General features: G+C 73.6%; 94 protein-coding genes, 3 tRNA genes, 5 pseudogenes and 1 riboswitch (1 of these 103 only partly in view). Of the genes and pseudogenes, 62 read left to right on the forward strand and 40 right to left on the reverse strand.

Annotated elements, in window-relative coordinates; translation table 11 throughout:
* The 10 genes from KCH_RS31375 to KCH_RS31420 all read right to left on the reverse strand — a co-directional run.
* On the reverse strand, positions 1 to 827 hold an 827-nt coding region (locus tag KCH_RS31375), incomplete at its 3' end, for a thiamine pyrophosphate-dependent dehydrogenase E1 component subunit alpha (protein WP_244305513.1).
* Positions 824 to 1,741: a phytanoyl-CoA dioxygenase family protein gene (locus KCH_RS31380; RefSeq protein WP_035868630.1), complete on the reverse strand. Its 918-nt coding sequence runs from the start codon at positions 1,739 to 1,741 to the stop codon at positions 824 to 826. The genes KCH_RS31380 and KCH_RS31375, both read right to left, overlap by 4 nt.
* 19 nt (positions 1,742 to 1,760) lie before the next feature.
* Positions 1,761 to 2,762 (reverse strand): 4-hydroxyphenylpyruvate dioxygenase family protein, encoded by a 1,002-nt coding sequence (locus KCH_RS31385; protein ID WP_035868633.1) that lies wholly within the window; start codon positions 2,760 to 2,762, stop codon positions 1,761 to 1,763.
* Positions 2,759 to 4,213: a beta-ketoacyl-[acyl-carrier-protein] synthase family protein gene (locus KCH_RS31390; protein WP_084224027.1), complete on the reverse strand. Its 1,455-nt coding sequence runs from the start codon at positions 4,211 to 4,213 to the stop codon at positions 2,759 to 2,761. Before KCH_RS31390 ends, KCH_RS31385 begins: the two co-directional genes overlap by 4 nt.
* On the reverse strand, positions 4,210 to 5,829 hold the full coding sequence (locus tag KCH_RS31395) for a class I adenylate-forming enzyme family protein (protein ID WP_035868637.1): 1,620 nt from the start codon (positions 5,827 to 5,829) through the stop codon (positions 4,210 to 4,212). The genes KCH_RS31390 and KCH_RS31395 overlap by 4 nt, the downstream gene beginning before the upstream one ends.
* A gap of 172 nt (positions 5,830 to 6,001) precedes the next feature.
* Positions 6,002 to 6,586, reverse strand: coding sequence for a hypothetical protein (locus KCH_RS31400; RefSeq protein ID WP_208866006.1), 585 nt, complete (start codon positions 6,584 to 6,586; stop codon positions 6,002 to 6,004).
* Positions 6,583 to 7,683: a beta-ketoacyl synthase N-terminal-like domain-containing protein gene (locus KCH_RS31405; protein WP_084224028.1), complete on the reverse strand. Its 1,101-nt coding sequence runs from the start codon at positions 7,681 to 7,683 to the stop codon at positions 6,583 to 6,585. The genes KCH_RS31400 and KCH_RS31405 overlap by 4 nt, the downstream gene beginning before the upstream one ends.
* Positions 7,680 to 8,042, reverse strand: a complete 363-nt coding sequence (locus tag KCH_RS31410; RefSeq protein ID WP_244305514.1) for a hypothetical protein — start codon at positions 8,040 to 8,042, stop codon at positions 7,680 to 7,682. Before KCH_RS31410 ends, KCH_RS31405 begins: the two co-directional genes overlap by 4 nt.
* The gene (locus KCH_RS31415; protein ID WP_035868642.1) at positions 8,039 to 8,308 is read right to left on the reverse strand and encodes an acyl carrier protein; all 270 of its coding nucleotides are present in this window, start codon (positions 8,306 to 8,308) and stop codon (positions 8,039 to 8,041) included. The genes KCH_RS31410 and KCH_RS31415 overlap by 4 nt, the downstream gene beginning before the upstream one ends.
* A gap of 172 nt (positions 8,309 to 8,480) precedes the next feature.
* Complete coding sequence (locus KCH_RS31420) at positions 8,481 to 9,887, reverse strand: class I adenylate-forming enzyme family protein (RefSeq protein ID WP_084224029.1); 1,407 nt, start codon at positions 9,885 to 9,887, stop codon at positions 8,481 to 8,483.
* A 189-nt stretch (positions 9,888 to 10,076) separates the two neighbouring features.
* Here KCH_RS31420 and KCH_RS31425 point away from each other — a divergent pair, with 189 nt between their 5' ends.
* From KCH_RS31425 to KCH_RS31445, 5 genes and pseudogenes are all read left to right on the forward strand, one after another.
* On the forward strand, positions 10,077 to 11,183 hold the full coding sequence (locus KCH_RS31425) for an alpha-hydroxy acid oxidase (protein WP_035868645.1): 1,107 nt from the start codon (positions 10,077 to 10,079) through the stop codon (positions 11,181 to 11,183).
* A gap of 91 nt (positions 11,184 to 11,274) precedes the next feature.
* Positions 11,275 to 12,129 carry a methyltransferase domain-containing protein gene (locus tag KCH_RS31430; RefSeq protein WP_051653657.1) on the forward strand — a complete coding sequence of 285 codons (855 nt, stop codon included), beginning with the start codon at positions 11,275 to 11,277 and terminating at the stop codon, positions 12,127 to 12,129.
* A gap of 238 nt (positions 12,130 to 12,367) precedes the next feature.
* A pseudogene (locus tag KCH_RS45305) lies at positions 12,368 to 12,931 on the forward strand (alpha/beta hydrolase); the annotation flags it as partial.
* Between the two features lie 209 nt (positions 12,932 to 13,140).
* Positions 13,141 to 14,385 carry an aminotransferase-like domain-containing protein gene (locus KCH_RS31440; RefSeq protein WP_157032464.1) on the forward strand — a complete coding sequence of 415 codons (1,245 nt, stop codon included), beginning with the start codon at positions 13,141 to 13,143 and terminating at the stop codon, positions 14,383 to 14,385.
* Positions 14,386 to 14,677: 292 nt separating this feature from the next.
* The gene (locus KCH_RS31445) at positions 14,678 to 14,917 is read left to right on the forward strand and encodes a hypothetical protein (protein ID WP_157032270.1); all 240 of its coding nucleotides are present in this window, start codon (positions 14,678 to 14,680) and stop codon (positions 14,915 to 14,917) included.
* Positions 14,918 to 15,042: 125 nt separating this feature from the next.
* On the opposite strand, the gene KCH_RS31450 is transcribed toward KCH_RS31445, so the two are convergent.
* From KCH_RS31450 to KCH_RS31460, 4 genes and pseudogenes are all read right to left on the reverse strand, one after another.
* On the reverse strand, positions 15,043 to 15,807 hold the full coding sequence (locus tag KCH_RS31450) for an ABC transporter permease (RefSeq protein ID WP_035868656.1): 765 nt from the start codon (positions 15,805 to 15,807) through the stop codon (positions 15,043 to 15,045).
* Positions 15,808 to 15,866: 59 nt separating this feature from the next.
* The gene (locus KCH_RS45310; protein ID WP_244305515.1) at positions 15,867 to 16,058 is read right to left on the reverse strand and encodes an ATP-binding protein DrrA1-3 family domain-containing protein; all 192 of its coding nucleotides are present in this window, start codon (positions 16,056 to 16,058) and stop codon (positions 15,867 to 15,869) included.
* Positions 16,058 to 16,825: pseudogene (locus KCH_RS31455) on the reverse strand (ABC transporter ATP-binding protein); the annotation flags it as partial. The pseudogene KCH_RS31455 and the gene KCH_RS45310, both read right to left, overlap by 1 nt.
* Before the next feature lie 191 nt (positions 16,826 to 17,016).
* Positions 17,017 to 18,231, reverse strand: a complete 1,215-nt coding sequence (locus KCH_RS31460) for a glycosyltransferase (RefSeq protein ID WP_084224030.1) — start codon at positions 18,229 to 18,231, stop codon at positions 17,017 to 17,019.
* Between the two features lie 293 nt (positions 18,232 to 18,524).
* Here KCH_RS31460 and KCH_RS31465 point away from each other — a divergent pair, with 293 nt between their 5' ends.
* The 7 genes from KCH_RS31465 (at position 18,525) to KCH_RS31495 (ending at position 25,213) form a co-directional block, all read left to right on the forward strand.
* Positions 18,525 to 19,457 carry a 3-oxoacyl-[acyl-carrier-protein] synthase III C-terminal domain-containing protein gene (locus KCH_RS31465; RefSeq protein ID WP_035868660.1) on the forward strand — a complete coding sequence of 311 codons (933 nt, stop codon included), beginning with the start codon at positions 18,525 to 18,527 and terminating at the stop codon, positions 19,455 to 19,457.
* A 165-nt stretch (positions 19,458 to 19,622) separates the two neighbouring features.
* A complete protein-coding gene (locus tag KCH_RS31470) occupies positions 19,623 to 19,970 on the forward strand; it encodes an acyl carrier protein (RefSeq protein WP_051653658.1) in 348 nt (115 codons plus the stop codon).
* 2 nt (positions 19,971 to 19,972) lie between these two features.
* Positions 19,973 to 20,848, forward strand: coding sequence for a hypothetical protein (locus KCH_RS31475; RefSeq protein WP_051653659.1), 876 nt, complete (start codon positions 19,973 to 19,975; stop codon positions 20,846 to 20,848).
* Positions 20,845 to 21,543, forward strand: coding sequence for a 4'-phosphopantetheinyl transferase family protein (locus tag KCH_RS31480; protein ID WP_051653660.1), 699 nt, complete (start codon positions 20,845 to 20,847; stop codon positions 21,541 to 21,543). The genes KCH_RS31475 and KCH_RS31480 overlap by 4 nt, the downstream gene beginning before the upstream one ends.
* A 57-nt stretch (positions 21,544 to 21,600) precedes the next feature.
* On the forward strand, positions 21,601 to 22,482 hold the full coding sequence (locus KCH_RS31485) for a class-II aminoacyl-tRNA synthetase family protein (RefSeq protein ID WP_035868663.1): 882 nt from the start codon (positions 21,601 to 21,603) through the stop codon (positions 22,480 to 22,482).
* Positions 22,483 to 22,486: 4 nt separating this feature from the next.
* The gene (locus KCH_RS31490; protein ID WP_051653661.1) at positions 22,487 to 24,130 is read left to right on the forward strand and encodes a condensation domain-containing protein; all 1,644 of its coding nucleotides are present in this window, start codon (positions 22,487 to 22,489) and stop codon (positions 24,128 to 24,130) included.
* A gap of 141 nt (positions 24,131 to 24,271) precedes the next feature.
* Complete coding sequence (locus KCH_RS31495; RefSeq protein ID WP_035868666.1) at positions 24,272 to 25,213, forward strand: DUF5996 family protein; 942 nt, start codon at positions 24,272 to 24,274, stop codon at positions 25,211 to 25,213.
* Positions 25,214 to 25,308: 95 nt separating this feature from the next.
* Here KCH_RS31495 and KCH_RS31500 read toward each other — a convergent pair whose 3' ends face one another.
* On the reverse strand, positions 25,309 to 26,817 hold the full coding sequence (locus KCH_RS31500; RefSeq protein ID WP_051653662.1) for an ArnT family glycosyltransferase: 1,509 nt from the start codon (positions 26,815 to 26,817) through the stop codon (positions 25,309 to 25,311).
* 319 nt (positions 26,818 to 27,136) lie between these two features.
* Here KCH_RS31500 and murQ point away from each other — a divergent pair, with 319 nt between their 5' ends.
* A complete protein-coding gene (gene murQ, locus KCH_RS31505) occupies positions 27,137 to 28,039 on the forward strand; it encodes an N-acetylmuramic acid 6-phosphate etherase (protein WP_035868670.1) in 903 nt (300 codons plus the stop codon).
* A gap of 67 nt (positions 28,040 to 28,106) precedes the next feature.
* Here murQ and KCH_RS31510 read toward each other — a convergent pair whose 3' ends face one another.
* Positions 28,107 to 30,176: an ATP-binding SpoIIE family protein phosphatase gene (locus tag KCH_RS31510; RefSeq protein WP_035868673.1), complete on the reverse strand. Its 2,070-nt coding sequence runs from the start codon at positions 30,174 to 30,176 to the stop codon at positions 28,107 to 28,109.
* A gap of 368 nt (positions 30,177 to 30,544) precedes the next feature.
* On the opposite strand from KCH_RS31510, the gene KCH_RS31515 reads away from it, so the two are divergent.
* Positions 30,545 to 31,795: a GAF domain-containing sensor histidine kinase gene (locus KCH_RS31515; RefSeq protein WP_051653663.1), complete on the forward strand. Its 1,251-nt coding sequence runs from the start codon at positions 30,545 to 30,547 to the stop codon at positions 31,793 to 31,795.
* A gap of 112 nt (positions 31,796 to 31,907) precedes the next feature.
* Here KCH_RS31515 and KCH_RS31520 read toward each other — a convergent pair whose 3' ends face one another.
* A complete protein-coding gene (locus KCH_RS31520; RefSeq protein ID WP_035868676.1) occupies positions 31,908 to 32,552 on the reverse strand; it encodes a response regulator in 645 nt (214 codons plus the stop codon).
* Between the two features lie 256 nt (positions 32,553 to 32,808).
* On the opposite strand from KCH_RS31520, the gene KCH_RS31525 reads away from it, so the two are divergent.
* From KCH_RS31525 to KCH_RS31540, 4 genes are all read left to right on the forward strand, one after another.
* Entirely contained in the window at positions 32,809 to 34,494 is a 1,686-nt protein-coding gene (locus KCH_RS31525) for an AMP-binding protein (protein ID WP_035868679.1), read from the forward strand.
* Between the two features lie 269 nt (positions 34,495 to 34,763).
* A tRNA-Val gene (locus KCH_RS31530) sits at positions 34,764 to 34,837 on the forward strand.
* An 11-nt stretch (positions 34,838 to 34,848) separates the two neighbouring features.
* Positions 34,849 to 34,921 (forward strand) — tRNA-Ala (locus tag KCH_RS31535).
* Positions 34,922 to 34,956: 35 nt separating this feature from the next.
* Positions 34,957 to 36,459, forward strand: coding sequence for an SDR family NAD(P)-dependent oxidoreductase (locus KCH_RS31540; RefSeq protein WP_084224032.1), 1,503 nt, complete (start codon positions 34,957 to 34,959; stop codon positions 36,457 to 36,459).
* Between the two features lie 63 nt (positions 36,460 to 36,522).
* Here KCH_RS31540 and KCH_RS45315 read toward each other — a convergent pair whose 3' ends face one another.
* From KCH_RS45315 to KCH_RS31560, 4 genes are all read right to left on the reverse strand, one after another.
* Entirely contained in the window at positions 36,523 to 36,870 is a 348-nt protein-coding gene (locus KCH_RS45315; RefSeq protein ID WP_244305516.1) for a hypothetical protein, read from the reverse strand.
* Between the two features lie 202 nt (positions 36,871 to 37,072).
* Positions 37,073 to 37,618, reverse strand: coding sequence for an RNA polymerase sigma factor (locus tag KCH_RS31550; protein WP_063750210.1), 546 nt, complete (start codon positions 37,616 to 37,618; stop codon positions 37,073 to 37,075).
* Positions 37,619 to 37,832: 214 nt separating this feature from the next.
* Positions 37,833 to 38,594, reverse strand: coding sequence for an SDR family NAD(P)-dependent oxidoreductase (locus KCH_RS31555; RefSeq protein WP_035868686.1), 762 nt, complete (start codon positions 38,592 to 38,594; stop codon positions 37,833 to 37,835).
* A gap of 91 nt (positions 38,595 to 38,685) precedes the next feature.
* Positions 38,686 to 39,828, reverse strand: coding sequence for an acyl-CoA dehydrogenase family protein (locus KCH_RS31560; RefSeq protein ID WP_035868689.1), 1,143 nt, complete (start codon positions 39,826 to 39,828; stop codon positions 38,686 to 38,688).
* Positions 39,829 to 40,146: 318 nt separating this feature from the next.
* On the opposite strand from KCH_RS31560, the gene KCH_RS31565 reads away from it, so the two are divergent.
* The gene (locus tag KCH_RS31565; RefSeq protein WP_035868692.1) at positions 40,147 to 40,743 is read left to right on the forward strand and encodes a TetR/AcrR family transcriptional regulator; all 597 of its coding nucleotides are present in this window, start codon (positions 40,147 to 40,149) and stop codon (positions 40,741 to 40,743) included.
* A gap of 541 nt (positions 40,744 to 41,284) precedes the next feature.
* Here KCH_RS31565 and KCH_RS41840 read toward each other — a convergent pair.
* A complete protein-coding gene (locus tag KCH_RS41840) occupies positions 41,285 to 41,449 on the reverse strand; it encodes a hypothetical protein (RefSeq protein ID WP_157032271.1) in 165 nt (54 codons plus the stop codon).
* Between the two features lie 159 nt (positions 41,450 to 41,608).
* Between KCH_RS41840 and KCH_RS31575 the strand changes: the two genes are divergently transcribed.
* From KCH_RS31575 to KCH_RS31590, 4 genes are all read left to right on the forward strand, one after another.
* On the forward strand, positions 41,609 to 42,217 hold the full coding sequence (locus tag KCH_RS31575) for a hypothetical protein (RefSeq protein ID WP_157032272.1): 609 nt from the start codon (positions 41,609 to 41,611) through the stop codon (positions 42,215 to 42,217).
* Between the two features lie 115 nt (positions 42,218 to 42,332).
* Positions 42,333 to 42,851: a SigE family RNA polymerase sigma factor gene (locus KCH_RS31580; protein ID WP_035868702.1), complete on the forward strand. Its 519-nt coding sequence runs from the start codon at positions 42,333 to 42,335 to the stop codon at positions 42,849 to 42,851.
* Positions 42,852 to 42,937: 86 nt separating this feature from the next.
* A complete protein-coding gene (locus KCH_RS31585; protein ID WP_035868705.1) occupies positions 42,938 to 43,888 on the forward strand; it encodes a hypothetical protein in 951 nt (316 codons plus the stop codon).
* Between the two features lie 79 nt (positions 43,889 to 43,967).
* A complete protein-coding gene (locus KCH_RS31590) occupies positions 43,968 to 46,208 on the forward strand; it encodes an ATP-binding protein (RefSeq protein ID WP_051653665.1) in 2,241 nt (746 codons plus the stop codon).
* Between the two features lie 152 nt (positions 46,209 to 46,360).
* Here the strand turns inward: KCH_RS31590 and KCH_RS31595 are convergent, their stop codons facing one another.
* From KCH_RS31595 to KCH_RS31600, 3 genes are all read right to left on the reverse strand, one after another.
* A complete protein-coding gene (locus KCH_RS31595; protein WP_035868708.1) occupies positions 46,361 to 48,061 on the reverse strand; it encodes a hypothetical protein in 1,701 nt (566 codons plus the stop codon).
* Between the two features lie 432 nt (positions 48,062 to 48,493).
* Complete coding sequence (locus tag KCH_RS46290; RefSeq protein ID WP_279635926.1) at positions 48,494 to 48,619, reverse strand: hypothetical protein; 126 nt, start codon at positions 48,617 to 48,619, stop codon at positions 48,494 to 48,496.
* Positions 48,620 to 48,965: 346 nt separating this feature from the next.
* Positions 48,966 to 50,834: a flavin monoamine oxidase family protein gene (locus tag KCH_RS31600; protein WP_035868710.1), complete on the reverse strand. Its 1,869-nt coding sequence runs from the start codon at positions 50,832 to 50,834 to the stop codon at positions 48,966 to 48,968.
* A 270-nt stretch (positions 50,835 to 51,104) separates the two neighbouring features.
* On the opposite strand from KCH_RS31600, the gene KCH_RS31605 reads away from it, so the two are divergent.
* Both KCH_RS31605 and KCH_RS31610 read left to right on the forward strand, forming a co-directional pair.
* On the forward strand, positions 51,105 to 52,340 hold the full coding sequence (locus tag KCH_RS31605; protein WP_051653667.1) for an MFS transporter: 1,236 nt from the start codon (positions 51,105 to 51,107) through the stop codon (positions 52,338 to 52,340).
* 112 nt (positions 52,341 to 52,452) lie between these two features.
* Positions 52,453 to 52,743, forward strand: coding sequence for a sulfurtransferase TusA family protein (locus KCH_RS31610; protein WP_035868713.1), 291 nt, complete (start codon positions 52,453 to 52,455; stop codon positions 52,741 to 52,743).
* Positions 52,744 to 52,747: 4 nt separating this feature from the next.
* On the opposite strand, the gene KCH_RS31615 is transcribed toward KCH_RS31610, so the two are convergent.
* Positions 52,748 to 54,040 (reverse strand): YncE family protein, encoded by a 1,293-nt coding sequence (locus KCH_RS31615; RefSeq protein WP_035868716.1) that lies wholly within the window; start codon positions 54,038 to 54,040, stop codon positions 52,748 to 52,750.
* A gap of 304 nt (positions 54,041 to 54,344) precedes the next feature.
* A riboswitch (cobalamin riboswitch) is annotated at positions 54,345 to 54,563 on the forward strand.
* 43 nt (positions 54,564 to 54,606) lie between these two features.
* Between KCH_RS31615 and KCH_RS31620 the strand changes: the two genes are divergently transcribed.
* From KCH_RS31620 to KCH_RS45340, 9 genes and pseudogenes are all read left to right on the forward strand, one after another.
* On the forward strand, positions 54,607 to 55,056 hold the full coding sequence (locus tag KCH_RS31620; protein WP_425268850.1) for an acyl-CoA thioesterase: 450 nt from the start codon (positions 54,607 to 54,609) through the stop codon (positions 55,054 to 55,056).
* Between the two features lie 216 nt (positions 55,057 to 55,272).
* A complete protein-coding gene (locus KCH_RS31625; RefSeq protein WP_035868723.1) occupies positions 55,273 to 56,994 on the forward strand; it encodes a putative Ig domain-containing protein in 1,722 nt (573 codons plus the stop codon).
* A gap of 250 nt (positions 56,995 to 57,244) precedes the next feature.
* Positions 57,245 to 58,543 carry an MFS transporter gene (locus tag KCH_RS31630; RefSeq protein WP_035874676.1) on the forward strand — a complete coding sequence of 433 codons (1,299 nt, stop codon included), beginning with the start codon at positions 57,245 to 57,247 and terminating at the stop codon, positions 58,541 to 58,543.
* Positions 58,540 to 61,887: a type I polyketide synthase gene (locus tag KCH_RS31635; RefSeq protein WP_035868725.1), complete on the forward strand. Its 3,348-nt coding sequence runs from the start codon at positions 58,540 to 58,542 to the stop codon at positions 61,885 to 61,887. Before KCH_RS31630 ends, KCH_RS31635 begins: the two co-directional genes overlap by 4 nt.
* Positions 61,888 to 62,228: 341 nt before the next feature.
* A pseudogene (locus KCH_RS45320) lies at positions 62,229 to 63,251 on the forward strand (aspartate aminotransferase family protein); the annotation flags it as partial.
* A 421-nt stretch (positions 63,252 to 63,672) separates the two neighbouring features.
* Positions 63,673 to 64,635 (forward strand): annotated as a pseudogene (locus tag KCH_RS45325) (MupA/Atu3671 family FMN-dependent luciferase-like monooxygenase); the annotation flags it as partial.
* Between the two features lie 197 nt (positions 64,636 to 64,832).
* Positions 64,833 to 66,035: pseudogene (locus KCH_RS45330) on the forward strand (condensation domain-containing protein); the annotation flags it as partial.
* 130 nt (positions 66,036 to 66,165) lie between these two features.
* Positions 66,166 to 68,061, forward strand: a complete 1,896-nt coding sequence (locus KCH_RS45335) for a non-ribosomal peptide synthetase (protein WP_035868735.1) — start codon at positions 66,166 to 66,168, stop codon at positions 68,059 to 68,061.
* Positions 68,062 to 68,245: 184 nt separating this feature from the next.
* The gene (locus KCH_RS45340; RefSeq protein ID WP_035868738.1) at positions 68,246 to 69,337 is read left to right on the forward strand and encodes a condensation domain-containing protein; all 1,092 of its coding nucleotides are present in this window, start codon (positions 68,246 to 68,248) and stop codon (positions 69,335 to 69,337) included.
* A 48-nt stretch (positions 69,338 to 69,385) separates the two neighbouring features.
* On the opposite strand, the gene KCH_RS31665 is transcribed toward KCH_RS45340, so the two are convergent.
* Positions 69,386 to 69,473 (reverse strand) — tRNA-Leu (locus KCH_RS31665).
* A 246-nt stretch (positions 69,474 to 69,719) separates the two neighbouring features.
* On the opposite strand from KCH_RS31665, the gene KCH_RS31670 reads away from it, so the two are divergent.
* From KCH_RS31670 to KCH_RS31680, 3 genes are all read left to right on the forward strand, one after another.
* A complete protein-coding gene (locus KCH_RS31670; RefSeq protein WP_035868741.1) occupies positions 69,720 to 71,042 on the forward strand; it encodes a M20/M25/M40 family metallo-hydrolase in 1,323 nt (440 codons plus the stop codon).
* Positions 71,043 to 71,257: 215 nt separating this feature from the next.
* Entirely contained in the window at positions 71,258 to 71,494 is a 237-nt protein-coding gene (locus tag KCH_RS31675; RefSeq protein ID WP_035868744.1) for a chaplin, read from the forward strand.
* Between the two features lie 408 nt (positions 71,495 to 71,902).
* Positions 71,903 to 72,757, forward strand: coding sequence for a chaplin (locus KCH_RS31680; protein ID WP_425268851.1), 855 nt, complete (start codon positions 71,903 to 71,905; stop codon positions 72,755 to 72,757).
* A 125-nt stretch (positions 72,758 to 72,882) separates the two neighbouring features.
* Here KCH_RS31680 and KCH_RS31685 read toward each other — a convergent pair whose 3' ends face one another.
* Positions 72,883 to 73,092: a DUF5703 family protein gene (locus tag KCH_RS31685; RefSeq protein ID WP_035874678.1), complete on the reverse strand. Its 210-nt coding sequence runs from the start codon at positions 73,090 to 73,092 to the stop codon at positions 72,883 to 72,885.
* A 374-nt stretch (positions 73,093 to 73,466) separates the two neighbouring features.
* On the opposite strand from KCH_RS31685, the gene KCH_RS31690 reads away from it, so the two are divergent.
* Positions 73,467 to 74,069: a hypothetical protein gene (locus KCH_RS31690; RefSeq protein WP_035868752.1), complete on the forward strand. Its 603-nt coding sequence runs from the start codon at positions 73,467 to 73,469 to the stop codon at positions 74,067 to 74,069.
* Positions 74,070 to 74,200: 131 nt separating this feature from the next.
* Here the strand turns inward: KCH_RS31690 and KCH_RS31695 are convergent, their stop codons facing one another.
* The 3 genes from KCH_RS31695 to KCH_RS31705 all read right to left on the reverse strand — a co-directional run bounded on the left by KCH_RS31695 (position 74,201) and on the right by KCH_RS31705 (position 77,808).
* Positions 74,201 to 76,234, reverse strand: coding sequence for a helix-hairpin-helix domain-containing protein (locus tag KCH_RS31695; protein WP_244305517.1), 2,034 nt, complete (start codon positions 76,232 to 76,234; stop codon positions 74,201 to 74,203).
* Between the two features lie 28 nt (positions 76,235 to 76,262).
* Entirely contained in the window at positions 76,263 to 77,240 is a 978-nt protein-coding gene (locus KCH_RS31700) for an aldo/keto reductase (protein ID WP_035868754.1), read from the reverse strand.
* A gap of 175 nt (positions 77,241 to 77,415) precedes the next feature.
* Positions 77,416 to 77,808: a hypothetical protein gene (locus KCH_RS31705; RefSeq protein ID WP_157032273.1), complete on the reverse strand. Its 393-nt coding sequence runs from the start codon at positions 77,806 to 77,808 to the stop codon at positions 77,416 to 77,418.
* A gap of 112 nt (positions 77,809 to 77,920) precedes the next feature.
* Between KCH_RS31705 and KCH_RS31710 the strand changes: the two genes are divergently transcribed.
* Positions 77,921 to 78,967: an LLM class F420-dependent oxidoreductase gene (locus KCH_RS31710; protein WP_035868760.1), complete on the forward strand. Its 1,047-nt coding sequence runs from the start codon at positions 77,921 to 77,923 to the stop codon at positions 78,965 to 78,967.
* 193 nt (positions 78,968 to 79,160) lie between these two features.
* On the opposite strand, the gene KCH_RS31715 is transcribed toward KCH_RS31710, so the two are convergent.
* Complete coding sequence (locus tag KCH_RS31715; protein WP_035868763.1) at positions 79,161 to 79,589, reverse strand: PH domain-containing protein; 429 nt, start codon at positions 79,587 to 79,589, stop codon at positions 79,161 to 79,163.
* Positions 79,590 to 79,798: 209 nt separating this feature from the next.
* Between KCH_RS31715 and KCH_RS38135 the strand changes: the two genes are divergently transcribed.
* The gene (locus KCH_RS38135; RefSeq protein ID WP_051653668.1) at positions 79,799 to 81,019 is read left to right on the forward strand and encodes an ALF repeat-containing protein; all 1,221 of its coding nucleotides are present in this window, start codon (positions 79,799 to 79,801) and stop codon (positions 81,017 to 81,019) included.
* A gap of 31 nt (positions 81,020 to 81,050) precedes the next feature.
* On the opposite strand, the gene KCH_RS31725 is transcribed toward KCH_RS38135, so the two are convergent.
* Complete coding sequence (locus tag KCH_RS31725; RefSeq protein ID WP_035874687.1) at positions 81,051 to 82,055, reverse strand: CorA family divalent cation transporter; 1,005 nt, start codon at positions 82,053 to 82,055, stop codon at positions 81,051 to 81,053.
* A 62-nt stretch (positions 82,056 to 82,117) separates the two neighbouring features.
* Here KCH_RS31725 and KCH_RS31730 point away from each other — a divergent pair, with 62 nt between their 5' ends.
* The 4 genes from KCH_RS31730 to mshC all read left to right on the forward strand — a co-directional run bounded on the left by KCH_RS31730 (position 82,118) and on the right by mshC (position 85,655).
* Positions 82,118 to 82,813, forward strand: coding sequence for a histidine phosphatase family protein (locus KCH_RS31730; RefSeq protein ID WP_035868766.1), 696 nt, complete (start codon positions 82,118 to 82,120; stop codon positions 82,811 to 82,813).
* Between the two features lie 108 nt (positions 82,814 to 82,921).
* Positions 82,922 to 83,485 (forward strand): DUF3090 domain-containing protein, encoded by a 564-nt coding sequence (locus tag KCH_RS31735; protein WP_035868769.1) that lies wholly within the window; start codon positions 82,922 to 82,924, stop codon positions 83,483 to 83,485.
* Between the two features lie 14 nt (positions 83,486 to 83,499).
* On the forward strand, positions 83,500 to 84,336 hold the full coding sequence (locus KCH_RS31740) for an SCO1664 family protein (protein ID WP_425268852.1): 837 nt from the start codon (positions 83,500 to 83,502) through the stop codon (positions 84,334 to 84,336).
* An 89-nt stretch (positions 84,337 to 84,425) separates the two neighbouring features.
* Complete coding sequence (gene mshC, locus KCH_RS31745) at positions 84,426 to 85,655, forward strand: cysteine--1-D-myo-inosityl 2-amino-2-deoxy-alpha-D-glucopyranoside ligase (protein WP_035868771.1); 1,230 nt, start codon at positions 84,426 to 84,428, stop codon at positions 85,653 to 85,655.
* A gap of 168 nt (positions 85,656 to 85,823) precedes the next feature.
* Here the strand turns inward: mshC and KCH_RS31750 are convergent, their stop codons facing one another.
* The gene (locus KCH_RS31750) at positions 85,824 to 86,735 is read right to left on the reverse strand and encodes a PAC2 family protein (protein ID WP_035868775.1); all 912 of its coding nucleotides are present in this window, start codon (positions 86,733 to 86,735) and stop codon (positions 85,824 to 85,826) included.
* 139 nt (positions 86,736 to 86,874) lie between these two features.
* Positions 86,875 to 87,654, reverse strand: coding sequence for a hypothetical protein (locus tag KCH_RS38140; RefSeq protein WP_051653669.1), 780 nt, complete (start codon positions 87,652 to 87,654; stop codon positions 86,875 to 86,877).
* A 238-nt stretch (positions 87,655 to 87,892) separates the two neighbouring features.
* Between KCH_RS38140 and adhP the strand changes: the two genes are divergently transcribed.
* The gene (gene adhP, locus KCH_RS31760) at positions 87,893 to 88,906 is read left to right on the forward strand and encodes an alcohol dehydrogenase AdhP (protein WP_035868778.1); all 1,014 of its coding nucleotides are present in this window, start codon (positions 87,893 to 87,895) and stop codon (positions 88,904 to 88,906) included.
* Between the two features lie 50 nt (positions 88,907 to 88,956).
* Here adhP and KCH_RS31765 read toward each other — a convergent pair whose 3' ends face one another.
* Together KCH_RS31765 and KCH_RS31770 are read right to left on the reverse strand one after the other, a co-directional pair.
* Positions 88,957 to 90,483: an FMN-binding glutamate synthase family protein gene (locus KCH_RS31765; protein ID WP_035868780.1), complete on the reverse strand. Its 1,527-nt coding sequence runs from the start codon at positions 90,481 to 90,483 to the stop codon at positions 88,957 to 88,959.
* A gap of 106 nt (positions 90,484 to 90,589) precedes the next feature.
* Positions 90,590 to 91,702, reverse strand: coding sequence for a glycoside hydrolase family 18 protein (locus KCH_RS31770; protein WP_157032274.1), 1,113 nt, complete (start codon positions 91,700 to 91,702; stop codon positions 90,590 to 90,592).
* A gap of 147 nt (positions 91,703 to 91,849) precedes the next feature.
* Between KCH_RS31770 and metH the strand changes: the two genes are divergently transcribed.
* The 3 genes from metH to KCH_RS31785 all read left to right on the forward strand — a co-directional run bounded on the left by metH (position 91,850) and on the right by KCH_RS31785 (position 98,189).
* Entirely contained in the window at positions 91,850 to 95,353 is a 3,504-nt protein-coding gene (metH, locus tag KCH_RS31775) for a methionine synthase (RefSeq protein WP_035868785.1), read from the forward strand.
* A 180-nt stretch (positions 95,354 to 95,533) separates the two neighbouring features.
* On the forward strand, positions 95,534 to 96,238 hold the full coding sequence (locus KCH_RS31780; protein WP_051653670.1) for an HAD family hydrolase: 705 nt from the start codon (positions 95,534 to 95,536) through the stop codon (positions 96,236 to 96,238).
* 352 nt (positions 96,239 to 96,590) lie between these two features.
* Positions 96,591 to 98,189, forward strand: coding sequence for an ABC transporter substrate-binding protein (locus KCH_RS31785; RefSeq protein WP_035868788.1), 1,599 nt, complete (start codon positions 96,591 to 96,593; stop codon positions 98,187 to 98,189).
* A 69-nt stretch (positions 98,190 to 98,258) separates the two neighbouring features.
* Here KCH_RS31785 and KCH_RS31790 read toward each other — a convergent pair whose 3' ends face one another.
* Together KCH_RS31790 and KCH_RS31795 are read right to left on the reverse strand one after the other, a co-directional pair.
* The gene (locus KCH_RS31790) at positions 98,259 to 98,930 is read right to left on the reverse strand and encodes a response regulator (RefSeq protein ID WP_035868805.1); all 672 of its coding nucleotides are present in this window, start codon (positions 98,928 to 98,930) and stop codon (positions 98,259 to 98,261) included.
* Entirely contained in the window at positions 98,931 to 99,797 is an 867-nt protein-coding gene (locus KCH_RS31795; protein WP_035868808.1) for a RecB family exonuclease, read from the reverse strand.
* A 152-nt stretch (positions 99,798 to 99,949) separates the two neighbouring features.
* Between KCH_RS31795 and KCH_RS31800 the strand changes: the two genes are divergently transcribed.
* From KCH_RS31800 to KCH_RS38145, 3 genes are all read left to right on the forward strand, one after another.
* Positions 99,950 to 101,149: a site-2 protease family protein gene (locus KCH_RS31800; RefSeq protein ID WP_035868811.1), complete on the forward strand. Its 1,200-nt coding sequence runs from the start codon at positions 99,950 to 99,952 to the stop codon at positions 101,147 to 101,149.
* Positions 101,150 to 101,198: 49 nt separating this feature from the next.
* The gene (locus KCH_RS31805; RefSeq protein ID WP_035868814.1) at positions 101,199 to 102,161 is read left to right on the forward strand and encodes a tRNA (adenine-N1)-methyltransferase; all 963 of its coding nucleotides are present in this window, start codon (positions 101,199 to 101,201) and stop codon (positions 102,159 to 102,161) included.
* Positions 102,162 to 102,412: 251 nt separating this feature from the next.
* Entirely contained in the window at positions 102,413 to 102,937 is a 525-nt protein-coding gene (locus tag KCH_RS38145; protein ID WP_157032276.1) for a hypothetical protein, read from the forward strand.
* Between the two features lie 7 nt (positions 102,938 to 102,944).
* Here the strand turns inward: KCH_RS38145 and KCH_RS31815 are convergent, their stop codons facing one another.
* Complete coding sequence (locus KCH_RS31815) at positions 102,945 to 103,232, reverse strand: ferredoxin (protein WP_035868816.1); 288 nt, start codon at positions 103,230 to 103,232, stop codon at positions 102,945 to 102,947.
* Between the two features lie 225 nt (positions 103,233 to 103,457).
* Here KCH_RS31815 and arc point away from each other — a divergent pair, with 225 nt between their 5' ends.
* From arc to KCH_RS31870, 11 genes are all read left to right on the forward strand, one after another.
* A complete protein-coding gene (arc, locus tag KCH_RS31820) occupies positions 103,458 to 105,224 on the forward strand; it encodes a proteasome ATPase (protein ID WP_035868818.1) in 1,767 nt (588 codons plus the stop codon).
* Positions 105,225 to 105,320: 96 nt separating this feature from the next.
* Positions 105,321 to 106,832 (forward strand): depupylase/deamidase Dop, encoded by a 1,512-nt coding sequence (gene dop, locus KCH_RS31825; protein WP_084224035.1) that lies wholly within the window; start codon positions 105,321 to 105,323, stop codon positions 106,830 to 106,832.
* Between the two features lie 96 nt (positions 106,833 to 106,928).
* Positions 106,929 to 107,147: a ubiquitin-like protein Pup gene (locus tag KCH_RS31830; protein WP_035868822.1), complete on the forward strand. Its 219-nt coding sequence runs from the start codon at positions 106,929 to 106,931 to the stop codon at positions 107,145 to 107,147.
* A gap of 199 nt (positions 107,148 to 107,346) precedes the next feature.
* On the forward strand, positions 107,347 to 108,192 hold the full coding sequence (gene prcB / locus KCH_RS31835; RefSeq protein ID WP_035868824.1) for a proteasome subunit beta: 846 nt from the start codon (positions 107,347 to 107,349) through the stop codon (positions 108,190 to 108,192).
* 32 nt (positions 108,193 to 108,224) lie between these two features.
* A complete protein-coding gene (gene prcA, locus KCH_RS31840; protein ID WP_035868827.1) occupies positions 108,225 to 108,974 on the forward strand; it encodes a proteasome subunit alpha in 750 nt (249 codons plus the stop codon).
* A gap of 97 nt (positions 108,975 to 109,071) precedes the next feature.
* The gene (gene pafA, locus KCH_RS31845; protein ID WP_035868829.1) at positions 109,072 to 110,433 is read left to right on the forward strand and encodes a Pup--protein ligase; all 1,362 of its coding nucleotides are present in this window, start codon (positions 109,072 to 109,074) and stop codon (positions 110,431 to 110,433) included.
* A 78-nt stretch (positions 110,434 to 110,511) separates the two neighbouring features.
* Positions 110,512 to 111,498, forward strand: a complete 987-nt coding sequence (locus tag KCH_RS31850) for an FKBP-type peptidyl-prolyl cis-trans isomerase (RefSeq protein ID WP_035868830.1) — start codon at positions 110,512 to 110,514, stop codon at positions 111,496 to 111,498.
* Positions 111,499 to 111,611: 113 nt separating this feature from the next.
* A complete protein-coding gene (locus tag KCH_RS31855) occupies positions 111,612 to 112,886 on the forward strand; it encodes an FKBP-type peptidyl-prolyl cis-trans isomerase (RefSeq protein ID WP_051653672.1) in 1,275 nt (424 codons plus the stop codon).
* A 60-nt stretch (positions 112,887 to 112,946) separates the two neighbouring features.
* A complete protein-coding gene (locus tag KCH_RS31860) occupies positions 112,947 to 113,318 on the forward strand; it encodes an FKBP-type peptidyl-prolyl cis-trans isomerase (protein WP_035868835.1) in 372 nt (123 codons plus the stop codon).
* A 117-nt stretch (positions 113,319 to 113,435) separates the two neighbouring features.
* Positions 113,436 to 114,413 carry a helix-turn-helix transcriptional regulator gene (locus KCH_RS31865; protein WP_035868838.1) on the forward strand — a complete coding sequence of 326 codons (978 nt, stop codon included), beginning with the start codon at positions 113,436 to 113,438 and terminating at the stop codon, positions 114,411 to 114,413.
* A gap of 26 nt (positions 114,414 to 114,439) precedes the next feature.
* On the forward strand, positions 114,440 to 115,343 hold the 5' portion of the coding sequence (locus KCH_RS31870) for a helix-turn-helix transcriptional regulator (protein ID WP_051654077.1). It continues 23 nt past the right edge of the window; only the first 904 of its 927 coding nucleotides appear in the window; it begins with the start codon at positions 114,440 to 114,442; its stop codon lies beyond the right edge, outside the window.

Here is a 115,343-nt window from a genome sequence, read left to right on the forward strand (position 1 = left end):
AGGGCGGCGGCCGCGGCGGCCAACGGGTCGCGCTCGCGCCAGGCCGCCACCTCCTGCGGGGTGCGGTACGACAGCCGGAACCGGCGCTCCATGGTGTGGTGCGCCTCGAAGCGGTACGTCAGGCACTCCAGGAACGCCGGCCCGCCGCCCGCCCGGGCCGCCGCCACCGCCTCCTCGGCGGCCGCGCGGACCGCCTCCACGTCCATGCCGTCCACCGTCTGCGCCGGAATGCCGAAGGCCTCCGCCCGTCCGCATGCCGAACCGCCAACTGCCGCACCGGCCGGAAGCGTTGTCGCATAGCCGTTGTTCTCGCATACGAACAGCACCGGGGCCCGCCAGATCGACGCCAGGTTCAACGCCTCCAGCAGCACGCCCTGGTTGAGCGCACCGTCGCCGAAGAACGAGGCCACCACCCGCGGACGGCCCTGCCGCTGCGCCGCCCAGGCCGCGCCGACCGCGATCGGCGCGCCCGCGCCGACGATGCCGTTCGCGCCGAGGATGCCCAGCGAGAAGTCCGCGGCGTGCATCGACCCGCCCCGCCCCTGGTTCAACCCGTCGACCCGGCCCGCCAGTTCGGCGAGCAGCCGGCCCGGGTCGGCGCCCTTGGCGAGCACGTGCCCGTGGCCCCGGTGGGTGGACGTCAACTGGTCCTCCGCGCCGAGCGCCGCGCAGACGCCGACCGCCACCGCCTCCTGGCCGATGTACGGGTGGGTGCCGCCGACGATCAGGCCCGACCGCACCCACTCCAGCGCCAGTTCCTCGAACGAGCGGATCAGCCGCATCATCCGGTACCGCCCCGCCGGGTCCGCCAACCGCGGCAGGCTCACCGGCCCGACCGCCACAGCACCGGGCAGAACTCCGGGTCCGCGTAGTCCGGCTGCCCGTCGGCCGTGCGCCGCACCACCGCGTCGTGGTTGTACACCACCGGCGAGCCGTCCGGCTTCCGGAACGAGCGGTAGCGGTTCGAACCGTCCTGGAGGTGCAGCGAGACCGCCCGGCGCGGCTGCGCGGACCGGTTCGGGCCCGAGCCGTGGTACGTGCGGCAGTGGTGGAAGGAGACGTGCCCGCGCGGGATCTCCACCGGCACGGTCCGCACCTCAGAGCCGTTGAACTCGGCGTTCTCGTGGAGCAGTTGCTCCAGCTCGGAGCGGTCGCGGGCGGCGAAGTGCCGGGTCGAGTCGTCGCCCCCGGGCCGCTCCTCCCACCGGTGGCTGCCGTCCACCATGGTGATGGTGCCCATCTCCTCCGTGCAGTCGTGGAACGGCAGGAACGCCGTCAGCATCCGCTGCGAGGTCGAGGTCTGCCAGTAGTGCTTGTCGAAGTGCCACGGCACCACGTTGCTCGGCTCGCCCGGTACCGGCGGCTTGTAGATCAGCGTCGCCTGGAACACCCGGATCTCCTCCGCCTGCGCCAGCCGCGCCGCCACCGCGCCCAGCAGCGGCTTGCGCAGGATCCGGCCGATCTCGGCGTGCTCGTAGTGCACGTAGTCGTTGTGCCGCTGCACCGGGCCGTCGGCCGGCGTCCAGGCCGCCAAGTGCGGCGGTCGCGCCGGGAGTTCACGATCCCGTTCACCGGCGTAGTAGCGCTCGGTGGCGGCCTGCAGCGCGTCCAGCTCCTGGTCGCTGAACAGCCGCCGCGACAGGTACCAGCCGCGCTCCGCGTACTCCAGCACCTCCTCGGCCGTCGGCAGCAGCGCCGACTCCTCCTCCGACAGACCGAACGGGTCGATGGCGGTGGTCACTTGAGGGCTCCCCTTCGGTTCAGTGGTCCGCGGTGGCGCGCTCGCGCTCCACCGCCTCGTACAGGGCCTTGATGTTGGCGGTGCCGAACGAGCCGGCACCGCGCCGCTCGACCAGCTCCAGGAAGAACGTCCGGCGCGGGTGCGTGGAGCGGGCGAAGATCTGGAACAGCTCGCCGCCGTGATCCCGGTCCACCAGCACATTGGTGTCGCGCAGCTCGTCCACCGGGATGCCGGTCGGCCCGAGCCGCGCCTCCAGCGCACGGTAGTACGCACCCGGCGTACTGAGGAACGCCACGCCGCGGGCGGTCAACTCCCGCACCGAGGCAGTGATCGACGCCGTCGAGAACGCCACGTGCTGGGCGCCCGCGCCGCCGTGCGCCTCCAGGAACCCGTCGATCTGGCCGGACGCCCGCGAGGTGTCCGGCTCCAGCAGGGTGAACGTCACCGTGCCGCACGGACTCTGCACCACCCGGGAGTCCATCGCCTGCGCGCCGACCTCGATGTACTCCCGGAAGATCTCCCGGAAGCCGAGGCCGCGCACCGCCCACTGCACCGAGGCGTCCAACTGCCCGCCCGGCACCGCGATCGCCACATGGTCCAGCTCCAACAGCGCGCCCTGACCGGGCAGTTCCCCTTCCGGCAGCAGGTCCCGCGCGTCCGCGAAGCGGACCGCGAGGTCGCCGAACCCGGAGACCGTGCCCGCCCCGTCCAGGCAGCCGCCGCCGGCGTTCAGCGCCCGCTCGGCCGCCACGGCCGCCGCGACCCCGTCGGTGTGCCGCAGCGCGACCACCGCCACGCCGTCGCCGTGCCGCCGCACCCACTCCGCCACCTGGTGCTCGGCCTCCACCGCCGAGGTCACCAGCAGCCGGATCGAGCCCTGGTGGGCCAGCACCTGCGCCGTGCCCGGCGCGGTCCGGGCCGGCCGGCTCAGCGTGAAGCCCCACTCGTCGCGCAGCTGCGCGGCGTACTTGTGGGCGTCCTCCGCGTACAGTTCGAGATAGGCGATGCCCGCCACGGTCATGAGTCCTCTCCGAGATGCCCGGCCGCGACGCCGAGGTGCTTGGCTGCGGTGCCGTCGTGCCCGGCCGCAGTGCCGTCCTGTTCGGCCGCGATGCCGAGGTGCTCGGCCGTGCCGAGCTGCTTGGCCGTGATGCTCGGCGGGCCGAACACCAGGCTCAGGTTGTGGCCGCCGAACGCGAACGAGTTGGACAGCGCATGCCGCACCGGGCGGCGCAGCGCGGTGCCGCGGATGTGCCGCAACTCGCAGTCCTGGTCCGGCTGTTCGAGGTTCAGCGTGGGCGGCAGCAGGCCCTCGGCGACGGCCAGGGCGGACACCGCCGCCTCCACCGCGCCGGCCGCGCCCAGCAGATGGCCCGTCGCGCCCTTGGTGGAGCCGACCAGCGGACCGGGCCCGCCGAACACCTCGCGCAGCGCCGAGACCTCCGCCCGGTCGCCCAACTTGGTACCGGTGCCATGGGCGTTGACGTAGTCCACGGCCGACGCGTCCAGGCCCGCCGAGCGCAGCGCCGCCCGCATCGCTGCGGCCGCGCCCGCCCCGTCGGGGCGCGGCATGGTCGGATGGTGGGCGTCGGTGGCCGCGCCCCAGCCGGACAGTTGCGCGTACGCCGCGGCGCCGCGCGCGGCCGCGTGCTCGGCCCGTTCCAGCACCAGGACGGCACTGCCCTCGCCGAGCACGAAGCCGTTGCGGCGGACGTCGAAGGGCCGGGAAGCCAGCGTCGGATCGTCCCAACCGGCTGCCAGCGCACGGGAGTTGTCGAAGGCTGCGGCGATGGTCGGGTGCAGCGGGGCCTCCGCGCCGCCGCACACCACCACGTCGGCCTCGCCGCCGCGGATCAGCCGCAGGCCCTCGGCGACGGCCTGCGCGCCGGCCGCGCAGGCCGTGATCACCGCCGAGCTGTAGCCGCGGATGCCGTGGGTGATGGCGATCCGGGCGGCCGCCATGTTGGACAGCATGCCGGGCAGCAGGTACGGGCTGACCGCGGCCCGGCCGCGCTCGCGCCGCGCCGCAGCCTGCTGCTCGTAGCTCTCCAGGCCGCCCCCGCCGGTGGCCAGCACCACCGCGACCCGTTCCGGGTCGGTGTCCTGACGGACCATCAGCTTCGCGTCGGCCAGGGCGTCGTCGGCGGCGGCCAGGGCCAGCAGCAGGAAGCGGTCGGCGCAGCGGGTCTCGGTCGCCGGCAGCACCTCGGTCGCGGGGACGTCCGGGGCGATGCCCGCGGCTCGCAGCCAGCCCGCCGCCGGGTGGCCCGCGGGCGGAACGGTCAGTCCGGAGCGGCCGGCGGCGAGCGCGCGGAACACCTCGGGGACGCCCCGGCCGAGCGGCGTCAGCCAGCCGATTCCGGTGATCTGCGCGGCGACGGAGGCCGGATGCGCGGCGGTCGAGGCCGGACGGGTGGTGGGAGCGGTCGGATGTGCGGTGGGGGCGGCCGGACGCGCGGCGGGGGTGGTCATCGGGCGCCGGCCGCGGTGAGGTGCTGCTGCCGCAGCAGGCCCTTGCGGACCTTGCCGGTCGGGCCGAGCGGGATCCGCTCGTCGGGCACGGCGAGCACGGTGCGGACGGTGGCGGCGACGTGTGGCTCCAGCGCGGCCAGCACCTGGCCGGTCAGCTCGCTCGACTCGCCCTCGCCCGAGGCGAGTTGCAGCAGCACGTCGGTGACGACGCGGTCGCCGTCGCGGAACGCCACCACCGTGCAGTCGAGCACCTCGGGGCAGGCGGCGAGGACGCGTTCCTCGCTGGCGGCGGTGTGCAGGCGGCGGCCGTCGCCGAGGTCGACGGTGTCGACGGCGCGGTCCACGTGGTAGTAGTAGCCGTCCTCGTCGCGGTACATCAGGTCGCCGGTGAGGAAGTAGTCGCGCAGCCGGGTGCGGTGGGTGGTGGCGGAGTCGTTCCAGTAGCCGAGCGACAGGGTGGGGGAGCGGGTGCCCAACTCGCCGACCTGGCCCGGTCCGAGCTCGTTGCCGTCCGGGTCAAGGATCGCGCAGTCGACGAAGGCGTGCGGGCGGCCGACGCAGCGGCCGTAGCGGTCGGAGTCCACGGTGTGGGTGATGTGGAAGTGCGAGTGGCCCATCTCGGAGGAGCCGAGGCCGTCGATGAACACCGAACCGGCGGTGCGGACCCGGCCCTGCCGGGTGGCCGTCTCGCGCGAACCCTGGGCGACCAGGCGGCGGATGTGGGTCTCGTGCGCGCAGTCGCCGGTGTTCCACCACAGGCCGACCGAGGACAGGTCGCGGGCGGTGAGGTCGTGCCGGGCGAGGTCGGCCCAGGTGGTGGCGAAGCCGAACACGCCGAGCGGCTGCCAGCGTTCGATCGCGTCCAGCACCGCCGGGCCCGACTGGCTTGAGATCAGGTGCAGCTGGGCGTCGAAGCTGAGCGCCAGGTTGACCGCGATCAGGGTGGCGGTGTGCGCGGCGGGCAGTGCGCTGAGCACCCGGTCGATGCCCTGCGGGCGGGGCAGCAGCAGCCGGTGCCGGATCGCCGCGTAGAGGCCGGCGTGCGAGTGCAGCACGGCCTTCGGCAGGCCGGTGGTGCCGGAGGAGTGGGTGATGGCGACCGGATCGGTGGGCCAGTGGCGGTACGGGGCGGGCGCCGACTCCGGGTCGCCGTCGCCGAGTCGGGCGGTGTCGGCGAGCAGCGTGGTGCCGAGGTCCAGGCCGGCCAAGGCCTTGGCGTGTTCGGCGTCCGCGAGCAGCCCGGCCGCGTTCAACCGGCGCAGGTAGCGGGCCGAAGTGTCCGCGTCCAGCGCCGGGTTGAGCAGAGCCGGGATCGCGCCGAGCCGGGACAGCGCCAGGAAGGCGAGGACCTGGTCGGCCGCGGCGGAGGCCTGCACCGCGACCGGGTCGCGGCGGCGTACCCCGAGCGCGTGGAGTGCCGAGGCCCGCGCACGTACGGCGGCATCGAGCTGACGGAGCGTCAGTGCGGTGTGGGCGGGGTGGCCGTCGACCGGGGTGTCGAAGGTCAGCGTCGGCGAGTCGAGGCCGAGCCCCTGTGCGACCCGGGTGGTCAGGACGTTGCCGGCGCCGACGGAGCTGTCCTCGGACAGCGCGGCGCGCAGGGTGCGGAGGCTCATGGATCCCGTTCTTCTCGTGGTGCGGGACGTCGGGGTCGGGAGGTGCGGGACGTCGGGCTGCGGGGTGTCGGGCTGCGGGGTGCTGGGCTGCGGAGTGCGCGGTGTCGGGGTGCGGGGCGTCGGGCCGCGGACTTCCGGGTGCGGTGCGGTGCCGTCGCCTGGCCGGTGGCCGTCAGGAGGCGAGCAGGACGGCGGTGGCGTGGTCGGGCGGGCCCTGGGCGGCGGTGATCAGCAGGACCTGCTCGGCGTCGCCGTCCTCGATCAACAGGCAGGCCCGGTCGTGGAGTTCGTCCTCGGTGTCGAAGCCGGGCCCGAGCGCGACCACCGGCCCGTCGAGCTGCCAGCGGGCGGCGAGGTGGCCGAGGACCGCGTTCGGGTTGGACTGGAAGAACAGCAGTGGCGGGACGCGCCGCCCGGCGGCGGTGGCCCGGGCGAGCGCGTCCGCGGTGCCGGTGTCGCCGGTCGGGCTGACCAGCAGCAGGGCCGTGCGCGGGGCCGCGAGGGCGGGCGGCGGGCCGTAGTGCGCCCGCAGGCAGCGTTCGGCGGTCTCGGCCACCAGCGGGCTGAAGCTGGACTCCACGAAGCCCGCGAGGGGCGGGAGCCGGTCGTCCGGACGGTCCGGCCAGGCCGCAGCGGCGAGCACCCGGAGTTGGCCGGTCAGCTCCCTGGGGGAGAGCGGGACGGGTGGGGCGAGCGGGGCGAGTGGGGCAGGCGGCGCGGCGTCGGAGCCGGCGTCGGCGTCGGTGGTGATGGTCATGCGGGAGCCACCAGGAGTGCGGTGTTGGCGCCGCCGAACGCGGCGTTCAGGGTGAGGGCCAGGCCGCGGGCGGCCGGCCGGGGACGGTCGAGGACCAGGTCGAGCGGGCAGCCCGGGTCCGGGTGCTGCCAGCCCGCGTTGACGGGCAGCGCACCGGCCTCCAACACGCCGACGGTGACGGCGAGTTCGAGGAGCGCGGAGGCTTCCAGGGCGTGGCCGTGCACCGCCTTGGTGGAGCTGACCGGAGGGGTGCCGGTCGGGAACAGCGAGACCAGGGCGGCGGATTCGGCCAGGTCACCGAGCTTGGATCCCGCGCCGTTGGCGTTGACGTAGCCGATGCCGTCGGGTTCGGCGCCCGCCCGGCTGAGGGCGTCGCGCACCGCCCGGGCCAGCCCGGTGCCGTCCGGGTGCGGCCGGCAGACGTGGTGGGCGTCGCCGGTGCGGCCCCAACCGGCAATCCGGGCACGGGCGTTGCCGCCGCGTCGACGCAGCGCCGGAGCGGACTCCAGGACCACGGCGGTGACGGCGTCGCCGAGCAGCATGCCCTGCCGGCCCAGGCTGAACGGGCGGACGGCGCCGTCCCCGGCCAGGGCCCGGCCGGCGTCGAACACCGCGAAGGTGTCCGGCTCGACCAGGTAGCCGGCGGCGACCACCACCCGTTCGCGGCGGCCGGAGGCGATCAGCGCGGCCGCGTCGGCGACGGCCGTGGAGGCGGCCACGCACGCGCCGGTGTACACCTTGGGCCGCAGCCCGGTGCGGTCGGCGACCTCGGCGGCGACCGGTCCGGCCCGCCGGTCGCCGTGCAGGGCGAGCAGCAACTCGGCGGGCTCGCCGCCCGGTCGGCGATCGGTGGCGCCGGACTCGGCGAGCACGGCCACCAACTGGTCGGCCAGCCGCGGTGATCCGGCCACCGTGGCGGCCCGGTCGGTACGGCGCCCGGCCGTGGGGAAGCGGTCCACGGGCCCGAACGCCGGCCGGCCGGCCAGCACTCCGTCCAGCAGCGCGGGCAGGCCCGCGCCGAACGCCGAGCGCACCCCGACGCCGCCGACCAGGACGGCGCGCCGCGGCGGGCCGTTCCGGAGAGCGGTCACGGTCATGGCGCGGCGGCCCCCGCGTCCACCCGGTCGCCGTCCAGAGCTGCACCGTCCAGGGCTGTGCCGTCCAGGGCCGTACCTTCCAGGGCTGTGCCATCAAGGGCCGAGGCGTCCGGCCGGGCTGCGGCGGCGAGTTGGGCGCCGAGCGCGGCCACCGCGTCGTCCACGGTGCGGATGGCGTCCAGCCGGTCGTCGTCCAGGTCGAGTTGGACGCCGTAGGCCTGCTCGGCCTCGGCGATCAGCCAGGTGAGTTCGAGCGAGCCGATCTGGTCGTCGACCTGGTCGGGGGAGCGGTCGCCGTAGCGGGCGAGCATCGCGAGCGCCTCGGCCCGGCCGAAGCGCAGCTCGGGGCCGGTGCTCATCGGGCGGTGCCCACCGAGGACTTGGCGATCCGGGCGGCGACCTCGGCGCTGAACTCGTCGATGGTCATCAGCGCGGTGGACTCCATGTCGTCCAGCTCGAAACGGATGCCGAACTCCTCCTCGACCTGCACCGCCAGGTCGGCCAGCGCCAGCGACTCCAGGTCGAGACCGGCCGGGCCGAGGTCGGTCTCCGAAGTGACCTGCGAGACGTCGTAGTTCATCGTCGCCAGGGTGGTGAGGACGAACGAGCGGATCTTTTCCTGCATGGGACGGGTTCTCTCCAGCGCGTCGGGGTGTCGGGGTCGGGGACCTGGGGTCCACGGGTCTTCACGGGTCTTCACGGGTGCTCCGGGGCAGGGCGCACCGACGGACGGGCGGACGGTGTCTGGAGCCGTCGGCCCGGCCGGGCGCACCGCACCGGAACGGGGAAGGGGTGGATCAGCGGGGGGCGTCGGCCTGTCGGCGCAGGGCGGCGGCGTCCCGCAACAGCTTCCCGGTGGCGGTCCGGGGGAGCTGCGGCATCAGGTACAGCCGGCGGGGCAGCTTGTAGCCCGCCAGTTCCCGGCCCAGCAGTTCGCGCAACTGCTCGGCCGCGCCGCCCCGTTCGGACGGCTGGGAGGAGATGCCGTCGGCGGTCGCGGCGTACGCCTCGATCGCGCCGCCGGCGAACACCACCACGGCCTCGACCACGCCGGGAAGCCCGGTCAGGGTCTGCTCGACCTCGTTCAGGTCGACCTTGAGGCCGCCGATGGAAATCTGTGAGTCGCGCCGCCCCAGCACGGTGATCCGGCCGGTGGCGGCGTCGAGCAGGGCGGCGTCCCTGGTGTGCAGCAGGCCGTCCGACCAGCGGGTCGGGTCGGTCAGCCCCAGGTACGGGGAGTGCGGCCGGGTGATGTGCAACTCGCCGCCGGTCAAAGACAGTTGCATGCCGTGCACCGGCTGCAGGGCCGGATGGTGGCGGCCCGTCAGGTCGGTGGCGATGACGCCGGTCTCGGTCATCCCGTACATGGTGCCCAGCGGCACACCGTAGCGCTCGCGGAAGGCCGCGGGCAGTGGGGGCCGGACCAGTTCGCCGGCCACGATCATCCGCCGCAACTGCGGCAGCCGGGGCGGCGCGGCCACCGCGGCCAGCAGCTCCGCGTGGAACGGCACCCCGATCACGGTGGTGGGGGCGGTGCCGTCGGCGATCGCGGTGAGGATGCCCGCGGGGGTCATCCGCTGCGTCACCACCAGCTCCACGCCCGCGTGCAGGGCGTGCAGGAGACCGCCGACCAGGCCGAGCACGTGCACCGTCGAGGACAGCAGCACGGTGCGCTCGCCCCGGGCCGGGAACTCCGGCAGCCGTGCGTAGCAGTCGAGTTCGCGCAGCAGGTCGCCGGCCGTGCGGCCGATCACCTTGGACGGGCCGGTCGAGCCCGAGCTGAGCTGCACCAGGACGTGGTCGTCGTCCTCCGCGACCCCTCCCGGGAGCGGCCTGAACTGCGGCCGTCCGTCGGCGAGTTCGACCAGCACCCGGGGGTGCAGCCGGTCCACCGCGCGGGCCACCTCGGCGGCGGTCAGCCGGTGGTCCAGCAGGACCGCCCGGGCGCCGGCCCGCCAGGTGGCGAGCAGCACCGCGACGAACTCCGCCGAGGGCGGCATCCGCAGCGCGACCGTGCCGTGTTCGCCGAGGCCGGCGGCGGCCAACTGCCGCTGCCGTTCGGCCACCAGGGCCCGCAGCGTCCCCCTGCTCACCGGAGCGCCGAAGCGCAGGCACGGTTCGCCGTCCGGTCCGGCGAGTAACTGCTCGTCCACCCAGTCCGCGGCAACCGTGCGGCCGCGCACCGGGGTTGGGATCAGCGTCAACGCAACTCCACGCGCTCGTATGGGAAGCATGGGTCGGAAGTTGTGATGCTTCAGTGTGGATCCCCCGTCGGTGCCGACCTTTGCACGGGAGCGCATCAAGGGTCAAGGTCTATACCAGTGGCGGACCGGACCCCTACGCTGTCCCTCGTTTTCGCACCGGTTGACGGATCATCAGGAGGTTCGGAGACGATGGTTCCGCTGACCCTGGCGGAGCACGGCGAGCTGGCGAAGGGCCGACTCCCCGCCGTGATCTGGGACTTCTTCGAAGGCGGAGCCGGAGCGGAGTGGAGCCGGCGCGCCAACCTCGCCGCCTGGCGCCGCCACGTGCTGCGCCCGCGCGTCCTGGTGGACGTCTCGGCGCCCGACTGCGGCACCGAGCTGTTCGGCGACCGGCTGGCCGCCCCGTTCGGGGTCGCACCGATGGCCTACCACCAACTCGCCCACCCCGACGGGGAGTGCGCCACCGCCCGGGCCGCCTCCGAGGCCGGCGCGCTGCTGATCGTCAGCATCTTCGCCAGCCGCACCCTGGAGCAGATCGCCGCCGCCGCACCCGGCGCGGCCCGCTGGCTCCAGCTGTACTGGCTGCGCGACCGCGAAGCGCTCACCGCGCTGGTCCGGCGCGCCGAACAGGCCGACTACCGGGCCCTGGTGCTCACCGTGGACGCGCCCAAGGTCGGCCGCCGGCTGCGCGACCTGCGCAACGCGTTCGCGCTGCCGGCCGGCCTGGCCGCCGCCAACCTGGACGCCGAACTCACCAGCAGCGCCCGGCAGTCCGCGACCGGGCGGTCCGGCATCGAGGAGCACTCCCGGCAGCAGTTCGACCCCAGCATCACCTGGGCCGACCTGGCCTGGCTGCGGCAGCGCACCCGCCTGCCGCTGGTGCTCAAGGGCGTGCTGACCGCCGAGGACGCGCGGCTCGCCGTCGAGCACGGCGTGGACGGCCTGATCGTCTCCAACCACGGCGGCCGCCAGCTGGACGGCGCGCCGCCCGCGCCGGCCGTCCTCCCCGAGATCGTGGACGCCGTCCCCGCCGACCACCCCGTCCTGGTGGACGGCGGCCTGCGGCACGGCACCGACCTGGCGAAGGCCCTCGCGCTCGGCGCCCGCGCCGCACTGGTCGGCCGCCCCGTGCTCTGGGGCCTGGCCCACGGCGGCGCGGACGGCGCCCGGGCGGTGCTCGACCTGGTCCGCGAGGAGCTGCTCGACACCATGGTGCTGGCCGGCCGGCCCACCCTCGCGGACCTCGACCGCGACGCCCTCGCGCCCTGGCCGGCGACGGCCGCCGCGCCCCGCTGAGACCGCGTCACTCTCCTTATATATAGGGGCCCGTGACGAGACACCGACAAGCAGCAGTTCCGCACCACCCACGCACGCACGAGAGGACCCCGTGGCGACCACCGCACAACCCGAGCCCGCCGGACCCGAGGCCCGCGGAGCCGGGCCCGTCGACGACCCGTTCGCTGACTGGGACTGGGAGGACCCCGAAGGGCTCGAAGCCCGCACCGACGCGTTCACCGAGAACCTCGCCCGCTGCACCTCGATCGACCTCGTCCGGCCCGAACTGCCGCACACCCACCAGGACTTCCAGGAACTCGGCGCCACCGGCATCGAGTTCGCCGCGTTCCGCACCCGGCACCCGCACGGACTCGGCACCGACCTGGTCGGCCTGCACACCGAGGCCGGCGGCGCGGCCGGAGGGACCCGCCCCGGCCCGGTCTACCGGATCGACGGCACGCACCTGTTCACCCAGCTCGACATCACCCGGCCGCTCCCGTTCGCCGACCACAGCGTGGACTGGGTGTACGCCGAGCACCTGATCGAGCACGTCCCGCTCGGCACCGCCGTGCACTGGCTCGGCGAAGTCCGCCGCATCCTGCGCCCCGGCGGCCTGCTCCGCCTCACCACCCCCGACCTGGCCCGCTACATCGACGGCTACCTCGACGGCGACCAGCGGTTCTTCCGCCGCCACCGCCGCCGCCTGCGCACCATGCGGGTCGGACCGCCGATGCCGGAGCGGCGCGCCTTCATGCTGAACCAGATCTTCTACCATTTCGGACACCGGTGGATCTACGACGAGGCCGAGCTGCGGCACGTCCTCGACCGCGCCGGCTACCACGAATTCGCCATCGAACGACGGGAGTTCCAGATCGGCGCCCGCCCCGACGTGGCCGAGCTCGACACCGCCTTCCGCAAGGACGAGTCGATCTACCTGGAGGCCGTCGCCCCCGGAGGACCGCGCTGATGCCACTGCACCCGCAGGCCGAGGCCCTGCGCGCCCGCCGCGCCGCCGCCGGCACCCCGCCGCTGTACACCCTCACCCTCGACCGGGCCCGCGCCGCCGACCTCGCCGACCTGCGCGCCGCCGCCGGAACCGGCGAACCCGTCGCCGCCGTCGAGGAGTTCACCATCGACGGCCCGACGGCCCGCTCACCCTGCGGCACTACCGCCCGACGGCCGAACCCGCCCCGCCGGGACCGGCCCTGCTCTACCTGTACGGCGGCGGGTGGGCCCTCGGCTCACTGGAGACCGGCGACCCGATCTGCCGCTCGCTCGCCAACGCCACCGGCGGCGCCGTCCTTGCCGTCGGCTACCGGCACGCCCCCGAACACCGCTTCCCCGCCGCCGTCCACGACTGCTACGCCGCACTCGACTGGATCGCCCGCAACGCCCCGCGGCTCGGCGTCGACCCCGAGCGGATCGCCGTCGGCGGCGACAGCGCCGGCGGCAACCTGGCCGCCGCCCTCACCCTGCTGGCCCGCGACCGCGGCGGCCCCGCCATCGTCCACCAGCTGCTGATCTACCCCAACACCGACCACCGCGCCGTCCCCGACGGACCGACGGCGGACGGCGAGGACCCGGCACTGTTCAACCGTCACTCGGTCGCCTGGTACTGGTCGCACTACCTCGCCGACCCGGCCGACGCCGCCGACCCGCTCGCCAGCCCGCTCCGCGCCCGGGACCACGCGGGACTGCCGCCCGCCACCGTCATCACCGCCGAGTACGACCCGCTGTGCGAGGAGGGCGAGCAGTACGCCACCGCCCTGCACGCCGCCGGCGTCCCCGTCACGCTGCGCCGCTACCCCGGCATGCCGCACGGCTTCTTCGCCGTGCCCGGCCTCCTCGACGACGGCCGGGCCGCCCAACTCTTCGCCGCAGAACGGCTGCTGGCGGCCTACGCGGGGAGCGGGCGGTGAGCGGGGTGCTGAAGCTGGGCGAGCTGCACGGCTCGCTCGCGGACCCGCTGCTGGACGCGATGACCTTCCTGAACGAGGTCACCGGCCGCTACCCCGAGGCGATCTCGTTCGCGCCCGGCCGGCCGTACGAGGAGTTCTTCGACCCGGCCGACATCCCCGGCCACCTGGAGACCTACCTGCGCCACCTGCGGGAGGAGAAGGGCCTGACGGAGAGCCAGGTCCGGCAGGAGGTGTTCCAGTACGGGCGGACCAAGGGCATCATCGCTCCGCTGATCGCCCGGGCGCTGGCCGCCGACGAGGGCATCACGGCCGACCCGGAGGCGCTGGTGGTCACCGTCGGCGCACAGGAGGGCATGCTGCTCGTGCTGCGCGCCCTGTGCGCCGGGCCGGACGACGTGCTGCTGGTCTCCTCGCCCTGCTACGTCGGCGTCACAGGCGCGGCCCGGCTGCTCGACCTGACGGTCCGTCCGGTGCCCGAGGCCGGCCCCGACGGCGGACTCGACCCGGACGCCCTCGCCGACGCCGTCCGGGAGTTGCGGGCCGCCGGGAAGCGCCCGCGGGCCTGCTACGTCGTCCCCGACTTCGCCAACCCGAGCGGCGCCAGCATGGACGAGCGGGCCAGGCGGCGGCTGCTGGACGTCGCCGAGTCGACGGGCATCCTGCTGATCGAGGACAACCCGTACGGCTTCTTCGGCCGCACCGGGCCCGCGCGGCCCACCCTGAAAGCCCTGGACGGCGACCGGCGCAACGTGGTCTACCTCGGGTCGTTCGCCAAGACCTGCTTCCCCGGCGCCCGGGTCGGCTACCTGCTCGCCGACCAGCAGGTGGTGGACGAGGACGGACGATCGGGGCTGCTCGCCGACGAACTCGCCAAGCTGAAGAGCATGACCACTGTCAACACCTCGGCGCTCGCCCAGGCCGTGATCGGCGGCATGCTGCTGGCCGGCGGGCTGCGCCTGCGCGAGGCCAACGAACCCGCCCGGCAGTTCTACGCCCGCAACATGGACACCCTGCTGACCGAACTGGAAAACGCTTTCCGATCGGTCCCCGGAGTCTCCTGGAACAGCCCCGAGGGCGGCTTCTTCGCCGTCGTCACCGTCCCGTTCCGGGCCGACGCCCGTGCCCTGGACGTCTGCGCCCGCACGTACGGCGTGCTGTGGACCCCGATGGACGGATTCCACCCCGGAGGCGGCGGCGAGCGCCAGCTCCGGCTGTCCTGCTCCTACCTGACGCCCGAGCAGATCGCCGAGGGCGTCCGCCGGCTGGCCCGCTTCGTGACGGAACGGACAGCGGGACAGAACTGACCAACAGGCATGCCGTGTGCGGGCCCGGCCGGGTCCTGCACACGGCATGCCTGTCGGTCAGCGGCGCCGCACAGCCTCGGCAGGATCGTCGGGGACGGGCCGTGCGGTCCGGCCGGGATTCCGTGACGGCGCGCAGCGGGCAACCGCCGGACGGGGAAGCCGCGTTCGCGGCGGGCAGAGCGGAGGGGCACCCCGACTGCGTGCCCGTGTGCTGGCCGCGCCCGGCCGCCGGCAGGCCGTGCAGGCGTTCCACGGCGACAGGACGGCTCGCTGCGGGCGGCAGGGGAAGCTCGTGCGGACCACCGGCGCCCCGGCCCCGTTCGCGGCCGTCATGGACAGCGAAGCGTGCGAGGTCCGCGGGCCGGACCCGTCCGGCCTGCGCCGGTCGGTCGACGCTGCTGGACCCGGCGATGGCCGCCGCGTACGGGACGCCCGAGTCGCCGGGCGGCCCGGCTGCCCCACTGACCCCACCGGCCGGTGCGCGGCCGAGGCGGGCTTCACCGCCGACCCGGCCGCGCTCGGGGCGTCCTGACCGAGCGGGCGGACCTGTTCGTCGAGGATCTGGTCTTCGCGCTGGTCGACGCGTGCGGGTTCCCGCCGGTCATCCCGACCGAACTCGGCCGACCGGCGCGGTGAAAGCGCTGCGCCCCGGTGCGGTCAGCGGATGCGGCGGGCGAACAGGCGGGCCGCCCAGGCGACCGCGAGGACCGTCATCAGGCCGGTGAGCAGCAGGCCGCGCCAGACCTCGGGGGCGTCCAGGTGGCCGGCGAACAGCGCCCGCATGCCCTCCACGCCCCAGTAGCACGGGTTCCAGGAGGCGGCGGAGCGCAGCCACGCCGGGGCGAGGGCGATCGGGAGCAGGGTGCCGGAGAGCAGCGCCAACGGCTGGGCGATGGTGTTGACGACCGGGCCGAGCGCGGCGTCGGTGGGGACCAGCAGGGCCAGGCCGTAGGAGACCGAGGACGCCATCAGGGCCATCAGCGCGAGCAGGGCCATGGCGAGCAGCAGGTCGGTGAGGCCGACGGTCAGCCCGAACGGGATGGCCAGCACGGCGATCAGCAGGGACTGCACCAGCAGCGCCGTGGTCTCCCGCAGAGCCCGGCCGAGCAGCAGCGCGACCCGGCTGACGGGCGTCACCCGCGACCGTTCGATGATGCCGGCGTGCAGTTCGCCGAGCAGCGTGAAGCCGGTGAACAGTCCGCCCATCACGGCGAGCGCGGACAGCAGGCCGGGCACGTAGATCCGGTAGGCGTCGGCGGTGCTGTGCGCACCCGAGGCGGCCAGCGCGGAGGTCAGCAGCGGGGCGAACAGCAGCAGGTAGCAGAGGGGTTGGAGCAGACCGACGGCCAGCCACGCGGGGGAGCGGGCCATCAGGAGCAGTTGGCGCTGGTAGACCAGCCAGGTGTCGCGGGCGAGCTTCACGGGGACCTCGTGGGGCGTCGGGGAGGTGGGCGGTAAGGGGCCGTCGGGCCGACGGGGCGTCAGGTGCGGACCAGCGGGCGGCCGGTGAGGGCGAGGAACACGTCGTCCAGGCTGGGCCGTTGGAGCTGGACGTGGTCCGGCTCCAGCCCGGCCGCGGCCAGCGCGCGCAGCAGCTGCGGGATCGCGGTGGCCGCGGAGTCCACGTGCAGCCGCAGCCCGTCCTCCCCGGGCAGCGCCTCCAGGCGTTGCACGCAGGGGAGTTCGGCGAGCGCGTGCGCAGCGCGGGCGGTGTCCCGGCGCCGGGCAGGCCGATGGTGACGGCGTCGCCGGAGATCTCCTGCTTGAGCTGCTCGGGGGTGCCCTCGGTGACGATGCCGCCGTGGTCGACGATGCCGATCCGGTCGCACAGCGCGTCGGCCTCGTCCAGGTAGTGGGTGGTGAGCAGCACCGTCATGCCCTGCTCGCGCAGCCGGCGGACCTCGGACCAGACCTGGGCCCGGCTGCGCGGGTCGAGCCCGACGGTGGGCTCGTCCAGGAACAGCACCCTGGGCCGGTGGACCACGCCGAGAGCGAGGTCGAGGCGGCGCCGCTGGCCGCCCGAGTAGGTCTTGCAGGGGCGGTCGCCGAACTCGCCGAGGTCGAAGGCCGCCAGGCCCTCCTTCGCGCGCTGCTGCGCCTCGGCCTTGCGGACGCCGTACATCCGGGCCTGCAGGACGAGTTCCTCGCGCGCGGTGGCCTGGTCGGTGGTGCCGCCGCCCTGGGCGACGTAGCCGATCCGGCGGCGGACCTCGCCGGGCTCGGCACGCAGGTCGGCGCCGGCCACGGTGGCGGCCCCGCCGTCGGGGGCGAGGAGGGTGGCGAGCATGCGCAGCGTGGTGGTCTTGCCTGCGCCGTTCGGGCCGAGGAGGCCGTAGATCTCGCCCTCCGCGACGTTGAGGTCGATGCCGCGCACCGCGTCGACGGTGTCGGCGCCGCGGCGGGGCCGGAAGGACTTGCGCAGCCCCTTGGTCACGATCAACCCGGACTCCTGTGCTCGGTCGATGGGTTCGGATGGGGTGGAACGGTGACTGGCCGTCAGAACAGGCAGCGATGACGGATCGTCAAGCCGGGTACGGCGACGGGCCGTCAGGACGGGGGACGGCGACGGGGCAGACCTTAGGGCCCCACCCCGCCCGCCGACAATGGTCTGGACCAGATGGTGGGCCCGGGTCAGCGCGGTGCGCGCGCGAACCGCTCCAGCCGATCGACCGCCGCCACCGCCCCGCCGCCCGCGCGCAGTTGACGCCCCAGCCGGCGCGCGGCGGCACGGTAGGACGGGTCGTCGAGGACGCGGCGCAGCGCCGCACGCAGCTGCTCGGAGGTGGCGGTGGCGAAGTCGACCCGGACGGCCGCGCCCAGCGCGGCCAGCCGTCCGGCCGTCACCGGCTGGTCGTGGCGGATCGGCGCTACCACCAACGGCCGCCCGTGGACGAGGGTTTCGCCCACGGTGTTCATCCCGCCGTGGCACAGTACGGCGTCCACCGCCCCGCGCTCAAGCAGTTCCAGTACCGGAACGCGCTCACCGGCCACCGCGTCCGGCGGCAGTCGCACCCCGGCCGGGCCCGCCACCACTGGCTGCACGTCCGGGAGTTCGGCCAGTGCGGCGGCCGTCCGGTGCAGGAAGTCGCCCGCGACCTCGGCGGACAGCGTGCCCATGGTGACCAGCACCCGGCGGCGGCCCGGGACCAACCGGTCCCAGCGGAACGGGGGTTCGGGCCGGGCCGCGAGCAGCGGGCCGACCAGGGCGTACTCGGCGGGCACCGGGTCGAGTCCGGCGAGCTCGGCGCAGGTCGGCGCGATCACCAGGCCGGGGGAGAAGCGCGGATCGGTGAACTCGGCGGCCGGCAGCCCGGCCCGCTCCCACAGGCCGCGCAGCACGCCGTCCCGCCAGGACGTCAACTCGCCGTTCCGGCCCAGCGGATCGCCGAGCTCCAGCGAGGACGGCGCGAAGGTCGCCCACCGCACCCCCGCGGCGTGTGCGGCCAGCGCGCCCGCCGGGCTGTGCTGATCGACCAGCACCACGTCCGGCCGCCACCGCTCCACGGCGCGGCGCACCGCCGCCAGCGTGAACCGGGTGTGCGGGACCACGAAGCCGTCCCAGAGCGAGCGCACCGCTGCCGCGCCGCCCACCGCCTGCTCCCGAAACAGCCGTGCACCCGTGGGATGTACCAGGGCCTCCGGCCCGAGCAGCGGGCGCAGCGCCGAATCCGGCCCCACCCAGGCCACTTGGTGCCCGCGCGCGGCCCAGGCCAGGGCCAGTGCCCGGGCCGGCAGCAGGTGACCGGCCAGCGGCGGAACCACGATCAGCAGGCGCTGCGCGGGCCCGGCGGAGGGCGGCGTGGCGGGGGCGGGGGTGTCGGCAGGTGAGAGGGCGTCGATGGGCATGGGCAGAGTCCTTCCGGGCGGGGGCGGGGCGGGCGCGGTGGCGGGGGCGAGGGGTTCGAGGGGTGCTCAACGGGTGCGGCGGCGGCCTGATGAGCGGCGCGAGCGAGGGAGGAGCGCCGGCGCGAGCGGTGGCGAGCGGCGCGCCGGAGGGGGTGATCGGTGGGCCGGCCGGGGAAATTCGTACGTGTCGTGTGCAAACGACGGAGAACTGGTACAGACCACAAGGGGGAGTCGGGAAGGAAGCGCCGGAGATCCCTTGTGCGGGCCGGTGAGGCGTGGGAATACTAGCCCGCGTGACCGCTCTGGAAGCAGTCGCCGTCCACCTTCCGCCCGTCGCCGAACCGATCGAACTGGTCGGGGCACGCCTCGGGCTGACGGACCGTCAGGTCCGGCTCTTCCGCCGGTTCCACGGCCTCGACCAGGTCAGGGTGGACCACGACGGAGACCTGACCGATCTGCTCACCGCCGCCGCGACGGCCCTGGCCCCGCTGCGCAAGAACGCACACCGCGTGAAGTACGTGCTGCACGCGCGCAGCCTGCCGATCGCGGCGCCCTACCCGCACAACCCGCTGCACGAGGTGCTCGGCCGTCTGGGGCTGACGCACGCCCGTGCCTTCACCATCACTCACCACGCCTGCGCCGGCTCCCTGCTGGCACTGGACGTGGCCGGTCGACTGCTGGCGGCAGACCCCGACCCCGAGGCGCTGGCGTTGATCCTGGCGGGCGAGAAGACCTTCACCCGGGACGCCCGCATCGTCCCGGACACCGCCCTCTTCGGCGAAGGGGCGGCAGCCTGCCTGGTGCGGGCCGAAGGCGAACACGACCGCGTGCTGTCCTACGCGGTCGACCAGCACGGCGAGTTCGACGGGCGACTCGCCGACGATCCGGAGCTGCTGGCGCGCTACCAGCGCAGCTACCCGGAACTGGTGATCGCGGTGATGGAAGCCGCACTGAACGAAGCCGGCGAAAGCTGGGAATCGATTCGGCTGCTGCTCCCGCACAACGTCAACCAGATCTCCTGGCAACGGATCTGCCGCCAGATCGGGTACCCGCCCGAGCAGATGGTGCTGGACAACGTTCCGGCGGTGGGGCACAGCTTCGCCGCCGACATCCTGATCAACCACCACACCGCCACCGGCCGCGGCCTGCTCCGCCGCGGCGACCGCTACCTGGTCGCCGCGTCCGGGCTCGGCGCGACCTTCGCCGCCATGGTGCTCCAGCACTGAGGCACCGTGCGCCGCAGTGCTCCGGCACTGAGGCACCGTGCGCCCCCGGCCCCGGGGAACCGACCACCCCCGGGCCCGGCCCCGCCACGGCCACGCGAAGCCACCGCGCCGCCGCGCGACCGCCGCACCCGGCCCGCACCCCGGGCCCCGCCGACAGGAATCGCCATGACCGACTCCGCCACCGACCTGACCGCCCCCGCGACGCACCCCACCGAAGGCACCCCCGACAGCCCCGGTGACCGCTCCGTCGACCCCGAACTGCGCGACCGCGCCCTCGACGGCATCCTTCTGCTGCTGCCCCGGGTGCTCAAGTGCGAACTGCCCGAAGTCACCGAGAACTCCTGCCTGTTCGACGAAGTCGGACTGACCTCGGCCGCCACCCTGGAACTCATTCTGGAACTCGAGGACCACCTCGACGTGCAGATCGACGTCGAAGGCATCGACCAGGACGACCTCCAGTCCGTCGGCACCCTCGCCGGCTTCGTCGCCGGACACGTCATCGCCGAGGACTGAGCGTGCGCGTCCGCGGACCGCTGCCCGCCACCACCCTCCCGCGCACCGCTTCCCCGCTGCGCCTGACCGCCGCCCACGCCCTCGACCTCGCCGGGAACTCCCCGCTCGCCGCCGACCCCGACCTGCGCACCTTCACGGCCGACCTGGTCCGCCGCTACGGCCTGCCCCTCGACGAGGACGCGCTGACCGGGGCCCGCGGCCAGTCCTACACCGCGCTCGGCGAACTCGTCGTGCGCCAACTCGTCGACCCCGGCCGCCCGGTGGACCTGCTGGTCCTGGTCTACGCGAGCCCCGACGTCCGGCCGGGGCAGGCGGTGGCCACCCAGCTCAGCGGCGTGTGCCCCGGCGAGCCGCTGTCCTTCGCCGTCTGTGACGAGGGCGTCGCCGGCACCTTCAGCGCGCTCGCCGTCGCCGACGCCTACGCCCGCACCGGCGGCGCGCGGCGGGCCCTGCTGATCGTCGTCGAACAGGCCCACCTGCACCACCGGCCGCACCGGGCCGCCCGCTTGCCCGACCGGCACTCGGCCGCCGCTCTGCTCTGGGAGACGGAGAGCGGCGGGCGTCCGCTGCAACTCCTGCGGTCCGCAAATGATGTGAGGTCAGGTCATGTCATGGGAGCGTTGCACGAGTTGTGCGCGGAGCTGCCGGCCGGTGCCCTGCTGGTGCTCGGCCCCGGTCTGGTGGAGGAGGCCGCGCCCGGCGGGGTGGAGAGTCGGCGGGCCCGTACCGGTAGCCCGTACACCGGCGGTTGGGCCGCGCTCGGCGAAGCCCTCGCCGATCCGGGCCTGGCCGGCCGTCCGCTCGCGCTCGCCGATCGGGAGCCCGAGACCGGCCGGCTCGACCTGGCCTGCTGGGCACCGCAGGAACCACCCGAATGATCGAGATCTGGCTGATCGCCACCGACGCCGCCCCCGAACAGGCTGCCGAACTGCGGGAGTTGCTCGACCCGGACGAGCGAGCCCGGGCCGACCGGACACCCGACGGCCCGCAACGCCACCGGTACATCGCCGCCCATGCCGCCGCCCGCCGGCTCACCGCCGCCGCGGCGGGCGTGTCCCCGGAACGCGTCCGGTGGCGCCGCGGACCACACGGCCGACCCGAACCCGTCGGCCTGGCACAGGAGTTGAGCGTCAACCTGAGCACCGCCGGTCCGTGGGCGCTGTTCGCCGTCCAGCGACGCGGCTCGGGCGGTGAAGGCCAGGTCGGTGTGGACCTGGAACCCGTCCCGGCCGACGGCACCGCCGCCCGACTCGCCCGCCGGTACTACCTGCCGTCCGAACTCGACGGCGGGGCCGACGGGTTCACCCGCCGGTGGACCCGCAAGGAGGCGTACACCAAGGCCTACGGAGGGCGCTTGGCCGACGGGCTGCGCACCCGCGTGGGGGCATCGGGCGCAATCGGGCCGCACCGGGTCGACGGGCCGCTCGGCCCGTGCACCGTCCACGACCTGGAAGCTCCGCCCGGCCACCGGGCCGCCGTCGCCCGCACCGGCGTCGGGCCGATCCGCCCGACGCTGCTGTGCTACCCGGCAGGCCCGACGCTGCTGTCCCGCCCGGCAGGCCCGGCCCGGTAGTTCGGCCGCCACCGCACCACCCCCGCCGCACGCCGGCCCCGACCACAGAGGCAGACCATGACCCGCCACCCCGACGACGCCACCCCGCTGCCCACCGCCGCACCCGGAGTCCAACTCCAGCCCGCCGCCTACGAGAAGCTGCACGCCGCACTGCGCGAGGCCATCGCCCGGCTCGCCGCCGACGAGCCGTTCGAGCGGCTGGTCGTGCCGCCCGTGATCTCCCGCGCCACCATCGAACGGGCCGGCTACGTCGCCTCGTTCCCCAACCTGCTCGGCACCGTGCACAGTTACACCGGCAACGCCGCCGACTGGCGCCGACTCGCTCCGCTGATCGCCGACTCCGGGCCGTGGCACACCCGGCAGGAGGTGTCGGACCTCGTCCTGCTGCCCGCCGCCTGCTACCCCGTGTACGCCACCCTCGCCGGCCGCGAACTCGGCGGACTCCCTGCCAGGTTCAGCGTCGAAGCCCTGTGCTTCCGGCAGGAGGCCACCGCCGAAGCCGGCCGGCTGCGGTCCTTCCGGATGGCCGAGCTCGTCACCGCCGGAACTCCCGAACACTGCCTCGGCTGGCGCGAGCAGTGGCTGCAACGGGTCGCCGACTGGCTGGAGACGCTCGGCCTGAAGCCGTCCGTCGACCTGGCCGACGACCCGTTCTTCGGCGGCGGCCGCCGGGTCTACCAAGCCGCCCAGCGCGCCCAGGAGTTGAAGTTCGAACTGCGCGTCCCGGTGGCCGACGGACTGGTGCAGGCGATCGCCTCCGCCAACATCCACAAGGACCACTTCGGCGAGGCCTTCGGCTTCACCGCCGACGGCCGCCCCGGCCACACCGCCTGCACCGCGTTCGGCCTCGACCGGATCGCCCTCGCCCTGCTGCACACCCACGGCCCCCGGCCCGTCGACTGGCCCGAAGCCATCAGCACCGCCCTGAACGGAGATTGACGGAGTGTCCGAACAGCAAGACGTCGTGGTGCGGTACCGGGCCGACGCCCCCGAGGCCGAGGGCCCGCTCACCCTCGGCCAGGACAACATGATCCGCTGCCTGCGCCACGACGAACCCTCGCACATGAACAAGCAGGCCACCTGGACCGTCCCCCCGGCCGCCGACCTGCCGCTCGCCCTCGCCGCCCTGCGCACCCTCGCCGAACGGCACGCCGCCCTGCGCACCGTCTTCCCCGGCCCCGCCGACCGCCAGCCCGAGCGCCAACGCGTGCGTGCCGAAGGCGAGTTCACCGTCACGCTGCTCGCGCTCGCGGAGGACGAGGACCCCGGCCGGGTTGCCGAACGCTTCTGCTGGGACGGTCGCCGGCAGGCCTTCGACCTCGCCGAGGAATTCCCGCTGCGGTTCGCCCTGCTCACCCGGAACGACGTTCCCGTCCTGGTCGCCGTCGTCATCTGCCACGCCCAACTCGACGGCGTCGCCACCGGACTGCTGTTCCAGGAATGGCTCACCCTGGCCGCCGGCGGCACGCTGCCCGCACCCACCGCGCCCACCCCGATCGAGGTCGCCGAGCAGGAACAGTCCCACTCCGGGCAGCGCCGCACCCGCGCCGCCCTCCGGCACTGGGAACACATCCTCGCGGACCAGCCCTCCGCGGTGTTCGCCGACGACCGGATCGGCCCCAACGACACCCTGCTGCCCACCCTCGGCGTCCGCTCCACCGCCGGCGCCGAAGCCCTGGCCCGCGCTGCCGCCCGCACCGGCGCCTCCAACTCGGCGGTGCTGCTCGCCTGTTACGCCGCCCTCGCCGCGCACCGCGCCGACCGCGGCACCGTCGTGATGGCCGCACTCTCCGCCAACCGCCACCGCCCCGGCCTCGCCGAGCACATCGGCACCCTCGCCCAGGACGCCCTGCTCGCCGTCGACACCGACTGCCCCGACCTCGACACCCTGATCGGCCGCACCCAGGCCCAGGCCCTGTCCGGCTACTGGCACGCCACCTTCGACGCCGAACGCATCTGGCAACTCATCGAGGACGTCGCCCACCGGCGGGGCTCCCGGTTCGCCCGGCACGTCGTCGTCAACGACCTCAGCGCCACCGTCCCCGACAGCGTGGCCGCCGCCCGACCCGAGCCGCCGACCGAACCCGACCTCGCCTGGTACCCCGCCGAACCCACCCCCACCCGGCTGATGCTCAACATCTGGCGCACCACCGGCTGCCTCGAGTTCACCCTGCACACCCACCCCGACGTGCTCGACCGCGAGGAGACCGAGCTCTTCGCGCACGCCCTGCTCGGCCTGCTCGACCTGGCCGGCCGGCGCGCCGTCCGCCTCGGCCTCGACGGCGAACTCGCCGAGCTGACCGGCCTCCCCGTCGCCCGACGCGACAAGGCCCGCTGGCAGCAGGTCGGCACCAACTGGATCGACCTGGACGCCGTCGCCGACCTGGTGCGCACCGCACTCGGCGCCCGGGACGTCGAAGTGCACTGGCAGGACGAGGAGTTGACGGCCGTGGTCGACACTGGCGGGACGGTCCGCACGCCGGAGGAGGCGCACTCGGCGGTGATGGCCGCGCTGCCCGGGCACGACACCGCGATGGCGCCGCAGCGCTACGTCCTCAACGGCGGGACCGGCAGCGGACGACCCTGAGCGAGTCGGGTGCCGGCGGTGCGACACACCCGGGCGGAGCAGTCTCCCCGCCGTCCGGGCGCGTCGCGGCCGGACGGTGCGGCGCGCGCGGCGAGGATGGGGCGCGACACCCTCCCGACCCACCCTCAGCCGGAGCGCACCATGGAGCTGTTCCCGCCCCTGCCCCTGGAGTCCTGGCGGGACACCAAGGAGACCCTGCACCGATTCGCCCAGGTCATCGGCAAGATCCGGATGGCCGGCAGCGCCCGCCGCAACCACTGGTGGAACGTCCCCTTCCACCTCACCGGACGCGGCATCACCACCCGCCCCACCGGCCCGACCCGCGGCGGCGACGCCTTCACCATCGACTTCGACTTCACCGACCACCGCCTGTACGTCCGTACCCTGTCCGGCGGCGAGGACTCCTTCCCGCTGGCGGGCCGCTCCGTCGGCGACTTCTACCGCGACACCCTGCGCGCCCTCATCCACCTGGACATCGACATCGTCCCCGACCACCCCTACCCGTTCGACCTGCCCGACTCGCACCGCCCGTTCGCCGACGACGACGAACACCGCAGCTACGACCCGCAGGCCGTCACCACCTACTGGCACATCCTCAGCCAAGTCGCCCTGCTGCTGGAGCAGTACGCCACCGGCTACGCCGGCAAGACCAGCCCCGTGCACCACTTCTGGCACACCTTCGACCTCGCCGTCACCCGCTTCTCCGACCGCGAGATCGCCCAGCCCGCCGCCGACCCCGTCACCCGCGAGGCCTACTCCCGCGAAGTGATCAGCGCGGGCTTCTGGTTCGGAGACAGCAACGTCCCCGCGCCCGCGTTCTACTCGTACACCGCCCCCGAGCCCGACGGCCTCGTCGACCGCCCGCTGCACCCCGCCGCCGCCTCCTGGAACGCGAGCCGCGGCAGCCACCTCGCGCTGCTGATGTACGAGGACGTCCGGGCCGCCGAGGACCCGTGGGCGACCGCGCTCGAATTCCTGGAGTCCGCCTACCGGGCCGGCGCCGACCTGGCCGGCTGGGAGCGGAAGCGCGAATGCCCGGGCGGGATCACCGACACCACGCTGCGGACCCCGCCCGCCGAGTGAGAGCGGCGGTCAGTACGCGCTGCGGACGCCGCCCGCCGGGTGGGAGCGGCGGTCAGTACGCGCTGCGGACGCCGCCCGCCGGGTGGGAGCGGCGGTCAGTAGAAGTGGCGGAGCCGGGGCCAGAGTTCGGACCACGGGGCGACCGTGCCCGCGCACAGCAGTATTGGGGCGTGCTGCTCCTGGTTCGCGAGACCGTGGCCGTTGTCGACCCGGGCGACCTCGCGGCAGTCTCGGAAAGCGCTTTCCACCTTCGGGTACGGAGCCGGATGGATCAGCAGCACCGGGCCGGTCGCGGAGTCCGGCGGCGGGCCCCAGTCGGCGAACGACATGTGCCCCGAGTACGGCGCGGGCAGACCGAAGCCACCGCCGTACCTGGCCAGTGCGCCCGCCTCGCCGTAGTTGCTGGTGAACACCACCGCCCGGCCACGCTGCTCGGCCGGGATCCGCGCCCAGCCCGCACCCGCCGCCCCGGCGAGCTCCGGCCAGCCGACCTGCTCCGCCGACTCCGGGTACACCCAGGCCAGCGCCGCGAGTTGACGTGCCGGCAGCACCGGCAGGGTGATCACCGCGTTGACCGCGGCCGCCAGCAGCAGGACGCCGACCAGCCGCACCCGACGGCGCGGCACCGGCCACATCCGCTCCACCGCAGGCTGGCACCCCGCCGCCATCACCAGCAGCAGTGGCGGCAGCGCGTAGTACGGCTTCCCGCCGAGCAGCAGCACCAGTGCGCACAACCCCAGGTACCCGTACGCCAACGGCCGCGCCCAGGACAGCTCGGCCTCGCCTCGCAGGCGGCGCAGCCCGGCCAGCCACACCGGGATCAACACCGGTGACAGGTACAGCAGTTGCATCGGTACGAAGGTCAGCCGGTTGGCCACACCGTCCTGGTCGCTGATGCCCGAGGCGACCGTCAGCTGAGGCCAGCCGTGCCGGGCCTGCCAGTACAGGTTCGGCCCGGCCACCAGCACCGCGAGCAGGGCGCCCACCCACGGCCACGGGCCGCGCAGGACGCGGCGGTCGCCCGTCCAGGCGATAGAAGGCAAAAGGGCGGCCGCGAGCAGCAGCACCAGATCCTTGTTCAGCAGCGCGACGCCGACCGCCGCACCGATCGCCGGCCACCAACGGCGCTCACCGGTGCGCAGCAGACGCAGCACCAGCACGCCGATGCCGGTCCAGGCGAACAGGTCGAAGCTCGCCGTGGACAGCATGTGCCCCAGCGCCAGCACCATCGCCGAGACCGCGGCGCCCGCCGCCGCCAGCGTCTGACCACCCCGACGCGCCCCCAACTCCCGTGCGGCCAGCGCCGTCAGGACGATCGTGCCCGCACACAGCAGCACCGCGACCATCCGCAGCCCCAGCGGGCTGTCGCCGAACACGGCCGTGGACAGCCGGCCCAACAGCGGTGTCAGCGGCGGCTGGTCGACATAGCCCCAGGCGAGGTGCCGTCCGGCGACGAGGAAGTAGAGCTCGTCGCGGTGGAAGCCGTAGCGGCCGGCCAGGGCCGACTGAAGCGCGGTGACCGCCGCCGCGACGGCGAGCACCGGCCCGCACGCGAACCTCGACAGCGCGGCCGTCGTCGTGGACCCGTTCCCCCGAATGTCCATCCGGCGAGTGTGGCAGACCCCGGGGCCCGCGCCGCCGGCCGGGACGGCAAAACCTCTCCACGGGACGGAAGTCGGAGCCGGCGGTGATGCCGGGCACTGGGCGCCGGTGCGGTGGCGGGCGAACGGCCGGTGCGACGGGGGCGAACGGTTGGTGCGGCGGGAGCGTTCGGGCGGGGCGGGGAGCGATTGTTCGGGGGCGGGTGCGCCGTTAGGGTCGGGGGCTGTGAACGGCTCTCCGCACTCCAGTGACCTGCCCGTACCGGCTCCGCAGGGCCCGACGCCACCGGGCCCGACGCCGCCGGGCGGTGGGGACTTGGCGATGCTCGCCGGGCTGGCCACCGAGACGCGGCGGCCCGAGCACGCGGGGATCGACCTGCTGCCGACGGTCGAGATCGCCCGGCTGATGAACGCCGAGGACCGGACCGTCCCGGAGGCCGTCGCCGCCGAACTCCCCGCGATCGCCGCCGCCATCGACGCGATCGCCGAACGGATGGGCCGGGGCGGCCGGTTGATCCACGCCGGAGCCGGAACCGCCGGACGGCTCGGCGTGCTCGACGCCGCCGAATGCCCGCCGACCTTCAACACCGAGCCCGGCCGGATCGTCGCGCTGATCGCCGGCGGCCCGGCCGCGTTCACCGAGGCCGTGGAGAACGCCGAGGACGACCGCTCGGCCGCGGTCGCCGACCTCGACGCCCTGCACCTGACCGCCGAGGACACCGTGGTCGGCATCTCCGCTTCCGGCCGCACCCCGTACGCCGTCGCCGCCGTCGAGCACGCCCGGGCGCTCGGCGCGCTCACCGTCGGCCTGTCCGGCAACCGGGGCTCCGCGCTGGGCGCCGCCGCGGAGCACGGCATCGAGGTCGTCACCGGGCCCGAACTGCTCACCGGCTCCACCCGGTTGAAGGCCGGCACCGCGCAGAAGCTGGTGCTCAACATGATTTCGACGATCACCATGATCCGGCTCGGGAAGACCTACGGGAACCTGATGGTCGACCTGCGGGCGACCAACGAAAAGCTCCGCGACCGCAGCCGCCGCATCGTCGCCCTCGCCACCGACGCCGAACCCGCCGAGGTCGCTGCCGCACTCGACGCCACCGGCGGGCAGGTCAAGAACGCCATCCTGGTGCTGCTCGCCGACATCGACGCCGCCACCGCGGCCGAGCTGCTCGACCGGCACCACGGTCGGCTGCGCGACGCCGTGCAGGCCGCGACGAAGTACTGACGGGACGGCGGGCTGACGGGCCGGCGTGACGGAGGGGTAGAGGGGACGGTCAACGGGCGTGCGGGAGCTAGAGTTGCTGCTCCGCCCAGATCGTCTTGCCGCGCGCTGTGTGCCGGGTGCCCCAGTTGCGGCACAGCTGGGCGACCAGCAGCAGGCCCCGGCCGCCCTCGTCGAAGGTGCGGGCCCTGCGCAGGTGCGGGGCCGTGCTGCTGCCGTCCGACACCTCGCAGATCAGCACCCCGCCGTCCCGGATCAGCCGCAGCTCGATCGGGGGCCGGCCGTAGCGGACCGCGTTGGTGACCAGTTCGCTGACCACCAACTCGGTGACGAACGCCGCCTCTTCGAGCCCCCACTCGGTGAGCGTGGTCGCCGCGAGCTTGCGGGCCCGCGCCACCTCGGCCGGGTCGCGCCGCAACTCGCAGGCCGCGACGTCCTGTTCGGGCAGCACCCGGGTACGGGCGAGCAGCAGCGCCACGTCGTCACTCGGCGCCGCCGAGCCGAGCGTCACGGACAGCGCCCGCTCGCACAGCTCCTCCAGCGAGTCCGCAGGCTTCGCGAGCGCCGAAGCCAGCCGGTCCAGGCCGAGTTCGGGATCGCCGCGCAACTCCGAGGCACGTAGCAGCCCGTCCGTGTACAGGGCCAGCACGCTGCCCTCGGGGACGGCGAACTCCGTTGCCTCGAACGGCAGTCCGCCCAGGCCGAGCGGCGGGCCGGGCGGCAGCACCGGGAAGGTCGGCTCACCGTCCGGGCCGATCAGCACCGGCCCCGGATGACCTGCCCGGGCCAGCGCGCAGGACCGCGCCACCGGGTCGTACACCGCGTACAGGCAGGTCGCGCCGACGCTGCCGCCCGCCCAGGCGGTGCCGCCGTCCGGCTGCTCGTCCAGATCCACCCGGAGCACCAAGTCGTCCAGGTGGGTGAGGAGTTCGTCCGGCGGCATGTCGATGTCGGCCAGCGTGCGGACCGCCGTCCGCAACCGTCCCATCGCCGCCGCGGCAGGCACCCCGTGGCCCACCACATCGCCCACCACCAGCGCCACCCGGGCGCCGGACAGCGGGATCACGTCGAACCAGTCACCGCCCACCCCGTCCCGGCCGCTCACCGGCAGGTAGCGGAACGCCACCTCCACCGCCGCCTGCCGCGGCGTCCGCGAGGGCAACAGCGAACGCTGCAGGGCGAGCGCGGTGTTGCGCTGCAGGGTGTACTGGCGCGCGTTGTCCACCGACAGCGCCGCACGGGCCGTCAACTCGGTGGCCAGCACCAGGTCGTCCTCGTCGAACGGGGCGGGCGAGCGGTGCCGCAGGAAGATCGCCACCCCGAGTGTCACCCCACGCGCCGTCAACGGCACCAGCAACGCGGAGTGAATGCCGAACTCGGTGGTGATCTTCTCCCGGCGCGGCTCCTGGTCGATCCAGCCGCGCAGGATCGGATCGCGCACGTCCGTCCGCAACGGCCGCCCCGAGGTCAGCACCTGCGCCACCGGCGACTCCGGAATGATCACGTCACGGGCGCCGGCCGCCACCGCCGACTCCGGGCAGCCCGGCAGCACCGACTGCTGCGCCACCCGGTAGAACACCAGGCCCGCACCGGACGGCGGCGCGCCGCCGAACACCGAGTCCAACAGGTCGACGGCCACGAAATCCGCGAAGCCCTCCGTGCCGACGTCCGCCAACTCCTGGGCGGTGCGCTCCACTTCGAGCGTCGAGCCGATCCGCAGGCCGGCCGTGCCGAGCATCGCCAGCCGCCGCCGCGCCAGATCCTCCGGACGGCCCGAGCGGTCCGAGACCTCCCCGACCGCGACCGGCGCCTCCGCCGCCAGCGGCTGCAAGGGCTGCGCGGACACCACCCAGACCGGCTCCGCGTCCGCCGTCCGGACCGGGACCACGCCCAACTCCACCGCCACCGGCCCGTCCACCGACCGGGCCAGCCGCACCATCCCGGTGAACGGCTTGCGCCGAACCACCGCGCGCAGCAAGGAGATCGGGGCGTCCCCGGCCAGCAGGTCGAACGCGGAACGGCCCAGCACCCGGCTCGCCGGGAACCCCGACATCCGCTCGGCGGCCGCCGACCAGCCCGTGACCGAGCCGCCGCCGTCCACCGTCGCAGCCGCCGCACGGCCCGGAACCCGTGTCGCCATGTCCGCACATCCCCCTTCGGAGCAGCAACCCCCAGGCCATGCCCTCAGCATCACCCGGCGACGCGAACGCCTCAAACCGCCACGCCGTGAGGCGGCGGGCTCGGTGAAAGCGGCCGCCGGCCGGTAGCCGCTGGTGGGACGGGAGACGCTCGGCGGTGGGTCGGCCGACGGCGGGAGGGGACGCGGTCGGTGGTGGGACCGACCATGGTCACCGGCGGGACGGGACGCGGTCGGCGGTGGGGCGGTCAGGGGTTCGCGGTTGGACGGGCGGCGGGCGGCGGGCGGTGGTGGGGACGGCCGGCAGCCGGCGGGCGGTGGCCGCAGGGAAGCGGGAGGGCCCGGTGTGAGGAGCGGGTACGCTGCCGCGCATGAACGGCGGTGGCGGAGACGAGCGGGAGACCGCGGTGCTGGCCGCGCTCGCCGAACTGGACCGGATCGACCGCGAGCGCGCCCACCGGACCGGCCTGCTGGACACCCGTCGCACGCTCCGCGCCGTCGCCGAACGGGTCCGCGCCGAGCACGGCTTCGAACTGAGCCTCGGCGGGCTGGTGGAGGGCCCCGACCTGGTGCTCCGGGCCTGGTCGGGGACGCGCCACGAAACCCTGCACGACCTGCGGATCCCGCTCGGACTCGGCCTCGGCGGGCGGGTGGTGGCCGTCGGCAGCGCCGTCGTGGTCCGCGACTACTACCGCTCCAGCCGGATCACCCACGACTTCGACCCGCAGGTCGGCCGCGAAGCCGTCACCGGCATGGTCGGCCTCCCGATCGGCACCGGCCCCGCCCGAGGCGTCCTCTACGGCGCCACCCGCGGCAGCGGACAGATCGGCGACAGCGCGATCGACGGCCTGACCCGGCTCGCCCACCTCGCCACCCTCGCCGTCGACGTCGCCGACGGAGCCGCCACCCTCGCCGACGCGGCCGTCACCGGCGAACGCCGCCGGATCGCCGCCGAACTGCACGACGGCGTCGGCGCCATGCTGTTCGGCCTCGGAAGCTCCGTCCGCGACCTGCGCACCGACACCGCCCAGCACCCCGAACTCGCCGACCGCCTGCACCGCCTCGAACGCGAACTCGGCGACGCAGCCGCCACCCTGCGCGCCGCCGTCGCCCGCCTGCACCGCGACCGGCCCGCCGACTCCGACGGCGGAAACCCCGGCGACCGCCTCGCCGCCGACCTCGCCGAGACGCTCCGCCGCTTCGAACAGCGCACCGGCATCCCCGCCGCCTTCGTCCCCATCGGCCCCGCCCCGCAGCTGGACGCCGAACGCGCGGCCCTGCTGCGCCGCACCGTCGCCGAAGGCCTGCTCAACGTGGAGAAGCACGCCGAGGCCGACTCCGTCGCCGTCACCCTCACTCACGACCGCCACCGGCTCGACCTCGCCGTCATCGACGACGGGCCGGGCCCGGACCCCAACGGGAAACCGCTTTCCAGCACTGGCCCGGGGACTGTCGGCCCGACCGCGACAGCCACCGGCGCCGGCCTGCCCGGGCTGCGCGCCCGGTACGAGAGCCTCGGCGGCAGCCTCCACCTGCACAGCGACGAGGACGGCACCACCCTGCGCGGCGAACTCCCGCTCCTCGCCCCGCCCGTACCGGCCCCGGCGCGCCCGCTGAGCTGACGGGGCGTCGCAGGTCGCGGAGGACGGCGCGGGGGAAGGCCAAGATGGTGCGACGGCACCGGGCGGGCGGCGGCGGTGGCCCGAGGTGACGGTGCATCGGATGCCGGCGGCGTCAGAGCAGTTGCTCCTGCTGGGCCCGGCGGATCGCCTCCACCCGGTTGCGGGCGCCGAGCTTGTGCATGGCGGTCTGCAGGTACGTCTTGACGGTGTTCCGGGTCAGGCCGAGTTCCTCGGCGATCTCCGGGTTGGTGCGGCCGGTCGCGGCGGAGCGGATCACGTCGTACTCGCGCCGGCTGAGCGACAGCCCGAACAGCCGGGCCTGCAACTGCGCCGGCGCCGAGCCGTTCAGCCGCGGATCGAGCACGCGCCGCCCGGCGGCGGCCAACCGCAGCTGGGCGACCAGATCGGTGTCGGTGACGTCCTTCAGCAGGCAGCCGTGCGCCCCGGCCGCGAGGGCCGCGGAAAGCGCATTCCGATCCTCGAACGCGGTGAACAGCACCACCCGGGCGTCCGGCGCGGCGGCCCGCAGCAGCGGCACCGTCTGCGCGCCCGGCAGGTCCGGCAACCGCAGGTCGAGCAGCACCACGTCCGGGCGCAGCGCCCCGGCCAGGTCGACGCCCTCGCGCGCCGTCCGGGCCGACCCGACCACCGACACGTCCTCGGCCCGCCGGATCAACGTGGACACGCCGTCGCACACCACGGGATGGTCGTCGACGACCAGGACCCGTACGGTACGACCAGTGGAGCCATCCGCCATCCGAGCGAACTCTCCTCTCCAGGTGGGGGGACCGCAGGGTTGCGGCCAGCGGAAATATTGGGTGCGACGGTAACTGAAGCAGAGGGGTCAGGCCATGGGCTCAGCCGAGAACGTCCATAACAATGAGCACTCGCCGTCGCGGCCGGGCACCGGCACAGGGGACGGTGCAGCTGGCGGGGCAGGGGCCGGCACAAGGACCGCCGGGCCGCGACCGGGCCGGGCCGAGTCCGCCGCGAACTTCCACGCCGCCCGCGAGGTGCTCTGGCAGAACGCCACCGACTACGACACCGCGTACCGCACCTTCGAGTGGCCGGAGCTGGGCGAGTTCAACTGGGCGCTGGACCATTTCGACCCGATGGCGCGCGGCAACGACCGGCCCGCGCTGTGGGTGGTCGAACCCGACGGCCGCGAGCGCGTCCACACCTTCGACCAGCTCGCCCGCCGCTCCGACCAGGTCGCCAACCACCTGCGCGAACTCGGCCTCGGCCGGGGCGACCGGGTGCTGGTGATGCTCGGCAACGTCAGCGAACTGTGGGAGGTGATGCTCGGCGCGATCAAGCTCGGAGTGGTGCTGATCCCCGCCACCCTGCTGCTGTCCGCCGAGGACCTCGCCGACCGCCTCGACCGCGGCGAGGTGCGCGCCGTGATCGCCGCCGCCGAGGTCGCCGACCGCTTCGCCGGCCTCGACGGCGCGCCGCTGCGGATCGCCGTCCGCAGCACCGGGGACGCCGACGCCGATGGCTCCGGGGCGGTGCCCGAGGGCTGGCACGACTACGCCCAGGTCGACTCCGCCGCCGAGACGTTCACCCCAGAGGGCCTCACCCTCGCCGAGGACCCGCTGCTGCTGTACTTCACCTCCGGCACCACCTCCAAGCCGAAGCTGGTCGAGCACACCCACGCCTCGTACCCGGTCGGCCACCTGTCCACCATGTACTGGATCGGGCTGCGCCCCGGCGACGTCCACCTCAACATCTCCTCGCCGGGCTGGGCCAAGCACGCCTGGAGCAACCTGTTCGCGCCGTGGAACGCCGGGGCCACCGTGCTGGTCTTCAACTACGGCCGGTTCGACGCCCAGCAGTTGCTCGACGTGATCGCCCGCTGCCGGGTCACCACGCTGTGCGCCCCGCCGACCGTCTGGCGGATGCTGATCCAGGCCGACCTCGGCGCGCACCGCACCGAACTGCGCGAACTCGTCGGCGCCGGCGAGCCGTTGAACCCCGAGGTGATCGAACAGGTCCGCGCCGCCTGGGGCCTGACCATCCGGGACGGCTTCGGTCAGACCGAGACCACCTGCCAGATCGGCAACAGCCCCGGCCAGCCCGTCAAGCCCGGCTCGATGGGACGGCCGCTGCCCGGCTACCACGTCGCCCTGCTCGACCCGGACGGAAAGCCCGGCAGCGAAGGCGAGTTGAGCCTCGACCTGGCCCGCCGCCCGCTCGGTCTGATGCGCGGCTACCGGGGCGACGCCGAACGCACCGCCGACGCCATGCGCGACGGCTACTACCGCACCGGCGACGTCGCCGCCCAGGACGACGACGGATACATCACCTACGTCGGCCGCGCCGACGACGTGTTCAAGGCCAGCGACTACCGGATCTCCCCGTTCGAGCTGGAGAGCGTCCTGATCGAACACCCCGCCGTCGCCGAGGCCGCCGTCGTCCCCTCGCCCGACCCGCTGCGCCTGGCCGTCCCGAAGGCGTACGTGGTGCTGGTCGAGGGCCGCACCCCCGGCCCCGAACTCGCCCGGGACATCCTGGCGTTCACCCGGGAGAAGCTCAGTGCGTACAAGCGGATCCGCCGCCTCGAGTTCGGCGAGTTGCCGAAGACCATCTCCGGCAAGATCCGCCGCGTCGAACTCCGCACCCACGAGGCGGAGCGCGCCGGCGACCGCAACCCGAACGAGTACCTGGACAGCGACTTCCCGGAACTCCGCCAGGGCTGAGCGCCGCTGCCGGGAGACGGACTGGACGGACAGGCGGACAGGCGGCGGACGGAGGAACAGGAAACCGCTTTCCGCGCACCCTCGCCGCTCGGAGCCGCCGAGCGGAACGGTGCACGGAAAGCGATTTCCCGCCGTTCGAGTGGAGGGGTGGAAAGCGCTTACCGCGTGGCCCCGAGAGGGTAGTGGAAAGCGCTTACCGTGCCGGAGAGAGTGAGGGCCGGAAAGCGCTTGCCGATCTTCCGGTGCGTACCGGTAGCATCTCCTCATCTCCCGGGCGTAGCGCAGCGGTTGGCGCAGCGCGTAGACAACGCGTTCACGCCGGTTCGAATCCGGCCCCCGCGAGGTCCCGGCGACGGGTCCGTAGCGCAGAGGTAGACGCGCCGCCTTCGCAAGGCGGATCACGCCGGTTCGAATCCGGTCGGGCCCGACGCCGTTGACGCGCCGTCACCCGGAGGAACCCCGATGAGCACGCCCGAGCCGAACCACAACCATGGCCCGGACGGTACGGGAAGCCCGGACAGCGCCGAACTCCCGGACGGCGGCGCCCGAGGCCGGTACGGCACGGGAATCCCGGACGAGGCCGAGCTCGCCGCCTTCGACCGCACCGTCGGACGGCTGCGCGCCCTCCCCGTCGATCATCCCCTGCGCCTGCGCGCCGAACGCGTTGCCGAGTCCTTCGCCCGCGACGGCCGCAAGCAGCGTCGCCAGGAGCGCCGCACCGAGGCTGCCCGCGCCGACGCCGTGCTGACCGCCGCGACCGCCACCGGCGGCGACGCCCGCCGCGAGGACGCCCCGCTGGCCGACCCGCCGAGCCCGGGCCCGATCGGTGAACTCCACCGCAGCCGCCGCTGCTACGTCTGCAAGCGCGGCTACCGCCAACTCGACGGCTTCTACCACCGCCTGTGCCCGGACTGCGCTGCCGACCACACCGCCCGCCGCGCCCTCAGCACCGACCTGGCCGGCCGCCGGGTGCTGCTCACCGGAGCCCGCGTCAAGATCGGCTTCCAACTGGCGCTGATGATGCTCCGCGACGGCGCCGAACTGATCGTCACCAGCCGCTTCCCGCACGACACGCTGCGTCGGTTCACCGCCGCCGATGGCAGCGACCGCTGGCTGAACCGGCTGCGGATCGTCGGCATCGACCTCCGCGACCCGCGCCAGGTCCTCGGCCTGTGCGAGCAACTGCGCGCCGAGGGACGCCCGTTGGACATCCTGGTGAACAACGCCGCACAGACCGTGCGCCGCCTGCCCGAGGCGTACGCGCTGCTCGTGGCCGGCGAGCAGGGCAGCGTCCCGGCCCAGGTCACCCACGCTCCCGGCTTCCGGCCGAGGCCGAGGCCTGCGCTCGGCGCCGCCCGGCCCGGCACGGGATCGGCTACCGAACTCGGCCATCCGGGGCAGGTCTTGACCGAGCACCGGGACGACGAACTCGGGACGCTCCGCGCGCTCGTGGACGAGGCCGGCCTGCTGCCCGACCGGGCGCCGCAGAACTCCTGGTCGGCGACGCTCGGCGGGCTCGACCCGGCGGAGGTGCTGGAGACGCACCTCGTCAACGCGCTCGCGCCGGCGTTGCTCTGCGACCGGCTGCTGCCGCTGCTGGAGGCGTCCCCGCACCCGTCCCGGTACATCGTCAACGTGACGGCGGTGGAGGGCCGTTTCGCGGTCCGCAACAAGATGCCCGGCCACCCGCACACCAACATGGCCAAGGCCGCCCTCAACATGCTGACCCGCACCAGCGCGGCCGAACTCGCCGAGCGCGGCATCCACATGTGCGCGGTAGACACCGGCTGGATCACCGACGAGAACCCGGCCCCGAAGAAGTCCCGGATGGCCGGCGCGGGCTTCCGCACCCCGCTCGACATCGTGGACGGCGCGGCCCGCGTCTACGACCCGATAGTCCGAGGCGAGGCCGGCGAGCCGTTCTCCGGTGTCTTCCTGAAGGACTACCAAGTCGCGGACTGGTGAAGGACGTTCGGTCCGACCGACCGGCCGTCCGGCCGTTCCGCCCGCTCGCCCGCCCGCTCGCTCCTAGGGTCCGACCGGGATGGGCTTGGCACCGATGCGGGCGCAGGCCTGGGTCGGGGGGAGGCCGTCGGCGGGGTAGATGACGGGGCCGCCGGGGGCGTGCGGGTCGCGGTGGTAGCCGCCGTCGGGGTCGGGGACGTCGGCGCCGGGGTGGTAGCAGGCGGTGAAGGAGGTCGGCACCGGGCTGTCGGGGCCCCACATGTGGGTCCACTGCCGGGCGCAGGACGCGCCCGGATCGCGGGGGTCGAAGTCGTCGGTGGTCGAGACCTCGGCAAGGTCCGCGTCGCGGGCGAGAGTTCGGGCGCACATCGCGGTCCGGCCGTGCTCGTTCCACGGTAGTCCGCCGGCCACCGCCAGCGCCCCGCCGCCGGCGAGCAGGGCGACGAGGGCCCGCCGACAAGGACCGCGCGGCGCGGACGGCCGAGGCCGGGCGGGGCCCCGGCGGCGCGGTTCAGCACCGAGTCGAGGACGCGGCGGCCCTCGGGGGAACGCGCCCAGCCCTCGGGGTCGGGCGGGCGGACCTGCCGGACGGCGTCGAGCACCGGGTCGTGGTTCATGCGGGCACCTCCGAGTCGAGGGTGGCGGTCGAGGCGTGCTGCCGTTCCAGGGCGGCGCGGAAGCGTTTGCGGGCGCGGTGCAGCCGGAGCGCGTAGGCGGCCCTGGTGCAGCCGAGCGCCTTGGCGGCCTGAGGGCCCGTCAGGTCGTACCAGCCGGTGAGCAGCAGGACCTCGCGGTCGGCCTCGGAGAGCAGCATCAGCACCCGGAAGACGTGTTCGCGGTCGCCGACCCGGTCCTCGAAGGCGGCGGCGGGGGCGTCGTCCGCCGCGGTCCGGATGCGTTCGGCGAGTGCCCACCGGCGCTGGTCGGAGCGGACTCGGTTGGCCAGCAGCCGGCGGGCCGTCGCGAGCAGCCACGGCAGCGCGTCGTCCGGCACCGTCCGCTGCTTGCGCCAGGCGAGCAGGAACGTCTCCGACACGAGTTCCTGCGCGGTCTCGCGGTCCGTGCGGTGCAGCAGGTAGCCCAACACCCGGTCGGCATGGGCGTCGTAGAGCGCCTCCAACCACCGGTGCCGCTCCTGCGGTCCTTCCTGAGCCGGCATGCGTGCCCTTCCTGTGAAACGGCCGTCACCCAGGAAATGTCCGGCACCGGGCGAACCATTACACCCCGGTGCGGGTCGGTCGCCGAGGCCCGGAAGGCCCCGGAAAGCCCTGGAAACCTCGGCAGCCGAGGCCCGGAGCGTCGGAGGCCGCGGGCCCGGAAACGCCGCAGGGCCGCCCGGTCGGGGCGGCCCTGCGGGGGGTGTGGGGCGACGGTCAGCGGGCGGCCATGCGCAGCGCGCCGTCCATCCGGATCGTCTCGCCGTTGAGGTAGTCGTGGTCGGCGACCACGGCCACCAGGCGGGCGTACTCCTCGGGGTGGGCGAGGCGCTGCGGGAAGGTGACGGTGGCGGCGAGGCCGGCCCGGATCTCGTCGGAGAAGCTCGCCATCATCGGGGTGTCGACGATGCCGGGGGCGATGGTGACGACGCGGATGCCGAACTGGGCGAGGTCGCGGGCGGCGGTGATGGTCATCCCGGCGACGCCGGCCTTGGACGCGGCGTAGGCGATCTGCCCGACCTGGCCCTCGAAGGCGGCGATGGACGCGGTGTTGACGACCAGTCCGCGCTGGCCGGCCTCGTCCGGCTCCTGGCCGGACATCGCCTCGGCGGCCAGGCGCATCACGTTGAAGGTGCCGATCAGGTTGACGTTCAGCACGGTGCGGAACAGGTCCAGGTCGTGCGGGCCGCGGCGGCCGACGATCCGGGCGGACGGGGCGATGCCCGCGCAGTTGACGGCCAGCCGCAGCGGGCGGCCGTCGGCGGCGATCCGGGCCAGCGCGTCGCGGACCGGCTGTTCCTCGGTGACGTCCGCGCCGAGCAGGGTGACGCCCTCGGGCGCGGCGGGCGCGGACTCCACGGCCTTCGGCAGGTCCAGGCCGTAGACGTGGGCGCCGAGGCCCGCCAGGTGGGCGGCGGTGGCCGCGCCGAGGCCGGAGGCGGCACCCGTGACCAGGGCGGCGGTACCGGTGAGCTGCATGCTGGAAAGCCCTTTCCGAGTGGGATCCGGAGGCCGCTGCGGGCCCCCGGAAGGGTGGTGACGTGCCATCAGGAGCGGGGGGAGGGTCGGGTCAGCGGGCGGCGAACTGGCGGCTGATCACCAGGCGCTGGATCTGGTTGGTGCCCTCGAAGATCTGCATGATCTTCGCCTCGCGCATGTACCGCTCGACCGGGAAGTCGCGGGTGTAGCCGTAGCCGCCGAGCACCTGCACGGCGTCGGTGGTCACCTTCATCGCGGCGTCGGTGGCGATCAGCTTCGCCACGCTGGCCTGCCGGCTGAACGGGCGGCCGAGGTCGCGGCGGCGGGCTGCGTCCAGGTAGGTGGCGCGGGCGGAGTCCACGGCGGCGGCCATGTCGGCCAGCAGGAAGCCCAGGCCCTGGTGGTCGACGATCCGGCGGCCGAAGGTGGTGCGCTCGTTGGCGTACGCCACGGCGGTGTCCAGCGCCGCCTGGGCGAGGCCGGTCGCGCAGGCCGCGATGCCGAGCCGGCCCGAGTCGAGGGCGGAGAACGCGATGGGCAGGCCCTGGCCCTCCGAACCGATCAGGCGCTCCGATTCGAGCAGCGCGCCGTCCCAGTACGCGGCCGTGGTCGGCACGCCGTTCAGGCCCATCTTCTCCTCGGGCGCACCGAAGGTCAGACCCTCGACCTGACCGGGCGCCAGGAAGCAGGACACGCCGTGCGGTCCGGGCGCGGTCCGGGCGAACAGGGCGTAGAAGTCGGCCTTTCCGCCGTGCGTGATCCACGCCTTGGTGCCGGTGACCCGGTACCCGCCGTCGACCGGCTCCGCCTTGCAGGTCAGCGCCGCCGCGTCGGAGCCCGCGTTCGGCTCGGACAGGCTGTAGCCGCCGACCAGTTCACCGGCCAGCATCCGGGGCAGCCACTGCTCCTTCTGCTCCGGCGTGCCGAAGGCGTTCAGCGGGTGGCAGGCGAGGGTGTGCACGCTGGTGGCGACCGCGACGGCCGCCCAGCGCGAGGCCAGCTCCTCCAGCACCTGGAGGTACACCTCGTACGGCTGCCCGCCGCCGCCGAACTCCTCCGAGTACGGCAGGCCGAGCAGGCCGGCCCGGCCGAGGAGCGCGAACAGGCCCTCCGGGTACAGCTCCTGCTTCTCGTGGGACTCCACCTTCGGGGCGAGTTCCTTGTCGGCGAGATCACGGGTCAGCGCGATCAGGTCCGCGGCTTCCTCGGTGGGAAGCAGGCGATCCACGGCCATGTTCCGGCTCCAAGCGGTACGCAAAGCGGTACGTCAGTACCGGTGAGCGTAGCGCAGCGGGGCCCGCCGTGGGGGGCCTCGGGGGCGGCGAACCGTCGAAATTTCGCGGAAAGTGGCAGATGGTGGGCGTGGGGCGGGTGGGGGAGGGGCGCAACCGGGGCGGTTCCGCCGAGGTGTGGCGGAGCGCGCGGGGCGAGGGCCGGACGGGTGGGGAGCGGCGTGCGGGACGGGTGGGGAGCGGAGTGCCGAACGGTGGCCCGAGGCGGCGGGACCGGACGGAACGGCCGCCCCGGAGAGGCCGACTGTCATACTGGCCGGGTGATCGACAGCGCCGCCGCACTCCAGCCCAGCGGACGGGGCGCCGCCCGCCGCAGCGCCCTCTTCGAGGAACTCGTCGCACTCTTCGTCGCCGAGGGCTTCGCCCAGTTCACCCTGGACGACATCGCTGCCCGGCTGCACTGCTCGAAGCGCACGCTGTACGGCCTGGCCGGCTCCAAGGAACAACTGGTCCGGGCGGCCGTGGTGCACTTCTTCCGCAGCGCCACCGCCCGGGTGGAGGCCGCGCTGGCCGCCGAGACCGACCCGGCCGCCCGGCTGGCCGCCTACCTGCGGGCCGTCTCGGCCGAGCTCGCCCCCGGCTCGGCCCGGTTCTTCGACGACCTGGCGGCCTTCGAACCCGCGGCCGAGGTGTACAGCCGCAACACCCGCGCGGCCGCTCGGCAGATCCAGCGGCTGATCGACGACGGCGTCGCGGAAGGCGCTTTCCGCGAGACCCACGTCGCGTTCGCGGCGGACGTGATCAGCTCGGTCATGGTCCGCATCCAGCAACGCCAGGTCGCCGAGGCCACCGGCCTCGCCGACGCCGAGGCGTACGGGCACCTCGCCGAACTCCTGCTGCACGGGCTGCTCCGCTGAGTCGCCCGGTCGAGGTGCCTCCGGCCGAGCGTCTTCCGGCCGAGGTGCGTCCGGCCAAGCCGAGTTTGAGTGCCGTGCAGGCTGCTTCACCGGGCCGTCCGGTCAACCGGCCTTTGGCGGCGCGGGGTTCGTGCCGACCGGCGGGTCGGCGGTCGCGGTGGTGCTCGGGGCGGTTGCCGCGCTGCTCGTGGTGCTGATCCTGCTCTGGCTGAACCGTCGGAAGGGGCAGTCCGAACTGGTGCTGGACGCCGACGGGTGGAGCACATTCAGCGGCTTCCGGCGACCAGTGGGTGATCCGTCTGCCCGGCCACGACGGTGCGCCCTTCCCGGCCACGGCCGCGGCTTACGGCCGCCTGGCCGGCCGGATCGACCGCACGGCGGGCGAGCGCATCACTGTCTTCTCCGTCGCCGGCCTGCCGGCCGACCGGGACGCCCTGGTCGCGCCAGATACGTTGCCACCGGCCCGGTCCGGCCGGGCCGCCGCCGCGCCGAGGCCTCTTGACTTCGCGGGCCGGCGGTTCGGCGCCCACGCCAGGTGCTCTCAACTCTCCTGCGGGGCAGCCGAGTCGGGGGCCTTCGCGGACGCGTCCGGCTGCTCCGGCTCGCACACCGGGCAGTGCCCGCGCTCCCGGACCTTGCCGCACTCCTCGCAGACCAGGTTCAGCCAGCAGGCGGGCTCGCCGCCCTCGCTCTCGGTGTGCTCCATGCCGTCCAGTGTGCCGCGACGGCGCCGGGCGGGGGAGACGGGGGAGGGCAGCGAGGATCTCCCGTGCGGTGACGGGGAGTTGGGCATTTGCCACCGTGTGCGTCCGGCCCTTACCGTCACTGCGGTGAACGATCATCTGTACGGCCGGGGGGCGTGCGCGTGAACGGTGGGGCCGGGGCGGAGTACCGGGGTGAGGCGCAGCCCGGGACGTGGACGGAGCGGTTCCTCGGGTTGCCCTGGGGCGTCAAGGCGGGGCTGGTGGCGGGCACCCTGGTGGTGGTGCTCGGCTGGGCGATCGGCTTGCGCGCGATGGTGAGCCCGGAGCGGGAGGCGGTGCCGCTGCCCGACACCGTGGAGGGCGTGCCGCGGAAGTTGACCGGCACGCCGGCGCGGAACCCCGGCTTCGACGACTCCACCGCCGAGCGCTTCGGCGTGGCGTGGACGAAGGGTGCCCTCTACCTGGCCGGCCCGGACCGGCAGGCCGGACTCCGGCGGAACCTCTCCTGGCAGCTCCAAGTGGGCCGGAAGGCCGACGACTTCGAGGCGCGGACGGCCGCCGGGACGGCGGACGGCACGCTGACGCGGGTGCCGACGATGCTGGGCGGCGTCATGTACTGCACCGTGCAGTACGGCGGGGAGGCCGCGTGCGTGTGGGCGAACGGCGGGACGGCCGTGCTGGTGGTCGAGTACGACTCCGACGCCCTGGAGGCCCGGGCCGCGGAGATCACCGGCGTCCTGGAACGGGTCGTCCAGCACCGTGAGAAGTGAGCGCGGGCGGCCGATCGCCCGGCGTTACCCAATCTTGATCTTGGCGGCGCGACGAACGGCCCGGGTGCGGCGTGTATGGAGAGCGTCGGCGAACACTTTCCACCCGGGGGACCACATGACCGAGGGGCTCGGTTTCGACGAGTTCGCGGCCAGTCGGGCACGTCGCCTGTTCCAGATCGCGTACCTGATGTGCGGGGACTGGCACCAGGCGCAGGACCTTGTGCAGACTGCACTGTCCAAGATGTACCCGGTCTGGGGCCGGCTGCGGCGGTCCGACGGGGACGCCGGCGTCGACGCGTACGCCCGGAAGGTGCTGCTGCGCTGCTACCTGTCGCACCGTCGGCTGCGCCGGTCCACCGAGCTCGCGGTCGCCGAGTTCCCCGACGAGCCGGCCGTCGGCGCCCGCGAGGGCAGCTCCGCCGCGCTGCGGATCACCCTGGTCGCCGCGCTGCGCCAACTGCCGCCCCGCAACCGGGCCGCAGTGGTGCTGCGCTACCTGGAGGACTACAGCCTGGAGGAGACCGCGGAGGCGATGGGCATCACCGTCAGCGCCGTGAAGAGCCTCAACTCCCGTTCGATGACCCGCCTGCGGGCCATCCTCGGCCCGGACCGCGCCCTGCTGCTCCAGGACTGACCCCGCCGGACCACCCCGCACCATCCCCGACCCCGCACCATCCCCGACCCCCGCGACACACCTGCCAGTACGGAAGGCATCGGACATTGGACCTGGACCTGGAGCTCTCCCGCATGATGGAGACGAGCGTCAAGGAGCTGAGCGTCCCGGTTGCCGTGATCGTCGCCGAGAGCCGCCGCAGGGGCCGCCGGCACCGGCTGGCGCGGCGGCTGCGGACGGCGGCCACCGTGCTCACCGTCGTGGTGCTGGCGGGCTTCGGCGTGAACGCCGGAATGTCCACGCTGGCCGGGCAGTTGCCGACCGAGAGCACCGGCCCGGCCGGCCCGGGCGCGTCCTCGCTCGCCGCCTCGTCGAACCCGCCCGTCACCGGTTCGGGCGAGGGCACCGCCGGGCCGCTCCCCTCGCCGCTCTACAGCCCGCTGCTGGACCTGCCGGCCGCGCCGCTGCTCGGCGAAGCGGAGCCCAACAGGTCCCCGAACCCCTCGACCACGGTCAAGTTCACGCCCAAGCAGGTGTACCTCACCCTCAGCAGCCTGCTGCCGAAGGACCACCAGTACCTCGGCCTGCCCGAGCCGTACCCGGTCCCGCTCCCGGCCGGCACCGTCGGCACGGCGATGCGGTACGTCGACGGCAGCGGCGAGGCCGCCATCGAGGTGACGATGCGCTACTCCCGGCTCCCGTTCCCGAAGGACGGGCGGGCCCCCGACCCGACCGACCTGCCGTTCCAGTGCGAGGAGACGGTCCGCGCGGACGGCACGCACAGCGTCGTCGGCTGCCGCTACGGCTTCCTGTCGGACGGCAGTTGGGAGATGGTGGAGACCAACGACGCGCTGGTGCCCGGGGTGTTCAGCAACCGGGTCAGGCTGTGGCGGCCGGACGGCATGGTGATGGAGTTCACCGAGTTCAGCGGGCTGCGCGACCGCGGCAGCGAGCCGGACGGCGCGCGGGCGACGGCCCCGCGCAGCGCGCCGCCGATCCCGCTCCAGCTCTGGCGGGGCGTCGCGGAGAGCGCGAACTGGCGCTGGTTCTACGTCTGACCGGACCGCGCCGACGCGCCCCACGGCCCGGATCGGCTGTCTCCCGGTCAGTACCCCCCGTACCGCGTAGGGTTGACGCGTGAGCGAACAGACGCGCAACGTGGTGGGCGACCACGCCCGGGTGGACACCGTGGTGCAGGCGCACCACGTCGGCACCGTGAACGTTCATCAGGCCGCCGCCGTCGTCCACACCCCGGCCTTCGAACTGCCGCCCGAGCGCGCCCACTTCGTCGATCGGGCGGAGGAGCAGCGGAGGATCGCCGCGCTCGCCGGACCGGGCGGTGATCCGAGCGCTCCGCCCGCCGCTCCGTCCGTCGATCCGGATGCTCGGCCCGCCGCTCCGGCGGCTCCGCCCGGCGCCGAGCGGGGCGCCCGGCCGCAGCTGGTCGCGATCAGCGGGCTCGGCGGCATCGGCAAGACCGCCCTGTGCCTGCGCGTCGGCCACCGCCTGGCCGACCGCCACCCCGACGGCGCGCACTACCTCGACCTCGACGACTACCGCCGCGACGGCGCGGTCGACCCCGCCGAGGTGCTCGCCGACCTGCTGCCCGGCCTCGGCGTCGAACCCGCCTGGCTGGGACGGGACTTCCGCTCCCTGGCCCGCCAGTACTGGGCCCGGACCCGCGGCGGCCGCCGCCTCCTGGTCATCGACAACGCCCGCACCGGCGCCGAGGTCCAGCCCCTGCTGCCCGCCTCCGCCGCCAGCCTGGTGCTGGTCACCAGCCACGGCCCGCTGTACGACCTCGGCGACACCGCCCCGCTGGAACTCGCCCTCGCGCCGCTCGACGCCGACAAGACCGCCGAACTGCTGCGCCTGCTCCTCGGCGAGCAGCGCTGGGCCGACGCCGAGCCCGCCACCGTGCACGCCCTCGCCACCGCCTGCGCCGGACTGCCCAAGGCCGCCGAAGTCGCCGGCGAACTCGCCCGCCGCCTCCCGCACCGCACCCTCGCCGCCCTCGCCGAACGCCTCACCGCCGAACTCCACCAGCAGGGAAGCGCACCCGTGGAAGCCGTCTGGGACGCCGCGTACGCCGAACTCTCGCCCGACGCCGCCCGGTTGTACCGCACCCTGGCGCAGTGCCCCGGCCCCTACGCCACCGAGCACACCGCCGCCGCGCTGCTCGGCACCGGCCTCACCACTGCCGAGGACGCCCTCGCCGAACTCGTCACCGCCGGCCTGCTCGACTACCGGGCCGGCGGCTACCGCCGGCACGCCCTGGTCCGCGGCCACGCCCACCGCCGCGCCGAACAGGCCGACCCCACCGGCGAGGAACGCGCCGCAGCCCGGGCCCGCGTGCTGCACTGGCTGCGCCGCCAGACCGCCCGCGCCGACCTGGTGATCGCGGGCCGCCGGCTCACCGTCGAACCGGAGGTCCCGGCGCTGCCGGGCGTCCCCGACGCGGACCTCGGCACCGCCAAGTCCGGTGCGCTGCACTGGATGGAGGCCAACCGGCAGGCCCTGTACGGCGCCGTCGCCCTCGCCCACGACAGCGGTCGCGACGAGGACGCCGTGGCCCTCGCCGAATCGCTGTGGACGCACTTCCTCGACCACCCCCGGCACGCCGAGGCGATCGACGCCTTCGCCGCCGCCGTGTCCGCCGCCGACCGCGCCGAGCACCTCCGCGCCCGGGTCCGCACCCGCTGCCTGCTGGCCCGACCCCTCTGGGAGACCGCCCGGTTCGAGGAGGCCGCCGAGGCCCTCGACCGGGCCCGGGCCCTCGCCGAACTGCTCGGCGACGACTTCGAGGACCGCCGGCTCGCCGCCTCCGCCGTCGACTTCGGCGGCCAACTCGCCCTCGCCGAAGGCGAATGGGCCGAGGCACACGGCGACGCCGCCACCGCCCGGGAGCGCTCCACCGCCGCCCGCGCGGCCTTCGACACCGCCCGGGACATCCACCTGGCGATCGGCAACGCGTACGGCGCGGCGCTGCAGACCTACCAGAGCGCGAAGGCGGCCGCCGCCGCGGACGAACAGGCCGACGCCGCCGACCTGTTCGGCCGGGCGTACGAGGCGTTCGCCGCCATGACGGGCCGCCAACGAATGACCGCCCGGGCCCGCCACGGCCTCGGCCGGGCACTGCTCCGGAGCGAACAAGCCGCTGACGCCGAACCGCACTTGGCCGCTGCGCTGGCCGACGCCGAGGACCGCCACTCCACCTTCGACGAGGCCCGCATCCGGCTCGACCTCGCCACCCTCGCCGACCGCACCGCCCGCCCCGAGGACGCCGCCCGCCACCGCGCCCGCGCGGCCGAACTCCGCGCCGCGCACGGGGCGGAGGCCGCATCCGAGGACAAGCCGTCGGCTCTCGACGGGAGTTGAGCGGAGGCCAGTTCCTCCGGGCGGGTCGGGGAGTGGCAGGTGGTGGGTGAACGGGGCTGTGGCGCTAGGGAGTTCGCCGGGCCCGTTCGGTGCCGGAGAGCTTCGGGGAGGCTCGCACTCGGCTCGATCGCGCCGTGGTCGGGAAGTTCGGGTCACAGCTCGGCGGCCAGCTCCTCCGGGCGGGTCGGGCGGAGTGTCAGGCGGTGGGTGAACGGGCCTGTGGTGCAGGTGAGTTCGGCGGGTGGTTCGGCGGCGGGGTTGGTGCCTAGCCAGGCGTGGACGGCGGAGACGGCGATCGGCGGGTCGAGGCGGTGAATGCGGCCCTCGGCGTGGACCGCGGTGAGGCGGAGGGTGAGCGGGTCGCGGTCGCGGTGGAGCAGGACGCAGTGCTCGGGGGAGAGGACGGCGGCGGCCGTCCGGCAGGCGGGGAGTTCGGCGAGGACGTGCGCCGCCCAGCCGTCGACCGTCCAGCGGCCGGAGCCGGGGCGGCGCCACAGCACGGCGGCGCTGCGGAGTTGGGCCAGGGCGGCCACCGGATGCTCGGCGGACAGGTGGTGGATCGGCAGGTCGGTGGTGGCCGGGAAGCGCTCCACCCGGACTCGCTGCCCGGCCACCTCGGCGCGCACCGCGAGCGCCGGGGCCGCCGACCGGGGCACCGACGGCACCGGCAGCGGCTCGGACAGGACGGCGTGCCGAGGGGGCGTCAGATCGAGCAGCCGGTACAGCTCGCCGCGCAACAGTCCCAGCGCCTCCCCGGGCCGCCCGAACGCCTCTGCCGCCGGCCCGGATGCCGCCGGCCCCAGCGCCGACGATTCCAAGGCTGCTGACGGCGCGGATCCGGGCGGCGCGACAGGCCGCCCCAGTGGCGGCAGGTCGAGGGCGCGGACGGTCTCCGGTCCGGCGAAGCGCGGGGCGGCGGCGAGCAGCCGGGCCATCGGGCTGCCGGCGATCAACTCCCGTTCACCGTCGTACGCGTCGAACACCGGGCGGCCGAGCGCCGCGGCGTACAGCGCGGTCGAACCGTGGTCGGTGACCACCGCGTCGGCGGCGACCAGGACGGCCGCCCAGTCCTGGTGCGGGGACGGCAGCAGCAGGCCGGCCCGGAGCGCGGGACGGAGCTGCTCCGTCAGGTCGAGGCGGCTGCGTTCGCCGGTCTCGTTGGGGTGGACCAGCAGCGCCACCCGGTAGCGGTCCACGGGCAGGCGGTGCACCAACTCGGCCGGCAGGTCCGGCCGTCGGGACAGCAGGCTCTCCGGGCCCCAGGTGGACAGCAGCGCCAGCAGCGTCTGTTCACCGAGGCCGAGCGCCGTCCGGTAGGTCTCGCGGCGGGCGTCGGACTCCAGCATCCGGTCCAGCGTGGGGTCGCCGACGACCACCGCGCGGGTGGCCGCCGGCGGGCAGAACTCGGCCAGCCGGGACAGCTGTTCGGCATGGCCGAGACCGTGCAGGTCGGCCCAGGGCACGCCGTCGGAGAGCAGGTACGCCGGGTCGAGACCGGACGGCAGCTCGGGCGAACCCTCGTCCCGGAGCGCCTTGTTGAAGCCCGCGCCGTGCGGCAGCAGGGCCCGGGCCCGGCCGGACAGGCCGGCCAGGGCGCCCTTGGGGCTGGTGGTGAGGATCAGGTCGAAGGGCCGGCCGACGGCCTGGTCGAAGTCGATCACCCGGGCGCCGGAGCGGTCCAGCGCGGCCAGCGCCTCCAGGTCGAAGCGCGAGCCGGGCACCAGGGTGAACCAGCGGGAGATCCGGCCGTCGCCCTCGAACACCGGCAGCACGTCCAGCAGTCGGTGCAGCGCCACCGCCGAGCGGAACGCCAGCAGCACCGAGCGCCGCTGGTCCCCGCCGGTGTCGCGCATGCGCCGATGGTATCCGCGCCGCCGTCCGGACCTCCGCCGGGACACGGCTGCTGAGGGCGGTTCGGCGTCCGGGTCGGTCGCTCGGCGCACTGTCAGGACGCTCGCCGGGACGCGGCTGCTGACGGCGGTTCGGTTTCCGGGTCGGTCGCCCGGCGTGGCGTCGGCGAACCGGCCGTATGTCGAACGCGCGGCCGTCCCAGGGAATTGATGGGGCGGTGGACTCGGCGGGCCGGTCAGGTGTCGGCGGCGACCTGGATCGCGGCCTCCATGCGGGAGGCGATCCGCGTCGCCGTCCGGACGTCCGCCGGGACGCAGCGCTGACGGCGGTTCGGCTTTCGGGCCGGTCGCCCGGCGCGGTGTCGGCGAACCGGCCGGTTGTCGAATGCGAACGCCGCTGCGAGGAGTTAAAGGGGCGGCGGCGCGGCGAGACGGTCAGGCGCTGGCGGCGACCTGGATCGCGGCCTTCATGCCGGAGGTGACCAGCGCCGCCGTCCAGACGTCCGCCGGGACACGGCCGCTGACGGCGGTTGGGCTGCCGGGTGGGTCGCGTCGGCGCACTGTCCGAACGTCTGCCGGGACGCGGCTGCTGACGGCGGTTCGGCTTCCGGGCCCGTCGTCTGGCGCGGTGTCGGCGAACCGTCTCGACGTTGAACGAGGTCGCTGCCCTGCAGAGTTGATGGGCGGGTGCGGTGGGCCGGTCAGGTGTCGGAGGCAGCCTGAATCGCGGCCTTCACGCGGGAGGTGTTCAGCGCCGCTGTCCCGACGTCTGCCGGGACGCGGTCGCTGACGGTGGTTCGGCTTCCGGGCCCGTCGCCTGGCGCCGCGTCGGCGAACCGTCCCCGGGCATCGAACGAGTGCGCCGCCCCGAGGAGTTGACGGGCGGCGGCGGGTGCGGCGGTTTCGGTCAGGCGCCGGAGGCGACCTGGATGGCGGCTTCCACGCCGGAGGCGATGGCGCCGGAGACCCAGGCGTGGTAGCGCGGCATGCAGTGGTCGCCGGCGAAGAACAGTCGGTTGTCCACGGGTGTGGCCACGTGCGGGCCGAGGCTGAGGAGTTGGCCGGGAGTCTCGATGACGGCCTCGCCCAGCGCCCAGCGGTTGCGCAGCCAGGACTGCGAGACGTACCGGTCGGTGACGTAGCGGCGGATCCGCTCGCCGAACAGGCCGGTCAGGTGCTCCAGCGCCTCGGTGTGCCGGTCGGCGGGGGTGAGGGCGTCGAAGCGCAGCGCGTCCTCGGCCCAGTTGTAGGCGGCCAGCACGACGCCGCCGGGCGAGCCGCCGTCGCTGGGGTGGGAGGGGAAGTAGACGAACCGGCTGGCCTCGTCGGAGACGCAGCCGCCGCCGACCGCGCCCACCGCCGCGCCGTGCGGGGCGGGCCGGTAGTCGTCGCCGAGCTTCTCCTTCCAGGTGTCCTCGTTCCACTCCCACCAGCGCTCGGTGAACTCCAGCAGCACCTTGTGCGCGGTGTCGTGCTTGAGCTCGTTGATCGCCCGCCGCTTGCCGTACGGGAGCAGCGGCTCGAAGTCGACGTGCCGCAGCGCCGCGAACGGCACCGCCAGCACCACCGCGTCCGCCCGGTACTCGGTGCGGCGCCCGCCGATCGCGCCCTCGCAGGCCTCGTCCTCCGGGCCGGTCTCCGGCTCGGCGAAGACCGTCACGCCGGTGTCGTCCGTGACGACCCGGGTGACGACCTGGCCGCGTTCGATGCTCAGGCCCTGGGAGAGTGCCTCGGTGAGCGCGTCGGTGCCGGCGCTGAACTCGAAGTAGGTGACGGACGGGTTGATGTCGCCGGCGTCGAACACCGAGTGCAGGAAGCCGTAGGAGAGCCGGCTGGTCAGGTTCTCCAGCGTGCCGACGGCCTGGATCTGGGCGTCCTTCCAGCCCTCGCTCTCCTCGAGGTAGCGCAGCAGCGAGTAGCCGTCCATGTCGTACAGCAGGCTCGCCATGCCGGTGACCCGCTGCTCGATCGGCTTGTCGGTCCAGGTGCCGTCGTCGTTCTTCACCATGGTGTAGGCGCGGGCGGTGTCCAGCGCCTTGTCGAAGGCCTGCCCGGTGGTCTGGGTGCTGTCCCAGCCGAAGCTCTTGTTGATCGGGCCCGGGTCGGCCGCGTACGCCTTCTTGCTGACGGTCTGTCCGTTGACGTGCACGAAGCGCTCACCGAGGCCCGGCGGCGCCTTGTACTCGGGGGCGTTGCCGGTGGCGAACTCCTCGCCCGTCCACGACTTGTAGACCACCCGGGCGTCGTTCGAGACGATGTCCGGCTCGGGCGGGACGTCCACCAGGTGGAACGGGCGGCGCGGCACGTTCAGGTGGTCGGCCAGCGCGAGGGTCAGCACGTGACTGGACGGGAAGCGCATCGCGCCGGCCTCGGCGTGCAGCCGGTCGTCCTGCCACACGTCGCCGCGGAAGGTCTTCACCCGGCCGCCGACCCGGCTGCGGTTGGCCTCCAGCAGCCGGACGTTGTGGCCGGCCGCCTGGAGAAGCCGGGCGCACACCATGCCGGAGACGCCCGCGCCGACCACCAGCACGTCGCGGGTCGCGGCCTGCCGCAGGCGCTGACGGCCCGTCAGCAGCTTCAGGTACTCGAGGGTCAGGTCGGTGTGGTCGGCGTCGGTCAGCAGGATCCGGCGCGCCATGATCAGCGCCGCCTCCTCCCGCGCCGGGTCCGGGGGCGCCGCGCCCGCCGCACGAGAAGTACCGGCTCCGGGGCCGGCCAGGGCGGCAGCCGTCACCGCGCCGCCGGAGGCAAAGAGCAGTCCGCGTCGAGAGATCACCGGCCCAGGGTGGCAGCGCCCCGGCCCCGACACGCGAGCTCGGCTCACGAACGACCCGCTCGTCACCCGGGCGGTGGGCACTTGCCGTGAACAGGGGCGCGCGGCGGCTCCCGACGTGCGCCGGGCGCGGGGCCGGGAGGCGTGGGGCCTATCGTATTCCACAGAAACATGGAGAATCAGGAGAGTCCGTGACCAGCACCGCCCCCGCCACCGCCCCGCCCGCCACCGGCCGAACTCGCTGGACGCGCCGAACTCGCCGTCGACCCCGCCGTGCAGCGGCACATCCTGCGGACCCTGGTCGCCTCCCAGATCCTCAGCGGCGCCGGCCTCGCCGCCGGCATCACCGTGGGCGCGTTGCTCGCCCAGGACATGCTGGGCAGCACCGGGCTGGCCGGGCTGCCCAGCGCGCTGTTCACCGCCGGCAGCGCCCTCGCCGCCGTCGTGGTCAGCCGGATCTCCGGCACCCACGGCCGGCGGCCCGGACTCGCGGCCGGCTACGCCACCGGTGCCGTCGGCAGCGTCGGCGTGATCGCCGCCGCCGCGCTCGGCAGCCCCGTCCTGCTGTTCCTCGCGCTGTTCGTCTACGGCGCCGGCACCGCCACCAACCTCCAGGCCCGGTACGCCGGAGCCGACCTCGCCGCACCCGGGCACCGGGCCCGGGCGATCTCCACCGTGCTGGTCGCCACCACCCTCGGCGGCGTCCTCGGCCCGAACCTGGCCGCACCCACCGGCGTCCTCGCGCACGCCCTGCACCTGCCGCGGCTGGCCGGACCGTTCCTGCTCGCCGGACTCGCCTACGCCGCCGCCGCGTTCGTCCTCGCCACCCGCCTGCGCCCCGACCCGCTGCTGCTCGCCCGCGCCGCCGCGGCCGACCCAGCCGCCGGGGCCGCCGAGGCCGCCGGGGCGGCGGCCGACCGGCAGCAGCCCGACGCCGCGTCAACGGCCCGCACCCGCAACCGGGTTCTGCTCGGCGCCCAGCTCATGGTGGTCACCCAGGTGGTGATGGTCGGCGTGATGACCATGACACCCGTCCACCTGCACGACGCCGGCCGGGGCACCGCCGCGTCCGGACTCGTCATCGCCCTGCACGTCGCCGCGATGTACCTGCCCTCCCCGCTCACCGGACGGCTCGTCGACCGGCACGGACCGCTCGCCGTCGCCGCCGCCGCCGGACTCACCCTGCTCGCCGCCGGACTGCTCGCCGCCGCCGCCCCCGCGCACTCCGTCCCGCTGCTCGCCCTGGCGCTCGTGCTGCTCGGCCTCGGCTGGAACTTCGGCCTGGTCGCCGGTACTTCGCTGCTCACCGACGCCGTCCCGCTCGCCCGGCGCGCCAGGACCCAGGGCAGCGTGGACGTCGCCATCGCGATCGCCGGCGCCACCGGCGGCCTCGCCTCCGGCGTCGTCGCCGACCGGGCCGGCTACTCCGTCCTCGCCCTCGGCGCGGGGCTGCTCGCCCTGCTGGTCCTGCCCGCCCTCGCGGCCGCCGCCACCCGGGGCCGACGGTGACGGGCCCTCAGTACCCCGAGGCCCCGGGGCTCACCGTGGACGGCCGCGGACTGCTCTGCGTCACCCTGCTGCTGGTCCTGCCCGCTCTCGCCACCGCCACCCGGAGCGGACGGTGACGGGCCCTCAGCACCCCGAGGCCCCCGGGCTCACGGTCGACGGTGCCGGACTGCTCTGCGTCACCCTGCTGCTGCGCCTGCGCGCCGCCGTCGCGGACGCCCCGGCCGGCACCCTGGTGCACGTCCGCGCCACCGACCCGGCCGCGCCGCTCGACCTGCCCGCCTGGTGCCACCTCACCGGCCACCGGTACCTCGGCGAGGTCGACGAGGAGACCTATGCGCTGCGGCTGGCCGCCGACCCGAACCCCACCCGGGCCGACGCCCCGTGGCACCGCGCGGACGGCTGACGGGTCAGCCGGCGGCGGGGCCGGTCCAGCCCGCGGGGACGTGGCCGAGGCGGACCCGCTGCGGGTGGTCGCCGACGTCGACCCCCGAGGTGGGCAGGCCGGTGGCGAAGTCGATCGCGGTGACCCGGTCGGCGCCGCTCTCCGAGATGATGCACGACTTCCCGTCGCCGCTGACGGTCGCCCAGTACGGCTTGGAGGCCGGCACCAGCGGCCCCTCCTGGAGGGACGCCCGGTCGACCACCGTGGCGTAGTCGTCCATCGTGCCCGCGACGCAGAGCCGGCTGCCGTCCGGGCTCATCGACAGGCCGTGGTGGCGGGAGTCGTTGACCCAGGTGGTGCGGTCCTCGCTGGTCGCGGGGTTCTTCGGCAGGGTCTTGACGCGGGTGACCCGGTCGTTCGCCACGTCGTACTCCACGAACCCGTTGAAGAACGAGACCTGGAAGTACAGCGTCCCGCCGTCCGGGGAGAACACCGCCGGCCGGACCGCGTTGGACAGGTCCGAGCGGCCGAAGGCGTCCAGGCGCGGGCGCATGTCGATGGTGCGCACCGTCCGGAAGGTGTCGGCGTCGACGACCGTGATGTGCCGGTCGCCCTTCGTCCAGTCCAGCCACGGTGCGTCCAGCGCGGTGGTGACCTCGCCGATCGACATGTTCCAGATCTGCCGGCCGCCGGCCGTGTAGAGGTTCTCGTGCGGCTTGTCGCCGGCGGCGAACGAACCGAGCAGCCGGCCGGTGGCGATGTCCAGCACCTGCACGGTGTTCGCGGTGGACGCGGAGACCACCACCCTGGTGCCGTCCGGCGACAGCGCCATGTGGTCGGAGCGGTAACCGTCCACCGGGAAGCGCCAGTTGAGCCGGCCCGAGGCCAGATCGACGGAGACCACGTCGGCGAAGCTCGGCCGGGAGACCACCAGCGCGGAGCCGTCCGGGGTGGTGTACATGTCGTCGACGAACTGGTCGTGCCCCTCCCCGGGGCCCAGCCGGACGCCCAGGAAGTAGGCCAGCTTCACCGGGTTCAGCGCGATCTCGGCGAGCCGCTGGTCCTTGTCCGGTATCACGTCGACCCGGCCCACCCGGGCCAGCGCCCCGCGGGAGGTGACGGCGTCCGCCGTGCCGTCCCAGTTGTTGCCGACGAACAGCACCTCGCGCAGCCCGTCGGACGCACCGGCCGCGGCGGTCGGCACCTCCGCGCCCGCGCGGGCCACCGCGCCCGGGCCGGACACCGCCAGAACACACACCGCCGCGACGCCTGCGAGGCGGCTCGCACGTCGAGAGCGCCGGTACGGGGAACGGGACATCACGGCTCCTTCACGCGGACAGGCCGAAAGGGAACGCCCGGGGACCGGCCGCGGAACGCGCCGTGGCGCGGGCGTTACTCGACAGTAGGGAGATGCGTCGGGGCTGACAAGACATCGGCGCGAACCGGCTTTCGGAGAAAGGGAGTTGGCGCCCCGGCAGGTGATCGCCGGCCGGGGGCGCCTTCGCGCCATCGGCCCCGGCCGCCGTCGCGCCGTCCGCCCCGGCGGCCCGCCCGTCCGAGGGCGCCGGAGCGCCCGCCGGGCCCTCCCGCAGGCCGCCGTCGGGAGCACCTCGAAAGGGGATATAGGCTGGTCGGGCAGCGGTTCGCCCCCGTCCGAGCCAGGCCGGGCGCGTCGCAAGAGGGAACCTGGTGCGAGTCCAGGACTGCCTCGCAGCGGTGAGCGGGAACGACCGCCGTCACACGCACTGGGCCCGAGCGGCCCGGGAAGCGACGGCCAGTAGGAAGACCCTCCACGGGAGAGGCCCGCGAGTCCGAAGACCTGCCGCCGCCCGCGGTGCCCACCGGCGCCGCGGCCCGAGTCGCAACTCGCGAAGGAGAGTTGACGTGGCAGACCAGACCGCGACACCCGTGATGACCGCCGCCAAGCCCGCGGAGGCGTCCGAGGTCACGCTCGCGCACATCATGAGCGAGCACGACACCAACCTGTACGGCACCATCCACGGCGGCGTGGTGATGAAGCTCATCGACGACGCCGCCGGCGCGGCCGCCGCCCGGCACGCCGAAGGCCCGGCCGTCACGGCCGCGGTGGACGGCATGTCCTTCCTCGCCCCCGTCCGGGCCGGCGACCTGCTCACCGCGCACGCCGAGCTCGAACGGGCCGGCCGCACCTCGATGACCGTCCGGGTCAGCGTCACCGCGCAGCGCTGGAACGCCGCCGCCGGCCCGGTCACCGAGGTCGCCACCGCGCGGCTCACCTTCGTCGCGGTCGACGCGGACAGCCGCCCGCGGCCGGTCCCGGCGCTGCTCCCGGCGGAGTCCGGCGCGGCCGCCTGACGTCCTGTCACCACCCGGGCCCCGGAACGCCGATCCACCTGGTGTTCCGGGGCCCGCGGTCTACGTGATCACTCTCACGCCGAACAAACCGGCGCATTTGCGACGGCGTGAGATCGACATGTTCCGTTCAAGCTCCGCTTACCCCACCATGGCAGCGTGTGCCCGCCTACGCGCGTAGCGCACCCCATGGTTCCTGTGGTTCGAGGAGATTGACAGATGATCAGAACGTGGAAGGCCGCCCGCCCGCTGGCCCTCACCGCCGCCGCCCTGGTGGCCGCAGCCGGAGCGAGCGCCATCCCGCAGCACGCCACCGCGGCCACCCCCAAGACCACCGCCGCGGCCGCCGCCGCCACCCCCAAGCGAGTGCTGTTCGACAACTCCAAGGCGGAGACCGCGGGCAACGCGGACTGGATCATCTCCACCAGCCAGCCCGACCCGCTGGCGCAGAACGCCAACCCCACCGGCGAGACCAGCTGGACCGGCGCCATCTCCGCCTGGGGCGTGGCCCTGCAGAAGACCGGCAACTACAGCCTGAAGACCCTGCCGGCCGGCAACACCATCACCTACGGCACCGGCGGCGCGCTCGACCTCGCCAACTTCGACGAGTTCGTGCTGCCCGAGCCCAACGTGCGGCTCAGCGACGCCGAGAAGACCGCCGTGATGAAGTTCGTCCAGAACGGCGGCGGCCTGTTCCTGATCTCCGACCACACCGTCAGCGACCGCAACAACGACGGCTGGGACTCCCCGGCCATCATCAACGACCTGCTGACCACCAACAGCGTCGACAACACCGACCCGTTCGGCTTCTCCGTCGACCTGCTGAACATCACCACCGACAACCCGCGGGCGATCACCGACACCACCGACCCGGTGCTGAACGGCTCCTTCGGCAAGGTCACCGGCTCGATCATCCGCAACGGCACCACCTTCACCCTCAAGCCCGCCGACAATCCGAACGTCAAGGGCCTGCTCTACCGCACCGGTTACAGCGGCAGCACCGGCGCCGCGTTCGTCACCTCGACCTTCGGCAGCGGCCGGGTCGCGATCTGGGGCGACTCCTCGCCGATCGACGACGGCACCGGCCAGTCCGGCAACACCCTCTACGACGGCTGGAACGACCCGGCCGGCACCGACGCCGCGCTCGCCCTCAACGCCACCGCCTGGCTCGCCCAGGGCGGCTCCACCGGCAACACCGGCTCGGTCTCCCTCTCCAACCCGGGCGCCCGCACCGCCACCGTCGGCACCGCGACCAGCCTCCAGCTGTCCGCCACCGACACCGCCGGCGGCACCCTGAGCTACGCGGCCACCGGCCTGCCCGCCGGACTGACCGTCAACTCCGCCACCGGCCTGATCAGCGGCACGCCCACCACCGCCGGCACCTCCACGGTGACCGTCACCGCCACCGACTCCACCGGGCCGTCCGCCACCGCCACCTTCACCTGGACGGTCGCCGCGAGCGGCGGCAGCACCTGCACCGCCGCCCAGCTGATCACCAACCCCGGCTTCGAGACCGGCTCCACCTCCGGCTGGACCGAGACCAACAGCGGCGGCTCCAGCACCATCAACAGCAGCAGCAGCGAGCCCGCCCACAGCGGCAGCTACGACGCCTGGCTGGACGGCTACGGCGTCGCCAACACCGACACCCTCGCCCAGACCGTCACCCTGCCGACCGGCTGCACCACCTACAAGCTCAGCTTCTGGCTGCACATCGACAGCGCCTCCTCGGCCACCACGGTGTTCGACACCCTCACCGTGACGGCCAACGGCACCACCCTCGCCAGCTACAACAACACCAACGCCGCCAGCGGCTACCAGCAGCGCACCTTCAACCTCGCCGGGTACGCCGGCCAGACCGTCACCCTGAAGTTCACCGGCGCCGAGGACTACACCAAGCAGACCTCCTTCGTCCTGGACGACATCAACCTCAACGTCTCCTGACCCCACCGGTGGACCCCCGGGCCGGCCCCACCCGGCCCGGGAACCGGCCCGCACGCCGCCGCGCCTGCGCGGTGGCGTGCGGGTGTTCCGCATGGCCGCGCCCCGGTGATGCCTCCTTTACCCCGCTATTACTTCCGCCGCCGACACCGGGCCGCTTTGTGAAGGTCTTGCCAAGAGGATCTTGGCCTTCCTAGACTGCGGCAGCCATGGCCAGGCGCGTCCATGTCACAGGCTTGCAGTGGGGGTCGAGGTGAAACGTTTCCGCCTGCTCGTCGCGGGCAACGCGGTTTCCGCGTACGGCAGTTATCTCAACATGGTCGCGCTCAACGTCTTCGTGTACCACCTGACGGGCAGTGCCCTGACGGCCGGTCTGTACATGGCGGTGCGGCTGCTGACCAGCGTGGCGTCCGGAGTCCTCGCGGGGGCGCTCGCTTCACGGATTCCGCGCAAGCGGCTGATGGTGGGGGCGGACCTCACCCAGGCGACCGCACTGGTCCTGCTGCTGCTGGCGCCGTCGGGCGCGCGGGTCGCGCTGCTGTTCGGGCTCGCGGTGGTGGCCGGCGCGTGCTCCACCGTCTCGGGGGTGTCGCTGCGCAGCGCGGTGCCCGAGATCGTCGGGGCGGACCTGCGGACCAGGGCCAACAGCCTGCTGGCGACCGGCCGTTCGCTGGCGATGGTGGCCGGGTTCGGCTCCGCGAGCGTCATCGTCGCCCAACTCGGCTACCGCTGGGCGTTCGCCCTCGACGCCCTGACGTTCCTGGTCTCGGCGAGCGTGCTGCTGTCGCTGCCGATCCGCACCGAGGCCGCGCCGGCCGGCGACTCCCCGGCGCCCGCCGCCGAGGCGGAGGCGAAGGGGAAGGCCGAGGCCAAGGCCAAGGCGGACGACGGCGGTGGGCGGTGGGCCACCGTGGTGCTGCTGCGGTCGATGCCCGTCGTCGCCGTGATGGTCCTGGTCCGGGCGGTCGACGGCCTCGGCTCCTCGTCCCACAACGTGGCCCTGCCGATCTACTCCGACGCGCTCGACCACGCCCACCCGGCCGCGTTCATCAGCCAGTTCTGGGCGACCTGGGCGATCGGCAACATCGCCGTGCAGCAGATCCTCTCCCGCTGGACGTCCCGCACCGGCCGCAGCCCGGGGGAGCGGGTCTTCGCCCTCGGCGCCTGCGCGATGTCGGCCGCGTTCATCCTGGTCTTCGCCGGACTGCCGACCGCGCTGGCCGTGGTCGTGGCCCTGCTGGCCGGCATGGCGGACGGGCTGACCGAAGTCGCCTACGTCTCCCGGCTCCAGACCGTCCCGGACGCCCAACGGGCCCGCCTGTTCGGCCTGTCGGCGTCGGTGGAGAACCTGGGCTTCGGCCTCGGCATGATCCTCAGCGGCGCCCTGCTGGAGCACTTCTCCCCGCTGCGGGTGGTCGGCGGCTTCCACGGCCTCGCCATCGTGCTCTGCCTCGGATTCCTGCTCCTGCTGGTGCGCGGCGCGGCCACCCGACGGGCCGCCCCGACACCGGCCGACGACCGGCTTCCCGCATCCGAAGGAGAACGGGTATGACCGCCCCTGCCGACCGCCGGGTCGCCGTCGTCGGCCTCGCGCTGCGCCTCCCCGGCGCCGACACCCCGGACGCCTTCTGGCGGGTGATCCGCGACGGCGAGGACCGCGTCCGGCACTTCACCGACGAGGAACTCGCCGCCGCCGGAATCCCGCCCGAGAAGTACCGGGCACCGGACTTCGTGGGCGCGAGCGCCGTCCTGGACGGCGACATCTCGCAGTTCGACGCGGCGTTCTTCGGCATGAGCGGCCGGGAGGCCGCCTTCACCGACCCGCAGCACCGACTCTTCCTCGAAGTCGCCCACCACGCACTGGAGAACGCCGGCTACCCGAAGGAGCGCCCGGGCACCCGCATCGGCGTGTACGCCAGCACCGGCTACGAGCTGTACTCGCTGCAGACCTACCTGCTCAACAACGTGCTCACGGGCGCGCTCGCCGAGGACTGGCTCTCCCGGCTGCAGGTGATGATCGGCAACTACCCCGACTTCACCGCCACCCGCGCCTCCTTCCGGCTGGACCTGACCGGCCCGTCCTTCAACATCCAGACGGGATGCTCCAGTTCGCTGGTCGCGGTGCAGACCGCCGCGCAGGCCGTGCTGGCCGGCGAGACCGACCTCGCGCTCGTCGGGGCCGCCGCCGTCCACACGCCGCAGGTGCTGGGCTACCAGTACGTCAAGGGCTCGATCCTGTCGAAGACCGGCCGGGTGCGGGCGTTCGACGCCGCGGCGGACGGCACGGTCGGCGGCAACGGCGTGGTGGCGGTCGTCCTCAAGCGGCTCGACCGCGCCCTCGCCGACCGGGACACCGTCCACGGCGTCATCAGCGGATGGGGCGTCAGCAACGACGGCGCCGCCAAACACACCTACACCGCGCCCAGCGCGGCCGGCCAACAGGTCGCGATCCGACGGGCGTTGGAGACGGCCGGGATCAGCGCGGACGAGATCGGCCTGCTGGAGACCCACGGCACCGGCACGCTCAAGGGCGACCCGATCGAATTCGACGGCGCCACCGCGGCGTTCCGCGTCGACACCGATCGCACCGGCTACTGCGCGATCGGCTCGACCAAGTCCAACATCGGCCACCTGGACGTGGCATCGGGCCTGGTCGGCCTGATCAAGGCGATGCTCGCGGTCCGCCACGGAGTGATCCCGCCGATGGCCAACTACCGGAACCCCAACCCGGGGATCGACCTCGACGCCAGCCCCTTCTACATCCCCCGGGAGGCCCGGCCATGGCCGCGCGACGGACGCCCGCGGCGCGCCGGCGTCACCTCGCTCGGCGTCGGCGGCACCAACGTCCACGTCCTGCTGGAGGAACCGCCCCCAACCCCCGCACCCGCGGACCACGCCCACCCCACCCCCGGCGTGCTGCTGCTCTCCGGACGCGACCCGCAGGCGCTCACCGCGAACGCCCGCGCCCTGCGCACCCACCTGCGCCGGCACCCCGGCACGCCGATGCCCGACCTGGTCACCACCACCGCACTCGGCCGCACCCACGGACGGCACCGGCTCGCCGTGCGCGGCGAGAGCCCGGCGGCGCTCGCCGACGCGCTCGACCGCTGGCTGACCGGCCCGGCCCCGGCCGCCGGCGGACGCGGACCGGCGTGGTCCGGCCTCGCCCCGCGCGAGGGCGGGAAGCCGGTCGGCTTCCTGTTCGCCGGCCAGGGCAGCCCCTTCCGCGGCATGGCCGCCCCCTTCGACCGGAGGTTCCGGGCGGTCGCGGACGTCCTCGACGCCTGCGAGGCCCAGTACCGCCGGGAGTACGGCGCGCCGCTGCTGGACGCGTTCCGCACCGGCCCCGAGGCCGACGGGACCGAGACCTGGCCCACCGCCACCGCGCAGCCCGCGCTGTTCGCACTCCAGGCGGCGCTCACCCGGATGTGGGAGCAGGCCGGGGTGCGGCCCGCGATCGTCGCCGGACACAGCGCCGGGGAGTACGCGGCCCTGGCCGCCGCCGGGGCGCTCACCGTGCCGGACGGGCTGCGGCTCACCGCCGAACGCGGCCGGCTCATGCAGGCCTGTCCGCCCGGCGCGATGGTCGCCGTCGCCGCCGACCGCGCGACCGCCGACCGACTCGCCGGAGAGATCCCCGGGCTGGAGGTCGCCGTCGCCAACGGCGAACGCTCGCACGTGCTGGGCGGACCGGTCGAGGCGGCCGAGAAACTCGTCGCCCTGCTCGCCGAGCGCGGCATCCCCGGCGACCGGCTCCCGGTCGACCGCGCCTTCCACACGGCGCTGACCGAACCGGCCCTCGACGCGTTCCGCACCGTCCTCGACGGCATCGCCTTCCGCCCGCTGACCGTCCCGTTCGTGAGCGGGCTGGACGGTGAACTCCGGCCCGTGGGCTGGGTGCCGGACACCGACTACTTCCTGCGCCACACCCGCGAGGCGGTGCGCTTCGACGCCGTGCTCGCGACGCTCGGAGCGCACGCGGACGGCGAGCCCGTACTGCTGGACCTCGGCCCGCACCACACGCTCGGCGGTCTCGCCGGGCGCGCCCTGCCGCACGCCACCGTGGTCTCCGCGACCCGCCGCGGCGCGGGCATCGACCCCCTCTGGTCCGCGGCCGCCGCCCTGCACTGCGCAGGCGCGCCGGTGGACTGGCACCACCTGCTGGACGGCACCCCCGGCGGCCGCATCCCGCTGCCCGGCTACCGCTTCCAGCGCCGGAGCCACTGGACCGGCCCCGCACAGACGATCAGCACCTTCGGTGAACCAACGGAAGACGAGGACGCAGTGGAACTGAGCAACACGGGCACGGTCACCGCCGACGACGTACGCCGCCACATCGTCGACGTGACGGTCGAACACTTCGGCGCGGCGCCGGGGGCGGTGAGCGACGACACCTCCTTCTTCGACCTGGGCGCCGACTCGCTCCAGCTGATCCACCTGCTGCGGCTCATCGAGCAGGAGCACCAGGTCAAGGTCGCCATGCGCGAGCTCTTCGAGGAGGCCGGCACGCCGCGCCTGCTGGCCGAGCTGATCGTGGGCCGGCTCCCGGGGGCCGCGGCTCCCGCGCCCGTTGCCGCCGCGCCCGTCGTGCCCGCGCCCGTCACCGCCGCGCCCGCTGCGCCCGCACCCGTCGCGCCCGCACCGGTTGCCGCCGCGCCCGCTGCGCCCGCACCCGTCGCGCCCGCACCGGTTGCCGCCGCGCCCGTCGTGCCCGCGCCTGTCGTGTCGGTCCCTGCTGCTCCGGTCGCGGCCCCCGCGTACGCGACGCGGCAGGAGGTCGAGGAGCTGGCCCGGCAGATCCAGCAACTCACCCAGATCCAGCTCCAGATGATGACGCAGCTCTCCGAGCTGGTGTCCCGTCAGCTGGCTGCCCTGCCCGCGGCCGGTGGCCGATGAACGCGCCGCAGCCGGACGGCCTCGCGGCCGTCACCGCCGCCGCCGACAGCGACCTCGCCGCGATGGCGGAGCTCTCGCGGCGGATCTCCGAGCAACTCGCCGGGACGGTCCCCGCAGCCCCGTCCGGCGCCGCACCGAAGATGCACGGCCCGCGGGTGGCCGTCGACCGCGCCTCCGGCATGGTCAGCGGCACCGGACCCGACAGCCGCAAGCGGCACCTGGACGAACTCGTCCGCAGGTACACCGCGAAGACGCGGACCTCGAAGGAACTGGCGCAGCGTCACCGCCGGGTGCTGGCCGACAGCCGGGCCGTGGTCGGCTTCCGCTCCAGCACCAAGGAGATGCTGTACCCGATCGCGGCACGCGGCGCGTCCGGCGTGTCGATCACCGACGTCGACGGCAACCGGTACACCGACATCACCATGGGCTTCGGGGTGCTGATGTTCGGCCACGAGCCGCCGTTCGTCCGCGAGGCGGTGCGCGAACACCTGTCGCGCGGCGTGCAGTTGGGCCCGCGCAACGCCGAGACGGGCGAGGCCGCCGAACTGCTCGCCGAGATCACCGGCATGGAGCGGGTGGCGTTCGCCAACTCCGGGACGGAGGCCAACTCGGCGGCGATCCGGCTCGCCCGCGCCGCGACCGGGCGCCGGAAGATCGTGACCTTCCACGGCTCGTACCACGGCCACGCGGACAACGTCCTCGGCCGCGCGGCGGGGAAGGGCGAGGAACGCGCCACCGCCCCGGTGTCGATCGGCATCCCGGACAGCGCGGTCGCCGACCTGCTGGTCCTCGACTACGGCGACCCGGCCTCGCTGCGGATCATCGAGGAGCAGGCGCAGTCCATCGCCGCCTGCATCATCGAGCCGGTGCAGAGCCGCCACCCGTCACTGCAACCCGTCGAGTTCGTCCGGGAGTTGCGCGCGCTCACCCAGCGCCACGGGATCGTCCTCATGTTCGACGAGATGCTGACCGGCTTCCGCCCCGCGCTGCGCGGCGCGCAGGAGCTGTACGGCGTGACCCCCGACCTGGCCACCTACGGCAAGCTGCTCGGCGGCGGCTTCCCGATCGGCGCCATCGCCGGCCGGGCCGACATCATGGACGGCGTCGACGGCGGCTACTGGAGCTACGGGGACGCCAGCTACCCGCCGGGCGAGACCACCTTCTTCGGCGGCACCTACATCCAGCACCCGGTGTCGATGGTCGCGGCCCGCGCCGTCCTCGGTCACCTCAAGGCGGAGGGGCCGTCGCTCCAGCAGCGGCTCAACAGCCGGACGGACCGGCTCGCCGCTGACCTGAACGGCTTCTTCGAGGCCGAGGAATTCCCGCTGCGGCTCGCCCACTTCGGCTCGATGTTCCGCTTCGAGCACCGCGCCGACATGGAGCTGCTGTACCACCACCTGCTGCTGCGCGGGGTGTTCGTCTGGGAGTGGCGGAACTTCTTCCTGTCCACGGCGCACACGGACGAGGACCTCGCCGTGGTCACGGACGCCGTCCGGGGCTCGCTGCGCGAGCTGCGCGACGCCGGATTCTTCCCGGCCACCCGCACCCCGGCCCGGCGGCCGAGCCTGCCACCGCTCCGCCGGCCCGGACCGCCGTACCGGCCCCGGCCCCGATCGCGGCCCCGGCCCCGGTCGGCGCGATGCCCCTCTCCGCCCCGACCCGCACCCCCGCCCCGGCAACGGCCGCCCCGGCTCCGGGCCCGGTCGCCGCCCCGGCCCCGGCCCCGCCCCTGTCGCCACCCCGGCAACGGCCGCCCCGGCCCGCCCGGCCGGCCCCGACTTCGGCATCTACTTCTTCGGCGACTACCCCCAGGAGGAAGGCACCCGCCCGGACAAGTACGCCACGATCCTGGAGACCGCCCGCTTCGCCGACACCCACGGCTTCCACTCGCTCTGGATGCCCGAACGGCACTTCCACTCCTTCGGCGGCCTGTTCCCCAACCCCGCCGTGCTCGGCGCGGCCCTCGCCCGGGAGACGGAACGCGTCCGCATCAACGCCGGCTCCGTCGTCCTGCCGCTCCACGACCCGATCCGGGTCGCCGAGGAGTGGTCGATGGTGGACAACCTCTCCGGCGGACGGGTCGGCATCGGCTGCGCGAGCGGCTGGAACGCCAACGACTTCGTCTTCTTCCCGGACCGGTTCGGCCGCCACAAGGAGACGATGTTCGAGCAGCTCGCCGACATTCGGGCGCTGTGGCGCGGCGAGGCCCTCAGCCGCACCGTCGGGGACGGCAGCGAGACCGCGATCCGGCTGTTCCCGCGCCCGGTGCAGGACCTGCCGCCGATGTTCACGGCCGTCGTCGGCAACCCGGCGTCCTACGAACTGGCCGCCCGTCACGACCTGGGCATCGTCACCAACCTGATGTCCCAGAGCATCGACCAGCTCCGCGACAACATCGCCCGGTACCGTCGCGCCCGCGCCGACCACGGCCTCGACCCGGCCGCCGGACGGGTCGCCATCCTGCTGCACACCCTGCTCGGCAGCGACCACGACCAGGTGCGCGAGGCGGCGTTCGAGCCGCTCTCGCGGTACATGCGGGCCTCGCTCTCGCTGTTCGGCGGGGTGACCAACAGCCTCGGGTACCAGGTCGACCTGTCCGCGCTGAGCCAGGACGACCAGGACGTGCTGTTCGCCCGCGCCTACCGCCGCTACTGCGACGACCGGGCGCTGATCGGCACCCCCGAGACGGTGGCCCCCGTGGTGGAGGCCGTCACGGCGGCCGGCGTGGACGAGATCGTCGCGCTGGTGGACTTCGGCGTCCCGGAGAGCACCCTGCGGGCCGGCCTGCCCCACCTCGACGCGCTGCGCCGCTCCGCTGCCGCCCGCCCCGCCGCCACCGTCCCCGCGCCGCCCGGGACACCGGCGCGCCCGGACCGGAGGCGCGGCAGCACCCGCTCTCCTCCGGCCAGCAGCGGATCTGGACCGAGGAGCGGATCCTGCCGGGCCGCACCGCCTACAACGAGTCCAAGGCGCTGCTGCTGGACGGCCCGCTGGACGTCCCCGCGCTGCGGTCCGCCGTGCGGTCGCTGGTGGCCCGCCACGAGAGCCTGCGCACCGTCTTCCGCGAGGCCGGCCCGGGCGAGCCCGTGCAGGTCGTCCTGCCGCCGCACGAGCCGGACTTCGAGCTGATCGACCGTTCGGCCGCCACCCCCGCCGGGGCCGACCCGCACGCCGCCGTGCAGGACGTGCTGGACGCGGAGAGCGCCCGCCGCTTCGACCTGGCGGACGGCCCGCTCTTCGTCACCCGGCTGGTGAAGCTCGCCGAGCAGCGCCACGTCCTGGTGCTGTCGCTGCACCACATCGTGGTGGACGCGGAGTCGGCGTCCGTGATGACCCGTGACCTGTCCGCCTTCTACCGGGCCGCGACGGCCGGCCGGACCGTCCCGGACGGCGAACTGCCCGCGCTCACCCGGTCGTACGCCGACCACGCCCGCGCGCAGCGGGCCGCCGCCGACAGCCCCGAGGCGTCGGCCGACCTCGCGTACTGGCGGCAGACCCTCGGCGGCGACCTGCCGGTGCTGGACCTGCCCACCGACCGACCCCGCCCCCCGGTGATGACCTCCGCCGGCCGGGCCGCGTTCCGCACCCTCGCCCCCGAACTCTCGGACAGCCTGCGGAAGTTGAGCCGCAGTCGGCGGGCCACGCTGTTCATGACGCTGATCGCGGGCTACGCGGCGCTGCTGCACCGCCTCACCGGCGACCGGGACGTGGTGATCGGCACGCCGATCTCCGACCGCCCAGAGGGCTCGGAGCAGCTGGTCGGCTTCTTCGTCAACACCCTGGCGCTGCGCGTCGACCTGTCCGGCGACCCCGACTTCGGCACCCTCCTCGACCGGGTGCGGCGCACCGCGCTGGACGCCTACGACCACGCCGCCGTGCCGTTCGAGTCGGTGGTGCGGGAGCTGGCGCCGAGCCGCGCCACCGACCGCACACCGGTCTTCCAGGTGCTCGCCGAGTTCGAACGCGACGAGCCGTTCCGCCTCGACCTGCCCGGCGTGCGGGCCACCGCCCTGGACGCCGGGCCCGACAAGGCCCTCGCCGACCTGTGCGTGTACTTCACCGACGGCGGCCCGGCGGAGGGCATCCGCTGCCACCTGGAGTACAGCACCGACCTGTTCGACCCCGCGACGATCGACCGCTGGTTCACCGCCTTCGCCGCCATCCTGCGGCAGGCCGTCGCGGACGCCGCGACACCGCTGTCCCGTCTCGGCGCCGACACCGCCCCGCCGCCGACACCGCCCCGCCGCGGCCGACTGCCTCCGCGGCCCGGTCCGCGAGGTGCCCGACACCACCGTGCACGCCTGGGTCGCCCGGCAGGCGGCCCGCCACCCGGGGCGCCCGGCCGTCGTCGACGGCGAAACCGTCCTGACGTACGGCGAGTTGGAGCGGCGGGCGGCCCGGCTCGCCGCCGTCGTCCGGCACCGGCTCGGCCCGCCGGAGCCCGGCGTGCACCGGCCGGTCCCGCTCTGGCTGGACCGCTCGCCCGAACTGGCCGTGGCGATGCTCGCCGTCCTCAAGGCCGGCCACGGCTACGCGCCGATCGACCCGGGCCTCGGGCTCGCCCGCGCCCACGCCGTGCTGGCCGACTGCGCCTCGCCGCTGCTGCTGACCACCGGCGACGCGGCGGCCGCCCTCGACCTGCCCGCCGAGGTCACCGTGCTCGACGTGAACGACCCCGGCAGCGCCCCCGCCCTCACCGCCGCCGACGACACGGCGACGCCGTCGGCGCTCTGCTACGTGCTGCACACCTCCGGAACGACCGGACGCCCCAAGGGAGTCGCCGTCCCGCACCGCAACCTGGTGGCGTTCTGCCAGTGGCACCACCGGCACTTCGCGACCACCACCGAGGACCGCACGGCACTGCTGTCCAGCGTCGCCTTCGACGGCTCGCTGATGGAGATCTGGCCGACGCTCACCGCGGGCGCCACCCTCGTCGTCGCCGCCGACGAGACCCGCAAGGACCCGCTGGCGCTGGCCCGCTGGTACACCGTGCACGGCATCACCTTCTCGTTCCTCACCACCGCCTTCGGCGAGGCGCTGATCGGCCTCGACCAGCGGCGCCAGCCGCCGCTGCGCCACCTGGCCGTCGGCGGCGACGTGCTGCGGGTCCGGCCGCACGCCTCGGCGCCGTACCGGGTCACCAACGTCTACGGGCCGACGGAGGCCACCGTCCTGTGCACGGTGGCGACCGTCGCGCCCGAGGACACCGGGACCGGCCCGATCCCGATCGGCCTGCCCGTCGACAACGTCCGGGTGCGGCTGCTGGACGCCGACGGCAGGCCGGTGCCCGACGGGACGCCCGGCGACCTGCACGTCGCCGGCGCCGGAGTCGCGCTCGGCTACCTGCACCGGCCGGAGGAGACCGCCGCACGGTTCCTGCCCGACCCGGAGGGCGGCCCCGGAGCGCTGATGTACCGCACCGGCGACCTGGTCCGGCGCGACCCCGCCACCGGACTGCTGGAGTTCTGCGGCCGCACCGACGACCAGGTGAAGATCCGCGGCTTCCGGGTCGAACCGGGCGAGGCCACCGCACAGTTGCGCCGGCTGTGGGGCGTGCGGGACGCCGCCGTCGTCGCCCGGCGCGACGCGCGCGGCGACGCCTTCCTGGCCGGCTACCTCGTCCCCGCCGAGCCGCTGGACGGCGAGGACGCGACGGCCGCCGCCCAGCGCACGGCCTTCGCGGTGCTGACCGCGGGGCGCTCGGCCGCCGGGTGCCGGACTACCTGGTGCCGCGCGCCTGGGCGGTCCTGCCGCAGCTGCCGCTCACCGCCATCGGCAAACTGGACCGCGCCGCCCTGCCCGAACCCGACATCACCGTCCCGACCACGCCCGTCCCGACCACGCCCGCCCCGCAGGCGCCCCGGCGCCCGAAGCGGCCGCCCCCGCCCGTCGCGGACCCTGGAGCGGGTGCGCGAACTGTGGGCGGCCGAGTTCGGCCTCGACCCGCAGGCGGTCGACCCGCACACCTCGTTCTTCGCCCTCGGCGGCCACTCGATCACCGCGATCCGGCTGGTGAACCGGGTGCAGGAAGCCCTCGGCGTGGACGTGCCCGTCACCCGGCTCTTCCAGCAGCCCACCCCGGCCGCGATGGCCGACTTCGTGGACGCCGCCGGCGGCGCACCCGCACCGTCCGCGCCCCCGGCCGCCGCCCCCGACCGCCCCCGCTCACCGTGACCCAGGCCCGGTTCGTCGACCGCATCGGCAAGCTCCCGGTACCCGAGGTGTTCAACGTCGCGCTGCGCCTCCTGATCACCGGCCCGCTGGACGTCGCCGCGCTCCACACCGCCCTCACCGGCCTGACGGAACGCCACGAATCCCTGCGCACCCGGTGCGTGCGCGGCGAGCGGCCCGAGGACTGGTGGCAGCAGGTCCTGCCCGCCGCACCGGTACGGCCCCCGTCGAGGACCTGCGCGGCCTGGACGAGGCCGAACGGGAGGAGGAGCTGTCCCGGATCAGCACCGAGGCGGCCAGGCACCCGTTCGACATCGAGGCGGGCGCCCACCCGGCGGTCCGGCTGGTGCGCACCGGCGAGGAGTCCTGGGCGCTGGTGTTCGTCATGCACCACTCCATGTGCGACGGCTGGGCGGTCAGCCTGCTGCTCAAGGACCTCGCCGCGCTGTACCGGGCGGCGGTCACCGGCGAGCCGCACGGCCTGCCGGCGGCGACCCAGCAGAGCGCCTACGCCCGCGCCGAGCAGCTCCGCGGCCAGGCCGACCGGGAGGACGACTACGCCTACTGGGAGCGGCAGTTGAAGGACGCACCGCCCTTCACCCACGACCTCCCGGTGGACCGGCCGCGCCCCGAGAAGCTCAGCGGCCTGGGACAGGTCGCCCAGTTCACGGTGCCGTCGCAGGTGCGGGCCCGGGTCGAGGAACTGGCCGGGCGGCTCGGCACCACCCCGTTCGCCGTCACGGTCACCGCCCTCGGCCGGTTCATGGGAAGCCTCAACGGCCGCACCGACCACCTGATGCAGGTCGCGTACGCCAACCGCGCCCGCCGCGAGGAGGAGACGCTGCTCGCCTGCACCGTCTCCTCGATGCTGCTGCGGCTGCGGACCGAACCCTCGACGCCGTTCGCCGACCAGGTCCGCGAGACCGCCCGTGCCGCCGCCGAAGCCCTGGAACACCTGATGCCGCTGTCCGTCTTCGGCCCCCGCCTGCGCGAACGCGGCCTCCCGGACGTCCCCGACCGGCTCGACTACGGCTTCCAGTACCAGAGCTCCCTGGAGACCGACATCGACCTGCCCGGCCTCACCGTCCAGGTCGAGGACCTCACCATCCCCGCGGCCCGCGGCGAGTTCAACCTCGGCCTGGTCCCCGCGGGCGAGGTCTACGCGGGCTACCTCGAGTACACGACCGACCTCTGGAACGCCGACACCATCGACTCCTGGACCGGCCGCTACACAGCCCTCCTGGACGAGCTCGTCACCCGCGCCCTGACCAGCGGGTGACCACCCGGAAAAAGCGGAAGACCCCAGGCGAACCTGGGGTCTTCCGTCTGGTGTCCGAGGGGGGACTTGAACCCCCACGCCCGATAAAGGGCACTAGCACCTCAAGCTAGCGCGTCTGCCATTCCGCCACCCGGACCGGGTGTCGTCTTTGCGGGTCGTTGTCCCGCGCTGACATGGACAACAGTAGCAAAGATCGCCTGCGAGTCCCAAAACCGGGGGCGTCGGGGAGGGTGCGGCTTCGAAACCGGGGGGTGTCGGGTACCCGCGCCCTTGGGGTGCGGCGGGCGCTGGGGGAGGATGGCGGAATGGCGCCCGCGGCCCCGGCCGGCCGGGGCGGCGCGGACCGCAGCCGCGCCGGGCGGGCCGAGACTAGGTGGGAGCGATGAGTGTGGGCACCGAGCACCGGGTGACAGCCGAGTCGGAGGTCGCCGAGATCTGCCGCGACCTGATCCGCATCGACACCAGCAACTACGGCGACGGCTCGGGCCCGGGGGAGCGGAAGGCGGCCGAGTACGTCGCCGAGCAGCTCGCCGAGTTCGGGCTGGAACCGCAGATCTTCGAATCGGCGAAGGGCCGCGCCTCCACGGTGGTGCGGATCGAGGGCGAGGACCGCTCCCGCCCCGGACTGCTGATCCACGGCCACACCGACGTGGTGCCGGCCAACGCCGATGACTGGACGGTGCACCCCTTCTCCGGGGAGATCACCGACGGCTGCGTCTGGGGCCGCGGCGCGGTCGACATGAAGGACATGGACGCGATGACCCTCGCGGTCGTCCGCGACCGGCTGCGCACCGGCCGCAAGCCCCCGCGCGACCTGGTGCTGGCCTTCCTCGCCGACGAGGAGGCCGGCGGCACCTACGGCGCCCGGTTCCTGGTGGACCGTCACCCCGAGCTGTTCGAGGGCGTCACCGAGGCGATCGGCGAGGTCGGCGGCTTCTCCTTCACCGTCAACGACCAGGCCCGGCTGTACCTGGTCGAGACGGCGGAGAAGGGCATGCACTGGATGCGCCTGACCGTCGAGGGCCGGGCAGGCCACGGCTCGATGGAGAACGACGACAACGCGATCACCGAACTGTGCGAGGCGGTGGCCCGGCTCGGCCGGCACCAGTTCCCGCTGCGGATCACCAAGACCGTCCGGGCCTTCCTCGACGAGCTCTCCGACGCCCTCGGCGTCCGGCTCGACCCGGAGGACATGGACGAGACGCTCCGGGTGCTCGGCGGCATCGCCAAAATGATCGGCACCACCCTGCGCAACACCGCCCAGCCGACCATGCTCGGCGCCGGCTACAAGGTCAACGTGATCCCCGGCCAGGCCACCGCGCACGTGGACGGCCGCTTCCTGCCCGGCTACGAGGAGGAGTTCCTCGCCGAGCTGGACAGCGTGCTCGGCCCGCGCGTCAAGCGGGAGAGCCTGCACTACGACAAGGCGCTGGAGACCAGCTTCGACGGCGCCCTGGTCGAGGCCATGCAGACCGCGCTGCGCGCCGAGGACCCGATCGCCCGCGCCGTCCCCTACTGCCTGTCCGGCGGCACCGACGCCAAGTCCTTCCAGGACCTCGGCATCCGCTGCTTCGGCTTCGCCCCGCTCCAGCTCCCGCCGGACCTGGACTTCGCCGGCATGTTCCACGGCGTGGACGAGCGGGTCCCGGTGGACGGCCTGAAGTTCGGCGTCCGGGTGCTCGACCGGTTCATCGACCTGGCCTGACGCCGGATCCGGCGGCGGCGACGGCCGCGGCCGAGTGAGTATGAGAAACAGACCGGCATCAAAGCTGGACAGCAGGAGAAATGGCGATCATCTGTTCGCTTGATCACTTCAACGGGTGAATGTCGGCCCGGCCCCGCATCCGCGGGCGCCGGGCCTTCGTTCATCCGTGTGCAGCCCGGGGGAACGGGCTGGAAACGACCAGGAGGAACAGACAGATGAAGGCCAAGAAGATCGCTGCCGTTGCCGCCGCCACCGGTGGTCTGCTGCTCGCCGGCGCGGGCATCGCCTCGGCGCACGCGACCGCGGAGGGCGCCGCGGCCGGCTCCCCGGGCGTGCTCTCGGGCAACGTGGTCCAGATCCCGGTGCACGTGCCGGTGAACGTCTGCGGCAACACCATCAGCGTGATCGGCCTGCTGAACCCGGCGTTCGGCAACAGCTGCGTGAACGCCTGATCAACCCGGGCTCCCGCCCCCGCGCGTCCCTGCCGACGCGCGGGGGCGGACGCATGTCCGGAGGAATTCCCTTCCAGGCGGAACGACCGGTGGATTCCCGGGGGATTCCCGGAGGGATTCCCGGGGGTTTTCGGCGGGGCTCCCCGTGCGGGTGAACGTCGCGGTTCCCGGCATACGGCGAACCTCACCCGATCGGATGAACTGACTGCATCCAGCTCAACCTTCATCATTCAACGTCGTTGAAGGTAGTGCTGCCGCAAATGCGGCACGGAATTCCGACTATCGGACCGATGAACGGTTCCGGCGGATGGAATTCGGAAGTCGCCGGATGTCGGTTCATCAGTCCACCGGACAAGAAAACAAGGGGAGTCAATGCGACAGGTCGCCAGGAAAGGCCTCCTCACGGCCATGGCCACCGGCAGCGTGCTGGCCTCGACCGCGGGCTACGCCTACGCCACCGCCGACGCGCAGGGCGTGGCCGCCAACTCGCCGGGCGTCGCCTCGGGGAACGCGGTGCAGGTCCCCGTGGAGCTCCCCGTGAACGCGTGCGGCAACACCATCAACGTGATCGGCCTGCTCAACCCGGCGTACGGCAACGACTGCTCGAACAGCAGCCCGGCCGCCCACCACGGCAGCACCGCCGGCTCGGGCACCAGCGGCTCCGGCTCCCAGGGCTCCGGCACCCACGGCGGCTCCGGCGCCAACGGCGGCTCCGGCTCCGAGGGTTCGGGCACCGGCGGCTGGGGCGGCCCGGGCGGCTCCACGCTCCCCACCGGATCCACCGGTTCGGGCGACACCAAGTCCGGCCCGCCGGCCGGGACGGGCGCCACGGCGACCGGCACCACCAGCAACTCGCCGGGCGTGCTCTCCGGCAACCAGGCGCAGGTGCCGGTCTCCGCCCCGATCAACGCGTGCGGCAACTCGGTCAACGTGGTGGGCGTCGGCAACCCGGCGTTCGGCAACGAGTGCGCCAACCTCCCGGCGCCCGAGCAGCCCCCGACGCCGCCGTGCACCGGTGAGGAGTGCCCGCCGGTCGTCCCGCCGACCACGCCGCCCACCACCCCGCCCACGACGCCGCCGACCACCCCGCCCGGCAAGGTCGTCGTCCCGCCGCCGCCGGCCGAGGTCCGGGGCGTGCACGGCGAGCAGCAGCTGGCCTCCACCGGTGCGTCCGGCCTGGAGGTGCTGGCCCCCGCCGGCTTCCTGATGCTGCTCGCGGGCGGCGTGCTGTACCGCCGCTCCCGCGCCGCCGGCCGGCACTGACCCCGGCGCCCGGGGCGGCCGCGGCTCCGGGACACCGGGGTCCGCGGCACCCGGCGGAGAAACGCCCGCGCCCGGGCGCCCCCTCGCGCGACGCGAAGGGGCGGCCCGGGCGCGGGCGTTGCGCGCTACCAGGTGGAACGGACCTGCCGGATGATGCGCCGCTTCAGTCGGACCGTCCGGCTGCCGTCCGGGTACAGCCGGAGCCGGTCGAGCTCCCAGTGCCCGTACTCGGCGTGGTCGGTGAGGAGTTGGCGCGCGGCGTTGCGGGAGGTGCCGCGCGGCAGGCGAAGCGACTGGTACTCGTACTCCGGAAGCCGAACCGGTTTGGTAGGGATCAAGGTCTCTCCTCCGCTGCTGTGCTGCCTGCAAGCCTACGGCGCGCCGCCGGCCGGCGGCCGGCCCGGGTACGGTCCGCCCCAGGTGGCGGGACGAGCCTCGCCCCGCCCGGAGCTGACCGTCAATCAGTTTTCCCTTCCGATACGGATACCCGCCCCCGGCCGCGCCGATGCGCGTGCCGCGAACGCGCCGCCGACCCGGGGCGCGGGCCGCCGGGGTGCGGAGCCTGCCGGAACCGCCGCCCGCGGGCCCGCCAAAACGGCGGTGACAGAAGGGTGCGGAACGGACATCCAGGGTGAACTTGCCCGGTTTTCCCGGCCGGAGGTGACAACCGCTGTGCGTGTCGTCGCCAGGTGGGGATAGCGTCTGCACCATGTCTGATGCCGCGCAGCTGACCATCACCGAGGTACGGGCCGCCGCCGAGGCGGTCAAGGCCGCCATTGACCGCCACCTGCAGGCGGTTTCCAGCTCCACCGAGCCCGGCGATCCGGTCGTCGTCCACGCGTACGAGGAGCTCGCGGCGGCCGCCATCGCCTACGACCAGATCCTCTACGAGGTCTACGACGAGGTCACCCCCTTTGAGATTCCGGGCGACGATTCCGGGACGGGCTACCAGGGGCCCGAACAGCCCGAGGCGATCAGCGTGCTGATCCGCCGCGACTACCTGGTCGCCGACCCGAAGCGCCTGCGTGCCCAGGCCGAACGGGTCGACGACACGCTCACCCCCGGCGGGGGCGGCGAGGCCGAGGTGACCGCGGCGATCGGCGTGCTGTTCGGCGAGTACGAGCCCGACGAGATCGCCGCCCGGGCCGAGGAGTTCGGCCTGGAGGAGGGCGACTCCACGCTGTGGGTGTCGGCCACCGAGCCCGCCGAGCCCGGCGAGTGGCTGCCCGAGCCGTTCGACGGCGCCGACCCGGAGCTGCTGATCTGCCGCTTCGACGTCAGCGAGGTCTACGACGACGAGCTCGACGACTGACGACACGTGGCAGCACCCCCGAAGGGCCCGGGACGGATCGCCGTCCCGGGCCCTTCGGCGTGCCGGGCGCTTCGTCGTGCCGGGCCCTTCGGTGTGCCGTGTGCCGCGGCCTCTGGTCGGCCGCTGGTCGGCTACTGGTCGGTGAGGACCGACCGCAGGCGGGTGGTGCGGGCCGCCGCGGGGCGCTCGGCGACCGCCTGGGCGAGCGCCGGGCCCGCCGCGTGCACCACCGACAGGTGCCGCTCGGCCCGGCCGAACGCCGCGTACACCCACTGCCTGGTCAGCTGCCCGGCCGCGTCCTCCGGCAGCACCACGATCGCCGCGGGCCAGCGCCGGCCGACCGCCTGATGGGCCGTCACCGCCCAGCCGTGGCGCAGCTTGCCGGCCTGCTGCGGGGAGAGCGTGAGCCGGCCGCCGTCGGCCAGCTCCAGGTGCAGGCCGGCGGCGTCGCCGTCCAGCACCCGCGCGGGCAGGTTGACGCCCAGCGCGGGGGAGTGCACCACCCGGTCGCCCGGGTCGAAGCCGCCGAACCGGCCCGGGCCGGGGTTCAGCTTGGCCTTCGCGGCGGCGTTCAGCGCCCGCGTGCCGGCCGGGCCGGCGTGGCCCGGGGTGATCAGCACGGTCTGCTCGGACGGGATCGACAGGGCGCGCGGAATGGAGTCGGTGAGCAGCTGCACCGCGCGGTGCACGGCCTCGCCGCCGTCCTTGGCGGTGAGGATCACCACCTCCTTGTCGGGGGCGTCCACCGGCTGGAGCTCGCCGATGCCGATGCCCGACACCAGCTCGCCGATCGGCCCGAAGTCCGGGGTGCGGGACGCCACCGCCGGGCACGCCCTGGCGGCCAGCAGGTCGGCGAAGAACCGGCCCGGACCGGCCGACCACAGGCCGCCCGGGTCGCCGGACAGCACCAGCCGGGTGCCGTCCGCGAGCGCCTCCAGCAGGGTGGCGGCGGTCTCCACGTCCAGCAGCGGGGCGTCCAGGACCACCAGGACGTCCAGCGGCAGGGTGCCGTCCACCGCGCGCGGCAGCTCGGCGCCGCTGCCGTACAGTAGCTCGGCCAGGGTGCCGATCCGGCCGGCGGCGGGGGAGCCGGCGGGCAGCAGCGCGGCCAGCGAGTCCCGGCCCTGGCCGGTCCAGGTCGCGGCCCAGACCCGCAGGCCGAGCCCGGCGGCGGCGTGCAGCAGCGCGGCCGGTTCGGCGCGGGCCGCCTCGCCGCCGGTGTGCAGCACCAGGCCGGACCCGGCGGCCGTGCGCACCAGCTCCTGCGCGGAGCGGGACGGCGCGGCCGCGGCCGCCGCCTCCCACGCCGCCGGGCCGGGCTGCACGGGCACGGCCGGGGCCGCGGGCTCCGCCACAGCCTCGGCGGGCGACTCCGCCGCAGCCTCGGCGGGCGACTCCGCCGCGGCTTCGCCCGACGGGCCGTCAGCGGCCTCGTCGGACGGTTCGGCCGCGGCCTCGCCCGAGGGCTCCTCGGCGTCCTCGCCCGGGGTGAAGGTGGAGAGCAGCCGGACCAGGCCCTCGCCGAGGCTCTCCTCCGCGAGCGCGAGCCGCTCCAGCGCGAGCAGGGTGCGGACCGGCGGCTCCTCGTCCTCGTCGTGGCTGCCGGGCGGCATCGGCAGCTCCTCCTGGAACGGCATCACCCGCCCGTCCACCAGCACCGCCTGGAGCGCGCCCGCCGGGTCCGGGACGTGCTGGGCGCGCAGCGCCTCGGAGACCTCGCCGAGCTCCTGCGCGGAGTGCCCGCGCAGCGCGGCCTGCTCCAGCAGCCACGCCACCAGCGCCTGGGCGCGGCGCGGGTCGCCCGGACCGGCCTCGGCGCCGAGCAGCCCGCGGGCGAAGCCGTCGGCGTGCTCGGGGCGGACGCCGGGCAGCGCGAGCACCGCCCACGGGTCCTCGCGCAGCAGCTCGGCCGCGCCCTCGCCGAGCTCGGCGACCGCCGCCGGGGCGAGCTGCGCGGGCGCGCCGCCGGCCGCCAGCACCTCGGCGACCGCGTCCAGCGCGGCCCTGCGCTGGGCGTCGGCGGACGGGCCGTCGGCGCGCGGCGCGGGGGCTGACTGGTCGTCGGCGCCGCTCTTGCCGACGGCCCGGATCGCTTCGGCGAGGGCGGCGACGGTACCGGCGTGCTGCTCGGCGGCCGGGGCCGGGCTCTCCTCGGGGGTGGTCATGCGGAAGGCTCCTTCAACGGGTGGGCGGCTACAGCTCCGTCCAGCCCTGGTCCGGGTAGCGGTGCACCGGGGCCGAAACGTCGTCCAGGGCAGCGCGGATCTCACCCGGAAGCGTAAGGGCCTCCACCGACAGTGAGGACTGCAGCTGGGCGGCGGTGCGGGCGCCCAGCAGGGCGGCCGACACGCCGGGGCGGTCGCGCACCCAGGCGAGGGCGACCTTCAGCGGACTGGACGCCAGGCCGTCGGCGGCGGTGGCCAGCGCGTCCACGATCCGCCGGGACGCCTCGCCCAGGTACGGCTTGACCGAGCCCGCCGGGTGCTGCGCGGCGCCGCGCGACTCCGGCGGCACGCCGTGCCGGTACTTGCCGGTCAGCACGCCCCGGCCCAGCGGCGAACAGGCCAGCAGCCCCACCCCGGCGTCGACCGCGGCGGGCAGCGCCTCGCGTTCGATGCCGCGCTGGAGCAGCGAGTACTCGAGCTGGACGGCCGCCAGCGGGGTCCGGCCGGGCGAAGCCTGCTGCCGGGCCGCGGACTTGGCGAGCTGCCAGCCGCTGTACTGGCACACCCCGACGTACCGGGCCCGGCCCGAGGAGACCGCCAGGTCGAGCGCGTGCAGGGTCTCCTCGGTGGGCGTGGCCGGGTCGTACGCGTGCACCTGCCACAGGTCGACGTGGTCGGTGCCGAGGCGGCGCAGCGAAGCGTCCAGGGCGTTCAGCAGATGGCCGCGGGAGGCGTCGGTGCGGGGCGAGCCGGGCAGTGCGCCGGCCTTGGTGGCGATGACCAGTTCGGAGCGCGGGATCAGACTGTCCGTCAGGCGCGACAGCAGGTACTCGGCGCCGCCGTCGGCGTACACGTCCGCGGTGTCGACCAGCGTGCCGCCCGCGTCGACGAACGCCTTCAACTGCTCGGCGGCCTCGTGCTCGTCGGTGTCCCGGCCCCAGGTGAGGGTGCCCAGGCCGAGCCGGGAGACCCGCAGGCCGGTGCGGCCGAGCAGTCGCTGTTCCATCGCACCCTCCGTCAACCGCGCTGCGCCGCCGCACGACGGCGCAGGTCGGGGGCGGTGCGCCCCCACGTGGAGCGAGAGTAGCGGCGAAACCGTTTGTTGCCCGGAACGACCCGCCCGGCCGATGCCGTCCGCGGGAACGGGGGTACGGGGGAACGGGGACCGGCGGCAGGTCGGCTCAGCAGTACGTCTCGATGAAGAGCAGGACGCGGCCCGCGTCGTCGGTGAACTCGAACGCCGCGTACGAGGTGCGGGTGGCGGCGCCGTAGCCGGCCCGGGCCGCCAGCCAGGCGGCCGGGCGCTCCTCGTCCGGGAGGACGCGCGGCAGCCAGCGCTCGGAGCGGTCGTCCCACTCCACGTCCATGGTCATCCGGTCCGCGGTGACGGCCAGCCGCTTGGCGCGCCGGACGTCCAGCGGCCCGCGGGCGAGGCGCCAGTGGCAGCCGTCGGCGTCGGTGAACCCGCCGTCGCCGAGGGGCGTGCCGTGGAAGCGGACCGGCTCGTCCTCCGGCGGCGCGGGCATGGCAGCGACAAGGTCGGCGAAGGTGCTGGAGGGACGTTTCCTGGCCATCCGGGCAGTATCTCGGAGCAGGGGTGCGGACGGCGCGGCTACCGGTCAGTAGCATGACGCTGGACGCGGGGGCCACTCCCGCCGCACCACCCGACTGGAAGGCTGTGGGCACATGCGACTCGGGATCAACCTCGGCTACTGGGGACTCGGCCTGGACGCCGACAACATCGCCGTCGCCCAGGAGGCCGACCGGCTCGGCTACTCCGTCTGCTGGGCCGCCGAGGCGTACGGCTCGGACGCCGCCACCGTGCTGTCCTACGTCGCCGCGAAGACTGAGCGGATCGACGTCGGCTCGGCGATCTTCCAGATCCCGGCCCGCACCCCCGCGATGACCGCGATGACCGCGGCCACCCTGGACACCCTCTCCGGCGGCCGCTTCCGCCTCGGCCTCGGCGTCTCCGGCCCGCAGGTCTCCGAAGGCTGGTACGGCGTCAAGTTCGACAAGCCGCTGGCCCGCACCCGCGAGTACGTGGAGATCATCCGCAAGGCGATGTCCCGCGAACGGCTGGTCCACGACGGCGCCAACTGGACGCTGCCGCTGCCCGGCGGCCCCGGCAAGGCGCTCAAGCTCACCGTCCACCCCGTGCGCGAACACCTGCCGATCTACATCGCCTCGATGGGCCCGAAGAACCTCGAACTCACCGGCGAGATCGCCGACGGCTGGCTCGGCCTCTTCTTCTCCCCCGAACACGCCAACCTCTCCGTCGACGCCCTCGCCGCCGGCCGCGCCAAGGCCGGCCTCACCCTGGACGGCTTCGATCTCTGCCCCACCGTCAACATCGCGGTCGGCGAGGACATCCACGCCGCCGCCGACACCCTGCGCGACTACACCGCCCTCTACCTCGGCGGCATGGGCAGCAAGGAGAAGAACTTCTACAGCCAGCTCGCCCGCCGGATGGGCTTCGAGCAGGCCGCCGACGAAGTCCAGACCCGCTACCTCGCCCACGACAAGCCCGGCGCCGCCGCCGCCGTCCCGCACGACTTCATCGACGCCACCGCCCTCCTCGGCGACACCGCCCGCATCGCCGACCGCATGCAGGCCTACGCCGCCGCCGGCGTCACCACCCTCACCCTCGCCCCCGCCGGCTGGACCCTCGACGAACGCATCGCCGCCCTCCGCACCGGAGTCGAAGCCCTGGACCGCGCGGGCCTGGCGTAGCCCATCCCGGGGCCGGACGTCCGACGGGACGAGCCGGCCCGGGCCCCGGCCCGGAACGGGGCGGCACCTCATCACGCAGGACGCGGACCTGCGCATGGTCCCCACCGGCCGGGCCGGTCGCTCGAACCGGCCGTCACCAGCCGGAACCTCGACCGAGTGGTAACAGCCCCGCGCCGACGCCGCGAAGGCGCCGTCAGGATGCGGCGGCGCGGGCCGCTTCGAGGTCGGTGACGAGTCGTTCGACCCGCCTGTTGCGGGTCCGGCCGGCGCTGTGGCCCGCCATCATGTGGAAGAGGTCGGTCCGGCCGGAGGCGAGCACCAGTTCCGGGACGTCGGAGGAGTAGACGTTGCCCTTCAGGACGGTCAGGCGGACCTCGCGGACGTCGGCCCAGGCGTGCGACCGGGAGCCGAACAGGCCGACGTACTTCACCCCTTGCGGCCCGTAGGAGACGCTGAAGAACGGGGCGCGGAACGTCATCACCGCCCCCGGGACGCCGAGGATCACCACCGGGATCAGGTGGGTCAACCTGCTCACGCCCGAGGCCAGCGTCACGGCGACCAGCAGGCACGGAACCCCCAGCAGGAAGTACGTGATCGACCAGCCCGTGCGCCGTTTCCGCATGTCCGTCCCCTTCCGGTGGTGGCCAAGCTTACGAACGGGGGCGCCGTGGTCGCGAGCGAGACCTTGCGAGAAAAGGGGCGATAGTGGGCAAAGAGCGGTCAAACAAAGCGTTTTGACGGCACATAAGGTTTCGATACGATCGCTCGCGCGCCGCTGGGGGAGTGCTCCGCAGTGCTGGTCTCATGCGCCTGAACCGTTCCAGGGGAACTTTGAGCATTCGCCGTTCGATCGCCGCTGCCGTCTTCGTGGCCGCCGTCTCCGCCCCGACCGTCCTCGGCGCCACCCCGGCCCTCGCGGAGACCACGCCCACCCCGACCGGCCAGTCCCAGCCGGACGTTCCGGCGGCGGAGACCACGGCACCGGAGACCACGGCACCGGAGGCTCCCGAGTCTGAGCCGAGCACCGGCGCCACCGAGCCCGAGGCCGGCACGCCCACCACGCCGGCCCCGGCGGAGACCACGCCCGCGCCCAGCACCCCCGCGCCCGCGGACCCGAAGCCCGCCGACCCGAAGCCCGCCGACCCCAAGCCCGCGGACCCCAAGCCCGCCGACCCGAAGCCCGCGGATCCGGCGGCAGTCGAGAAGGAGCTGCGGGACCGGCTCGCCAAGGCGATCGCCGAGAAGGGCCACAGCCGGTACTTCTACGAGCACGCGGAGGCGGCGGCGGCCGGGACCGTCGAGGACGTCCGGCACTTCCTGGAGGTCGAGATGCCGAGGATCCTGGTCGACGACAAGTTCGTCCGGGTCGCGCAGATCATGAGCATCTCGGAGGAGGGCAGCCCGGTCTGGCAGGCCGCCCGGGACGCTTACGACGGTGGCACGGAAGCGGACATGGACCACTTCCTGGCCACGGTCTGGCCGCCGGTCGCCGCCGAGTACCGGGTGCGGGTCGCCAAGATCCTCGGCGAACCGGGCATCACCCGGATCATGACCGAGGCCGCGAACAAGGCGCTCGACGGCGAGGACCAGGAGCTGATCTACTTCATCGGCCGCCTGCCGCAGATCCGCCACGACGACGACCAGTTGCGGATCTCCCGCCTGGCCGAGACCGGTGGCCCGGAGGTTCGGAAGGCCGCCCTGGCCGCGCTCCAGGACGGTTCCAACAAGGCGCTGCGCACGTTCCTGGAGGTCGGCCTGGCCCAGGCGGCGGCCCGCGACGCCGCCGCGCAGGAGCAGGGCAACCAGCCGCAGACCGGGACCGACGGCGGGACGGTCGTCATCCCGGTGACCGACACCACCCCGGTGACCGACACCACCAGGACGACCACGACCACCACCACGACGAGCACCGGCGGCACGACCACCACCGGCGTGCTCGCCTCCACCGGCACCGACGCCCCGCTGGGCGCCCTCGCGGCCACGGGTGCGGCGGCGGTCGCTCTCGGTGCGGCCACCGTGCTGGTCACCCGCCGCCGTCAGCAGCAGTCCTGACGGACCGTCGGTCGGACGCGCGGGCCGGCGGCTACAGCCAGCCCGCGCGTTTGAACAGGCGGTGCAGGCCGATGCAGACGCCGGCCATCAGGGCGAGCGCGGCGGGGTAGCCCCAGGGCTGGCGGAGTTCCGGCATGTGCTCGAAGTTCATGCCGTAGATGCCGGCGATCATGGTGGGGACGGCGGCCAGCGCGGCCCAGGCGGAGATCTTCCGCATGTCGTCGTTCTGCTGGACGCTGACCTGGGCGAGGTTGGCGGAGAGGATGTCGGAGAGCAGGCGGTCCAGGCTCTCCACCACTTCGTTGACCTTGGCCAGGTGGTCGGCGACGTCCCGGAAGTAGGGGCGCAGCTCCGCGGGGACGAACGGCACCCGGACCTCGCCGGAGGCGCCGGGGGCGCCCGCCCGGGTGAGGCGCAGCGCGGGCTCCATCAGCGGGAAGGTGGCCTTGCGGAAGTCGACCACCTGCCGTTTGAAGGCGTAGATGCGCTCGGCGGCGCCGCGGACCCGGCCGGGGGAGAAGATCTCGGCCTCCAGCTCGTCCAGGTCGGTCTGGAGCTCGGTGGCCACGTCGAGGTACTGGTCGACGACGAGGTCGCAGATCGCGTACAGCACGGCGGCGGGCCCGTGCGCGAGCAGTTCGGGCTGCTTCTCGAGTTCGGCCCGCAGGTCCTTGAGCGGGCTCTCCTCGCCGTGCCGGACGGTCATCACGTACGAGTCGCCCAGGAAGATCATCAGCTCGCCGATGGACACCGTCTCGTCCTCGGAGTGGTACCCGGCGGTCTTCAGGACGGTGAACACCGAGTCCTGGTAGATGTCCACCTTCGGGCGCTGATGCGCCGTCACCGCGTCCTCCACGGCCAGCGGGTGCAGGGCGAACTCCTCGGCGGCGTGGTCGAACTCGGCCTCCGTCGGGTCGGCCAGGCCGATCCAGACGAAGCCGTCGCCGGCCGCCCGGACCGCGTCCAGGGCGTCCGAGAAGTCCTCGGGGCCCTCGGTGCGCCGTCCGGCCCGGTAGGTGCCGCAATCCACGATCATGCCCGCCATTGTGACCCGAACTCCCGGCCCGCCGGGAGGGGATCACCCCGTAGGCTTGCGGTATGCCCACCCTGCTGCTCGTGCGCCACGGCCGGTCCACCGCCAACTCGGCCGGAATCCTGGCCGGCTGGACGCCCGGCGTCGACCTGGACGAGACCGGTCGCGCCCAGGCCGCCGCCCTCCCGGAGCGGCTGGCCGGCCTGCCGATCGCCCGGCTGGTCAGCAGCCCGCTGGAGCGCTGCCGGCAGACCCTGGAACCGCTGGTCGCCGCCCGCCCCGAACTCGGCGCGCCCGACCTCGACGAGCGGCTCGGCGAGTGCCACTACGGCGAGTGGACCGGCCGCCCGCTGTCCGAGCTCGCCGACGAGCCGCTCTGGCGCACCGTCCAGGACCACGCCTCGGGCGCCGCCTTCCCCGGCGGCGAGTCGCTGCGCACGCTCAGCCACCGCACCGTGGACGCGGTCCGCGAGTGGAACGACAAGATCGCCGTCGAGCACGGCCCGGACGCGCTGTGGGCGGTCGCCACCCACGGCGACGTGATCAAGGCGATCGTCGCGGACGCCCTCGGCCTGCACCTCGACCACTTCCAGCGGATCTCGGTCGAGCCGTGCTCGGTCACCGCGATCCGCTACACCCCGCACCGCCCCTACCTGCTGCGCCTCGGCGACACCGGTTCGCTGGCCGCGCTCGCCCCGCGCCCGCACGGCCGCTCGGCCGGCGACGACGCGGTGGTCGGCGGCGAGACCGGCACCGTCTAGGCACACCCCGTCCCCCGGGAATCCGCACCACTCACGCCCCACGGCAGGGCCGTTTGGCCGTAGGGTGAGATCGAGAAGACCGCACACCCCCGTACCGGAGCGAGCAGCGTGTCCCGTCAGGTCCACTTCTACGACCAGCCCGAGCGGTTCGTGGCCGGCACGGTCGGCCAGCCCGGCGCCCGGGCGTTCTACCTGCAGGCCTCCTCGCGCGGCCGGATCACCAGCGTGCTGCTGGAGAAGGCGCAGGTCGCCGCCCTCGCCGAACGCATCGAGGAAGTCCTCGACGAGGCGTTGCGGCGCAGCGGCGGCGAGGCCCCGATCCCGGCCGCCGCGCCCGTCGACCTGCTCGACACCGCCCCGCTCGACCTGCCGCTGGAGCAGGAGTTCCGGGTCGGCACGATGGCCCTCGCCTGGGATGCCCGGGAGCTGTGCCTGGTGGTCGAGGCGCAGGCGTACGTCGAGGAGTCCGAGGACGAGGACGAGGTCGAGGTCTTCGACGACGAGAACGGCCCCGACCTGCTGCGGGTGCGGCTCAGCGGCGCGATGGCCCGGGTGTTCGCCAAGCGCGCCCTGGACCTGGTCGCGGCCGGCCGCAAGCCCTGCCCGTTCTGCAACCTGCCGCTCGATCCGGAGGGCCACCTGTGCCCGCGCGCGAACGGCTACCGGCGCTGAGCGAGCAGCCGGCCGTGGAAGCCCCCGGCACCGACCCGGCCACCAGCGCCGCGCTGGCCGCCGACGCCCCGGCCGCCCTCGCCCTGCTGCGCGAGGGCGCGCTCGCCGTCCACGGCCGGGTCACCGACGCCTCCAACGCCGTCCTCTACTGCACCGCCACGCTGGACGGCGTCACCGCCCCGTGCGTGTACAAGCCCGTCGCCGGCGAACGCCCACTGTGGGACTTCCCGGACGGCACGCTGGCCGGCCGGGAGACCGCCGCGCACGAGGTGTCGGCCGCCACCGGCTGGCAGCTGGTCCCGCCGACCGTGCTGCGCGAGGGCCCCGCCGGGCCCGGCATGGTCCAGCTGTGGATCGAGCCCGACCCGGACGCCCCCGAACTCCTCGACCTCCAGCCGCTGGACGGTCCGGCCGAGGGCTGGCTCCCGATCGTCCGCGCCGAGATCGACGCCGGACGCCAGGCCTGGCTGGTGCACCGCGACGACGAACGGCTGCGCCGCCTCGCCGTGCTGGACGCCGTCCTCAACAACGCCGACCGCAAGGGCGGCCACTGGCTGCCCGCCGCCGACGGCCGGATCTACGGCATCGACCACGGCGTCACCTTCCACACCGAGCCCAAGCTCCGCACCCTGCTGTGGGGTTGGGCCGAGCAGCCGCTCACCGCCGAGGCCCTCGACGTCCTCGGCAAGCTCGCCGCCGACCTGGACGGCGCGCTCGGCGAGCGGCTGCGCCCGCACCTGACGCCCGTCGAGCTCGACGCGCTGCGGGCCCGGACCGGTGCGCTGCTGCGCTCCGGGCGGCATCCGCTGCCGTCGGCTGACTGGCCGTCTATTCCCTGGCCGCCGGTCTGATACCGATCCGAAACAGAGAATGATCGGAATCAAGCCGATCATGCCAACAGGTTGGTCTTTCAAAACTGTGCACGGTTAGAGTCGGTCCCATGCATGCCTGGCCCGCCTCCGAGGTTCCCGCCCTTCCCGGTCAGGGGCTTCCCCTGCGCATTTACGACACCGCCACGAGCAGTGTCCGAGAAGTCGTGCCGACCGGCCCGACCGCCCGGCTCTACGTCTGCGGCATCACTCCCTACGACGCGACCCACCTGGGCCACGCAGCCACCTACAACACCTTCGACCTGGTCCAGCGGGTCTGGAAGGACGCCGGCCACGACGTCCTGTACGTCCAGAACGTCACCGACGTCGACGACCCGCTGCTGGAGCGCGCCGTCGCCACCGGCCAGGACTGGACCGAACTCGCCGCCCGCGAGACCGCGCTGTTCCGCGAGGACATGACCGCGCTGCGGATGCTCCCGCCCGCGCACTACATCGGCGCCGTCGAGTCCATCCCGTGGATCGTCCCGCTGGTCCAGCAGCTGCTCGCCTCCGGCGCGGCCTACGAGGTCGACGGCGACATCTACTTCTCCGTCGAGTCCGACCCGCACTTCGGCGAGGTCTCCGGCCTCACCCGCGAGCAGATGCTCCCGGTCTTCGCCGAGCGCGGCGGCGACCCCGAGCGCCCCGGCAAGAAGAACCCGCTGGACGCCCTGCTCTGGCTCTCCGCCCGGCCCGGCGAACCCGCCTGGGACACCGAGCTCGGCCACGGCCGGCCCGGCTGGCACATCGAGTGCGTCGCCATCGCGCTCAAGTACCTCGGCATGGAGTTCGACCTCCAGGGCGGCGGCAGCGACCTGTCCTTCCCGCACCACGAGATGGGCGCCTCGCACGCCCAGGTCGCCCTCGGCGCCCACCCCTACGCCCGCGCCTACGTGCACGCCGGCATGGTCGCCCTCGACGGCCACAAGATGTCCAAGTCCCGCGGCAACCTGGTGTTCGTCTCCGCGCTGCGACGCGACGGGATCGACCCCGCCGCGATCAGGCTCGCGCTGCTCGCCCATCACTACCGCAGCGACTGGGAGTGGACGGCCGACGACCTCGACGCCGCCCTCACCCGCCTCGCGACCTGGCGCGCCGCGGTCTCCCGTCCCGACGGGCCCTCCGCGACGGCGCTGCTCGCGGAGATCCGGGAGGCCCTCGCCAACGACCTCGACGCCCCGGCCGCCCTCGCCGCCGTCGACCGCTGGGCCGCGACCGCGGCCGCGGAAGGCGGCGACGACACCGGCGCCCCGGGCCTGGTCTCCCGCGCGGTGGACGCCCTCCTCGGCGTAGCGCTGTAAGGCGCAAGCGCAGGCGGGTGCGAAAACAGGGGCGCGGAGAACTGCGCGAACAACCGGCATCCGTCAGCCAGGTCGCGATCAACGGCAAGTCATTGCCTGCGTCGCGATCTTGCTGGCGGGTGCCTTCCGCTTCGCGCAGTTCCCCGCGCCCCTGACGGGGCTCGGAAATCAGTCCTCGTCCTCGTCCTTGGGCCGTTCCGTCGCGTGCCCCGTGATGGGCTTCTCGCCCTTGGGGCCCTGGTTCTCGCGGCGGCGCAGGTAGCGCTCGAACTCGCGGGCGATCGCGTCGCCGGAGGCCTCCGGGAGCTCCGCGGTGTCCTGGGCCTCCTCCAACTGCTGGACGTACTCGGCGACTTCGGAGTCCTCCGCGGCGAGCTGGTCGACGCCGAGCTGCCAGGCGCGGGCGTCGTCGGCGAGCTCGCCCGGGGGGATGCGCAGGTCGAGGAGGTCTTCCAGCTTGTTGATCAGCGCCAGGGTGGCCTTGGGGTTGGGCGGCTGGGAGACGTAGTGCGGAACGGCGGCCCAGAAGGTGACGGCGGGGACGCCGGCGTGCGCGCAGGCCTCCTGGAGGACGCCGACGATGCCGGTCGGGCCCTCGTAGCGGCTCTCCTCCAGGTCGAGGCTGCGGGCCACCGTGGAGTCGGAGGTGACACCGGAGACCGGGACCGGCCGGGTGTGCGGGGTGTCGCCGAGCAGCGCGCCCAGGACGACGACCAGTTCGACGCCCAACTCGTGGGCGAAGCCGAGCAGCTCGTTGCAGTAGGAGCGCCACCGCATGCTGGGCTCGATGCCGCGGACGAGGACCAGGTCGCGCGGCTTGGGTTCGGTGACCCGGACCACCGAGAGCCGGGTGGTGGGCCAGGTGATCCGGCGGACCCCGCCGTCGAGCCAGATGGTGGGCCGGTTGACCTGGAAGTCGTAGTAGTCCTCGGCGTCGAGCGCGGCGAACACCTTGCCGCCCCAGGTCTCGTCGAGGTGTCCGAGCGCGGCGGAGGCCGCGTCGCCGGCGTCGTTCCAGCCCTCGAAGGCGCAGATCATCACCGGGTCGATCAACTCGGGCAGGTCTTCCAGCTCGATCACCCGGCATCTCCCTCCGTCCGTGGCGGGGGCACTGCCGCCCCCAGGTCCCTACCTGCCCAGCCTACGGGCTTTGAATGCCACCCGTGGCCGGACAGGAGTGTGCAAGCCTAGACCCTCCCGTCCGGCCCGGCGCGGCCGTTCAGTCGACGGGTTCGGCGCAGGCGACGGTCGGGTTCATCGCGAGCGCTCCGGGCGGCGCGGGGATGGTGAAGGTGACGGTGGCCTCGTCGGGGCAGGTCTGCTCGGTGCTGCCCTTGAGGCTGACGGTCTGCTTGACGTACTCCTTGTCGACCTTGTACTCGGGCCGGTGGTCGCCCTGTCCGTCGCAGCGGGTCTCGGCGACGCTGTCGGAGCCGCTCGCGGTCTTGGTGGCGTAGACGCAGTCGCCGACCACGATGCCGGGGCCGCCGCCCCCGCCGGGCTCGCCGGGGTGCGGGTCGTGCAGGTTGCGCAGGCAGGCCCAGGCGGACCGGTTGCGGGTGACGTCGGTGAGCGCGTTCTGGGTGAGGTCGAGGGCGAGGTCGGTGCCGTCGGGGCAGTCCGCGCCGTGCGGGAGGGCCGCGGCGACGCCGGTCAGGGTGCCGCTGCGCTTGGTGACCTTGGCCTCGGCGTTCGGGCTGTCGCAGGGGACCATCTCGTAGTGGGCGGTGGTGCCGCTGCCGCCGGGGTTGAGGGAGCGGGCGCAGCTGCCCTCGGCGAAGTAGGAGTCGTCGAGCCGGGTGGGCGGCAGGTAGGTGCTGCTGGGGCTCGCGCTGGGCGCGTGGTACGACAGGCCGGTGCTGCTGGCGGCGGCGGTGGGGGAGGGGCTCGACGGGGGTGCGGCCTTGGCGTTCTTCGCTGGCTCGCAGCCGACCAGGAGCAGGCCGACGGTGAGCAGGGCCAGTGCGGTCCCGGCGGTGCGCGTCCGGGTGCGCTTCATGACGTTCCTCCGTACCGGTGCGGTGTTCCGTGGGCAGGCCGAACTGCCCAACCCGCCTCGGAATGACGGGTGTTGGTCAACGCTATCGTGACGGGCCGTCAGCTCCGCCGAGTGGTGGGGAGGCGTGATCTTCGCCGCGGTCGGCGCGCCCCTTCGCGGTTCGCCGCCGCAGCCAGCAGGCTGGGCCCAAGAGTTATCCCTTTTGTCGGATTTATGGGTTCTGCGAGGAGAGAAGGTCATGAAGGCAGCTGTCGTCCGGGACTTCACCAAGCCGCTGGAGATCGAGGACCGCGAGGTGCCGGCCCCGGCGCCGCACCAGGTACTGGTGCGCATCGAGTGCTCCGGCCTGTGCCACACCGACATCCACGCCGCGCACGGCGACTGGCCGGTCAAGCCGTCCCCGCCGTTCGTCCCCGGCCACGAGGGCGTGGGCATCGTCGAGGCGGCCGGCCCGGACGTCCGGCACGTCAAGGTCGGCGAGCGGGTCGCCATCCCGTGGCTCGCCGACGCCTGCGGGCGCTGCGACTACTGCGTCACCGGCTGGGAGACGCTCTGCCTGGCCCAGCACAACTCCGGCTACTCGGTGGACGGCGCGTACGCCGAGTACGCCCTCGCGCACGGCGACTACGTGGTCCCGGTGCCGGAGGGGGTGGACCCGATGGACGCCGCCCCGCTGTCCTGCGCGGGCGTCACCACCTACAAGGCCGTCAAGCTGGCCGGCGCCCGCCCCGGCACCCGGGTGCTGATCTCCGGCATCGGCGGCCTCGGCCACCTCGCCCTCCAGTACGCCCGGATCTTCGGCGCCGAGACCGTCGCCGTCGACATCACCGACGACAAGCTGAAGCTCGCCGAGGACCTCGGCGCCGACCACGTCGTCGACGCCCGGATCCAGGACGTCGCGCACGAGGTGCAGAAGCTCGGCGGCGCGGACGGCGCCGTCTCGCTCGCCGTCAGCAACGCCTCGTTCCGCGCCGCCTACGACTCGCTGCGCCGCGGCGGCACGCTCGCCCTGGTCGCGCTGCCCGCCGAGGGCGAACTGACCCTGCCGGTGTTCGAGACGGTGCTGAACGGCACCAAGGTGGTCGGCTCGATCGTCGGCACCCGGCAGGACCTCGCGGAGGTGTTCCGGCTGCACCAGCTGGGCCGGACCAAGGTGATCCGGGAGACCCGCAAGCTGGAGGACGTCAACGCCTGCTTCGAGGACGTGCTCGCGGGCAAGGTGTCGGCCCGCCTGGTGTTCGACCTGCGATGAACCGCGCAGGGGGGGGCGGAACCGCGCCGGCTCCGCCCCCTGACGTCGCGTCAGAGCGTCCGGCCGCCGGTCATCAGCGCCGTGATCTCCGCGGCGAGGTCCGGGCCGAGCTCGCCCCAGCCCTCCTTGTAGCCGTACACGCCGCCCAGCGTGCGGGCCTCGTAGTCGCCGTTCAGCACCTCGATGTCGTCGGCGGTGATCAGCGCCGGGTGGGCGACGCCCAGCGCCGACGAGACCTTCGTCAACTCCTTGCGCAGGGTGCGCAGGTAGACCGCCGCGCGGTTGCCCTTGGAGGCCGGGTCGATGCCGCGGGCCAGCCACGGGTTCTGGGTGGCGATGCCGGTCGGGCACTTGTCGGTGTGGCACTTCTGGGCCTGGATGCAGCCGATCGACAGCATCGCCTCGCGCGCCACGTTGACCATGTCGGCGCCCAGCGCGAACGCCACCGCGGCGTTCTCCGGCAGGCCGAGCTTGCCGGAGCCGATGAACGTCACGTCGTCCGTCAGGCCCAGCTCGGCGAAGGTCCCGTAGACCCGGGAGAAGCCCATCCGGAACGGCAGCGACACCGAGTCCGCGAACATCCGCGGCGCCGCGCCGGTGCCGCCCTCGCCGCCGTCCACCGTCACGAAGTCGACGCCCCGGTCGCCGACCGCCATCAGCGCGGCCAGCTCCCGCCAGAAGTCCTGCTCGCCGACGGCGCTCTTGATGCCGACCGGCAGGCCCGTCTCGGCGGCCAGCAGCTCGACGAAGTCCAGCATCGAGTCGACGTCGCCGAACGCCGAGTGCCGCGACGGCGAGGCGCAGTCCCTGCCGACCGGGATGCCGCGGATCGCCGCGATCTCCGGCGTGACCTTCGCGCCCGGCAGCATCCCGCCCAGGCCCGGCTTGGCGCCCTGCGACAGCTTGATCTCGATCGCCTTCACCGGCGCGCCGGCCACGACCTCCTTCAGCCGGCCCAGGTCGAAGCCGCCGTCCTCGTTGCGGCAGCCGAAGTACGAGGTGCCCAGCTGAAGCACCAGGTCGGCGCCGCCCCGGTGGTACGGCGACAGGCCGCCCTCGCCGGTGTTGTGCATCGCCCCGGCCTGCGCCGCGCCCTGGTTGAGCGCCGTGACGGCCGCGCCGGACAGCGAGCCGAAGCTCATCGCGGAGATGTTCACCACGCTGCCCGGCCGGAACGCCTTCGCCCGCCCGCGCGGACCGCCCAGCACCTTCGCCGAGGGCAGCGGGGACTGCGGGTCGTGCAGGTCCGGCAGCGGCCCGGCGAAGGTGCGCTGCTTCAGGTAGGCGCGGCCCTGCGCACCCGCCACGTCCACCTCGGTGCCGAACCCGAAGTAGTTGTTCTCCTCCTTCGCGGAGGCGTATATCCAGCTCCGCTGGTCGCGGCTGAACGGCCGCTCCTCCTCGTTGGAGGACACGATGTACTGCCGCAGCTCCGGCCCGACCGTCTCCAGCAGGTACCGGGCGTGCCTGAGCACCGGGAAGTTCCTCAGCAGTGCGTGCTTCTTCTGGACCAGGTCGCGGGCGGCGAGGACCGCCACCGCGGCGGCCGCGGCCGCGCCGATCTTCCGGGCGTGCATGGACGTTCGTCCCTCCGTGGGTACCGGCCCCGTCCCCACACGGCGGAGCCGGATCGATGCTAGGAGGCCCCCCGCACCGCACCGCGGTCAGGGGGGCCGGGCCGGCCTACACGCACCAGCCGTCGCGGTACGCCGCCCAGTGGTCCGGGGTGGCCGCGAAGTCGACGTACAGGGCCAGGCCGAAGTTCTGCCGAGCGCCCGGGCCGAGGGCGAGGCGGGCGCCGCGGACCGCGGCGCGGACCGTCTCGGCGTCGCCCCGGTGCGTCGGGGTGTCGTCCCAGTACGCGGGCAGGCCCATCAGCAGGTCGACGCCCGCCGGGGTGTTGGCGAGCGCCAGCGAGGTCTGCCGGGCGACGTAGCCGCCGTACAGCGACTCCACCGGCATCGAGGTGTCGTAGGACATCACCGCGACCTGGTCGACCCGCTTCGCGGCCTGCGCGAAGTACCCGGCGCTCCACCACTTGCCGTGGCCGGTGAGCGCGAAGCTGACCCGGCCGACCATCGGCACCGGCTCGATCTGCGGCGCGGCGATGGACAGCGGGGCGTGCCGGGCGGCCGTCAGCGCGTGCACCTGGTCGAGCAGCGCCAGGAAGCCGGGGGAGCCGTTGTGCACCGGCTCCAGGTCGAAGTGGACGCCGTCGAAGCCCAGGTCGAGGACCTGCTGCGCGGACGCGGCGATCCGGTCCCGGACCTCCGGCCGGTCCAGGTGCACGCCGACCTTCTCCGGCGCCACCACGTCGCCCAGCCAGGACTGGATCCGCACCCCCGGCATCGCCGCCCGGGCCCGGGCCAGGAAGTCCGCCACGCCCGGGGAGCGCTTCGGGTCGAGCGAGCCGTCGTGCTCCAGCGGCCCGGTGTGCACGTACAGGTCGTGGATGCCGGTGCCGCGCACCCGCCCCGCCAGCACCGCCAGGTCGGCGTCGGTGCGCCGCCCGTCCACCCAGGCGTGGCCCAGCCAGATCGCGTCCCGGCCGCGGGTGCGGGCGTCCGCGGCGGGGTCGCCGGTGTAGCACAGGCGCAGCGCCAGCGCCGCCCCCAGCACCGGCAGCACCAGCAGCGCCAGCACCACCGCGCCGGCCGTCAGCACCCGCCGGCGCCGGGTCCACCGGGCGCGTTCGCTCCAGCGGCGACGCGCCCGGGCGGGAAGCGTCCGCCATTCGGACGTGAACGGGCCGCGGACGCGGCGGCGCCACCTGCTGGGACGTGCTGAAGCGGGCATGATCGGGCTCCCTTCCGGTGGACAGGGACGCCCACGATGCGAAATGGGTTCCATCGCACCGCCGCCGGGCGGATACCCTGACCGGGTGCGCCCCAGCTCAAGGTGGGGCCGCATAGCCGACAGCCGTCGCACTCAGGGAGCAGCCCCATGGCCACCGTTGTATCCGCATCCGCCCAGCAGGACCGCGCCGACGCCTTGCGCGAGGCCCTCGCCACCCGGGTGGTGGTGGCAGACGGAGCGATGGGAACGATGCTCCAGGCCCAGGATCCGACGCTGGAGGACTTCCAGCAGTTGGAGGGCTGCAACGAGATCCTCAACCTGACCCGCCCGGACATCGTCCGCTCCGTGCACGACGCGTACTTCGCGGTCGGCGTGGACTGCGTGGAGACCAACACCTTCGGCGCCAACCAGGCCGCGCTCGGCGAGTACGACATCCCGGAGCGGATCTTCGAACTGTCCGAGGCCGGCGCCCGGATCGCCCGCGAGGCCGCCGACGAGTTCACCGCCAAGGACGGCCGCACCCGCTGGGTGCTCGGCTCGATCGGCCCCGGCACCAAGCTGCCGACGCTCGGCCACACCACCTTCGCCGTGGTCCGCGAGGGCTTCCGGCAGAACGCGGCCGGCCTGATCGCGGGCGGCGCCGACGCGCTGCTGATCGAGACCAGCCAGGACCTGCTGCAGACCAAGGCCTCCGTGCTCGGCTGCAAGGACGCGCTCGCCGAGGCCGGCCTGGACCTGCCGGTGCTCGCCCAGGTCACCGTCGAGACCACCGGCACCATGCTGCTCGGCTCGGAGATCGGCGCGGCGCTGACGGCGCTGGAGCCGCTCGGCATCGACGTCATCGGCATGAACTGCGCCACCGGCCCGGCCGAGATGAGCGAGCACCTGCGCTACCTGGCGAAGAACGCCCGGGTCGGCCTGTCCTGCATGCCGAACGCCGGCCTGCCGGTGCTCACCAAGGACGGCGCGCACTACCCGCTCAGCCCCGAGGAACTCGCCGACGCGCACGAGGCGTTCGTCCGCGACTACGGCCTGGGCCTGGTCGGCGGCTGCTGCGGCACCACCCCCGAGCACCTGCGCCAGGTGGTCGAGCGGGTGCAGGGCCTGCCGGTCACCCCGCGCGACCCGCAGCCCGAGCCGGCCGCCGCCTCGCTGTACCAGAACGTGCCGTTCCGGCAGGACACCTCGTACCTGGCGATCGGCGAGCGCACCAACGCCAACGGCTCGAAGAAGTTCCGCGAGGCGATGCTCGCCGGCGACTGGCAGGCCTGCGTGGAGATCGCCCGCGAGCAGATCCGCGAGGGCGCCCACCTGCTCGACCTGTGCGTGGACTACGTGGGCCGCGACGGCGTCGCCGACATGCGCGAGGTCGCCTCCCGGCTGGCCACCGCCTCCACCCTGCCGATCGTGCTGGACTCCACCGAGCCGCCGGTGCTGCGGGCCGGCCTGGAGGCGCTCGGCGGCCGCGCGGTGCTGAACTCCGTCAACTACGAGGACGGCGACGGCCCCGACACCCGGTTCGGGAAGATCGCCGCGCTGGCCCGCGAGCACGGCGCCGGCCTGATCGCGCTCACCATCGACGAGGAGGGCCAGGCCCGCACCGCCGACAAGAAGGTGGCGATCGCCGAGCGGCTGATCGAGCAGCTCACCACCGAGTACGGCGTCGAGGAGTCCTCGATCCTGGTGGACTGCCTGACCTTCACCCTGGCCACCGGCCAGGAGGAGTCCCGCCGCGACGGCATCGAGACCATCGAGGCGATCCGCGAGCTCAAGCGCCGCCGCCCGAACGTGCAGACCACCCTCGGCCTGTCCAACATCTCCTTCGGCCTCAACCCGGCCGCCCGACAGGTCGTCAACTCGGTGTTCCTGCACGAGTGCGTGGAGGCCGGCCTGGACTCGGCGATCGTGCACGCCGCGAAGATCCTGCCGATCAACCGGATCCCGGAGGAGCGCCGGCAGGCCGCCCTGGACCTGGTCTACGACCGCCGCGCCGAGGGCTACGACCCGCTGCAGAAGCTGCTCCAGCTGTTCGAGGGCGTCTCCGCCGCGTCCGCCGCCGCGTCCAAGGCCGAGGAGCTGGCCGCCCTCCCGCTGGAGGAGCGCCTGCAGCGCCGCATCATCGACGGCGAGCGGGGCGGCCTGGAGGCCGACCTGGACGCCGCGCTGACCGAGCGCCCGGCGCTGGAGATCATCAACGACACGCTGCTGTCCGGCATGAAGGTGGTCGGCGAGCTGTTCGGCTCCGGCGAGATGCAGCTGCCGTTCGTGCTGCAGTCCGCCGAGGTGATGAAGGCCGCCGTGGCCCACCTGGAGCCGCACATGGAGAAGTCCGACAGCGAGGGCAAGGGCACCATCGTGCTCGCCACCGTCAAGGGCGACGTCCACGACATCGGCAAGAACCTGGTCGACATCATCCTGTCCAACAACGGCTACAACGTCGTCAACCTCGGCATCAAGCAGCCGGTGTCGGCGATCGTCGAGGCCGCGCAGGAGCACCGGGCCGACGTGATCGGCATGTCCGGCCTGCTGGTCAAGTCCACGGTGATCATGAAGGAGAACCTCCAGGAGCTGAACCAGCGCGGCCTGGCCGCCGACTTCCCGGTGATCCTCGGCGGCGCCGCGCTGACCCGCGCCTACGTCGAGCAGGACCTGCACGAGATCTACGACGGCGAGGTCCGCTACGCCCGGGACGCGTTCGAGGGCCTGCGGCTGATGGACGCGCTGATCGGCGTCAAGCGCGGCGTCCCCGGCGTCGTCCTGCCGGAGCTGCGCAAGCGCCGGCACGCCCGGGTCGAGATCGAGGAGCCGGAGGAGGCCGAGCTCGGCCAGGTCCGCTCCGACGTGGCGGTCGACAACCCGGTGCCGACCCCGCCGTTCTGGGGCGACCGGATCGTCAAGGGCGTGCCGTTCCAGGACTACGCGTCCTGGCTGGACGAGGACGCCCTGTTCAAGGGCCAGTGGGGCCTCAAGGGCGGGCGCTCCGGCGGCCCGACGTACGAGGAGCTGGTGGAGACCGAGGGCCGGCCCCGGCTGCGTGGCTGGCTGGACCGGCTCCAGACCGAGGGCTGGCTGGAGCCCGCCGTGGTGTACGGCTACTACCCGGCCAACTCCAAGGGCGACGACCTGATCCTCTACCGCGAGGACGGCTCCGAGCTGACCCGGTTCACCTTCCCCCGCCAGCGCCGCGGCCGCCGCCTCTGCCTGGCCGACTTCTTCCGCCCGGAGGAGAGCGGCGAGCGCGACGTGGTCGGCCTCCAGGTGGTCACCATGGGCAACCGGATCTCCGAGGCCGCCAACGAGCTGTTCGCCGGCAACTCCTACCGCGACTACCTCGAACTGCACGGCCTGTCCGTGCAGTTGGCCGAGGCGCTGGCCGAGTTCTGGCACGCCCGGGTCCGCTTCGAGCTGGGCTTCGGCGACGAGGACCCGCAGGACGTCCGCGACATGTTCGCGCTCAAGTACCGCGGCGCGCGCTTCTCGCTCGGCTACGGCGCCTGCCCGAACCTGGAGGACCGCGCCAAGATCGCCGAGCTGCTGAAGCCCGAGCGGGTCGGCGTCGTCCTCTCCGAGGAGTACCAGCTGCACCCCGAGCAGTCCACGGACGCCATCGTGATCCACCACCCGGAGGCCAAGTACTTCAACGCCCGGTGACCGCCGCGCGGAAGAACTTCAACGGAGATCATCCGTTCGCCTCGCCGGCGCCCGGTGCAATCCGCTCCGGCGGGCGTATTCTTGATGATCCTGAACGGGCCGGTCCGCTCACCAGCGGGCCGGCCTGTGCCATCCCCGGACGCAGTGCGGTCCGGACGACCACCCGGAAGGACGGCGCGCATGACGACGGTCTCGACCCCGATCCGTGTCGGCGGAGACGGCGACGGCAGCGGCCTGCAGGCCGTCCTGCTCGACATGGACGGCACGCTGGTGGACACCGAGGACTTCTGGTGGCAGGCCGAGGTCGACCTGTTCGGAGAACTCGGCCACCGGCTCACCGCCGAGGACCGCACCCACGTGGTCGGCGGACCGATGACCCGGGTCATCGACTACCTGCTCGCCCGCACCGGCGCGGCGATCCGCCCGGACGACCTCGGGGCCCAGATCAACCGCCGCTTCGTCGAGCTGCTGGCCGGCGGCGTCCCGCTCATGCCCGGCGCCGAGCGGCTGCTCAACACCCTTGCCGCGCACGGCATCCCGGCCGCCCTGGTGTCCGCCTCGCACCGGCACATCATCGACATCGTGCTGCAGAGCCTGGGCGCGCAGAACTTCGCCTTCACGGTGGCCGGCGACGAGGTGCCGCGCACCAAGCCCTTCCCCGACCCGTACCTGGCCGCCGCCGCCCACCTGGGCGCCGACCCGGCCCGCTGCGTGGTCGTCGAGGACACCCCCACCGGCGTCGCCGCCGCCGAGGCGGCCGGCTGCCCGGTCATCGCCGTGCCGTCCATCGCCGCCGTCGAGCCCGGCCCCGGCCGCCTGGTGCTGCCCTCCCTCGAACACGTCGACCTCGACGTGCTGCGGACCCTGGCCGGCACCCGGGTGTGACCTTCGTCTCCTCCGTGCGGTTTCCCGGTCTCCCTCCGCGTCCAGTGGTATGCGGACGGTGTCCGGCGTCCGGTGTGAAAACGGGCATTGGCTGACAACTCGTCGGCTACCGGGGGGTAGCACTCCGCTCCCCGTTCACCCGCCGTTCGAACGGTCGGTGATCGACCCGGTGCGATGTGGCACGCTACAGAGCGATCAGACGTCCTCCCGCGCCGCCGCCCACCGCCGTCGACCCCGGCAGGCGGGCGCCCGCGCGGTTGTACCGGCCCGCGCCCGGCCGCCCCATCCCGGCGGCCGGACGGGGGCTCCTCCGGCGCGAGCCGGCCGCACGCACGAAGGAAGACCACCCCGCATGACTACGCCCAACCGCCTGGCCGTGCTCAGCTGCGCCGCACTCGTCGTCACCACGGCAGCCGGCTGCGCGTCCGTGGAGAAGGTCGCCAACGGCGGCGACAGCGGCGCCGCGATCACCCTGGGCACCACCAACGGGACCACCGTGCTGGACCCGGCCGGCGCGTACGACATCGGCTCCTGGCTGGTGCTCAACAACTCCTTCCAGTCGCTGCTGGCCTTCCCGCCCGGCGCGACCGTGCCGCAGCCGGACGCCGCCGAGTCCTGCCAGTTCACCGGCAGCGACACGATGACGTACAAGTGCACGCTGAAGTCCGGCCTGAAGTTCACCAACGGGCACCCGGTGACCGCCGAGGACGTCAAGTTCTCGATCGAGCGGACCAAGAAGATCAACGACCCGAGCGGCCCGCTGCCGCTGCTCGCCACCATCAAGTCGGTGGAGACCTCCGGCGACCTCGACGTCACCTTCCACCTGGAGACCCCCGACGCGGTCTTCCCGGCCAAGCTGGCCTCCCCGGCCGGCGCCATCGTCGACCACCAGGTCTTCCCCGCCGACAAGCTGCTCGCCAACGACAAGCTGGTCGGCTCCGGCCCCTACAAGGTCGACGGGATCGAGAACCGCGGCACCACGCCCGCCAAGGTCACCCTCTCGCCCAACCCGACCTACCGCGGCAGCGCCACCAAGCCGGAGAACAGCAAGTTCTCGGTGCGCTACTACGAGAAGCCCGACGACCTGAAGGCCGCCCTCGACAAGGGCGAGGTGGACATCGCCGACAACGGCCTCGACCCCGCCACCGCCGCCCAGATCAAGAACGACTCGCAGGCCGGCAGCGGCAACCTCAAGGTCGCCGAGAGCGACAGCGCCGAGGCCTTCTACCTGGTCTTCAACACCAAGGACGAGACCGCCGGCAACCAGGCCGTCCGCCAGGCGGCCGCCCAGCTGATCGACCGCAAGGCACTCGCCCACGACGTGTACGCCGGCACCGTGCTGCCGCTGTACTCGGTCGTCCCGGCCGGCGTGGTCGGCCACAACACCGCCTTCTTCGACAAGTACGGCGAGCCGGACGTCGCCAAGGCCAAGCGCATCCTGACCGCCGCACACATCACCACCCCGGTCAAGCTCACCCTGACCTGGTCGCGCTCCCGGGCCGGCGCCGCCGAGCTGGAGGGCATCAAGAAGCAGCTGGACGCCAGCGGCCTGTTCCAGGTGACGGTCCAGCAGGAGCCCGACTGGAAGTCCTTCCTGGCCGGCTGGTCGAACAACAGCTACCAGGCCTACCTGATCGGCTGGACCCCCGACTACGTCGACGCGGACGACTACATCAGCCCGCTGGTCGTCGACGGCGGCGCGTTCCACAACAACTGGGACAACCCGCAGATCAGCACCAAGCTGGTGCCCGAGTCGATCAAGCTCACCGACCGCACCGGCGGCGGCGCCTACGCCCAGATCCAGAACATCCTGGCCGACGCCGTCCCGATGGTCCCGCTGTACCAGAACAAGTCCTTCTACGTGTACAAGGCCGGCGTCACCGGCGTCGACACCACCGTGGACAACACCAGCCGCTTCCGCTTCTGGCAGATCGGCCGCACCAAGAAGTAGCGCCCGCCCGCAGCACGACGGCCCGCCACCCCACCGGGGGTGACGGGCCGTCGGCCGCTTCCGCGGCGCCTACAGCGCGCCGGGCCGCACCAGGCCGCTCTCGTACGCGTACACCGCCGCCTGCACCCGGTCGCGCAACTGGAGCTTGGTCAGCACGTGCCCCACGTGCGTCTTCACCGTCGTCTCCGAGACGAACAGCTCCGCCGCGATCTCCGCGTTCGACAGGCCGCGGGCCACCAGCCGCAGCACCTCCACCTCACGCTCCGTCAGCACCGTCAGCGCCTGCGGCGGCGCCTCCTCGCCGGACGGCAGCTTGGTGGCGTACATGTCCAGCAGCCGGCGGGTCACCGACGGGGCCAGCATCGCCGCGCCGTCCGCCACCACCCGGATCGCCTGCACCAGCTCCTCCGCCGGGACGTCCTTCAGCAGGAAGCCGCTGGCGCCGGCGCGCAGCGCCTCCACCACGTACTCGTCCAGGTCGAAGGTGGTCAGCACCAGCACCTTCGCCGGGCCGCCGCGGTCCGGGCCGGCGATCCGGCGGGTCGCCTCCACGCCGTCCATCCGCGGCATCCGGATGTCCATCAGCACCACGTCCGGCTGCAGCGCGCGGACCTGGTCCAGCGCCTGCTGCCCGTCGCCCGCCTCACCGACCACCACCAGATCGGACTCCGCCTCCAGGATCATCCGGAAACCGGTACGGAGCAGCGGCTGGTCGTCCACCAGCAGCACACGGATCGTCACCTACGACTCCTTGCGAGGATTGGTCAGAGAGGCCAGCGGCAGCGGGTACGGCGGGGGAGTGCCGCCGAACTCCGGGCAGCTGGACTTGTGGTCGCACCAGTCGCACAGCCGGTTGCGGGTCGCCGGGAACTCACCGGAGGCCACCGCCGCCGAGATCGCCTCCCACAGCGCCTCCAACTTCCGCTCCACGGCCAGCAGATCGGCCTCGTCCGGGTCGTACGTCACGACGTCCCCGCCGCCGCCGAGATACACCAGCTGCAGGCGCTTCGGGACGACGCCCCGCCACCGCCACACCACCAGCGCGTAGAACTTCATCTGGAACATCGCCTTGCCCTCGAAGTCCCGCGAGGGCGCCCGGCCGGTCTTGTAGTCCACCAGCCGGACCTCACCGGACGGCGCGACGTCGACCCGGTCGATGTAGCCGCGCAGCAGCAGGCCCGAGGCCAGCGCGGTCTCCACGTACAGCTCCCGCTCCACCGGGTGCAGCCGGGTCGGGTCCTCCAGCCGGAACCACTTCTCCACCAGCTTCTCGGCGTCGGCCAGCCAGCCCGCCAGCTTCTCCGGCTCCGCCGGGAACAGTTCGGACAGCTCCGGCCGTTCCCCGAGCAGCCGCTCCCACTGCGGGGCCAGCAGACCCCGGGCCCGCTCGGGGGTGCGCTCCGCCGGCGGATGGTCGAACAGCCGCTCCAGCACCGCGTGCACCAGCGTCCCCCGGGTCGCCGCCGCACTCGGCGGCTCCGGCAGCCGGTCGATCACCCGCAGCCGGTACAGCAGCGGGCAGGTCATGAAGTCGCCCGCCCGGGACGGCGACAGCCCGGTCGGCGCGGCGGCCGGACGGGCGGCGGGCGTGGGGTCGGTCTGCTGCATGCCCCGACCCTATTGCACCGCACGGACAGCTCGGGCGAACGGGTCGAGAAGGTGGGTATGGGAAAGGCAGGGCGGGGTGCGCCGCCGATCCGGGGAAGAGATCACGTAGCGTACGGGGAACCAGAGGGCCGGCGGACGGTGAAGGGAGCACGGTGAACGACACCAAGGGGCGGGCACCCGGGAAACCGGACTCGCCGGACGGGGCCGAACCGCCCCGGGGCGGCATCCTGATGGGCCGCCCGTTCGGCGTGCCCGTCTACGTCACCCCGTCCTGGTTCCTGGTCGCCGCCCTGATCACCTGGGTCTTCGGCAGCCGCCTCGACGAGGTGCTGCCCGGCCTCGGCGCCACCCGCTACCTGCTCGCCTTCTCCTTCGCGGTCGCCTTCTACGGCTCCGTGCTGGTCCACGAACTCGCCCACACCGTGGTCGGCCTGCGCTACAAGCTCGGCGTGCGGCGCATCCAGCTCCAGTTCCTCGGCGGCATCTCCGAGATCGAGAAGGAGGCCGACCGGCCCTGGCGCGAGTTCTGGCTCGCCCTGGTCGGCCCGCTGCTCTCGCTCGTCCTGGCCGGCGCCTTCTGGGCCGGCCTGCGCGCCGTCGACCCCGGCACCGTCCCCGCCGTGCTGCTCGCCGGCCTGATGATCTCCAACCTGGTGGTCGCCGCCTTCAACCTGCTGCCCGGCCTCCCGCTGGACGGCGGACGGATGCTGCGCGCCGTCGTCTGGGCCGTCACCGGCAACCCCATGAAGGGCACCCTCGCCGCCGTCTGGACCGGCCGCGCCCTCGCCGTCGCCGTCGTCCTCGCGCTGCCCGTCCTCGGCTCCGCGCAGCAGCCCGAGCGCTCCACCGGCGAGGCCATGCTCGACGGCGTGCTCGCCGCCATCCTCGGCTTCATCATCTGGCAGGGCGCCGGCAACGCCCTGCGCAACGCCCGCCTCAAGGAGGTCCTGCCCGGGCTCAAGGTCCGCGACCTCGCCCGCCGCAGCATCGACGTCACCGCCGACACCCCGCTCGGCGAGGCCCTGCGCCGCGCCCACGAGGCGCACGCCGGCGCGATCGTGGTGGTCGACGGCCGCGGGGAACCCATCGCCCTGGTCAAGGAGTCCGCGGTCAGCGGCGTCCCCGAGCACCGCCGCCCCTGGATCGCCGTCTCCGCCGTCTCCCGCGACCTCGAACCCGGCCACACCCTCCCGGTCGACCTGGCCGGCGAGCAGATCCTCGAGACCATGCGCCGCGCCCCCGCCAGCGAGTACCTGGTGGTCCGCGCCGACGGCACCGTCTACGGCGTGCTCTCCCTCGCCGACCTCGAACGCCGCCTGGCGTCCGCGCTGCTCGGGCGCCCGACGGTCTGAACCGATCATGTGGTCGGGGGAGCCCTCCGGCTCCCGTAGGATGGCCCCCATGTCCGAACCGACCGGTGCCGCCCGCCGACGCGGGCCCTTCCAGGTCGGGGACCAGGTCCAGCTGACCGACCCCAAGGGCCGCCACTACACGTTCACGCTCCAGGCCGGGAACCAGTTCCACACCCACAAGGGTGCGTTCCCGCACGACGAGCTGATCGGCGCCCCCGAAGGCACGGTCGTCCGCACCACGGGAAACGTCCCGTACCTCGCGCTGCGCCCCCTGCTCCCCGACTACGTCCTCTCCATGCCCCGCGGCGCAGCCGTGATCTACCCCAAGGACGCGGGGCAGATCCTGGCCATGGCCGACATCTTCGCCGGTGCGAGGGTGGTGGAGGCGGGCGTCGGCTCCGGCGCACTCTCCACCTACCTGCTGCGCGCCGTCGGCGACACCGGCATGCTCGCCTCCTACGAGCGGCGTGAGGACTTCGCGGACATCGCCCGCGGCAACGTCGAGCGCTACTTCGGCGGCCCGCACCCCGCGTGGAAGCTGACCGTCGGCGACCTCCAGGACAACCTGGTCGAGACCGACGTCGACCGGGTCATCCTCGACATGCTCGCCCCCTGGGAGTGCCTGGACGTCGCCTCCAAGGCGCTCGTCCCCGGCGGCCTCATCTGCTGCTACGTGGCCACCACCACGCAGATGTCCCGCACCGTCGAGGCGCTGCGCGAGCACGGCACCTTCACCGAGCCGCAGGCCTGGGAGACCATGGTCCGCACCTGGCACCTCGAAGGCCTCGCCGTCCGCCCCGACCACCGCATGATCGGCCACACCGGCTTCCTGCTGACGGCCCGTCGGCTCGCCGACGGCGTGGAGCCCCCGCTCCGCCGCCGCCGCCCCGCGAAGGGCGCCTACGGCGAGGACTACGACGCCGCCGAGCCCGAGCTGACGCTCGCCGAGCGGGCCGCGGTCCGCAAGGCCCAGCGGGAGGCCGCGGCGCACGACGGCAGGGACCTGGGCTAGAGCACGACTCGCGCGAGCGGTTGGGCGCGAAGACAGGGGCGCGGGGAACTGCGCGAAGCGGAAGGCATCCATCCGCAAGATCGCGCCGCGGGCAATGACTTGCCCCCGGTCGCGGCCTTGCCGGCGGTGCATGGCCGTTCGCGCGGTTCCCCGCGCCCCTGTCTTCGCGCCCGCCGGCTCTCGCACCCCACCTGCTTCCCGGACACCTCGCCCCGTGTGCGAAGATGCCCGGACCGGAAGGGGAGTCTGTGGTGCACGCACGGTCGGGGTTGAAGCACTGGGTGCTGGTCGCGGCGGGGTGCGCCGCGGTGGTGGGCGGGGCGCTGGGGGCGACCTCCGCGACGGGGGCGGTGGTGACGGCCCGTCAGGCGGACGCCGCGCCGCCGGAGGTGGACCTGGCGAAGGTCCAACTGCCCATGGAGTGCGGGCCGTTCCCGGTGGCGGTGAGCCTGAAGGCGGCCGCGGTGGTGGACGGGAAGGCGCTCGGCGTGCTGGCCGGGCACTGCCAGGCCGACATGGGGACCCCGCCCGACGAGGTGTTCGTGGTGGAGGGCGCCGCCGGCACGCCGGTCCGGCTGCTCGCGGACCGGGACGGCTACACGCTGACCGAGCTGGCGATCCGCAGCGACGGCTCGATCCGGGGCGCGGCCCGCGGCTACTCCTCGGACGACGTGCCGCGCTTCGCGCCGGACGTCAAGGTCGAGCTGGTGTGGACGAAGTCCGCCGCCGGCGGGTGGACGAAGGCGGAGACCCGCACCCCCGCCCACACCGCCTGACGGAGGGTCAGTCGGCGTCGGGCCCGTAGACCTCGACGCCGTCCGTGGCCCGGCGGACGTGGATGCAGTCGCCGGGGCAGTCCTTCACGGAGTCAACCACGTCCTGAAGGAGCGTCAGCGGGACGGGCACCGTCTCGCCGGGCTGCTGCCGCAACTCCTCGTCCTCGCCCTTCACATAGGCGAGCCCGTCGATGTCGAGTTCGAAGACCTCGGGCGCGTACTGCGCGCAGATCCCGTCGCCGGTGCACAGATCCTGGTCGATCCAGACTTCGAGTGCCTCGCCAGTCCCCGCCATTGCCCCTGCCGTTTCTGCTCCGGTTGCCCCGCATTCGGGGACATTCCTGTCACGATACATCCGCGCTGCTTTGAACCGTTGAGGGGTGGGCATCTCCTTGTCAGAGGGGAAGCATGCAGGGCGAACATCGGACACGCCCGATCCATCTTTCTGATCTAGGGGTTTACATGACCCTGGTCCCAGGTAGGTTTGGGTCGTCCAGCTCCCCAGGAGGAGGTGAGGACCGTGGCAGCCAACGATGACGACTACGACCGCAGCGCCGGCAGGCCCGCACGGGGGTCCGACGAGGCCGCGCAGGTCTCCTACCTCGAGCAGGAGATCGCCGTCCTGCGGCGCCGGCTCGCCGATTCTCCGCGCGGCTCAAGGGTGCTTGAGGAGCGGATCGTCGAGCTGCAGACCAACCTGGCCGGTGTGACCGCCCAGAACGAGAGGCTCGTCGCCACCCTGCGCGAGGCCCGCGACCAGATCGTGGCCCTCAAGGAGGAGGTGGACCGGCTCGCCCAGCCGCCGGCCGGCTTCGGCGTCTTCCTCGAGCAGAACGAGGACGGCACGGCCGACATCTTCACCGGCGGCCGCAAGCTCCGGGTCAACGTCAGCCCCAGCGTGGAGCTGGACGAGCTGCGCCGCGGCCAGGAGGTGATGCTCAACGAGGCGCTGAACGTCGTCGAGGCGATGGAGTTCGAGCGGATCGGCGAGATCGTCACGCTCAAGGAGCTGCTGGAGGGCGGGGACCGGGCCCTGGTGGTCGGGCACACCGACGAGGAGCGGGTGGTGCGGCTCGCCGAGCCGCTGCGCGAACTGACGCTCCGCGCGGGCGACTCGCTGCTGCTGGAGCCGCGCTCCGGCTACGTGTACGAGGTGGTGCCGAAGTCCGAGGTCGAGGAACTCGTCCTCGAGGAGGTCCCGGACATCGACTACCGGCAGATCGGCGGCCTGTCCAACCAGATCGAGCAGATCCGGGACGCGGTGGAGCTGCCGTACCTGCACGCCGACCTGTTCAAGGAGTTCGAACTCCGGCCGCCCAAGGGCGTGCTGCTGTACGGCCCGCCCGGCTGCGGCAAGACGCTGATCGCCAAGGCGGTGGCCAACTCGCTGGCCAAGAAGGTCGCCGAGGTGACCGGCCGGCCGCAGGGCAAGAGCTACTTCCTGAACATCAAGGGCCCCGAGCTGCTCAACAAGTACGTGGGCGAGACCGAGCGGCAGATCCGCCTGGTCTTCCAGCGGGCCCGGGAGAAGGCGAGCGAGGGCACGCCCGTCATCGTCTTCTTCGACGAGATGGAGTCGCTGTTCCGCACCCGCGGCTCCGGCGTCAGCTCGGACGTGGAGAACACCATCGTCCCGCAGCTGCTGGCGGAGATCGACGGCGTGGAGGGCCTGGAGAACGTCATCGTCATCGGCGCCTCCAACCGCGAGGACATGATCGACCCGGCGATCCTGCGGCCCGGCCGCCTGGACGTCAAGATCAAGATCGAGCGGCCGGACGCCGAGGCGGCCAAGGACATCTTCTCCAAGTACCTCAGGGACTCGCTGCCGTTCCACCCCGACGACGTCAAGGAGCACGACGGCTCGGTGCCCGCCACCGTCGCCGCCATGATTCAGTCGGTGGTCGAGCGGATGTACTCGGAGACCGAGGAGAACCGCTTCCTGGAGGTCACCTACGCCAACGGTGACAAGGAAGTGCTGTTCTTCAAGGACTTCAACTCCGGCGCGATGATCCAGAACATCGTCGACCGGGCGAAGAAGATGGCCATCAAGGACTTCCTCGACCACGGCCAGCGCGGCCTGCGCGTCTCCCACCTGCTCGCCGCCTGCGTGGACGAGTTCAAGGAGAACGAGGACCTGCCGAACACGACCAACCCGGACGACTGGGCCCGCATCTCCGGCAAGAAGGGCGAGCGGATCGTCTTCATCCGCACCCTCGTCACCGGCAAGCAGGGCGCCGAGTCCGGTCGCTCCATCGACACTGTCGCCAACACGGGGCAGTACCTGTAGTACGCGAACCACCCCGTCCGGCTGCGGCGCTCGGCAGGGCTCCGCAGCCGGACGGCGCGTCTGCACCGGCAGTACCGACAGGGTCAGGAGGGCCGCATGACCGTACGGCGCGTGATGGGGATCGAGACCGAGTACGGCATCTCCGTGCCCGGCCACCCCAACGCCAACGCCATGCTCACCTCGTCCCAGATCGTCAACGCGTACGCGGCGGCGATGCACCGGGCGCGCCGCGCCCGCTGGGACTTCGAGGAGGAGAATCCGCTGCGCGACGCCCGGGGCTTCGACCTGGCCCGGGACGTGGCGGACGCCAGCCAGCTCACCGACGAGGACATCGGCCTGGCCAACGTCATCCTCACCAACGGCGCCCGGTTCTACGTCGACCACGCGCACCCCGAGTACTCCTCGCCCGAGGTCACCAACCCGCGGGACGCGGTGCTCTGGGACAAGGCCGGCGAGCGGATCATGGCCGAGGCCGCCGCCCGCGCGCTGGAACTGCCCAACGGGCAGCGGATCCTGCTCTACAAGAACAACACGGACAACAAGGGCGCCTCCTACGGCACCCACGAGAACTACCTGATGCAGCGGGCCACCCCGTTCGCCGACATCGTCCGCCACCTCACCCCGTTCTTCGTCTCCCGCCAGGTGGTGTGCGGGGCCGGCCGGGTCGGCCTCGGGCAGGAGGGCGGCGGGCACGGCTTCCAGATCAGCCAGCGCGCCGACTACTTCGAGGTCGAGGTCGGCCTGGAGACCACCCTCAAGCGTCCCATCATCAACACCCGCGACGAGCCGCACGCCGACGCCGAGAAGTACCGCCGGCTGCACGTCATCATCGGCGACGCCAACCTCTCCGAGATCTCCACCTACCTGAAGCTCGGCACCACCGCCCTGGTCCTGTCGATGATCGAGGACGGCTTCATCGCCGTCGACCTCGCCGTCGACCAGCCGGTCCGCACCCTGCACCGGATCTCCCACGACCCGGACCTGAAGCACCTGGTGTCGCTGCGCTCCGGGCGCAAGCTGACCGCCGTCCAGTTGCAGATGGAGTACTGCGAACTGGCCCGCAAATACGTCGAGGACCGCTACGGGCAGGACGCCGACGACCAGACCACGGACGTGCTGGCCCGCTGGGAGGACGTGCTCGGCCGGCTGGAGCGCGACCCGATGAGCCTGTCCCGGCAGCTCGACTGGGTCGCCAAGAAGGAGATCCTGGAGGGCTACCGCCAGCGCGACGCGCTGAACTGGGACAGCTCCCGGCTCCAGCTGGTCGACCTCCAGTACAGCGACGTGCGCCCCGACAAGGGCCTGTACAACCGCCTGGAGGCGCGCGGCCGGATGGAGCGCCTGCTCACCGAGGACGAGGTGCGGCGCGCCGTCTCCCAGCCGCCCGACGACACCCGCGCCTACTTCCGCGGCCGCTGCCTGGAGCAGTACGCCGACCACGTCGCCGCCGCGTCCTGGGACTCCGTCATCTTCGACCTGCCCGGGCACGACAGCCTCCAGCGGGTGCCCACCATGGAGCCGCTGCGCGGCACCCGGGCGCACGTCAAGGAACTGCTCGACCGGTGCCGCACCGCGGAGGACCTGGTGCGCGTCCTCTCCGGCGGGTAACTTTTCGATCACCACGGGTGAACATTCCCGGACGGGGAATCATCCAGGTGAGCAGCGAGCGTTGAACGAGAACACCGAGCGAGCGGGGTGAGGAAAATGGCGGAGAAGGACACCGGCGGAGGCCAGCAGCGGGCCAGCCGCTCCTCCGAGGAGGTCGAGGAGCAGGCCGCGGAAACTCAGGCCTCGGACGACCTCAAGGAGCGGCAGGAAAAGCTCAGCGACGACGTCGACGCGGTACTCGACGAAATCGACGAGGTGCTGGAATCCAACGCCGAGGATTTCGTGCGTGGATTCGTGCAGAAGGGCGGCGAGTGAGAGGGGGGACCCCCTTTCACCGGGAAAAGAGCACGGCGAGCGCCGCAGGTGTGCCCTGAGCGCGCCTGCGGCCTCGTCTTCTCCGCGGCCGGTCGCCGAAGGACGTGGCCCGTCGCCGAAGGACGTGGATCGGGCCCCCGGAGCGGGTAGGGTCCGGGGCACAACTCCAACTTTGGATCTTCGATCTGGAAGGACACGTGTGGAAGCCAACCTCAGTGGCACCGGGCGTCTACCGGCTGCCTTCCTCACCCCCGGCTCCTCGTCGTTCATCGACTTCCTCGACAGCCACGCACCGCAGCTGCTCCCCGGCCGGCGCACCCTCCCGGAGGGCCTGACCGTCGAGGCCCCGCACGGCACCACCATCGTGTCCGCGGTGTTCGACGGCGGCGTGGTGCTGGCCGGCGACCGCCGGGCCACCATGGGCAACGTCATCGCCCAGCGGGACATGGAGAAGGTCTTCCCGGCCGACGAGTACAGCGCGGTCGGCATCGCCGGCACCGCCGGCCTCGCCATCGAGATGGTGCGCCTGTTCCAGCTGGAGCTGGAGCACTACGAGAAGATCGAGGGCACCGTGCTCTCCTTCGAGGGCAAGGCCAACCGGCTCACCACGATGATCCGGTCCAACCTGGCGATGGCCATGCAGGGCCTGGCGGTGGTCCCGGTGTTCGCCGGCTACGACCTCGACCTCGGCCGCGGCCGGATCTTCACCTACGACGTCACCGGCGGCCGCTCCGAGGAGCGGGCGGGCTTCGCCGCCACCGGCTCCGGCTCGGTGTTCGCCCGCGGCGCGATGAAGAAGCTCTACCGGGAGGGGATGACCGGCGAGCAGGCCGCCACCCTCACCGTCCAGGCGCTGTACGACGCCGCCGACGACGACTCGGCGACCGGCGGCCCCGACCTGGCCCGCAAGATCTTCCCGATCGTCACGCTGATCACCGAGGACGGCTTCCGCCGCCTCACCGAGGAGGAGGTCGCCGCGATCGCGGTGTCCATCACCGACCAGCGGCGCGAGCACCCCAACGGCCCGCAGGCCCCGCTTCTCTGAGTCCGCCTCAACCACCCGAAGGGAGACCGGCGGTGTCCACGCCGTTCTACGTCTCGCCCCAGCAGGCCATGGCGGACCGCGCGGAGTACGCCCGCAAGGGCATCGCCCGCGGACGCAGCGTGGTCGTGCTCACCTACGCCGACGGCATCGTCTTCGTCGCGGAGAACACCTCGCGCGCCCTGCACAAGGTCTCGGAGATCTACGACAAGATCGCGTTCGCCGCGGTCGGCCGCTACAACGAGTTCGAGAACCTGCGGATCGGCGGCGTGCGCTACGCCGACCTGCGCGGCTACTCCTACGACCGGGCCGACGTCACCGCCCGCGGCCTGGCCAACGTGTACGCCCAGACCCTCGGCACCATCTTCTCCTCGGTCGGGGAGAAGCCCTACGAGGTCGAGCTGATCGTCGCCGAGGTCGGCCGCACCGGCGACGACGACCAGATCTACCGGCTCACCCCCGACGGCTCGGTGGTGGACGAGAAGAACGCCGTCGTGGTCGGCGGCAACGCCGACTCCATCGGCAACTACCTCGGCCAGCGCCACCGCACCGGCATGACGCTCACCGAGGCGCTCAAGCTCGCCGTCGACGGCCTGGCCCGCGACCCCAACGGCGGCAGCCCGCGCACCCTGACGCCCGAACAGCTGGAGGTCGCCGTCCTCGACCGCCAGCGGCTCCAGCAGCGCAAGTTCAAGCGCATCCTGGGCGGCCAGCTGTCCCGGCTGCTCAGCGGCGACGAGAGCGCCGCCACCGACGAGGACGACGGCGCCGCCGACACCGAATGACCGCCCCCGGCGGCCCGCCCCCTGCCGGGCGGGCCGCCTGACGATCCATCACCGCACGAGGGGTTTCACGGAGCTTCCCACAGAGAAGAGTCGCCATATGGACCGCCGAATTTTCGGGCTCGAGAACGAGTACGGCGTCACCTGCACGTTCCGGGGGCAGCGCCGCCTGTCGCCGGACGAGGTCGCCCGCTACCTCTTCCGCCGTGTCGTCTCCTGGGGCCGCAGCAGCAACGTCTTCCTGAAGAACGGCGCCCGCCTCTACCTCGACGTCGGCTCCCACCCCGAGTACGCGACCCCCGAGTGCGACGACGTGGTGGAGCTGGTCACCCACGACAAGTCCGGCGAGCGGATCCTCGAGGGCCTGCTGGTGGACGCCGAGCGGCGGCTGCACGAGGAGGGCATCGCCGGCGACGTCTACCTGTTCAAGAACAACACCGACTCGGCCGGCAACTCCTACGGCTGCCACGAGAACTACCTGGTCGCCCGGCACGGCGAGTTCTCCCGCCTGGCGGACGTGCTGATCCCGTTCCTGGTGACGCGTCAGCTGATCTGCGGCGCCGGCAAGGTGCTGCAGACCCCGCGCGGCGCCGTCTACTGCGTCAGCCAGCGCGCCGAGCACATCTGGGAGGGCGTCAGCTCCGCCACCACCCGCTCCCGCCCGATCATCAACACCCGTGACGAGCCGCACGCCGACGCCGAGCGCTACCGGCGGCTGCACGTCATCGTCGGCGACTCCAACATGTCGGAGACCACCACGCTGCTCAAGGTCGGCGCCACCGACCTGGTGCTGCGCCTGATCGAGGCCGGCGTGGTGATGCGCGACCTGACGCTGGAGAACCCGATCCGGGCGATCCGCGAGGTCAGCCACGACCTGACGGGCACCCACCAGGTCCGGCTGGCCAACGGCCGGGAGGCCAGCGCCCTGGAGATCCAGGAGGAGTACTACACCAAGGCGCTCGAGTTCGCCGACCGCAAGGGCCTCAACGAGGGCACCGTGGCCCGCGTCCTCGACCTGTGGGGCCGCACCCTGGAGGCGGTGCGCACCGAGGACCTCGGCAAGGTCGGCACCGAGATCGACTGGATCATGAAGTACCAGCTGATCGAGAAGTACCGGGCCAAGCACCAGATGACGATGTCCAACCCGCGGGTTGCCCAGATCGACCTCGCCTACCACGACATCCACCGCCGCCGCGGCCTGTTCTACCTGCTGCAGAAGAACGGCCAGGCCCAGCGCGTCACCACCGACCTGCTGACCTTCCAGGGCAAGTCGGTGCCCCCGCAGACCACCCGGGCCCGGCTGCGCGGCGACTTCATCCGGCGCGCCCAGGAGCAGCGCCGCGACTTCACCGTCGACTGGGTGCACCTGAAGCTGAACGACCAGGCGCAGCGCACCGTGCTGTGCAAGGACCCGTTCCGTTCGGTCGACGAGCGGGTGGAGAAGCTGATCGCCGGCATGTGACGCAGTCGGTGACGGTCCGTCGGGGGCACGCCCGAGTGCCTCCGACGGACCGGACGAATCGGGCCATACGCTGACCTCATGCGTCGAATCGCCTGCCTGCTCTCCGTCCCCCTCGCCGCCGTGCTGCTGACCGCGTGCGGCAGCGACTCCGGCAAGTCCGCCGGGGCGACGCCCTCGGCGACCGCCTCGCCGGTGGAGGTGCCGAGCCCGGTGGCCTCCGCCTCGCCGATGCCGACGATCAGCGGCGACTTCGGGTCGAAGGCGACGATCACGCTGCCCGCCGAGAAGCCCAGCGGCCAGTTCGTGGTGAGCACCGAGAGCGAGGGCTCGGGGGCGACGGTCAACAAGAACGACTGGGTGACCGTCAACTACACCGCCAAGGACTGGACCAGCGGCAAGGACCTGACCAGCTCCTACGACTCCGGCGGCAAGCCGCAGCTGTACCAGGCGGGCAGCGGGCAGCTGGTGCCGGCGTTCGACGTCAGCGTGCAGGGCAAGAAGGTCGGCAGCCGGCTGGTGGTGGTCGCCCCGCCGTCCGCCGGGTTCGGCGCCCAGGGGTCGACGGCGCTGGGCGTCGGCAAGGACGACACGGTGGTGTTCGTGCTGGACATCGTGCAGTCGGTGCCGCAGGACTCCACCGTCTCCGGGCAGGTCACCGCGCCGCCCGCGAACGCCCCCCAGGTGAAGGACAACGGCAAGGCCGCGCCGACCATCACGATCCCGTCCGGCGAGCAGCCGCCCACCGACCTCCAGCAGTACGTGCTGGTCAAGGGCGACGGCCCGGAGGTGAAGTCCGGTCAGACCCTGGTGGTCCAGTACACCGGCGTGACCTGGGCCGACGGCAAGCAGTTCGACTCCTCGTGGAACCACGGCGGGGCGCAGGCGCTGCAGGTCGGCACCGGCAGCCTGATCAAGGGCTGGGACATGGGCCTGGTCGGCAAGAGCGTCGGCAGCCGGGTGATGCTGGTCGTCCCGCCGTCGCTGGGCTACGGCGACAAGGCCAGCGGATCGATCCCGCCGAACTCCACCCTGGTGTTCGTGATCGACATCCTGGAAGCTGTCTGACCACCACCTGACAACGGGGCCCGGACCGGACTGACCCGCTCTCATTCCGACCTGACATACTGCTGCCCCGCACCAGTGGTTCACGCGTCGTCGGGCGAGATGAATGGGGAGTCATGTCTGAGAAAACGTCTGGCCCGGACGAGGCCGGCAAGACCGGGCAGCAGCGTCCGGGAGACCGCGAGTCGATCGTCGTCCCCGCCGAACTGCTGACCCAGGCCGGCTGGGCCGCGCCGTCCGAGTCGGTGAAGGGCTCCGGGGAGAAGGACGACGAGGCGCCGCAGGTCTTCGCCTCCACGCAGCGCAAGGTCGACCTCTCCGAGGCCGGCTACGACGAGGACCCGGGCAGCTCGGGCCGCCTCGGCGCGATCCTCGGCACCGTCCTCGCGGTGCTGCTGATCGGCTCCGCGGTGACCATGTACGTGGTCAACAAGGACGACAACAAGCCCGCCGCCAAGTCCGACGCGGCGAAGCCCGCCGCCACCGACACGCCCAGCCAGGAGCCGGTGCCGCCGATCAAGGACAACGCCAAGGCGCTGCCCACCGTCACCGGCGACTTCGGCTCCAAGGCGACCATCACCGTCCCGCAGGACAAGCCCGACGGCACCTTCGTCGTCAAGGAGCTGTCCGCCGGCACCGGCGCGAAGGTCGAGAAGGGCAACTGGGTCTCCGTCGACTACACCGCGATGGACTGGAACACCGGCAAGGAGATCCCCGGCTCCTACGGGGAGCAGAACGGCAAGCCGCAGCTGTACCAGGCCGACGCCGGCAAGCTGATCCCCGCCCTGGACAAGGCCGTCACCGGCCACAAGGCTGGCAGCCGCCTGCTGGTGGTCGCCCCGCCCGGTGCCGCGTTCGGCGCCCAGGGCAACACCCAGCTCGGCGTCGGCGCCACCGACAGCCTGGTCTTCGTCCTCGACATCCGGCAGTCCACCGCGCCCGACGCGGTGCTCAGCGGCGAGATGACCGCGCCGCCGGCCGGCATGCCGCAGGTCAAGGACAACGGCAAGAAGCCGTTCGACATCACCCCCGTCCCCGGCGCCGCCGACCCGACCGAGCTGAAGTCGCACGTCCTGATCCAGGGCAAGGGCCGCAAGGTCGAGAGCGGCGAGAAGGTCGTCGTCCAGTACACCGGCGCGCTGTACAAGGACGGCAAGAAGTTCGACTCCTCGCTCGACCGCGGCCAGGCGTTCACCTTCGCCACCGGCGCCGGCAGCGTCATCGAGGGCTGGGACAAGGGCGTCGTCGGCCAGAACATCGGCAGCCGCATCGAACTGGTCATCCCCGCCTCGCTGGCCTACAAGGACCAGGCCAGCGGCTCGATCCCGGCCAACTCCACCCTGGTGTTCGTCATCGACATCCTGGACGCCGGCGTCGGCGGCGAGGACTGACCCGCCCGCCGCTGCGCCTAGGATGAACCCCGTTCACGCAACCGAACGAGAAGAGCAACAGTGAGCCTGACCAAGCCGGAGATCGACTTCCCGGGCGGCGACGCCCCGACCGAGCTCCAGATCCGCGACATCGTGGTCGGCGACGGCGCCGAGGCCAAGGCCGGCGCGGTCGTCGAGGTCCACTACGTCGGTGTCACCTTCGCCTCCGGCGAGGAGTTCGACGCCTCCTGGAACCGCGGCCAGACCTTCCGCTTCCCGCTGGGCGGCGGCCGGGTCATCAAGGGCTGGGACCAGGGCGTCGAGGGCATGCGCGTCGGCGGCCGCCGCGAGCTGATCATCCCGCCGCACCTGGCGTACGGGAACCAGTCCCCGAGCCCGCTGATCCCGGCCGGCTCCACCCTGATCTTCGTGGTGGACCTGCTGGGCGTCTGACCTCGGACGCACCACCGAACCCCCGGTTCCGCCAGGAGCCGGGGGTTCGGCTTTCGCGGAGCGTGTCCGTACCGGTACGGTCGGCGGGTCACCCCCCGATCGGAGGAAAGGTCAGCGATGGCGATCGCCAAGGCAGAGCGGCTGATGAACCTCGCCCTGTGCCTGATGAACACCCGGCGTCCGCTCTCCAAGAAAGAGCTGCGCGAATCCGTCGAGGCGTACCGGGAGGCCTGGCAACAGGGCTCCGAGGACGCCTTCAACCGGATGTTCGAGCGCGACAAGGACGACCTGCGCGAACTCGGCCTGATCATCGACGTGGACGAGAACGCGCTCGACGGCGAAGTGGGCTACCTCGCCCGCCGCGACCGCAACCGCCTCCCCGAGATCGCCCTGGACGCCGAGGAGGCCGCCGCGCTCGCCCTCGCTGCCCGGGTCTGGCAGCAGGCCAAGATGTCCGGCGCGGCCAGCGGGGCGCTGCAGAAGCTGCGCGCCGCCGGCGTCCCGTTCGCCGAGGAGCGCGAGCACGGCGCGCTGGAGCCGCGGATCCCCGGCCGGGAGGCCGCGTTCGAACCGCTGCTGGTCGCCGCCCGCGACCGGCGCCCGGTCACCTTCGAGTACCGCAAGGCCGGCGCCGCCACCGCCGAGCCCCGCTCGGTCGAGCCGTGGGCGCTGGAGTGCTGGCGCGGCCACTGGTACCTGGCCGGCTGGGACCGCGACCGCGGCTCCGCCCGGGTGTTCCGGCTGTCCCGGATCACCGGCAAGGTCCGTTCCCGGGCCGGCGCGTTCACCGGCGACGTCCCCGAGCACGTCGACGTGCGCGCCGTGGTCGCCCGGTTCGCCGGCGAGGGCGCGACCGCCACCGCCGTGGTCCGGATCCGCCGCGGCGCCGCCTACCCGCTGCGCCAGCGCGCCCTGGACGACGCCCGGCCGGTCGACGCCGACTGGGACGAGCTGGACATCCCGTACGGCAACGGCCTGGGCGCCGACCTCGCCGAGTACGGGCCCGACGTCATCGTGATCGGCCCCGAGGACCTGCGGGCCGACGTCATCGACCGGCTGCGCGCGGTCGCCGGTCTCGCGGAGGTTCAGTCGTGAGCAATGCCATCGACCAGACGCGGCGGATGCTGTCGCTGGTGACGTACCTGCGCGAGCGGCCCGGCGCCGAGGTCGCCGAGGTGGCCCGGGCGTTCGGGATCACCGAGCGCGAACTGATCGGCGACCTGAACGTGCTGCCGATGTGCGGCACCTCCTTCCGCGGCGGCGACCTGCTCGACATCGACACCGACGGCGAGCGGATCTGGTGGCACAACGTGGACGACGTCGCCCAGCCGCTGCGGCTGGCCGCCGACGAGGCCACCGCGCTGCTGGTCGCCGCCCGCGCCGTGGCCGGCCTGCCCGGCCTGCGCGAACGCGACCGGCAGGCGCTCACCCGGGCCGTCGCCAAGATCGAGGACGCGGCCGGCGAGAGCGCCGAGTCCGCCGCCCGGATCGGCGTCACCTTCGAGGCCGAGGGCACCGTCTTCGCCGACATCGACCGGGCGCTCAGCGAGGGCCGGCTGATCTGGCTGCGCTACTGGTCGCACGGCCGCGGCGAGCTCACCGAGCGCGAGGTCGACCCGATCCGGCTGGTCACGGAGGGCCACACCTACCTGGAAGGCTGGTGCCGCACCTCCGAGGACCGGCGTACCTTCCGGCTCGACCGGATCGCCGAGATCAAGGTCCTCGACGAGCCCGCCAACCCGCCCCGCCTCCAGCCCCGCGACCTGTCCGCGGGCCTGGTCGCGCCGGACGCCGACGACCCGCAGGTGGTCGTCGAGGTCGGCCCCGGCGGCCGCTGGGTCGCCGAGTACTACACCCACGACAGCGCCGAGGAGCTGCCCGACGGCGGCCTGCGGATCACCCTGCGCTCCGCCGAGCCGTCCGGGCTGCGCCCGCTCGCCCTGCGGCTCGGCCGGGACGGGCGGATCACCGCCCCGCCGCAGCTCGCCGAGCAGGCCCGCACCGCCGCGCTGGCGGCACTGGAGC

It is taken from the genome of Kitasatospora cheerisanensis KCTC 2395, assembly GCF_000696185.1.
In the GTDB taxonomy this organism is placed as follows: domain Bacteria; phylum Actinomycetota; class Actinomycetes; order Streptomycetales; family Streptomycetaceae; genus Kitasatospora; species Kitasatospora cheerisanensis.

Excerpts from the sequence above, each read along its gene's own strand:
- KCH_RS31385 (WP_035868633.1), bottom strand. The coding sequence starts at position 2,762 with ATGACCGTGGCGGGCATCGCCTATCTCGAACTGTACGCGGAGGACGCC.
- KCH_RS31390 (WP_084224027.1), bottom strand. The coding sequence starts at position 4,213 with ATGACCACCCCCGCCGCGCGTCCGGCCGCCCCCACCGCACATCCGACC.
- KCH_RS31395 (WP_035868637.1), bottom strand. The coding sequence starts at position 5,829 with ATGAGCCTCCGCACCCTGCGCGCCGCGCTGTCCGAGGACAGCTCCGTC.
- KCH_RS31400 (WP_208866006.1), bottom strand. The coding sequence starts at position 6,586 with ATGACCATCACCACCGACGCCGACGCCGGCTCCGACGCCGCGCCGCCT.
- KCH_RS31405 (WP_084224028.1), bottom strand. The coding sequence starts at position 7,683 with ATGACCGTGACCGCTCTCCGGAACGGCCCGCCGCGGCGCGCCGTCCTG.
- KCH_RS31410 (WP_244305514.1), bottom strand. The coding sequence starts at position 8,042 with ATGAGCACCGGCCCCGAGCTGCGCTTCGGCCGGGCCGAGGCGCTCGCG.
- KCH_RS31415 (WP_035868642.1), bottom strand. The coding sequence starts at position 8,308 with ATGCAGGAAAAGATCCGCTCGTTCGTCCTCACCACCCTGGCGACGATG.
- KCH_RS31425 (WP_035868645.1), top strand. The coding sequence starts at position 10,077 with ATGGTTCCGCTGACCCTGGCGGAGCACGGCGAGCTGGCGAAGGGCCGA.
- KCH_RS31440 (WP_157032464.1), top strand. The coding sequence starts at position 13,141 with ATGACCTTCCTGAACGAGGTCACCGGCCGCTACCCCGAGGCGATCTCG.
- KCH_RS31460 (WP_084224030.1), bottom strand. The coding sequence starts at position 18,231 with ATGCCCATCGACGCCCTCTCACCTGCCGACACCCCCGCCCCCGCCACG.
- KCH_RS31470 (WP_051653658.1), top strand. The coding sequence starts at position 19,623 with ATGACCGACTCCGCCACCGACCTGACCGCCCCCGCGACGCACCCCACC.
- KCH_RS31480 (WP_051653660.1), top strand. The coding sequence starts at position 20,845 with ATGATCGAGATCTGGCTGATCGCCACCGACGCCGCCCCCGAACAGGCT.
- KCH_RS31485 (WP_035868663.1), top strand. The coding sequence starts at position 21,601 with ATGACCCGCCACCCCGACGACGCCACCCCGCTGCCCACCGCCGCACCC.
- KCH_RS31495 (WP_035868666.1), top strand. The coding sequence starts at position 24,272 with ATGGAGCTGTTCCCGCCCCTGCCCCTGGAGTCCTGGCGGGACACCAAG.
- KCH_RS31500 (WP_051653662.1), bottom strand. The coding sequence starts at position 26,817 with ATGGACATTCGGGGGAACGGGTCCACGACGACGGCCGCGCTGTCGAGG.
- murQ (WP_035868670.1), top strand. The coding sequence starts at position 27,137 with ATGCTCGCCGGGCTGGCCACCGAGACGCGGCGGCCCGAGCACGCGGGG.
- KCH_RS31510 (WP_035868673.1), bottom strand. The coding sequence starts at position 30,176 with ATGGCGACACGGGTTCCGGGCCGTGCGGCGGCTGCGACGGTGGACGGC.
- KCH_RS31515 (WP_051653663.1), top strand. The coding sequence starts at position 30,545 with ATGAACGGCGGTGGCGGAGACGAGCGGGAGACCGCGGTGCTGGCCGCG.
- KCH_RS31520 (WP_035868676.1), bottom strand. The coding sequence starts at position 32,552 with ATGGCGGATGGCTCCACTGGTCGTACCGTACGGGTCCTGGTCGTCGAC.
- KCH_RS31540 (WP_084224032.1), top strand. The coding sequence starts at position 34,957 with ATGAGCACGCCCGAGCCGAACCACAACCATGGCCCGGACGGTACGGGA.
- KCH_RS31550 (WP_063750210.1), bottom strand. The coding sequence starts at position 37,618 with ATGCCGGCTCAGGAAGGACCGCAGGAGCGGCACCGGTGGTTGGAGGCG.
- KCH_RS31555 (WP_035868686.1), bottom strand. The coding sequence starts at position 38,594 with ATGCAGCTCACCGGTACCGCCGCCCTGGTCACGGGTGCCGCCTCCGGC.
- KCH_RS31560 (WP_035868689.1), bottom strand. The coding sequence starts at position 39,828 with ATGGCCGTGGATCGCCTGCTTCCCACCGAGGAAGCCGCGGACCTGATC.
- KCH_RS41840 (WP_157032271.1), bottom strand. The coding sequence starts at position 41,449 with ATGGAGCACACCGAGAGCGAGGGCGGCGAGCCCGCCTGCTGGCTGAAC.
- KCH_RS31580 (WP_035868702.1), top strand. The coding sequence starts at position 42,333 with ATGACCGAGGGGCTCGGTTTCGACGAGTTCGCGGCCAGTCGGGCACGT.
- KCH_RS31595 (WP_035868708.1), bottom strand. The coding sequence starts at position 48,061 with ATGCGCGACACCGGCGGGGACCAGCGGCGCTCGGTGCTGCTGGCGTTC.
- KCH_RS31615 (WP_035868716.1), bottom strand. The coding sequence starts at position 54,040 with ATGTCCCGTTCCCCGTACCGGCGCTCTCGACGTGCGAGCCGCCTCGCA.
- KCH_RS31625 (WP_035868723.1), top strand. The coding sequence starts at position 55,273 with ATGATCAGAACGTGGAAGGCCGCCCGCCCGCTGGCCCTCACCGCCGCC.
- KCH_RS31635 (WP_035868725.1), top strand. The coding sequence starts at position 58,540 with ATGACCGCCCCTGCCGACCGCCGGGTCGCCGTCGTCGGCCTCGCGCTG.
- KCH_RS31670 (WP_035868741.1), top strand. The coding sequence starts at position 69,720 with ATGAGTGTGGGCACCGAGCACCGGGTGACAGCCGAGTCGGAGGTCGCC.
- KCH_RS31675 (WP_035868744.1), top strand. The coding sequence starts at position 71,258 with ATGAAGGCCAAGAAGATCGCTGCCGTTGCCGCCGCCACCGGTGGTCTG.
- KCH_RS31680 (WP_425268851.1), top strand. The coding sequence starts at position 71,903 with ATGGCCACCGGCAGCGTGCTGGCCTCGACCGCGGGCTACGCCTACGCC.
- KCH_RS31690 (WP_035868752.1), top strand. The coding sequence starts at position 73,467 with ATGTCTGATGCCGCGCAGCTGACCATCACCGAGGTACGGGCCGCCGCC.
- KCH_RS31695 (WP_244305517.1), bottom strand. The coding sequence starts at position 76,234 with ATGACCACCCCCGAGGAGAGCCCGGCCCCGGCCGCCGAGCAGCACGCC.
- KCH_RS31700 (WP_035868754.1), bottom strand. The coding sequence starts at position 77,240 with ATGGAACAGCGACTGCTCGGCCGCACCGGCCTGCGGGTCTCCCGGCTC.
- KCH_RS31705 (WP_157032273.1), bottom strand. The coding sequence starts at position 77,808 with ATGGCCAGGAAACGTCCCTCCAGCACCTTCGCCGACCTTGTCGCTGCC.
- KCH_RS31710 (WP_035868760.1), top strand. The coding sequence starts at position 77,921 with ATGCGACTCGGGATCAACCTCGGCTACTGGGGACTCGGCCTGGACGCC.
- KCH_RS31715 (WP_035868763.1), bottom strand. The coding sequence starts at position 79,589 with ATGCGGAAACGGCGCACGGGCTGGTCGATCACGTACTTCCTGCTGGGG.
- KCH_RS31725 (WP_035874687.1), bottom strand. The coding sequence starts at position 82,055 with ATGATCGTGGATTGCGGCACCTACCGGGCCGGACGGCGCACCGAGGGC.
- KCH_RS31730 (WP_035868766.1), top strand. The coding sequence starts at position 82,118 with ATGCCCACCCTGCTGCTCGTGCGCCACGGCCGGTCCACCGCCAACTCG.
- mshC (WP_035868771.1), top strand. The coding sequence starts at position 84,426 with ATGCATGCCTGGCCCGCCTCCGAGGTTCCCGCCCTTCCCGGTCAGGGG.
- KCH_RS38140 (WP_051653669.1), bottom strand. The coding sequence starts at position 87,654 with ATGAAGCGCACCCGGACGCGCACCGCCGGGACCGCACTGGCCCTGCTC.
- adhP (WP_035868778.1), top strand. The coding sequence starts at position 87,893 with ATGAAGGCAGCTGTCGTCCGGGACTTCACCAAGCCGCTGGAGATCGAG.
- KCH_RS31765 (WP_035868780.1), bottom strand. The coding sequence starts at position 90,483 with ATGCACGCCCGGAAGATCGGCGCGGCCGCGGCCGCCGCGGTGGCGGTC.
- KCH_RS31770 (WP_157032274.1), bottom strand. The coding sequence starts at position 91,702 with ATGCCCGCTTCAGCACGTCCCAGCAGGTGGCGCCGCCGCGTCCGCGGC.
- metH (WP_035868785.1), top strand. The coding sequence starts at position 91,850 with ATGGCCACCGTTGTATCCGCATCCGCCCAGCAGGACCGCGCCGACGCC.
- KCH_RS31780 (WP_051653670.1), top strand. The coding sequence starts at position 95,534 with ATGACGACGGTCTCGACCCCGATCCGTGTCGGCGGAGACGGCGACGGC.
- KCH_RS31785 (WP_035868788.1), top strand. The coding sequence starts at position 96,591 with ATGACTACGCCCAACCGCCTGGCCGTGCTCAGCTGCGCCGCACTCGTC.
- KCH_RS31795 (WP_035868808.1), bottom strand. The coding sequence starts at position 99,797 with ATGCAGCAGACCGACCCCACGCCCGCCGCCCGTCCGGCCGCCGCGCCG.
- KCH_RS31805 (WP_035868814.1), top strand. The coding sequence starts at position 101,199 with ATGTCCGAACCGACCGGTGCCGCCCGCCGACGCGGGCCCTTCCAGGTC.
- KCH_RS31815 (WP_035868816.1), bottom strand. The coding sequence starts at position 103,232 with ATGGCGGGGACTGGCGAGGCACTCGAAGTCTGGATCGACCAGGATCTG.
- dop (WP_084224035.1), top strand. The coding sequence starts at position 105,321 with ATGACCGTACGGCGCGTGATGGGGATCGAGACCGAGTACGGCATCTCC.
- KCH_RS31830 (WP_035868822.1), top strand. The coding sequence starts at position 106,929 with ATGGCGGAGAAGGACACCGGCGGAGGCCAGCAGCGGGCCAGCCGCTCC.
- pafA (WP_035868829.1), top strand. The coding sequence starts at position 109,072 with ATGGACCGCCGAATTTTCGGGCTCGAGAACGAGTACGGCGTCACCTGC.
- KCH_RS31850 (WP_035868830.1), top strand. The coding sequence starts at position 110,512 with ATGCGTCGAATCGCCTGCCTGCTCTCCGTCCCCCTCGCCGCCGTGCTG.
- KCH_RS31855 (WP_051653672.1), top strand. The coding sequence starts at position 111,612 with ATGTCTGAGAAAACGTCTGGCCCGGACGAGGCCGGCAAGACCGGGCAG.
- KCH_RS31865 (WP_035868838.1), top strand. The coding sequence starts at position 113,436 with ATGGCGATCGCCAAGGCAGAGCGGCTGATGAACCTCGCCCTGTGCCTG.